Below are 108553 nucleotides of genomic sequence, written 5' to 3'. Positions count from 1 at the left end.
GGGGGGGGGGGGGGGGGGGGCCCCCCCCCCCCCCCCCGCCTCCCGTCCGACGCTCGCGTCAGCGACTCACCAGGCGTAGTCCTCCGGCGAGTTCTCGTGCCCCGGGAAGATCTCGTCGAGGCGCGCCAGCGCCGCGTCGTCGAGACGGATGTCGACGGCGCGGACCGCGGACTCCCACTGCTCCATGGTGCGCGGGCCGGTGATGGGCGCGGTCACGCCGGGCTGGTGCAGCAGCCAGGCCAGGGCGATCTCGCCCGGGGTGTGGCCGAGCTCCTTCGCGAAGGACTCGTACGCGGTGAGCTGGTCGCGGTGGCCCTCGACGTACTCGGCGCTGCGGACGGAGAGGCGCCGGGACCCGTTCTCGGTCTTCTCGATGACGCCGCCGAGCAGGCCGCCCTGCAGCGGTGACCACGGGATGACGCCGAGGCCGTACTCGCGGGCAGCGGGCAGGACCTCGCGCTCGACGTCGCGCACGACGAGGTTGTAGATCGACTGCTCGCTGACCAGGCCGAGGGAACCCCGACGGGCGGCCGCCTCCTGCGCCTGGGCGATGTGCCACCCGGCGAAGTTCGAGGAGCCGACGTACAGCACCTTGCCCTGCTGCACGGCGACGTCGATCGCCTGCCAGATCTCGTCCCACGGGGTCGCCCGGTCGACGTGGTGGAACTGGTACAGGTCGACGTGGTCGGTCTGCAGTCGGCGGAGGCTGGCGTCGAGGGACTGCCGGATGTTCAGCGCGCTGAGCTTGCCGCCGTTCGGCCAGTCGATCATCTCGCCGTAGACCTTCGTGGCGAGCACGGTCTTCTCGCGCCGTCCGCCGCCCTTCGCGAACCAGCGGCCGATGATCTCCTCGGTGGCGCCCTTGCCCACCGAGCCGCCGTAGCCGTTGGCGGTGTCGAAGAAGTTGACGCCGAGCTCGTGCGCCCGGTCCATGATCGCGTGCGAGTCGTCCTCGCTGGTCTCCGGGCCGAAGTTCATCGTGCCGAGCACCGCCCGTGACACCGACAGCCCTGTCCGTCCGAGGTGTGTGTAGTCCATGCCCCCGGTCTACGCCCGACCCGGTGTGCGGACCAGGCCCTGCGGGTACCGGTCATGCGACCGGCGTAGAACGGAGCGACCTGCTCTCGGCGGAGAGCAGCCGACACATCCCGGACGGAAGGACGCACCATGCCCGCGAAGGACGAGATCCCCAGCACGCTGCAGCGGTCGCCGAAGCACGCGCAGGACATCTTCACGGAGACCCTCGACTCGGCGAACGAGACCTACGGGCCCGGGGAGCGCGCGCACCGCACCGCCTACGCTGCGGTCAAGCACGAGTACGAGAAGGTCGGCGACCACTGGGAGGAGAAGGACTCCTCCGGTCCGTCGGACTCCGGAGCGGCTGGGACGCGCGGGTCCGGGGAGACGCAGGGCGGCGTCGACGCGAACGCCTCGAAGGCCCACCTGATGGAGATCGCCAAGCGCCTCGACGTCAGCGGGCGCTCGAAGGTGGACAAGGACGAGCTCGTGCAGGCGATCAAGCGCGCGAACGACCGGGCGACGGCGGCCGCGCGGAAGTGATCGCGGGCGGTTGGTCGGACGGCTGATCGGGCGGCTGGTCGAGCCAGCCCTGCATGCCCTGTCGGGCATGAGCGCTCCGCGGAGGGGAGTAGCGTGCCGCGGGTGAACACGCCAGCACTCCGTGGCAGCCGGATCCTCGGGTTCGGCCACCACCAGCCCGAACGAGTCCTCACCAACGACGAGCTGTCGACCATGGTCGACACGAACGACGAGTGGATCACCACCCGCACCGGCATCAAGACCCGCCACATCGCCGGCCCGGACGACAGCGTCGTGAGCATGGCGATCGAGGCCGGCCGGATGGCCATCGCCGATGCGGGCCTCGAACCGTCGGACATCGGTCTGGTGATCGTCGCCTCGACCACGCACCGCGAGCGGTCGCCCTACACCGCGGGCCGGGTCGCGGCGGCGCTCGGCATGGCGAACGGCCCGGCGCCGATCGACATCAACACCGCGTGCAGTGGCTTCGAGTACGCGATGGCCCTCGCCGACCAGTCGATCCGCGTCGGGGCCTCGGACACCGCGCTCGTGATCGGGTCGGAGACGCTGTCGAGCATCGCCGACTGGACCGACCGCTCGACCTGCGTCCTGGTGGGTGACGGTGCCGGAGCGGTCGTCATCGGCGCATCGAAGACCGCGGAGATCGGACCCGTCTCGTGGGGCAGCGTGCCGCACCTCAACGAGGCCGTGCTCGTCACCCGCGACCCGGAGTACTTCACCCAGCAGGGTCGGTCGATCTACCGCTGGGCGATCACCGAGGCCGAGGGCCACGCCCGCAAGGTGGTCGACGCCGCCGGGGTGACCCTCGACGACATCGCCGTGTTCGCCTTCCACCAGGCGAACCTCCGCATCATCGAGCCCCTCGCCGAGGCGCTCGGCGGCTCGGACAAGTACGTCGTGCGCGACGTCGTGGAGTCGGGGAACACGTCGGCCGCGAGCGTGCCGCTCGGGTTGTCGAAGGCGTGGCACCGCGGGGAGCTGCCGGAGGACGCGCTCGCACTGCTCTTCGGGTTCGGCGGCGGGTTCGCGCACGCCGGACAGGTGGTGCGGACGCCGAAGCGGCGCGCGTGACGTGGTGAGCGGGTGACGGACGGGAGGCGCGGTGCCGGCTGGCACCGCGCCTCCCGTCCGTTCGTCCAACGGTCCTTCGGCCTGCCGCTTCGCCGGTCCGTCCGCCGGCTCGTCGACGTCAGTCGCGGTCGTGCTGGGGGTCGCGGTGCGGGGTGTCTGCCCAGAGGTCCTCGTCGTCGCGGTCCTTCCGACGCCAGGGGAGAGCACGTCGCCCTCGGTCCTCCGCGCCGTTGTCGTTCGTGACCTTGTCCTTCGAGCCGCGCCCACGCTCCTTCGTCGGCTTCGCCTCGAGCACGATCGTGAAGTGCCGCGGGGGCAGGCCGAAGCCTTCTCGGGAGGCCTCCACGACCTTCTTGCCCAACGCGTGGTTGCCGAGCCCTCCGACCGCGGCACCGATGCCGAAGGGCAGCGCGCGACCGAGGACCGAGGCACCCTGCCGGGCTGCGAACCGCTTGATGAACTGGTCGCGGACCTTGCCACCGATGCCGCTGACGACCTGCTTCGGCAACGAGGCCGTCACCATCTCGCCCCAGAACGCCGAGCGGGCCTGGCCGCCGGCGGCCTGACCGGCGAGCTGCTTCACGAGCTGCGTGCCGGGAGCGCCGAGGATGAGGGCCATCACGAGGGTGCGGGAGCGCTCGGGGTCCTCGAGTGCGATGCCGTGCACCTCGGTCACCGACTGCGCGAAGAGGGCGGTGGCCTCGAGGAAGCCGACCGTCTCCGCGCCGCTGAGGCCGAGCGCAGCAGCCATGCCGACGCCGGGGATCACCGCACTCGCACCGACCGCCGCGCCACCGGTCGTGACCGCCGCCAGGTACTGCCGCTCGAGGATCTGGATGACCTCGGCGGGGCTCGCGTCCGGGTGACGTCGCCGTACCGCGTTCACGTGCGCGACCACCACCGGGCGCTGCACCGCGATCACGCGGTCGAGCATCTTCGCCCACCCCTTCGGGCTGTCGGGCGTCGGGGTCCGGTCGTCGCGGGTGTCGGGCTGGACCGGGGCGGGCGGCATCGGCACGATCGCCCCGTCGTTGTGCTGTCGGGCCATGACGCTGAAGGTACGCGCTCGCGGTGGGAGCTCTGCGCGCGCGGTGGACCACGGACGCCCCGGCCGGGCCGTCGCGCAGCGAGGTCGTCGCGCATCCAGGCGTCGTGGTGCCGAGCCGTCGCGCAGCCTGGCCGTCGTGGTGCTGGGCCGTCGCGCATCCGATCGGCGTCAGCGGCACGGCACACCCGCCCGCAGGAGCTTCGCGCGCAGCCGCTCGGGCGCCGTGAGGTCGGACCAGACGACCCGGACGACCGTGCGGACCTCGGGGAAGGAGCGGAGGAAGTCCTCGCGCTGCTTCTCCTGCCAGTGCGCAGCAGCGGCATCCGGCCCCTCGCCGTGCTTCGCGCGCCCGTCGACCTCGACCACCACGCCCTGGTCGGGGAACCAGAAGTCGACGACCGCGGTCCGTTCACCCGACCGCGCGAAGACGTGCTGCTGCACGGGGACCGGCGCCCCGAGCTGCACGAAGCGCACGCGGCACACCGACTCCGCCGGGGAGTCCGACAGCGCCGAGCCCATCCCGAGTGCGGTCGCCGCCTTGTCGTGCGCAGTGGCGACGGTTGCGGCTGCCTCCGCCAGCATCTCCGGGAGCACTCGACGGTCGTGCAACGCCGCGTCGATGACCGGGAGCGCGGTGGCGAGCGGTTCGGTTGCGGCGACGTCCACCAGGACGTCGACGAGGGGCTCGACGGCGATGCCCGCGAACGTCGAGGGCTCGTAGGGCGGCGTGCCGTCCCACCGAGTGCGCGCTGCGCGGACGGCGACCGGGCGGACCCGCTGGTGGGCGGTGGTATCCGCGCGAGAACGCCGCGGATCCCGGAGCTCCACACGGTCCGGCGGGTCACCGACGAGGGGAAGTCCGTACGCGAGCGCGGCGCTGCGGTGTGCCAGCAGTCTCGGGGGACGGATGCGGTGCGCTGTGGCACGCACCAGCAGGAGATGTCGTTCTTCCGCAAGGAGCTGGACGATCGACGCGGGGTCGACCAGGACACCGGGACGGATCGACAGCAGCTCACCGCGCTGAGCGCGACGTTGCAGCGCCCGTCGTTCCGCGGACGGGAAGTTGCTCGTCCGGATCAGCGGGACGGCGAGGACTCGTTCGTGCATGTCCGCCAGCCTCGCGTCCTGGAGCGGCGCGATCGGCGGAGGTGGGTCGAACTGTGGATGATGAGATGAGCCTCCCGCCTGTGCAGGAGTGACGGCGGCGAGAAGGGTGACGAAGTTGCTGTCGTACGACAACGGACCTGTCGCGCCAGCCGCGAGTGAGCGCGGTTCCGCGAGAAGTACGACGAATGCGTTGTCTTACGACAGCGGGCGAGTCGTACGACAGCGCCAGCCCCGCCCAGCCCTGCGCCCGCGCCCTACCGCCGCGCGAGCTCCGCGCGGAGCGGCAGGTCCTGGTCCTCGAGGATGAACTGCGCGCCGACGGCCGTCCGCGCGTGCACGACGACCGGGGCGAGCAGGTTCACCGTCGTGCCGGACGCCCCCGGGTTCGCGACGACGAGCAGCATCGCGTCGGCGGGGTCGGTCAGGCCGATCGTCGCCGCCTGCTCATCGGTGAGCGCGGGCGCGTAGTCGGGCAGGTGCACCGCGGCGTCGAGCAGGAAGAGCCGGGCGTCGCCGCCGTGCAGGGCGAAGAGGCCCTCGGCGCCCTCGACCGGCTCCAGGGTGAACACGGGTGCCGGCGACAGGCCGAACGGGGGCGTGGGGAAGGTCAGGTCGATGCTCATCGGAGGTAGTCCATCAGGGTCGGCTGCAGGACCTTCGCGGTGACGGCGAGGGCTGCCTGGTAGGTGGTCTGCTGCACCTGCAGGTCGAGGACGGCACCGGCGAGGTCGAGGTCCTCGATGCCGGCGCGTCGGGTCTCGAGCGCGACGGACGACGTCTTCAGGGCGTCCTGCGCGCTCAGCGCCGCCGCGTGCCGGACACCGACGTCGGCCTGCGCCGCGCGGAGCGTGCCGAGCGCCGTGTCGACGTCGTTCAGCTTCGGGTTCACGTTCACACCGTTCTGCAGGTCGGCGACGATCCCGTCGATCACCGAGAAGACCGACGACGTCCCCGAGCCGAACGCCGTGGCCCCCGGGGTGTCCACGCGCACGGTCTGGGCGTCGCCGACCCGTCGGGACACCGCGGTCGTCGAGGCGACGAAGCCGGAGCCGGACGTGTACGCATCGGGTGCCGTCGACGACCCGGCGAAGACGGACCGGGTGCCGTAGGTCGTGTTCGCGGCGGACTCGAGGTCGGCCTTCAGCGCCCGGAACTGCGTGATGAACGCGTCGCGGGCGGTGTCGTCCATCACGCCGGAGTTCGCGGCCTGCACGGTCAGGTCCCGCACCGTCGTGAGGACGGAGTGGGCGCCGGACAGGGCGCTGTCGGTCGTCGCGAGCCAGCCGACAGCGTCGTCCGCGTTCCGCGTGTACTGCGCGGCGGCGGCCTGCTCCTTCCGCACCTGCATCGACGAGCCGGTCCCGACCGGGTCGTCCGACGGCTTCGCGATCGCCTGCAGCGTGGTGGCACGCTGGGTGGCCTCGGCGACGCGGGCGGCGTTCGCCTGCAGCCGCTCCGTCGCCGACGCGATCGACATCTGGGTGGTCACACGGGTGATCACGATCAGCCCCTCCCGACGAGTCCGACGCGGTTGATGAGCGTGTCGAGCATCTCGTCGACCGCGGTGAGGACGCGCGCCGCGCCCTGGTAGGCGTGCTGGTAGCTGAGCAGGGCGACGTTCTCCTCGTCGAGGTCCACGCCGGCGCCCGACTGCTGCTGCGTGCGCGCGCTGGTCAGGGCGAGTCCGGTGAGCGTTGCCTCCGATCCGGCCGTCCGGGAGGCACTGCCCACCCCCGCCACGAACGTCGCCCAGGTGCTGTCCGCGCCCCCGGCGACCGAGCCGAGTCGCGAGAGCCCGTCGGCGAACGAGTCGTCGAGTTCCCCCGCCGCGTTCCGCGTCGCCAACCCGTCGCCGTCCGTCGGGACGACCGACAGCCCCTGCGCCGCCGGCGTGCCCGCGGCGAGGGCGAAGAACGGCTGACCGGTGGCACCGGTGGGTGTGGTGCCCTTCGCGTGCTCGGTGTTCACGGTCTCGGCGAGACGCGTCGCGACCCGGTCGTACGCGGCCGAGGCCTCGGCGATCGCGCCACCGGTCCCACCGGAGGCCGGGGCGAGGAGCGACAGCGCGCCGCCGATCGAGCCGCCGTCGAGCGTCACCGCGCCGGCGCTGCCCGAGGTCCAGCGCAGGGTGACGGGCTGCCCGTCGCCGAGACGTGCACCGCCCTCGAGTGCGACGGTGCGGACCGTGTCGCCCTGCACGAGCGGGTTGCCGCCCAGGAGCACGTCGACGGTGCCGTCGGCGTTCGTCCGGACCGTACCGCCCGCGAACCCGGCGATCTCCTGGGTGAGCTGGTCGCGGTGGTCGAGCAGCTCGTTCGCGCTGCCGCCGGCGGCGAGCGTCGACCGGATCTGCCCGTTCAGGTCGGCGACCTGCGCCGCCGCGTCGTTGAGCTGGTCGACCTGGGTCGCGGCTGTCGAGCGGACGGTGCTCCACTGTGTGTCGAGGGCCGTCGAGCCGGCGGCCAGGGTGCCCGCGACGGTGGACGCCGCGGCGATCACGGTGGAGGCGGCGCCCGCGTCGTCGGGGTGCGCGGCGAGGTCGCTCCAGGCGGACCAGAACGTGTCGAGCTGTGCCGACAGGCCGTTCTTCCCGGGTTCGTGCAGGCCGTCCTCGATCGCCGAGAGCCCGGTCGCGCGGGTCTGCGCCCAGGCCGAGGAGCCGGTCGCGGTGCGGAGCCCGGCGTCGAGCGTCAGGGAGCCGAGCCGCGCGATGCTGTCGATCGACACGCCCTGGCCGGCGAGGGCCGCGGTCCCGCGCACGAAGCCGGTCTGCACGGCGGGGACCGAGGACTGCGTGACGCGCTGGCGGGTGTACCCGGCGGTGCCGGCGTTCGCGATGTTCTGCCCGGTCACGTCGATGCCGGCGCGGGCCGCGGTCAGGCCGGAGTAGGCGGTCGCGAGGGACCCGAAGGTGCTGACCACGGTGCTACAGGGTCCCCTCGAACAGACGTGCGCCGTCCGCCCGGGAGCCGGAGCCGCCCGAGGCGTCGTAGGTCGCGGCATCGCCGACCGACCCGGCGAGGGTCTCCTCGGTGGCCTGCGCGGCGGAGCGGAGGAAGCGGTCGTTCTCGTCGCGGAGCGCGCCGATCTGCGTGGTCAGCTCGACCATCGCGGTCAGGTGCGCGGCGAGGATCTCGCCCCAGGGGCCGTTCGGGGCGGCGGCGACCACGTCGCGCAGCGGTGCATCGGGGTCGACGCCCCAATCCTCGGCGACGGCGGCGCTCGACGCGGCCCGCTCGAGTCCGGTGCTGCGGAGACGTTCGAGCACCTGCTCGACCTCGCGGCTGGCGTGCGACACCCAGCGGGAGCGCCCGGCGGCGAGCAGGAGCTGCTCCTCCTCGAGCTTGAACGTGAGCAGTTCGAGCAGTTCGCGCTCGCGCCAGAGGACGGCGGACAGGTCGTTCACGCTCATGGCTCCTCGCTGGTGGGGTCGGGTTCGGCGACGGTCGGTCGGGTCGCGCCGGTCCGCCTTCCGGTGGACACCGGGGCCTATCGACGCCGGGCCGTCCGTCGTAAGCGGACCACGGTGGTCGACGCGACCACGAGGCGGGCGCGGGTGGCGGGTCGGGGTGGGTCGTGCCTCCCGGTCGTCGATGGGTGGGGGACGGGCCGTCACCCAGACCGGGGGACAAGAACGGCCGTTCCGGCCCGTGGGTCCGCCGAAGTGCGGACCGCCGGAACCCCGCGTCCCCCCGCACTGGGGACGTTCACAGCCCGCGCCGGGGAGTTCCCAGCCGATACATTCGGAACGCACCGCAGGGGCTCGCCCCCGCACCGCGTCGCAGGGGCGCGGGTGCACCGCCCGGAGGGAACCGGGTGGTTCTTCGTCGACCGCACCGGCCTCCCGAGGGCCGGTGTCCGTCGCGCCCACGGACGGGTCAGTCAGCACGTCGACCAGGGGAAGCCAATGGACCGGAACGCACGCAACGCGATGATCGTGGAGCACCTGCCGCTCGTCGGCTACATCGTGTCGGACGTCCGTGCACGCGCCACCCACCTCGACCGCGACGACCTGGCCGCCGTGGGGTCCCTCGCGCTCGTGGCCGCCGCCGAGGCGTTCGACCCGGAGCTCGGCGTGCCCTTCGGCGCCTACGCCCGCACCCGGATCACCGGCGCCATCGCCGACGACATGCGGTCGGCCGACTGGGCATCACGCGGCACGCGGAAGCGCATCCGCGAGACCCTCGCGACGCAGGAAGCCCTGTCCGCTCGACTCGGTCGCTCCGTCGGCGTGCAGGAGATCGCCGACGCGATGGGCGTCGACCGCCAGACCGCCGCCGACGCCATGTCCGACGCGGGCCGCACCGTCAGCACACTCGACGAGACCGTGCACGACGTCATCGCGTCCGACCAGCCACTGCCCGGCGAGGACCTGCTCGAGGCCGAGAAGCGCCGGTACCTGCGGGCCGCCGTCGCCGCGCTGCCCGACCGGATGCGGTTCGTGGTCGAGAACGTCTACTTCGGCGACCGGTCCGTGACCGAGGTCGCCGCCGAGCTCGGGATCACGCACTCCGCGGTGTCGCAGCAGCGGTCCGAGGCGATGCGGCTCCTGCGCGACGGACTCGCCGAGCACTACGGCGACGGCACCGCGGTCGAGCCGGCGTCCCGCACCACCGCCGCACGGCGCAGCGCGTACCTGGCGCGGGTCGCTGCGAACGCTGCCGCCGGGGTCGCCCGGGCCGTGCAGGACGCGTCGGCGCCGACGGCCGTGGCGGCCAGCTGATCTTCGGCGGGGAGATTTCCTCGCCGACTCCTAACGACCTCGGCGAACCTGCCGAGAGTCACGGATGTCAGCCCATGGACGGGCAGGCACCACCACCCAAGGATTCACGGAGGAAACCACCATGGGTATGTCCATCAACACCAACCTCTCGGCACTCAACACGTACCGGAACCTCAACGCGACGCAGAACGACCTGTCGAAGTCCCTCGAGAAGCTCTCGACCGGTCTCCGCATCAACCGCGCCGCCGACGACGCTTCGGGCCTGACGATCTCCGAGGGACTCAAGTCGCAGGTCGGTGGCCTCACGGTCGCCGCCCGCAACGCGCAGGACGGCATCTCCGTCGTGCAGACCGCTGAAGGTGGCCTCACCGAGACCCACTCGATCCTCCAGCGCATGCGCGACCTGGCCGTGCAGGCGGGTAACGACTCGAACAACGACACCTCGCGCAAGGCGATCGAGACCGAGGTCGGGCAGCTCCAGCAGGAGCTCGTGCGCATCTCGGACTCGACCAACTTCAACGGGATCAAGCTGCTCGACGGGAAGGCAGCGACGAACGCGGCCGACGTCGCCGCCGGCGGCGGCTCGGGGAAGCTCACCTTCCAGGTCGGCGCCAATTCGGGTGACTCCTCAAAGATCACCGTCGACCTCAAGCAGGCGGATGTCTCGGCAGTTGCCAAGAACCTGACCGTGGACGGCGTCGACGCCACTGGCGCTGCCACCACCGGCGCGCTGCACTTCGACACGAACGAGAACGCGCAGAAGGCGATCGTCGCCATCGACGCGGAGATCAAGAACGTCTCCGCTGCACGTTCGAACATCGGTGCGGTCCAGAACCGCTTCGACCACGCAATCAACGTGACGAACGTGGCCAAGGAGAACCTGACCGCGGCGAGCTCGCGCATCACTGACGTCGACATGGCGCAGGAGATGGTCAAGTACACCCGCGACAACATCCTGAGCCAGGCCGGCACCTCGATGCTCGCGCAGGCGAACCAGAGCACCCAGGGCGTGCTCTCGCTCCTCCGCTAGCACCACCGACGCCGTCGTCCGGAGGAGTTCGAGTCCTCCGGGCGGCGGCGTCACCACACCCACGACCACCCCCGACGACAGGGAGCCCCGCGATGTCGACGTCGTCCGTCTCGGGCAACAGTCTCGCGATCGATGGTCTGGTCAGCGGTCTCAAGACCACGGACCTGATCAACTCGCTGATGACCATCGAGCAGGTCCCGCAGACCCTGCTCAAGAACAAGCTCACCGATACCAACTCGTTCGTGTCGTCGCTGCAGACGATCAACTCGCTGGTGCAGACCCTCGCGACGAAGGCCGGCGACGCCGCCAAGGCCACGTCGCTCGACGTGTACGGTGCCACGAGCTCGTCCACCGCGGTCACGGTCGCGACCGACGCCACGGCCGCCGCCGGCTCGGTCAGCTTCCAGGTCGGGTCGACCGCTGCCGCGCACGTCGGGGTCACCGCCGCGATGTCGACCTGGGCGTCCGCCGCCGAGCCCCTGACGCTCGTCGGCGCCGACGGGAAGAAGACCACCGTCACGCCCGCCTCCGGATCGCTCGACGACGCGGTCAGCGCGATCAACAAGGCCGGTGCCGGGGTCACCGCCACGAAGGTCGCCGCCGGCACCGACACCGACGGCACGAAGCTCTACCGCCTGCAGCTCAGCGCGACGAAGACCGGTGCCGCGGCGTCGTTCTCGCTCTACCGCGGCACGTCTGACGACGTCACGGCGGGCACCGCGACGAACGTCTTCTCCCAGCCGGGCGCCGCGGTCGTCACGCAGGGCAAGGACGCCAGCGTCACGCTGTGGGCCGGCACCGCCGCCGCGCAGACCGTGACGAGCGCCACGAACACGTTCGACGACCTGCTCCCCGGGCTCGACGTCACGGTCACGCAGACCACGGCCGACCCGGTGACCGTCACGGTCGCGCAGGACACCACGAAGGCCCAGACCGTGGCGTCCGGGCTCGTCGACGCGCTCAACGCCGTCACCTCGTACTACGCCACGAACACGGCGGTCACGAGCACGACGAGTCCGACCACCGGGACGACCTCCACCAAGGCCGGCGTCCTGACCGGTGACGGCACGACCCGCGACGCCGTGCAGCGCCTCACCACGACGATGTCGACCCCGGTGAACGGGAAGTCGCCGTCGTCGATCGGCATCGTCATCCAGAAGGACGGCACGTTCAGCTTCGACGCCGCGGCCTTCCAGAAGGCCTTGGCGGACGACCCGCAGGGCACGCAGGCGATCCTCTCCGGGGTCGCGGCCAACGTCGGTGCGGCGGCGACGGCGGCGTCGGACAAGTACACGGGGTCGATCACGACCTCGATCACCGGGCAGCAGTCGGTCGCGAAGGACCTGACGACGCAGATCGACAACTGGTCGGACCGCCTCACCGCTCGCCGGGCGACACTGCAGGCGCAGTACTCCGCCCTCGAGACCAGCCTCAGCAAGCTCCAGTCCCAGTCGGCGTGGCTCTCCGGCCAGCTGGCGTCGACGTCGAAGTGACGGGAACGACCATGAACGCCTTCGACCTGCAGACCGCCGCCTTCCGGCAGGCCGCGCAGCCCCGCACGGTGACCGACCAGCGCCGCGCGCAGTACACGAACGAGGCCGTGCTGTCGGCGACGCCCGCGCAGCTCGTCACGATGCTCTACGACCGGCTGCTCCTCGACCTGCACCGCGCCGAGGCCGCGCAGACGACGTCCGACTGGGACGCTGCGCGCGAGCAGCTCCTGCACGCCCAGGCCATCGTCGGCGAGCTGTCGTCCACGCTGCGCATCGACGTGTGGGACGGCGGCGAGGGGCTCCTCGCGATCTACAACTACGCGTCCACGTCCCTGATCACGGCGAACGTGCACCGCGACGTGCAGGCCACGCGCGACTGCATCCGGATCCTCGAGCCGTTGCGGCAGTCGTGGCACGAGGCCGCCGCGGCGCTCGCGACGACGCAGGCGCCACGGGCCGCCAGCGGGGGAGCACTCGGTGTCGCCTGACGCGGGGGAGATCGCTGCCGACGACGTCGCCGTCGAGGCCGGCCAGAGCGAGTGGGCGACGGTGCTCGACGCCCTCGAACGCGAGCTGCTGACGACCGTGGCAACCGCGACCGACGCCATCGTGCCCGCCATCCCGCAGACCGCAGCCGTTGCGCCGAATGCGACCGCGTGGTCCGAGCCGACCACGCTCGGGCCGGTGCCGCGCGCACTGGTGGGTCGTGCCTCCCGGCTGCTGGCCGCGCAGCGCGACCGGCTCGCGGAGCTCGAGACGGAGCGGCGGCAGACCCTGGAGCACCTCGGTGCGCTCCGCCAGGTCGCCGCGACCGACGAACCGCGCGGATCCGTGTACCTCGACGCTTCCGCCTGAGTCGCGACGCCCTCGCGTACGACGACAGATGCGCCGTCGTACGACAGCGGTTCCGTCGTCTCGGTCGCAGGTCGTCGCGCGTCTCCGGGCGAGACGACAGATGCGTCGTCGTGCGACAACGGCATCGTCGCACTGCGGCGGAGCGCGCGACCGGCCACGGCGAGCACGCGAGCACGCGAGCACGCGACCGGGCCGTGTGAGCCCCGCCCCCCGTTCGGGGCGACCCCTAACGCCCCGCACGCCCCCGCCGACAGCGCCCCGCGAGCACGGATCGCTCACTCGTTCGGCCACGGATCGGCCACCGCCAATCGGCGACGTCGCACGACGTCGCACACCGAGGGGACGGGCCACCCGTGTTCGATTCCGTGACGAGCGTCGCGCTGCAGAGCGCGCTCGACGGGCTGTCGCTGCGACAGCGCACCATCGCGAACAACATCGCGAACATCAACACGCCGAACTACCACGCCGAGAAGGTGCGCTTCGAGGACGCCCTCGCGCAGTCGATCGTGCACGGTGACGGGCACGCGACCGCGACCACCGCGCGCAGCCTCGAGCCGACGAACGAGATCGGCAACAACGTCAACCTCGACCAGGAGACCCTGTCGAACATCGACACGGTCCTGCGCTACCAGTTCGCCACCCAGGCGGTCGGCGGCGAGGCGACGGCCCTGCGCGCGGCGATGCGGACGAACTCGTGACGACCTTCGACGCGATCGGCATCGCGAGCACCGGCATGACCGTGCACCGGAAGTGGCTCGACGCGATCTCGGACAACATCGCGAACGTCAACACGGTGCGGTCGATGGGCGACTCCGCGTTCCAGGCCCGCTACGTCGAGGTGCAGGAGGGTGCGGGCACGTCCGGCGCCTACGTCAAGGGCGCGGCGTTCGGCAGCGCCGCCGGCCGTGTGACCTACGACCCGGACAACCCGCTCGCGAACGCCGAAGGGTACGTCCGCATGCCGGACATCGACCTCGGCACGCAGATGGCGGACCTCATCATGGCCCAGCGCGGCTACCAGGCGAACGCCGCCGTGGTCGACCGTGCCAAGACCGCCTACGAGGCGGCACTGCAGATCGGGAAGAACTGATGCCCATCGACGCCCTGAACGGTGTGACGACCAACGCCATGACCCGCGCGTTCGCGGGTGCCGCCGACGCCGCGACCGGTACCGGCGCGCTCGGCGGTGCCACGGGAGCCGGAGCGGCGGGCGCCGGTGCGGTCCAGCCGACCGCCGGCGGTGACGGCTTCGCCGCGAGCCTCGGCAACGCGGTCGACGGCCTGCAGCAGCTGCAGAGCACCTCGAAGACCCTGGCGCTCAAGGCCGTCACGGGCAACCTCGACGACATCCACGACGCCACCATCGCGTCCACCCGTGCCCAGGTCACCCTCGAGCTCGTCGCCGCCGTCCGCAACAAGGGCGTCGACGCGTTCAACGAGATCATGCGGATGCAGGCCTGATGCCCGCCGCGGTGCAGAACACGTGGGGGCGCATCGTCGCCTACGTCAAGGGCTTCTCCGCCGCACAGCGCACCATCGCGCTGATCGGTGTCGCCGCGCTCGTGCTCGGGGGCATCGCGCTCGCGAGCTGGCTCGGCAAGGCGTCCTACGCGCCGCTCTTCACCGGGCTGGCGGCGGCGGACGCGAGCTCGATCACCGACCAGCTGACGACGGACGGGGTGCCCTACCAGCTGACCGACGGCGGGGCGACGATCCTCGTGCCGCAGGACAAGGTGTACTCGGAGCGGCTCAAGGCAGCGTCGAACAACCTGCCGTCGTCGAACGAGGGCGGTTACTCGCTGCTCGACAAGATGGGTGTGACGAGCTCCGAGTTCCAGCAGGACGTCACCTACAAGCGCGCGATCGAGGGTGAGCTCGCGAAGACGATCTCGTCGATGGACGGCGTGAAGGCCGCCACCGTGCAGCTCGCCATCCCGGAGAAGACCGTCTTCGTCTCCGAGGAGAAGGACCCGACGGCGTCGGTGTTCGTCGCGACCGAGAACGGCGCGCAGCTCACCACCGACCAGGTGCAGTCGATCGTGCACCTGACGAGCGCCGCGGTCGAGGGCATGCAGCCGACCGACGTCTCCGTCGTCGACCAGAAGGGTCAGACGCTGTCCGCGGTCGGGACTGGTGCGACCGGCAGCGGCGCGGACCAGGCGGCCGACTACGACGCGACCACGCAGAAGAAGATCCAGGACCTGCTCGACACGACGCTCGGCCCGGGCAACGCCAGCGTCGTCGTCTCGGCGACGATGAACCAGGAGTCCGGCACACGGACCTCGGAGAGCTTCGCGCAGCCGACGAGCGGTCCGGTCGCCCTGAACGAGTCGAGCTCCACCGAGGAGTACGGCTCCGGCTCCAACGCGGGTGCCGGTGCGACCGGCGTGCTCGGCCCGGACAACATCGCGGTGCCGAACGGTACGGCCGGCGGCACGACCGCGAACGGCACGGCCACCGGCGACGGCGGCTACAAGAACGAGTCGGCGACGAAGAACAACGCCGTGGACAAGACCACCGAGACGACGCAGATCCCCGCCGGCGGCGTCCAGCGGCAGACGATCTCGGTCGCCCTGAACTCCCGCGCGGACTCGGTGCAGAACGCCAACCTGCAGAGCATCAACGACCTGGTGTCCGCCGCCGCCGGTGCCGACAACACCCGCGGCGACCAGGTCCGGGTCGCGATGATGGACTTCGACGACTCCGCCGCGAAGGACGCCGCGAAGGCCCTCGAGGAGCAGCAGCAGGTCGAGCAGCAGCAGGCCATGTGGTCGGCCATCCGCACCGCCGGCATCGTGCTCGCGGTCCTCGCCGCCGCGATCGTGCTCGCGATCGTCCTCGCCCGCCGCGCCCGCCGCCAGTCCCGCGAGGCCGTGGACGTCGGAGAGCTCGACGTCTTCGCCGGCGAGACGTTCGAGCTGCCGCTCGGCGCGGACGACCTGGCGATCCCGGCCACCGAGCCGGAGACCGTCGCGCTGCCGACCCTGCCGCACGACGATGCCCCGACCGAGGTGCTGACGACCGACGAGATCAGCGCCGAACGGCGCCGCCAGGAGATCTCGGCACTCGCCGAGCGTGACCCGAAGCGCACCGCCGACCTGCTCCGCGGACTCCTCGACGACCGGACGCCGGTGTGAGCGCCCTCGTCCCGGTCCCCGCTGGCGGTGGCGCCGCCGAGCGCACCCTGACCGGCGCGCAGAAGGTCGCGCTCATCCTCATGCAGATGGAGACCGAGCGCGCCGCCGAGGTGATGAAGCAGTTCACCGAGCTCGAGGCCGAGGAGATCAGCGCGGAGATCGTGCGGATGCGCCGCGTCGACGACAGCGTCGTGGACCGCACGATGAGCGAGTTCCACCGCATCACCCAGCGCGGGCGCGTGCAGAAGCGCGGCGGCAAGGACGCCGCGCTGGGACTGCTCGAGGCGTCGTTCGGTTCCGAGCGAGCCGCTGGCGTGATGGACCGCCTGGCGTCGAACCTCGCCGGGCAGTCCTTCGAGTTCCTCGACGACGCCGAGCCCGGACAGGTCGTCAGCCTGCTCGAGGGCGAGCTGCCGCAGACCATCGCGCTCGTGCTCGCGCACCTGGCCCCCGGGCAGGCGAGTGCGGTGCTCGCCGGGGTCGACGACCGCGTGCGCACCGACGTCGCCCAGGCGTTCGCCACCATGGGCACCGCGACCCCGGAGGCCGTCGGGATCGTCGCCGGGGTCCTCCGCCAGCGCGCCGGCGCCGTGGTGTCCCCGCGCGAGAGCGTCGAGGTCGTCGGTGGCATCGCCCCCCTGGTCGAGATCATCAACCGCTCGGACGTCGCCACCGAGAAGGCCGTGCTCGACGGGCTCGAGGCGCGCGACCCGGAGCTCGCCGAGGACATCCGCTCGCGCATGCTCACCTTCGAGGACATCGTCAAGCTCGAGTCCCGCGACATCCAGCAGGTCCTGCGCGGCATCGACTCGAAGCTCCTCGCGACCGCCATGAAGGGCGCGCCGGCCCCGGTCGTGGAGACCATCCGCGCGAACGTCTCGGAGCGCAACCGCCAGCTGCTGGACGACGAGCTGCAGGCCATGGGCCCGGTCCGCGTCTCGCAGGTCGAGGAGGCGCGCGCCGAGGTGGTCCGCTCCGTCCGCGAGCTCGAGGCCGAGGGCACCATCACCGTCCACCGCGCCGAGGAGGACGAGCTCGTTGACTGACGTCACCGTCCAGCGCGTCGCGTTCCCGGTGCTCGGGAGCGCGACCACCCGCGACCGCGCGGCGGCCGCCGACGTGCGCGGGCACGCCGCCGGCTACGCCGCGGGCCTCCGCGCCGCGCAGGCCGAGACCGTCGCGCTGCACGCCCGGCTCGAGGCCGAGCACGAAGCGCGTCTCGCCGCGCTGCACGCCGAGACGGTCCGCCGCGTCCAGGTGCTCGACGCCGCCACGAACGCGATGCTCTCCCAGGTCGCGCCGGTCCTGCGTGACGCCGAGGCGTCCCTGGTCGACGCAGCCCTCGACCTGGCCGAGGCGGTCGTGGGGCACGTGGTCCGGTCGGGTCGCCAGGACGACGCGGCCGGGGCTGGCGACGGCCTGGAGGCACGCCCCACCCCCGGCGCGGAGGTCACCGTCCGACGTGCGCTCGCTGCGGTCGACGCAACGGTCCCGGTGGCGGTCCGGCTCAGCCCCGCCGACGCCGCCCGCGTCGCCGACCTCACGCTCCCCGTCCCCGTCGTCGCCGACGCCGCGCTGCACGACGGCGACGCGGTCGTCGACCTGCCCGACGGGGTGCTCGACGCCCGCATCGGCACCGCACTCGACCGCGCGCGGGTCGCGCTGGGCCGCTCCGCCGGACGACCGGAGGTGTCCCGGTGACCGCGACGCTCCTCCGTCCCCGCGGTCTGGACGAGGCGATCGCCCTCGCCGCACCGCAGCGCGTCGGTGTCGTCACGAGCGCGGTCGGCCTCGGGCTGACCGTCGCCGGGGTCGACGCCCGGATCGGCGACGTCCTGACCGTCGGCGCCGAGGACGGTCAGCAGGCCCCGGTCGAGGTCGTCGCCACCGACCCGACCGGTGTGCGCTGCATGCCGCTCGGGCGTCTGGTCGGGGTGACCGCCGGCACACCCGTGCGCCCGACCGGTCGGCCGGTCCTCGTGCCGACCGGCGCCGGGCTGTTCGGACGCGTGCTCGACGGACTCGGGCGGCCGATCGACGACCGCGGTCCGCTCGACACCGACGGCTGGGTGCCGATCGACCACGCGACGCCGAACGCCATGGCCCGCACGCGCATCGACGCCCCGATGCAGCTCGGGGTGCGCGTGCTCGACACCCTGACCACCGTCGGCCGCGGGCAGCGCATGGGCCTGTTCGCGGGCTCCGGCGTCGGCAAGTCCTCGCTCCTGTCGATGATCGCGCGCGGCAGCGACGCCGCCGTGAACGTCATCGCCCTGGTGGGGGAGCGCGGCCGCGAGGTCCGCGAGTTCCTGGAGGACGACCTCGGCCCCGAGGGGCTCGCCCGCTCGATCGTCGTCGTGTCCACGTCGGACGAGCCGGCCCTGATGCGCCTGCGCGCCGCGTTCGTCGCCACCCGCATCGCCGAGTCGTTCCGCGACGCCGGGCAGGACGTCGTGCTCATGATGGACTCCCTCACCCGCGTCGCCATGGCGCAGCGCGAGATCGGCCTGTCCGTGGGCGAGCCGCCCGCGACCCGGGGGTACCCGCCGTCGACGTTCTCGGTGCTCGCCGGGCTGCTCGAGCGCGCCGGGACCGACCGGATCGGCAGCATCACGGGGCTGTACACCGTGCTCGTGGACGGCGACGACCACAACGAGCCGATCGCGGACAGTGCGCGGAGCATCCTCGACGGGCACGTCGTGCTCGACCGGAAGCTCGCCGTGACCGGGCACTTCCCGTCCGTCGACGCGCTCGGGTCGGTGTCCCGCGTGGCCTCGAAGGTCACCGAGCCGTGGCAGCGTGCCGCCGCGACGGCGCTGCGGAAGGTCATGGCGGCGCGCCGGAACGCGCAGGACCTGCTCGACGTCGGCGCCTACCAGCCCGGCACGAACCCGCTCGTCGACGCCGCGGTCACCCACCAGGACGCGATCGACGCGTTCCTCCGACAGGGCATGGACGAGCGGGCCGACGCCGGGACGTCCTGGCGCGCCCTCGACGCCCTCGTCGCCCGGCTGGGGGTGTCCGCCTGATGGCCACACGCTTCCCCCTCGCCGGACTGCTGCGGTTGCGGCACGCCGAGCAGGACCGCGCCGCCGCCGCCCTCGCCGCCGCGAACGACCGGCTCCGTGACGCCGCCGACGCCCGCATCGCCGCCCGGCGGAACCTGGCGGACCGCGAGCAGGCGCAGCCCGTCACCGACGCCGCGACGCTGAGCGCCCTCGCCGCCGCCCGGGCCTCCACGCGCGGGATGCTCGAGGAGCTCGACGCCGTCGCGCGCACCCGTCGCGCCGAGGCCGACGGCGCCCAGGCCGCGTACTCGGCCGCCCGCCGTGCCGCACTCGGACTCGAGAAGCTCGAGGGGCACCACGACCGCGAGCAGGCCGCCGCCGACCTGCGAGCCGAGCAGGACGCCCTCGACGAGATCGCGGCACGACGCCGCACGGAAGGTGGTGCCCGATGAGCGTGGACGCCGTGCTGTCCCGGATCGCCGAGATCCGCACCCAGATCGACACCCTCCGCGGTGGCGCCACGACCGCGGTCGCGAGCGGGCCGTCCGGCCAGGCGAGCGGCGCGTTCGCCGACGCCCTGGCGACCGCGACCGGCGCGGCGACGAGCGGCGCCGCGACCGGCTCGGCCGCGACCGACACGGCGACGCGCACCCCGGCGACGTCGGTCGACGCCGGCCGCGGGACCCTGGCGACCGGCAGCGGCGCCACCGGGTCCGACGTCGTCGAGGACGCGAAGAAGTACCTCGGCGTGCCCTACGTCTTCGGCGGGACGACCCGATCGGGGATGGACTGCTCCGGACTCGTGCAGACGGTGTTCAAGGGCCTCGGGGTCACCATGCCGCGCGTGGTGCCCGACCAGGCCGACATGGGGGTGCCCGTCGGCTCGCTCAAGGACGCGAAGCCGGGTGACCTGATCATCCCGAAGGGCGAGCAGCACATCGTGATCTACGTCGGCGACGGCAAGGTGCTGCACGCACCGCGACCCGGGAAGGACGTCCGGATCGTGGACAACTGGTACAAGGACTCGGACATCGCGACCATCCGTCGCATCGTGCCGAGCGAGGCCGCGGCACCGGCGGCGACCCGGTCCGTCCCGGCAGCGGGTGCTGCACAGTCGGTCACCGACCTGCAGACGGCGGCGCTCCTGTCCGCGATGCGGGGGAGTGCGGCATGAGTCCCGTGACCACGGCACCCGCCGCATCCACGACCCCGGGCACGACCGCGACGACCACCGGCGGCGCGGCACCTGCCTCGGCGTCCGCCCTGCCCTTCGGCGCCGCCCTCGCCGCCGCCGGCACAGGAGCGCGCGGCAGCGGTGCGCAGACCGGCGCCGGTGGGGCAGCCTCCTCGACCGGGATACAGGCGGCGCCGAGTCGAGCGGCGACCGGAGCCGACGCGCCAGCCGACGCCCCGACCACCGCGACCGTCGTCGACCCGACGCTCCTCGCCGTGCTCGCCGCGTCCGCCGTCGCCGCCGCGGTCGCGCCCGGCGAGCTCGTACTCGGCGCGGTCGTGTCCGTCGGGTCGGGTACCTCCGCCGGTCAGGCCGCGCCGGAAGCCGGTCCGGCCGATTCGGATGCCACGGTCCCCGTGGCCGCACGGTCCGCCGCGGGCGTGACGCCCCTCTCCGCCGTCGTCCCCGCGACCGCGGCGCAGCCGTCCGCAGGCGTCGACGCACAGGGGGCAGCCGACCTGTCGACCACCGCCGGTTCGTCGGTGCCGTCCGCGCCGTCGGTCCTGGACGGTCGCACGGCCTCGGTCGGTGCGACACCGGCGACCAGCGCAGCAGCGACGGCGGTGGCCCGAGCTGCGGGCGAGAGCACGACTCCGGGGACATCACTCCGCGGACCGCGAGCCGTCCCGGCTGAGGCGACGACCGCGCCGTCCGCTCCGGCGACCGCGTCGAGCGCCGCCTCCACCGCCTTCGCCGGCGCGACCGGGCCAGGTGCGGGTGCGGCAGCCGAGCCGGCAGCGGTGCCCGCCCCGTCGTCCGCCCCGGCGACCACCGCGGCACCGGTCGTGCAGACCGGACCGGCCACGGGGCCGCGGACCGGCCCCGACGCCGACCGGCGGCCCGGCGACCAGGGTGCTGCGAGCCTCCAGGCCGTGACCACCCCGCGTGGTGGCGAGACGGCGTTCGCCGTCCCCGCACCCGCACCCAGCGCACCGACCACGGCAGCCGGAGCGGCCACGGCGAACGCTCCCGCGCCCCTCGCGCAGCAGCTCGCCCGACCGCTGTTCACGCTCGCCCAGGCCGGCCCCGGTGACCACGTCGTCACGGTGCAGGTCGTCCCCGATCAGCTCGGTCCCGTCACCGTCCGCGCGCACGTCACCGCGCACGGGATGCACGTCGAGCTGTTCGCCGCGTCGGACGCCGGCCGTGACGCGGTCCGGCAGGTGCTACCGGACCTGCGTCGCGACGCGGCCGGCAACGGGGTCACGACGACCCTCGACCTGTCGTCGCAGAACCACCCGGGCGCGCAGCCCGGTCGCGACGACCGGCCGACCCCGACGGTGCTGCGACCGGGACCCGACCGGGAGGCCCACCCCACCCCGACCGCGCCGCTCACGGCCCGACCCACCACCGTCCGATCCGTCGGACTCGACGTCCTCGCCTGACGCGGACACGAAGGAGACCACACCATGCCCCTCGACGGCATCACCGGCTCGGTGGACGCAGCGACGCAGGCCGCCGCGCTCGCGCAGACCGCCAGCGCGAAGAAGTCCCAGACGATGGACTCCGAGGTGTTCATGAAGCTGCTCGTCACGCAGCTCCGGAACCAGGACCCGTCCTCGCCGATGGACACCAACCAGATGATCAGCCAGCAGACGCAGCTCGCGACGATGGAGCAGATCACCAACCAGACCACGACGGCGAACGAGAACTTCTCGCTGCAGATGCGCATCGCCGCCGCGAACCTCGTCGGCAAGCAGGTCAGCTACACCGACGCGAGCACCGGGACCGCGGTCTCGGGCACCGCCACCGCCGTGTCGTACGCGAACAGCGTGCCGACCGTGACCGTGAACGGGAAGGAGGTCGACCTCGACGTGATCTCCGGTATCAAGGCCGCCTGAGCCGCCCCGCTCCTCCCTCCTTCTTCCTGACCTCCTTCACCGAAAGGTCGCACCATGCTCCGCTCGCTCTACTCCGGCATCTCCGGTCTCCGTTCGCACCAGCAGATGCTCGACGTCACCGGCAACAACATCGCCAACGTCAACACCGTCGGCTTCAAGTCGTCGACCACCGTCTTCCAGGACACCCTGTCGCAGATGACCCAGGGTGCCGGGGGACCGCAGACCGGCATCGGCGGGACGAACCCCGCGCAGATCGGCCTCGGCGTGCAGGTCGCCGGCGTCTCCACCAACTTCGCCCAGGGCTCCGCGCAGGCCACCGGCAAGGCCACCGACCTGATGATCTCCGGCGACGGGTTCTTCGTGACCCGACTCGGCAACGACACCGTCTACTCGCGCGCCGGTGCGTTCGACTTCGACGCGAACGGGCGCCTCGTCACCGCCGACGGCAAGATCGTGCAGGGCTACTCCGCGACCAACGGCGTCGTGAACGACGGTGGCGGCCTGAGCGACATCACGCTGCCGATCGACGCGGCCGCCCCGGCGACGGCGACCAGCTCGGCGACCGTCTCCGGCAACCTGCCGTCCGACACCGCCGCGGGCGAGACGCTCAACCGCGACGCCACCGTCTACGACCAGTACGGCACGAAGCACACCCTGTCCCTCGGGTACACCCGCACTGCCGCCGGCTGGTCGGTCGCCGCGTCGAACGGCCAGGGCACCTCGGCCACCGGCGCGATCACCTTCGGCGCCGACGGCAAGATCACCAGCGGTCAGACGCTGCAGGTCGGCGGCATCGCGGTCGACATGACGCAGCTGTCCGGCTTCGCCGCGCTCAACACGGCGTCGATCTCGTCGCAGAACGGCCACGAGGCGGGTTCCCTGCAGGGCTACTCGATCTCGAAGGACGGCACCGTCGTCGGATCGTTCTCGAACGGGTCCTCGCTGGCGATCGGCCGCATCGCGCTGGCGACCTTCGCGAACCCGGCTGGCCTCGAGAAGACCGGGGCGTCGGGCTACCGCGCCACCGCGAACTCCGGCAACGCGAACGTCGGCGTGCCCGGGTCCGCCGGTGTCGGGTCGCTGGCATCCGGCACGCTCGAGATGTCGAACGTGGACCTGTCGCAGGAGTTCACGAACCTGATCGTGGCGCAGCGTGGGTTCCAGGCGAACGCGCGGATCATCACGACCTCGGACGAGGTGCTGCAGGAGCTGACGAACCTGAAGCGGTAAATTTGCGGGAAACTAACCTGTCTCCTGGTCAAGGCCGTCCCCGCATAAGTGCGGGGACGGCCCGATCTCTAACGTCTCGCGGAGTGCATTCTGTGTCCCGTCGAGAGGCGAGGAATGACGCGAGTCGGGCTGCACCACGGAGGCGCCTGGGACGACCGGACAGTGCGCCGCGTCCTAGGAATCGAGCCGCTGCGGGTCGAGCCCCGCGAGGCGCCAGTTCTAACAGTTGACGGGCAGGTGGAGCCCGATGCCTCGGCCTGGCTGCGCCAAGTTGCGTCCCGCTCCTTCCGACCCCATGAGACTTCGACACCGCTCTGACGAGCACAGAGCCTCCGGAACTTGCTCCAATGGCTCACGGAACGAAACAGCTCATCGCGCGGCGCAACCAACCACCGGTCAGACCCTGACCCTTCGGGCTGGCCAGCCGCTCGTATGACGCTACATTCCAATCGTGCCCGAGTCCAAACCATGCCTTTCGACGTGGTGGCAGTACACCTGCAGCCTCGTCATCGGACATGAAGGCCTTCATCGGTACCGGGGGTCCACCGTCTCCGTCGATTGGAACGATGCCGAAGCGGCGCTCGGCTTCCCCCGGAAACGACGCTCGTGAAGCGGACTCGCTGCAAGAGGTTGTTCCTCGTCCGCCGCTGCCAGCGGCACGTCGGCCATAGCGACCTGCACGAGGCGTCGGACGAACACAGCCGAGCATCTTGGATCAACGGCGCTGCCAGGATCCTCGGCTGCGCAGGGGAGGGCGAGGCTCCGGACTTCGACGACGCGTGGTGAGCTCAATGAGGTCAGCCCACCTCGACTCTTCGGTGCCCTCTGCCAGACCGCGCTTGCTTCGTCGTCGGTGGGCAGGGATTGAGAAGTTCACGGTGGCGGCCATCGTGGGTTGCGCTCGGTAGTTGCAGGTTTGATCGGGATCCCGTCCAACGGTCTCGCTGGGCGACGGGCGTTCGGCAGGAACGCTCGGCGGCTAGCGACAGCGCAGCTTCGACCGCTAGCGAAGCCGAAGACGGACACCGGGGCGATTCTGCGGCGGCTGGCGAGATACTGACGCACGGAGCCTCCTCTGAACCAGACTCGACTCCCAGACCCGCCGTCCTGCCGCAGAGCCGCTGCTACGAACGTCTAACCGGGCGCCGGCGTCGAGGCCAAGCACGGGCCCCGCATGTCGGAAGTCAAATCGCCACTGGGCCGAAATCGGTCCGTTCGACTCGCGACCTTCTCGACGTTGGCGCGCGGAGGGCGTAGGCAGCGCGGCCGAGGGTTCAAACGACAACGACCGACGTCCACGTTCGGTTCTTCGCGATTTCTTGGAAGAAGCTCGTTGCACTGTGTCGGTGCTGAATGAGTCGACCGCGCCCCCTCTAATGACCGCTTCTGCGTGGCGTCGCCCTATGGAGCGGGCGGTGGTCGTCGTGGTCCTGCTCGTTGTGGCGGGCTTAATCCTGCGCAGCCATCCAGTCGATGCGCCACTGGCGGCTGCGTTGAATAGTGCGCATGTGCGGGTGGTCGGGGCACTGAGTTCGGCGGTTTACACCGTCTTCGAGCCGGTGCCCGCGATCCTGCTGACGATGGTGCTCACCGCGGCGGTGTGGGCCCGCACCCGGCGTCTTCTGGTTGCCGCTGGCTTCGCGGGCGTCGTGGCGCTGACGTGGATCCCGTCCGATGTGCTCAAGGTGGTGGTTGGGCGGCCGCGGCCGGACGGGACCGTGCTGTCGCACCCGTTTGTTCCCGCGCAGCCGGACGCATCGTTTCCGAGCGGGCACATGGTCTTCGTGGTCGCGCTGGTCCTGGCGGCGTTGATGTTGGTGCGCGATGTCCGACGCCGACGAGTGTGGGCAGTGTGCGGCGGCCTGGTGATCGTGGGAGTCGCGACCGCGTTGACCGTGGACGGGGTGCACTGGCCGACCGATGTGATCGCTTCAGTCCTCTGGGCGTTGGCGGTGGCGCCGGTCGCTCGGATCGTCTGGGTTGATGTGGTGGTGCGGCGGGTCACGCGGCGGCTGGAGCAGACTGGTCGGCATCGTTCGGGGCGAGGGAAGGATCGTTCGTGAGGAAGCCGGCGCGGCAGCTGTTGATGGTGTTGCGCGGCGTCACGGATCGTGACCCGGACCGTCGGGCTTACCGACGCTCCGCGCTCCGAATCGGTCTCCGGGTTGCTGTCGTGTCGGCAGCGCTGGTGTTCTCGGTCATCATCTTGGTCGCCGTCTACATCCTCTGGCAGCTGACGCCGGCGCAGCAGCTCGAGCGGCACGGCCCCGAGGACGTCCACGTGTACCTCGACACGTTCGATCTGCTCATCGCGGTGCTGGTGGTCGGTGCGGCAGCAGTGGTGCTCGCGGGGATTGCGACGTGGCTAATCGCGGGTCGGGCGGTCCGGCCGCTGGCCGAGGCCTACCGGCTGCAGCGGACGTTCGTGGCGGACGCGAGTCACGAGCTGCGGACGCCGCTGACGGTGCTGAGCGCCCGGGTGCAGCAGCTCCAGGCGATGCTCCCCGCCGCGAGCAGCGAGCGGGCGGTGGCGGACGAGCTCCGCACGGACACCCGCGCCCTGGCCGAGGTGGTCGAGGACCTGCTCGCGACCGCGGCGGGCCGGACCGACGAAGCCGCGGTGGCGGAGCTCGACGCCGGTCTCGCGGCGGCGGCGAACGACATGGCGGTCCTGGCCCGCGACCGGCAGGTGCACCTCGTGGTCACCCCGGGCGAGGGCGTCCTGGCCGTCACGCCGACGCAGCTCCGGCGGTGCCTCGTCGCGCTCGTCGACAACGCGGTCGGGCACAGTCCGACCGGCGGCGCGGTGTGGGTCGAGAACGAGGTCGTCGGCGACCGCGTGGTGATCCGGGTCCGCGACGAGGGGCAGGGCATCACGGGGATCGCCCCGCGGCGGGTGTTCGACCGGTTCGCCCACGGCGACGCCCCGGCCACGGGCGGGCCGACCCGGACGAGCAACGGCATCGGACTCGCGCTCGTGAAGGACGTCGCCGTCCGCGCGGGCGGTGACGTGCGGGTGGAGCGCACGGGTCCGTCCGGCACCGTGTTCGCGCTCACCCTGCCGCTCGCCGGTGTGAGCGGGCGGGGGCGGCGAGGATGAGCGGCGGACGGGTCCTGCTCGTCGAGGACGACCCGCGCCTCGGACCGATCGTGCGGGACGTGCTGTCGGCGTCGTGGGACGTCGAACTCGTCACCACGCGGGTGGACGCGCTCGAGGCCGCGCTGCACCGGCTGTTCGACGTGCTCGTGGTCGACCGTCGCCTGCCGGACGGCGACGGCCTGGACGTGGTCCGGGAGCTCCGGCGCTTCCGGGTCGCCACCCCGGCGCTCGTGCTCACCGCGCTCGGCGAGGTGCACGACCGGGTGTCCGGGCTCGACGCCGGCGCGAACGACTACCTGGTGAAGCCCTTCGACTTCGACGAGCTGGACGCCCGACTGCGTGCGCTCACCCGCGAGCCGGTGGACCGCGGGCCCTCGTTCGAGATCGGCGGCTGGTCGTTCCGGCCGGACGACCACACCGTGCACTCGCCCTACAGCGGCCGGGTCGCCCTGACCGACCGGGAGTCCGACCTGCTCGCGGTGCTCGCCGCGGAGCCGGACCGGGTGTTCTCGCGCGAGCAGCTGCTGTCCGCGGTGTTCGAGCACGGCGAGCAGCTCGGGACGGTCGACACGTACGTGCACTACCTCCGGAAGAAGACCGAGCGGGACCTCATCGCGACCGTGCGGGGCAAGGGCTACCGGCTCGGCACCCCCGCCTGACGCTCGGCCAGGGACGGGGTGGCGCGGGCTGCTCGGCTCCTCAGCCGCGGTCGTACCGGACAACCCAGGTGCGGGCGACCTTCCACTGCTGTGTCTGGTGGAAGCCCGCTGGCCGGAGCGCGGCGGTCGCCGTCGCACGGTCGTCCGGCTTTGTCGCCGTGACGAGCCACACCGTCGTCGCGCCGCCCACGGCCCGACCGGCATATCGGAGGGGCTGCTGCGTCTCCCAAAGTCCGTCACCGGCACCGGCGGGCGTGATCAGGAGCGGATCGTCGAGGCCGGCGAACGCTGCCGGGTAGCTTTCCGCGATGATTCGTGAGGTCGCTTTCGGGTGCCGCTGCACGGGGCCGAAGAGCACCGCGTCGCGTGCGCTGTCTGATTCACCGAGCCGTTGCCGCTGGATCAGTGCGGCGACCTGGTTCCAGGCGGAGCCGTCCTTCGCGGTCACGGTCCGCTGCGCCGCCCAGCTCGGCGCCGACAGTCCGACAGCGAGCAGCAGCACCACGATCGCGGCCGGACGGAACCACCTCGTCGGGACCGCGGCGAGGGGTGCTGCCATCAGGAGCGCAGCAGCCGGAGCCGCGAACGCGATGTATCGGGGTGAGTACAGCGGGTGGGTGACGATGGACGCGGCGATGAGCGCGAGCGTCGGTACGAACACCCACGGCACCGCCACCGCGAGCACCGGCCGCAGCCGCTCGACCTTGACGGCGGCGGCGAACCCGAAGCCGGCCAGGACCCAGAGGAGCACCGCGAACCCGGTGTTCTCGTACGAGAACTGCGTGACGAGGAATTCCTCCACGGTGTGGGCGCTGATGTGCTGGATCCAGCTGATCTGCGCTGATTGCGCCGACGACAGCACCGCCAGCGGCACCGCACCGATCAGGACAACGGCAGTGGTGATGATCCATGCCGCGAGTGGGATCGGGGAGGTTTCGTGCCGGATGCGGCGCAGCGCCAACAAGGTCAGGAAGTGACCGATCGGGACGAGGATCAGGTACAGGAACACGGCGCAGCCGAGCAGCGATACCGCTCCGTAGACCACCCACCAGATCCAGCCGGCCCTTTTCGCGGCGGTGCGGTCGACCGCGGCGAGGAGAAGCAGCGTCGACAGGGTTGCGAGGAGCGCGCCGAGGGCGAAGGAGCGGCCCTCCGCGCCCATCCATGTCACCCGCGGCAGGACGGCGAAGAGCAGACCGGCAATGATCCCGAGCCGGGCGCCTGCGAGCCGTCTGCCGAGGATCACGACCACGGCCGCGGTGACTCCGACGGCGATCGCGGATGGAAGCCGGAGCGTGAACGGCGTGTACCCAACCAGGCCGAACCAGACGTGCATGAGGGCGTAGTAGGTGGCATGCACCAGGTCGACCTGCTGCACCTCCCGGCCGAGCGCCGTCCAAGACCGGGCCGCTGAGGTCACCGTGGCGGCTTCGTCGTACCAGACGCTCGGCACCCAGCTGCCGATCACCGCGACCAGGAACGCTGCCAGGCCGACCAGGACCGGCCCGAGCACGGCCATCCCCCGGACGCTTCGAGGACCGGACGGGCCCGGGTGAGCAGGCACCGTGCGAGGCATGATTTCATTCAGCATCAAGGAGTCCCTCTCGATCCGCCTCCACCGCAACCGCAACAACCGCTGCACCCGTGCTCACCAGCCCCAGCACAACCACGCTGGCTACGGCCAACCCAGTCCAGAGACCCATCTCCATCACCTCACCATCTACGGTGCGAGGGCCGTCCCCAGAAACCGACAAGACTCCGCGCCGGCGGCCACCTTGGCCGATTCTGGGAGCCTCAGCGCGAAAGTCGTGGCCATGACTCGGACTCGATGGACGCACGAACGATGGTTCGACCTGGTGTTCCTCGTCGGATTCACCTTCAAGGCGATCGACGGGTTCATCGAGCTCGTCGTCGGGATCCCGCTGCTGTTCCTGCGCCCCGGCCAGGTCGACAGCGTGGCCCGGCTCATCACCGCCGGTGAGCTCCGCGAGGACCCAGACGATCTTCTCGCGCACCTGATCCGCCACGGCGTCGCAACGCTCAGCGCCGACGCAACCCTATTCGCCGCCGCGTACCTGATCATTCACGGCCTGGTGAAGCTCGGCATCGTCGCGGCGATCTTCCGCGGCTCCCGCCGGCTCTACCCCTGGGCCATCGCCGCGCTCGGCGCTTTCGTGATCTGGCAGGGATACGAGTTCGTCCTGCACCCCAGCGTCGGGCTGGCGCTGCTGACCCTGTTCGACCTCGCCATCGTCGCGCTGACCGTCCGCGAATGGCGGCACCACCGCAGCCTCGGCGATGCAGTCCGAAGCATGCTCGGCCGCACCCCGAACGCTCCTTCCCGGCCGCGCACGAAGCACCTCTCGAGGCACGCCGCATGAGCGTTGCCCTCGCCGCCGGCACGTTCAGCGCCGCAACGGTCCTGCACGCCTTCGGACCGTGGGTCCTCGCCGGAATCGCGCTCCTCGTCATCGTCGAGTCCGGCGTGCTGTTCCCGTTCCTGCCGGGGGACTCACTCCTCGTCACCGCCGCGATTCTCAGCGCCTCGCTCGGCATCACCCCATGGCAGGTCGCCGTCGTGGCGACCAGCGCTGCCATCGTCGGCGATGTCATCGGGTACAGCCTCGGCGCACGATTCGGTCGGCGCCTGTTCCGGCCGACCGCGCGTCTGCTCACCCCGGCACGCCTCCACGAATCCGAGCGGTTCTTCGCCCGATGGGGTGGACTCTCCCTCGTCCTCGGCCGCTTCGTGCCCGTCGTTCGCACCTACGTGCCCCTCGCAGCCGGAACCGCTCGGATGCCGGTTGCACGGTTCATGCTGTGGAACGTCATCGGTGCCGTCGCGTGGGTCGGCGTCCTCGTCGCCGCGGGAGTCCTCCTCGGCGGTGTGCCCCTCATCGCGGACCACATCGACGCCGTCATGATCATCGTCGTGATCGTGTCGGTGCTTCCCCTCCTCATCGGCGCGCTCCTACGTCGCCGGCGCACTGCCCGGATTCCCCGGTGAGCGCCGACCAGCCGGGCTGGTGGCGTCGGAAGTTCGCGCCGCAGCTGCGCACCGTCAGCAGGAGCGAGCGTGCCGTCCTGCTGCGCGGCGCACTCGTCCTCGCCGTCCTCGGCGCGATCGTGTTCGCGATCATGCTGGTGGGCGTGCTCAGGCACACCAGCGTTCAGCGCCTCGATCAGCCCGTCGACGACTGGTTCGACGCGCAACGCGACCCTGGCCGGACCACCGTGATGACCGTCCTCGCGACGGTCTTCGGCCCCGTCGGCATGCCGATCGTCGTCCTGGTCGTCACCGTCACGTGGGCGATCCTCGCCCGGCATGCATGGCGGCCGCTCGTCCTGGCGTGCGGGATGCTCGTCGGTGTCGCGACAGCGCAGGTCCTCGCGCCGATCGTGCAGCATCCCCGACCCCCGATTGGCGAGATGCTCCTCGGCCCCGACCACACCTTTTCGTTCCCGTCCGGGCATGTCCTCGGTGCCAGCGACTTCTTCCTCATCGGCGCGTTCCTGATTGCCTCCCGCACGCACCGCCGATGGGTCACCGTCGGCCTGTTCGCGCTGGCTGTGTTCGCGATCGCCATGCAGATCATCAGCCGGCTCTACCTCGGCTACCACTGGCTGACGGACACGCTGTCCTCCGTCGGCCTGTCGATGATGATCACCGCCCTGACGATCGCGATTGACACCCGCCTCACCGCCCGTCTCCCCGACGCGCCGCACCACCACGCGGGACCTGAGCGGGATCACAGTTCCGGCAAGATGGGCCGGTGACGACGACTCAGCAGCCGCCGCCTGTTCGCAGCCTTGCGCCGCTCTACCTCGCTGGCTTCACTACCGCGTTCGGCGCCCATGGCGTCGGCAGCGTCCTCGGTGCCGAGATCGACGACATCGGCTTGAGCTTGCTCGGCCTCGGCATCGTCCTGGCGCTCTACGACGTCGCCGAGGTGATCCTGAAGCCGCTGTTCGGTGCGCTCAGTGACCGGATCGGCGCGAAGCCCGTGATCGTGGGTGGCCTTGTCGGCTTCGTCGTCGCGTCGCTGCTGGCGATCATCTACCCGACGGTGGTGGTGCTCGCTATCGCTCGGCTCGGGCAGGGTGCGGCGGCGTCGGCGTTCAGCCCGGCGTCGTCGGCGGCTGTTGCTCGCATCGCCGGGAAGCAGCGTCTCGGCCGCTACTTCGGCCGGTACGGGGCGTGGAAGAGTCTCGGCTACGTCGCCGGACCGCTCATCGGGATCGTCCTCGTCCAGACGCTCGACATCCGCGCGCTTTACATCGCCCTCGGGTTCCTCGCCGCCGCGGCTGCTGTCTGGGTCGCGGTCGCGATGCCGGCGCTTCCCGTTCAGCCACGCCCGCGGTACACGGTCGTCGACCTTGTCCGGCAGACCGCCGACCGGTCGTTCCTGATCCCGACGATGCTCCTCGCAACCACGACCGCGGTGCTCGGCGTCGCGATCGGGTTCCTGCCGCTCCTCGCGAACCGCCTCGACCTGCCGCCGATCGTCGGTGCTGTCGCCATCGCGGTGCTTGCACTGGTGTCGACGCTCGTTCAGCCAGTGACCGGCCGCCTGCGGGACACCGGTCGGATCAGCACTCGGGCCGGCAGCAGCAACGGGCTCGCGATCGCCGCGGCCGCGCTGGTCCTCCTCGCGGCGGCTCCGAACGTGGTGACGCTGTTCTTTGCGGCGCTCGCGTTCGGGGTGATGATCGGGCTGGTCACTCCGCTCGCGTTCGCCCACCTCGCGGCGGCGACCCCGGAAGAACGCATGGGCCGCACCATGGGCAATGCGGAACTCGGTCGGGAAGCCGGCGACGCCGGCGGACCACTCCTGGTGGGAGCAGTTGCGGCCGCCTGGACCTTGCCGGCGGCGCTCGGGATCCTGGCCGCAGGAACCGCGGCGGCGAGTGTTGTCAGCTGGACGACACTGCGCCGCCGCAGACCGGCCGCGGACGAGCCGCTTCAGTAGGTGCCGTCGCGGCGGTCCTGCCGCGTGATCTGCTCGCCCGAGGCGGGGTCGATACCCGATCGGGTCGTCGTGGTGGTTCGGCGGCCGCCGAACGCGACGGCGAGGCTGATGATCAGCAGCACCACGCCGGCGATCATCAGGATGAAGCCGACGAGGTTCAAGTTGATGCCGGCCACCTGGTAGTCGACGGCGAACGCGATGATCGCGCCGATGACGATCAGGGCAATGCTCGATCCGATACGCACGATGCTGCTCCTTCGGTTGGGAGTCCCGACGGTACTGATCGGGAAGATCACCGGTTTGGCGCAGCGGCGCCGGAACACGAGGGGGAGTGTGTTCCGGCGCCGCCGCGGACCCCAGCCGTAGCGCTGGTAGGTCGTAGTGCAGATTGCCCTGGCGGCTCCAAGGAACGACCAAGACACGGGTCGGGGCAGCTGTCGACCTATGCCTGGCTCACACGGCCGCGAGCAGGTCCTTCATCCGGGTGATCTGCTCGGTCTGACTCGACACGATCGACTTCGCCATCTGCACGGCGTCGGTATTCCCTCCCTTATCGACTTCGGTCTTCGCCATGTCGACGGCGCCCTCGTGGTGCTTGATCATCTGCTCGAGGTAGAGCTTTACTGCGTCCTTCGCGGACGCCTGGTTGAGGTCGCTCATGTCGGAGTCCGACATCATTCCGGACATGACGTGCCCCGTCCCGGAGTGCTCCGACTCGGTGGGTGCACCCCAGGCCTTGAGCCAGCTGGTGAGCTGCTTGATTTCCGGGGACTGCTCGGCCTTGATCTGCTTCGCGAGGGCGGCGACGTCCGGGTCGACGCCGTCGCCCTTCGCGAGGAGCATGTCGCTCATCTCGACGGCCTGCTCGTGGTGCGGCAGCATCATCTGCGCGAACATCACGTCCTGGCGGTTGTGCGCCGACGCAGCCGAGGTCGTCGACGAGGAGGAACTGACGTCGGAGCTGTTGTTGCTCGTGGAGCAGCCGGCGAGGGTGAGGCCGAGCGTCAGCACGGCAGTGATCGCGAGGGTGCGCGTGGTCGTTGTGGTGTGCATGGTATTCCGTTCCCGTGATGCGTCAGGTGTTCCGGGCAGGCGGGTGCCTCCCGGATCTGGGCATGCGGGAGCCACACTACGAAGGCGTGGTCCCGCAGGGGGCGGATCAGATGCGGATGATCTGCAACGCCGTCAGTGACGGTGGTCTCGGAGCCGCGATGCGGCGCGGCAGCTGGCCCGCCAGCGCGAGCAGCCGAGACAGCAGCGCGAGGACGCCGCCGGTCCGTGCGCGCAGCAGCTCCCAAGCGAACAAGGCAATCGTCAGCGCGCACGCCATCCCCATCAGCGAGCACATCAGCGCACACAGGCCACCGTCGCAGCCTGAGTTGGTGAGGACTGTCATCACCGCAGTCGTCGGAGCTGCGTGCTCGTCATGGCCCACGGCCGCGACGTGACTGTGCTTGGCGGTAACCGCGGGAGCACTCATCGGGTGCCCGTGGCTGGCGGTGTGCCCGGCCATCGTGTGCATCAGGACCGTGAACCCGACCAGGAGCAGCAACGCCAGCGTCGCCGTGGCTTGCAACAGCAGCCGGCGACGCGGGGAGGCGGTGGTGGTGAGCATCGGTCTTTCGAGCAGGAGGGTCGGGTGAGGGCTTCCATGGTGCGGTACTCCTGCGGGCGGCGGCAACCGGCAGGGCGGATCCACACCGAACCCGGCGGAGACGTCCGGATCGGGAACACATCGCGTGGTTCCGCGTTGCAGCGCATGATACCCCCAGGGGGTACACGTGGACTGTCGGCGTCGGCCGCGTCAGATCGGAGCATCATGGGCACGCACGAGCATCACCAGATGAGCGGACACGAGCACACCGGCCACGGTGCCGGGCACGGGACGACGTCGTGGGCGACGGCCGCGCAAGCGACGCTGCACTGCCTCACCGGCTGCGCGATCGGTGAAGTACTCGGGATGGTGATCGGCACCGCTGCCGGCTTCCCCAACGCCGGCACCGTCGTCCTGTCGATCGTGCTGGCGTTCATCTTCGGCTACGCCCTCACCATGCGCGGCGTCATCAAGTCCGGCCTGACGCTCGCGGCGGCGTTCAAGGTCGCCCTCGCAGCCGACACCGTCTCAATCGCCGTCATGGAGATCATCGACAACACCGTTGTCGTCGCGATCCCGGGCACGATGGACGCGCAGCTCGACCAGTGGCTGTTCTGGGGCTCCCTGGCACTGTCCCTCGCGCTTGCGTTCGTGGTCACCACCCCGGTGAACCGATGGATGATCAGCCGCGACCTCGGCCACGCTGTCGTCCACGGCCATCACTGAGAACGGCACGAAGCGCCGCCCAGCATCTTCGGCTCAGCGGCGCTCCGTCGACTTGGTCAGAGAGTGACGGTCTCGAACTCGAGGAGTTCCGCGCCGGTCGCGACCGGGTTGCTGTCGCCGTGGTGCGCGCCGGCCTGTCCGGTGCGCCACGCCTGGTAGGAGTCCTCATCCGCCCAGGTGGAGACGACGAAGTAGCGGGTGCCGCCTGCGGTGGGGCGGAGGAGCTGGAAGCTCTCGAAGCCGGGCTGCTGCTCGACGTCGTGGTTCCGGACGAGGTAGCGTCCTCGCTCTTCGTCGACCGAGACGACCGTCCCCACGTTGCCGGTCTCACCCGGCCGGTGATGCGGACAGTGTCTCCGATGTGGTGGCTCACGTCGCCCAGTCTGGGCTTTCTCAGCGCCGGAGTACGGGTACCGGAAGGCGGACTGGTCGAAGTGCCCGCGGGGAGGCGGTACGTCGGCTACCGAGGCGGCCTTGGTGGAGGCCGCCTTGCGCTCAGGGCGAGGTGGACTGCGCGCCGCGCTTCGTCCGGGACGAGACGTTCGTCGTCGAGTGACGAAGCGGCGATCCAGGTCGGGTCGTACTCGTTGTCCTCCGAGGCGCGGTGCAACTCGGGCCCGCCGAGCGACAGCTCCGTGGAGGTCACCCGCACCACGAAGTACACAACAGGCACATCGTGGGCCAGCGGGATGTCGAGCAGATCACCCACGGTGCCGACGAGTCCGGTCTCCTCGAGCAGTTCGCGGCGGCACGCCTCGCGGAGGTTCTCACCCTCCTCGACACCGCCGCCGGGGAGGACGCTGTAGCTCCGACCGTCCTTGACCCGCCTGATGACGAGCACCCGCTCGTCGAGCACGACGACTGCGGCAGATCGAATGCGCATGACCCCAGCTCACCACGCGCGGGGTCGACCTGTCAGTGCGGACTCCGACCGCAGCTGTCACCGCGGGCACACCTCGATCCCGAGGGTCATGTGCTGGGAGGCGCTGCTTCGTAGGCTCGCCCCGTGACGGACTGGGACGCCTGGGGGAGCGAGGACGACTGGGACCCGACGGCGAGGCGTCGGCACGGCGGCCGAGAGCGATCGCCGCGCAAGGGCCTGAACTGGCTCGCCGTCGCGACGCTCACCGCGTTGCTCAGCTGGGCCGTTGCGATGGTGTTCGCCGGTCTCCACGCCCGATCGGTCGGCTACCCACCGGCCAGCTTCGACCATGACCTCGACCATGTCGCCCCGACCGACCTGCAGAACCACGTCAAGGGGGCGTGGGGAACTCTGGAGATGCTCTCGCTCCCTGTCGCCGTCGTCGCGACAGCACTCTCCGGGGCGTCGTTCGCATCTCGGCGAGAGCGCGTTTCCGCGACCGTCGCGCTCGGGGTGTCACTCGCCGCGATGGCGGTGGCCGTCCTCGTCGCCATCTCCGGAGCGGTCGACTTCGTGTTCCGTGACTGACGGCACGGTTCGGCTGGGCAGGGTGGTTCACGGCGTCTCGATGGTCAGTCGGGTTCCGGGACACCAACAGCGGTCACGGCCGGAGGCGATCTGTGTCGAACGGTCGATGCGCCGGCGCTGTCCGCAGCCGTACGGTCGGAAGGTGCTCCATCGAACCGCCGCCGTCACCGCCGCCCTCGTCCTCACGCTCGTCTCGGTCGCGGGGTGCGCAGCCGGGCCGGGAGGCGCGGCCTCCTCCGCCACGGCACCGGCGGCCCCGCAGCTGGACCCGCAGGTCGCGTCCTCGCTCGACGACGCACTCCGCACCGTGCAGTCCAGCCCCGGCGTCGCGAGCGCGACGAACCGGGTCGAGCTGCACCAGCGGTACACCGCCGCCGACGGGACGGACGTGACGCCTCCCGGCCTCGACGCCTGGAACAACCGCGACGCCGGCCCGGCCGCACCGCCGCCGATCGGCGCCGTCTCCCCGGACGATCCCGAAGTCCCGCCGGTGCCCACGCCCTCGGCTCGTCCCGCACCCCCGGCCGGTGCGACCGAGTCGCACTCGTTCTCGAGCGCCTTCGTGGTCACGATGGACCCGGACGCGTCCCCGGCGGAAGCGGCGGCGGTCCCGGAGGCGATGGCGGAGCGGATCGCCTGGACCGGTGTCACCCTCACGCTCCAGGTGCCGGCCGGGCCGGGACACGTCCTCTCCACCGTCACCTACTCGGGCACGTTCGATCAGCGGATCCCTGACGAGACCGCCCTCGGCGTCGCATCCGGGCTGGCCACGCTGGCCGCCACGCCCGGCGTCACGGGTCTCGAGGCGAGCATCCCGCAGACGATGCGCGTCGACTACGGCTCGCTCACGATCGGGGTCTCACCGGCGGACGACGCCTCGCTCGCGCGGGTCCGCGGCGTGATCGACGGGACCGCGTTCGCCCAGACGACGCTGCACGGGTCGTTCGGGAACGGGGCGAAGCCCTGATCGGAGGCAGGTCGCATGGTCCGTCGCAGGCGTGATCAGACCCAGCAGGTCAACGTCCGCGCGTTCGTCGCGATCGCACTGGTGGTCCTGTGGGGTGTCGTGCTCGTCGCGGCCGGAGTCTTCGATCCCGCTCGTCAGACCCCGCCGTCCCAGTTCGACTACGACGCCGGGAGCTCGCCGCCCACAGCTGGTGATCGTGGCGCCGCGGCCCTGCAGGCTGTCGCGATGGTCACGACCTTCCCGGTCACCGTGCTCGCCCTCTGCATCGCGGCGAGCTCCCTCCGCGTCTGGAAGGAACAAGTGTCGGCGGTCATCGCGACCGGTGTCACCAGCCTTGCTGCGCTGGCCGCCATCGGCCTCGCCTGGATCGGTGTCGGCACGTTCGTCTTCTTCGCCTAGCCGCTCTGGTGGCGAGCAGCGTTGCTGCCTGCGGCGTACGGCCGTCAGAGCGGATGACTGGCAACAGCCTGCTGGCAGCGGCGGAGGTCCATCCCCCTGGCGGGCAGGTCGAGGAGCCGCATGAGCGGGGTGGCGACCGAGGCGGCGCGGAAGAACAGGTTCCGGACCCGGATGCCACGGATCGTCCTCGGCGACCGCATCGTACGGGACCACCTGGAACCACGACGGCGCGACCTGACGGAACTCCCACTGGCGAGCTCCGGCGGCTGGCCGCCCGGCGACGCCGACCACGTGCGGGCCCTGCTCGCCGAAGCCGATGCGCGCGCCAGCGCTGCCCCGCCCGATCCGACGCGGTGACCCTGGACGGGTCGGGCCACCGGATGGTCGTGCTGCCAGACCACGGACGGGGAGGGCTGCACATCGGTGCCACCGCCTCGAGCGCCTCGTCGACGAGCCGCTCGAGGATGTCCCTTCGACCCCTGCGCCCGGGTCCGCTCGGTGTCGACCAGGTCGGTGGCGGAGGCGTGCAGCGCTTCCGAGGGTGACGAACCGGTGCCGTCGTGACGCGGTCCGCGTGAGCGGCTGCCCCATCCGCGAGTCAGCGTCGGCGCGGCTCCGGATGGAAGTACACGGTCACGGTGAGGTCGTCCTAGCCCGCGGTCACGCTGCTCGCGAAGGTGATGTCCTCGATGGACACGTCGCCCAGGTCGTCGATCGTCTGCGCCACCCGACGCAGGAGTGCCGCGACATCGCCCTGTCCCTCGCCCGTGGGATTGCTCTGCGAGAAGTGGTTGATCGTCCAGGTCGGCAGTGCCACCGTTCCGACCGACCTGGCACCCGGTGGGACAGGGTCCGTCTCGTCGGCCGGGCTCGTCTCCTCGGTCGGCGGACCGGCGGGTCGATCCGGCGGTGCCGCGGGCGTCTCCACGTCGCGCTGTCGCTCGCCTCCCGTGTCGAAGAAGGCGTCGAGGTACGCGTCGTCGGGCAGGTCGGAGTCGCGCAACAACGAGAACACCTCGGCACCGTCGCCCGGTCCGTCGGGAAGCTCGTACGACTGCGCGAGGCCCAGGTACTTCGTCCGCATGGTGGCCGCGTACTCGGCAGCGTCGTCCTCGGCCTTCGCGATCGCGTCCTCGGCACTCGTGGCGAGGACCGTCACGATCCGCTCCTCGAAGGTGCCCCGGCGGTAGCGGAAGACACACCGGACGGCGAACCATCGCTCGGAGCTGGTTTCCTGCATCTTCTGAGCGTAGGGCTGTCAGGGCCCGTGGAGCGGTCAGCCCGCGTGACCACCGCCGTGGCCGCCGACGTCCGGAGAGCGGCCGACGGCCCCGGGCAGCGTCATCGACTCCGGCGGCTCAGCCCGTTGATGCGGTAGAAGCTCGACCGGGCAGCGCGGTCCGACAGGAGCACCTTCGGCCCGTCGAACTCGTCGAAGGCGAGCCGGTACCGGCGCCGGTTCTCCCTTGCCGGTCCGAGCATGAAGCGGAGCATCTCGACGCGGACGCGGTCACGGGTGCCGTCGAGGCTCCCGGCTCGATCGGGCTCGAACACGGTGCGGCGCAGGTAGCGGACGATGCTCACGCTGGTCGGGACGTCCAGCAGTACCAGTCCGGTCGCTCGCCGCAACCGCGTCGGCAACCACCGCGAGTAGTTGCCCTCGATGACCCACTGATCGGAGCGCGTCGCTTCGTCGTGCAGGTACTCGAACTCGTGGTCTGGCCGTTCCACCCAGTCCGTCCCTGGCACATGCCGGTACTGGTCGAGGTGCACGACCGGCAGCGAGCGGGCCCGGCCGACAGCGGCCGCGAGGGTCGACTTGCCACTGTTGGACGGACCGAGGATGCAGATGCGACGTCCGAGCTCGTCGAGGTCCATCGGACGAGTCTCGCAGGGCGCGGCGGGGTCGGCTGGCCGCCCTGGATCGTCAGTGCCGAACCGTACTGGTGACCAGCATCCGGACGGGAGGCACGGTTCGGGCCCGCCCCGCGCCTCCTGTCCGACACGCGGTCCCGACCACCTTGCTCCTGCCGCTGCGTCATGTGGTCTGCTCGGAGCACGCCCTGTCCCGTCCCGAGAGGTCCGCTGTGCTCGACGACACCGTGGCCGTCGACGACCCGAGGGTGACGCAGGTCGCCGCCGAGCGACACGCCGTCGAGACCGCCCTGATGCGGGTCTTCGACGCCCGGGACGCGCAGCACCCCGCGGAGGACGTCGACGTCGCCGCAGCCGCCGGGGACGAGGCCACGAAGGCTGCGGCTGTGATCAGGCGCCTGCCCCACGACCTCTCGCCGGCACGCCTCCGGGCGATGGAGCTCGCCGTGCAGCTCGGGCTCGCCGCAGACGGCGCCTGAGCACGATCACCACGGCGCAGATCGCGCCGAGGACGAACGCGCCACCGTGCAGGTCGCCGACGACGAAGAGGACCACCCCGACGACCGACGTCCCGATCGACACGGCACGCACCCGGGTGGACCGACCCGGCACGGTCGCGACGGCGAGCGCCGCCGCGAGGCCCATCACGGCGACGGAGTTCCCCGCTCCCACCGGTTGGACGACCGCTCCCCAGAACTGCGCACCGACACCGGAGACGAGCGCGATGACGACGACGGCGCGTCGGCCCCACACCCGCTCCGCGAAGAACCCGACCACCGCGAGGCTCGCCAGGTTGAGCAGCGCCCCCGCCAGACCGCCGTCCTGCACCGTGAGCGAGGTGACGAGTCGCCACCACTGTCCGTCGAGCATCCGCGGCCAGTCACGTTCCCACGCGGAGAGCAGCGACGGGGCCGCGAGCAGCTGGACGGCGGTGGGGACGCCGACGACGACCAGACCGGCGAGTGTTGCGATCGGCGGTCTCCTGGTCGCTCCGCGACCGCTGCTCTGCCCGACGGTGACCGCTCCGCAGAGGACGAGCACGAAGAGGACCGCCGTCACCGCGTGCAAGGGCCTGCTCCTGACGATGCCATGACGAGCTACCGCGTCCGACCCTCGCGCAGTTGCGCCCGGTACGTCCCCGGCGCCGTCCCGCACGCCCGTGTGAAGTGCGCGTAGAAGCTCGACTGCGACCCGAACCCCGCCGCGTGCGCGATCTCCCCGATGGTCAGCGACGTGGTGGCGAGCAGCCGCTGCGACTCGGCGACACGGCACCGCGTCAGGTACTCCACGATGGTGGCGCCGACGTCCTGCCGGAACACCGTCATCGCGTAGTGCGGGTGCAGGTGTGCCGCGGCGGCGACGTCGGCGACCTCGATGGGGTCCCGGAAGCGGTCGACGACGAAGCGCACCATGTCGATCACGCGGTGCATCCCGTCGGCAGTCCCGTGCCCGTCGTCGTCACGCAGGACGAGGGTGTCGCGGTGGTGGCGCAGGAGCCGTCGGACCAGCGCCTGGGCCTCGAGGTTGGCGATGACCTCCGCACCGTCGTCCGCGAAGTCCCGCTGCCACGACGACAGCATCGACTCGACGTCCCGTCCGGCGGCGGCCGTGGGCACGACGACGGGTCGGTTGAGGAGCATCGCGCCGAGGTCGTGGTCGGGCAGGCCCCAGGCTAGGACCTCGCCGAGGGGGATGTGGACCCAGCGGAACTGCCCGGTCCCGGTGCCGTCCCCGACGAGCTGGTGCGGCGTCCACCCCCAGAACAGTGCGATCTCGCCCGCGTGGACGCTCACCGGTGCGCCGCCGAACCGGTAGTCGAGCCGCCCCTCGAGCACGAGGTTGATCTCGAGGTCGTCGTGGCGGTGCGACGACGCCATGAGGGGCGCCGGGCCGCGGTGGCTCCAGTACGCCGCTTCCATCGTCTCCACGTCGAGCACACCGCGAGCCTACGGCAGCACCTCGTCCGGCCGGCAGGGCCGGCGCACGCCCGGCGCACTCCGGCTCACCCCCGGCGCACCCCGGCGCACCCCGGCGCACCCCGGCGACCCCCGGCGCACCCCTCCGACTCGGCCCGTCCGAGGATCTTGGAACCCTGGCGTCCGGAGCCGGAGGACCCGGGGGAGCGCCGCTTCCTAGCGTGACGGCATGACCAAGATCACCATCATCGGCGCCGGCGGCTTCGTCTTCCCCTTCCGGCTCATCGGCGACCTCGTCAGCTTCCCAGCCCTGCAGGACGCGACGCTGCACCTCATGGACCTCGACGCGGGCAGGGTCGCCCGCACCGCGACGGCCGCACGCGAACTCGTCGCCCACCACGGCCTCGGCGTCGAGGTCCTCGAGTCCACCGACCGTCGAGAAGCCCTCGACGGCGCCGACGTCGTCATCATCACGTTCCAGGTCGGCGGCGTGGAGTCGTACCGGTGGGACGTCGAGATCCCGCGGCGGTACGGCATCGACCAGGCGGTCGGTGACACCGTCGGCCCCGGCGGGGTCTTCCGGTTCCTCCGCTCGGTCCGCGCCTACGAGGACATCGCCCGTGACGCCCTCGAGCTCTGCCCGGACGCCCAGTTCATCAACTACGCGAACCCGATGGCGATGGCGACGGCGTTCCTCAACGCGAAGGGGCTCCGGACCGTCGGGCTCTGCCACAGCGTGCAGGGCACCACACGGATGCTCGCCCGGACGCTCGGCGTGCCCTACGACGAGGTCGAGTTCGTCAGCGCCGGGATCAACCACCAGGCCTGGATCCTCGAGTTCCGGCGCCGGGGCGGCGAGGACCTGTACCCGCGCCTCCGCGAGGTCATGTCCGCGAAGCACCGACGGGGCGTCGCGGCGTCCGACCTGCACGACGACGACGGGGACCACAGCGAGGCCGCCGTCGCCGCGAGCAACTACGAGGGCGGGAACGAGCAGGTCCGCACCGAGCTCATGCGGTCGTTCGGGTACTTCGAGACCGAGTCGAGCCACCACGCGAGCGAGTACGTCCCGTACTTCCGCAAGGACCCCGAGACCGTGCGCGAGTACATCCCGGAACGCTGGGACTACTACGAGATCTGCCTCGCGCACGACGAACAGGGCGACGTCGACGCGCAGCTCGAGAAGCTCAAGGCCGACCTGTCCCCGAGCGTCGAGTACGGCGCGAGCATCGTGAACGCGATCGTCACCGGCATCCCCGCGGTCGTGTACGGCAACGTCCCGAACAGCACGGGCGTCATCCAGAACCTGCCGTCCGACGCCTGCGTGGAGGTCGCGTGCCTGGTCGACGGCAAGGGCGTGCAGCCGACGTCGTTCGGCGAGCTCCCGCCCCAGCTCGCCGCGCTCAACCGCACGAACACCAACGTGCAGACGCTCGCCGTGCGCGCGGCCCTGACCGGTGACGTGGCGCACGTGCACCACGCGGTCGCGCTCGACCCACTGACCGCCGCCCACCTCACCCTCGACCGGATCGCCGAGATGACCGACGAGCTCCTCCACGCGCACGCGGCGCTGCTCCCCGAGTCCCTCCGTCCGGCTGACGCGTCCGGTACGACCGCGGTGACCGACCGGGAGGCCCGTCCCGCGCTCGTCTGACACAGCACGCCCGGTGCGGGGTCACCGTCCCCGCACCGGCGCGACCACCCGTCGGGTCGCGCGACCACCGCACCGGTCGCGACCCGTCCACGCGGGGCGCGACGACGCGCCCACGCGGGTCGCGCCTCCCGTCCGAACGCACCCGGCACCACGACCTCGAAGGAGAGGACCATGCCGACCCGACCATCCCCCCAGCTGGCCAGACGGGGGTTCCTCGCCCTCGCCGGCATCTCCATGGCCGGCGCCCTCGCCGCCTGTGCGGGGCAGGGCACGTCCGCCCACGGCGGAACCAAGCACATCCGCCTGTCGACGTGGAACATCCCGACCGACATCACCAGCTACCAGGCGATCGCCGACGAGTTCGTCGCGACGCACCCGGGCACGAGCGTCGCCGTCGAGGTCACGACCGGGCAGTTCCACCAGTGGTTCATCACCCGCCTGGCTGCCGACCTCGCTCCCGACATCATCCGGATCACCCCGCAGCAGATCGGTCGGTACGCCGCGAACGGCAGCCTGGTCGACATCAGCGGGCAGATCCCCGCCGACTACCGAGCCGACTACACCGACCCGTTCTGGGCCATCGGCGCCCGGAACGACGGTGTGTACGGGGTGTTCCAGCACACCGACAACTTCATCACCTACTACGACCGCCGGGTGATGGAGCGGATCGGCGTCACGCCGCCGACCGCACTCGCGGATGCGTGGACCTGGGACGAGTTCCTCGACGTCGCCCGCGAGGTCAAGCAGGTCACGGGCAAGTACGCCTTCGGCTACGGGTGGAGCGGACCGGAGACCGCCTACCGCTGGCTGCCGTTCGTGTACCAGAACGGCGGCGCGTTCCTCGGCGAGGACGGCGCGACCCCGTCCATGGACACCCCGGAGGCGATCGGCGCTCTGGAGTTCGGGCGGAAGTGGTACGCCGAGGGGCTCGCCACGACGGGCAACCTCAGCAAGACCGGTGGCGGCGACGTCGCCCGGAACCTGTTCACCACCGGCCAGATCGGGATGATGCTCAACAACCCCGAACCGATGGCGCAGCTCGACCAGGAGATGCCCGACCACTGGGGGACCGCACCCATGGTCCGCAACACCGGTGAGGCGAGCGACCTGGGCGGGAACGCCCTCGCGGTCACCAAGTCCAGCAGGTACCCCGAACTCGCGGCCGAGCTCGTCGTCATGATCACCAGCCGGGCGAACGTCGAACGGTTCTGCCACGACGGCAACTGGCTCCCCGCGCGGAAGTCCCTGGACGCCGCCGACATCGGCTACGCGACCCACTCCGACACCATGCAGCAGTTCATCGACCAGGGCTCGACGATCCCGCTGTCGATGGTGAAGGCCGAGAGCGGCCAGTACTTCGCGTCGCTCAACGCGGTCTTCGCCGACTACCTCGACCTGTGTCTCCTCGGGCAGCTCAGCCCGAAGGACGCAGCAGACCAGATGATGGGGGCGATGCGCAGTGTCACTGCGAACTGAGACCGCGCCGGTGCGCACGGCGACGACCACTCCACCGACCGGCGGCCTGCCCGCCGGCCGCACCACCGGGACGCGACGGGGCCGCTTCGTCCCGTACGTCTTCGTCGGGCCCGCCGGACTGCTCTTCCTGGCGTTCTCGCTCGTGCCGATCGTCATCGCGGTCCTGCTGAGCCTGCGGGACAGCAGCACCTCCGTCGGCGACGGCGACTGGATCGGCGCTGGCAACTTCGCGACGATGGGCTCCGACCCGCTGATCCTCACCGCGTTGGGGAACACCCTGGTCTTCACGGTCGGGACGGTCCCGACGTCGATGGCGATCGGCCTGGCGCTCGCCGTGGCACTGAACCGTCCGCTGCCCGGCCGTGGGGTGTTCCGGGCGCTGTTCTTCGTCCCGATGGTCGCCGCCGGCGTGGTCGTCGGTGTGGTGATGTCGTGGATCTTCAACGGCGACTACGGCGTGGTGAACAACCTGCTCGAAGCGCTCGGGCTCGGGCGGCTGCCGTGGCTGACCGCTCCCGGGTGGGCGATGGTGACGCTCGTGATCGTGGTGGTGTGGACCCGCATCGGGTTCTGCATGGTGATCTACCTCGGCGCGCTGCAGTCCGTGCCCACCGAGCTCAAGGAGGCCGCCGCGATCGACGGCGCGTCCCGCTGGGCACGGTTCCGGACGATCACCTGGCCGCTCCTCCGACCGACGACGTCGATCCTGCTCATCCTCAACGTGGTCTTCTCGCTGCAGGCCTTCGACGTCATCTACGTGATGACCGGTGGTGGCCCCGGCTTCTCGACCACCGTGCTCATCCAGTACGTGTTCCGGTCGGCGTTCATCGACGCCCGGATGGGCTACGCGGCGGCCCTCGGACTGGTCCTCGTCGCGATCCTGCTCGTGTTCACGCTGCTGCGGCAGCGGGCCAACCGCAAGGCGGAGGAGATGCACTGATGGCCCTCACCGAGACCCGCGGCCGCTCGGCCCTGTCCCGCACCGCACCGCCGCGTACCCGCATCCGCCCTCGCCCCGGCCGGTGGCTGCTCGTCGCCGTCCTGAGTGCCCTGGCCGTCGTGATGGTGTTCCCGCTGTACTGGATGGTGGTGTCGGCGCTCACACCGGGCGGGCAGTCGCAGAGCGGTTCGTTCTACCTGTTCCCGGCGGACCCGTCCTTCGACAACTACGCCCAGGTGTTCAGCACCCAGCCGGTGTGGCGGTGGCTCGGCAACTCGGCGCTCATCACGAGCCTCGGCACCGCGCTCAGCGTCGTCGTGTCGCTCATGGCCGGGTACGCGCTCGCGAAGTTCCGGTTCCGGGGCCGCGGGCTGCTCTACGCCGCGTTCCTCGTCACGATCATGATCCCGATCCAGGTGACCATCGTGCCGAGCTTCCTCGTCGTCGCGAAGATGGGACTCGTCGACTCCCCGTGGGCGGTGATCCTGCCGACGGTGTTCGACGTCGTCGGGATCTTCATCGCCCGGCAGTTCATGCTCGGCGTCCCGGACGCGCTGATGGAGGCTGCCCGGCTCGACGGCGCGGGGGAGTTCCAGACGTTCTTCCGTGTTGTGCTGCCGTCGTGCGGGCCCCTCGTCGGCGTCCTCGTGATCCTGGGGTTCATGACCCGGTGGAACGACTTCCTCTGGCCGCTCGTCGTGCTGCAGGGGAACGAGAACCTGACCGTGCCGGTGGCGCTGTCCACGCTGACGAACAACCCGGCGTTCAGCTCGCCGTGGGGTGCGGTCATGGCGATCGCGACCGTCACCGTGCTGCCGCTGCTCGTGGTGTTCCTCGCCTTCCAGCGGCAGTTCGTGCAGGGCATCGCCTCCACCGGCATCAAGTGAGGGGCAGCCCGCCGCGTTGTGGACCCGCGGTCCCGTTCTCTGCGCGGTCCTGCTCGTCCTGGCCCCGGTCCTGCTCTGGTCCGGAGCCGTCGCGTCCTGACCCCGACGGTGCCCGGTCCGACCGGGACGGACGGGAGGCGCGTGGCCGGCCTGCACCGTGCCTCCCGTCCGGTGCCGTGTCGCGTCAGGAGCCGGTCGGTGGCCCCGCAACGTCGGCGTCGGTCCCCGTGGTGTCCGGGGCACCGTCGGCATCCGCGCGCAGTGCCCGCCAACACGTGGCGCCCACCGCGGCGGTCGCGACCGCCGCGACGGCGATGGCCGCAGGTAGGCTCCAGGCCGTCGCCACGGCGCCGACGAGCAGCGGCCCTCCGGCGTCACCGACCTCACGCCCGAGCTCCGCGTTGCCCATCGTCCGGCCCATCCGGTCGTCGGGGGTGGACGCGGCCAGGTGCGCGAACGCGAGCGGCGTCACCGTGCCGAGCATGCCGCCGACCGCCGCGGCCGCGACGAACAGCGTGACCGGGCCGGGCAGGGCTGCGAGGACGGCGAGTCCGGCGGCGGCGAGCAGAAGTCCCCCCGTGCACCCGGCACGGGTGTCGAGGCGACCCTGGTCGCGGAGCCGCCCCGTGAGCGGTTGCAGCACGGTGGAGACGAGGGCGACCACGGCGATGGCGACCGCGCCGACGAGGGCGGGCAGGTCGAGCCGGACCGCCACGAGCGGGAGGAACCCGACCACGACGCCGAGCACGCCGGTCGTCGTCGCGAGCAGGAGCGTCGGGACGAGGAACGACCGGTCCGTGGTCTGCCGGACCAGGTCGGCGAGCGTCGTGCGCCGCCGCGGGTGGACGGGCAGGGCCGGCATCGCGACCGCGACCCACGCAGCTGCGACGATCGCCAGGACCGTCAGCGCCACGTACAGCGCGCGCAGGCCGATGCCCTCGACGAGCACGATGCCGAGCACCGGGCCGAGCACGTAGCCGAGGCTCTTCCACGCGCCGTAGCGGCCGAAGTACCGGCCGAGCCGCTGGCGTCCGGCCAGCCGTGCGACGGCGGCGGACGACGCGGGGGAGAACGCCGACGCGGCGGCACCCTGACCGAGCCGGGCCAGCGCGAGGACCAGGACCGAGGGGAACGCGACGGCGAGCAGTGAGGCGAGCGCGAAGCCGGCCAGGCCGCCGACGATGACGGGCTTGGCGCCGATGCGGTCGCTGAGCGCGCCGAAGAGCGGCTTGAGCACGACCTCGGCGACGTCGTGGAGGGCGAGCACGGCACCGAGGGTGACGAGCGACAGCCCGAGGTCGTCGGTCTCGGCGCCGAGCACGCTCGCGACACCGTGGGCGCCGAAGGCGGTGGTGAAGCCGGCGAGGTAGAGCGGGGCGAGGCCGCGGGCGGGCGGCTGGAGCGCAGTCGTCACCGCACCAGTGTGGCGGAACACCGTGCTACGGATTCGCGCAAACCCGCATTGCGGTCTCCTGTGCTTGTGGTGCGACACACCCGAGAGTACGTTCAGCCCAACGCTCAGCGTCGGACGCGGGACAACGCTCCCTGGACCGGCCTGGCGGCTTGCAGCGACGGGGGGATCCGGCGCTGTCCCGACCCTCTCTGCACCGCTGACCCTGGCCTCTCTCCGCGTCACCCTGCGCGGTGCGTCGTCGTGCGGTGCTGCCGAGTGTCGTGTTCCGTACCCGAAACCGAACACCGCACGAAGGACCCGACCTCATGCACCCGCTCGTCCTCTTCGCGTCGCAGACCTCGACCCAGGTCGTGCTCGACAACCTCGCCGCCTTCGGCCACGAAGCGCTCAAGTACTTCCCGATCGGCATCGCCGGCATCATCGTCTGGGCGCTCTGGCTCTACCGGGTCGTGCTCTCGGCACGAGCCCGTCCGGTCGAGAACGGCTTCCGCACGACGACCTCGGTGGTCGTGCCGTCGTTCCACGAGGACCCCGACATCCTGCTCCGCTGCCTGGACTCCTGGCGGGAGCAGCACCCGGACGAGATCATCATCGTGCTCGACGTCGCGGACACCGAGGCGTACCGCCGGATCGTCGCCGTGGGCGACCCCACCGTCAAGCCGGTGCTCTTCCACCACGTCGGCAAGCGCAGCGCGCTCGGCGAGGGCATCCGTCGCGCGAAGTACGACGTCCTGGTCCTCGTCGACTCGGACACCTCCTGGGAGCCCGGTCTCCTCGAGGCCGTGCAGATGCCCTTCGTCGACGAGCGCGTCGGTGGCGTCGGCACGCAGCAGAACGTGTACCAGCGGAACTCCAGCATCTGGCGCATCATCGCGGACTGGCTGGTGAACCTCCGGTACTTCAACTACGTCCCCGCGATGGGCGCCGCCGGCGCCGTGCCGATCCTGTCCGGGCGCACCGCCGCGTACCGTCGCTCCGCGGTCCTGCCCGTGCTCGACAACCTCGAGAACGAGTTCTTCCTCGGCCGCCGGTGCATCGCGGGTGACGACGGTCGCCTGACGTGGCTCGTCATCGCGTCCGGCTACAAGACCGTGCACCAGTCGTCGGCGAAGGCGCTGTCGATGTTCCCCGCGAGCGGCAAGGCGTTCTTCAAGCAGCGCATCCGCTGGAGCCGCAACTCGTACCGCACGTACCTGACGGCGATCGCGAAGGGATGGGTGTGGCGGGTGCCGTTCGTGACCAAGATCACCGTCCTGCAGATCATCCTGACCCCGGTCACCATGGGCATCACGATGTGGTACCTGCTCTTCAGCCGCCTGGAGCTCAGCACGGTCGGCGTCCTGTTCACCGTCGGTTGGCTGCTCTTCGGTCGCGCGGTCCGCGGCGTCTCGAACCTCAAGCGGCACCCGCTGGACCTGTTCGTGCTGCCGCTGCTCGCCCTCGTGGTGATCGCGGTCGCCCTGCCGATCAAGGTGTACTCGTTCGTCACGATGAACAAGCAGGGCTGGCTCACCCGGCACGCCGACCAGGTCGGGGGCGACGGGCAGCAGGCCCGGACGCTGCAGCCCGAGCCCGTCGTCGAGACCCGGCGTCCGGCGCACGGTGTCGTCGTCCAGCCCGGCGCGGTCGCGGCCTCCGCTGCTGCCGACGACCAGGCGGTGGCAGCGTGAGCGGCTTGCGCGCCACGATCCTGCGTGGTGCGACCGCGCTGGCGATCGGCGGGGGACTCGTCCTGACGGGCGTGGCCGCTGCGCCCGCGGCGAGTGCGGCGACCGGTGGTTCCGGCTCGACGGCCACGGCGCCCGGCGGGGCCACCCCGGTCGGGCGTCCCTACGAGGGGGACCCGGACAAGGAGGCGCGGCTCGTCTCCGCGGAGAACGACCGGATCTACAACGTGCGGGCACTCGCATCGGCGGCTCGCTGGAGCGGGCTCGCGGTCTCCCAGCCGTACCGGCTCGCGACCGGGTCGTCGTACACGCTGGTGCTGGTGGCGCGTGGCGCCCCGTACACGATCGACGACCTCACGGAGCTCGCGCCGTCCACCTTCGTGAAGCAGCCGGACGGCTCGTGGCTCCTCAGCGAGAACATCGTCGTCGAGAACGGCGCGACCCTGCGGCTCGCGAGCCCGGACGGCCTCCGCATCCACCTGAAGAGCAACCACGACGGCTTCGTCTCGATCGTGACGCAGGCCGGTGGCCTGCAGGTCGTCGGGTCGGCGAAGTCCCCGGTCGCGATCGACGCGTGGGACCCGCAGGCCGGTGCCGTCGACACGCAGACGTCCGACGGGCGGGCGTACGTCCGGGTCCAGGGCGGCACCGCGACGCTGAAGTACGCGTCGTTCTCGCACCTCGGGTTCTGGAGCGGAACGACCGGGGGCGTCTCGCTGACCGGTACCGACCTCACCACGCTCGACCAGGCGTCCGGCGACCAGCAGGGCAAGACGAAGCGGACCACGCAGGACGTCTTCGGCAACGCGATCCTGCCGACCGGGGCGCTGCCGAGCACCGGCGGAAGCTCGGCCAGTGCCGGCGCCTACAGCTACGTCTCGGCGCTCGTCCAGCACGTCACGTTCGACGGCAACGCCTACGGGCTGTTCCTGACGAGTGCGGACGGCGTGACGATGTCGAACGCCACCGTCGAGCACTCCCTGATCGACGGTCTGGTGCTGCACCGCTACGTGACGAACTCGACCTTCACGTCGGTGCAGTCCACCGACAACGCCATGGACGGCGTGAAGATGACCCGTGCGTCCACGGGCATCGTGTTCAGCCAGGTGAAGGCCACGGACAACGGGCGGAACGGCATCACCCTGAACGGCAGCGGCCTCGCCGACGGCCCGAACTCCGCCGGCATGCCGACCACCACGTACGGCAACAACGCCCTCACCGACAGCACGAGCGCCGACAACGGCCGCTACGGCGTCGAGGTGATCGGCGGGAAGAACGTCCGGATCAGCGGATCGACCGCCACCGGCAACCAGATGGGCATCGTCGTGCGGCACGACGCCGACGACGTGGTGATCCGGAACAACGTGGTCAAGGACTCGACGCAGAACGGCATCGCCGTGGTCGATGGTCCGAGCGCGACCGAGGTCTCCGAGAACTCGATCAGCGGCGCCGACATCGGCGTGTACCTGCGCGGCGCGACCGGATCGTCCGTGACGAACAACACCGTGACCGACGCGCGGATGCACGGCGTCACGACGGTCGGCGCGGTCGACGGCACGCAGATCGAGGACAACTCCGTCCGCGGGTCGGGGCCGAGCGCCATCGACTTGGCCCGGTCCGACGGGGCCGCACAGCAGGGCAACACGACAGTGGAGTGGCACTCGACCAAGCCCTTCCTGGTGACCCTGCGCGCGATCTTCCAGCCGCTGACCGTGCTCTGGACCGTGCTCCTGCTCGTCGTGCTCATCGCGGCGATCGGCGGGATCCGTCGGCGCCGTTCGGCCGGTCGACGCGAGCACCCGTACGCCAAGCTCGCGCCGTTGTCGAGCTTCACCCGCGGCGCGGTCGACCCGGTGTCGCTCGGTCTGCCCCCGGCGCCGACGGCCCGCGGTTCGCACGCCGCCGACCCGGGCGGCGCGACGCCGCAGACGGCGAGCTGACCGATGACGACACCCCTGCGGAGGTTCCGGTCCCACCTGGTCGTGGGTGCCGTCGGTCTGGTCGTCGGCGCGGTCGTGGTCGGCGGGGTCTGGGTCGCGGCGAGCACGCCCGGGGCGCCCCGGGCTGCCGACACACCCCGCCCGTCGGAGCGGGCCACTGCTCCGACGCCGTCACCCATCCGGTCGGCACCGTCGACGGCTCCGACCACGGCGCCGGACGCCGAGCGGGCGGACCTGTCCTGCTCGGCCGATGCGACGACGACGGTCTCGACCGCGAAGGCGCTCGAGGCGGCGCTGTCGAAGGCGGCCGCCGGCCAGGTCATCGCGATGGCACCGGGAACGTACACGGGCAACTTCACCGGCAGCGCCGCGGGGACCTCCGCGCAGCCGATCACCCTGTGCGGCCCGACCGGCGCCGTCCTCGACGGAGGCAGCACCGACAAGGGCTACGTCCTGCACCTCGACGGGGCGTCACACTGGCGGCTCGCCGGGTTCACGGTGCAGAACGGGCAGAAGGGCGTCATGTTCGACGACGTCCAGCACACGACCGTCGACGGGATCACCGTGCAGGACATCGGTGACGAGGGCATCCACCTCCGCGCCGGCAGCAGTGACAACACGGTGAGCGGGAGCTCGGTCACGAGGACCGGACTCCGGAAGCCGCAGTTCGGCGAGGGCATCTACGTCGGGTCCTCGAAGAGCAACTGGTGCAAGGTCTCGGACTGCCAGGAGGACCGGAGCGACCGCAACGTCGTCACCGGGAACACGATCTCCGACACCGCCGCCGAGAACGTCGACATCAAGGAGGGCACCACCGGCGGCACGCTGTCGGACAACTCCTTCGACGGTGTCGGCATGCAGGGCGAGAACCACGCCGACTCCTGGGTCGACGTGAAGGGCAACGGCTGGACGATCACCGGCAACCGGGGCGTCCGATCGCCGCTCGACGGGTTCCAGACCCACGAGCTGCTCTCCGGCTGGGGCACCGACAACACCTTCACCGACAACCGCGTCGACCTCGGCAACACCGACGGCGTCGCGTTCGCCTTCCGCCCCGTCGAGGGCAACACCGTCTCCTGCGACAACACCGTGGTCGGCTCGAACGAGTTCAGCACCACGAGCTGCACCGACTGACGCACGACGGTCCCCGCGGTCCGTCCGCACCGTCCACACCCATCCCTTCGCGACCCGAGAGCGAGCCTTCCCATGTCTGCTTCCGTCACCCCGATCCCGGCCACCGGGATGCCACCCGTCGTCGACCACCCCCGCCTGACCGTCATCGGCACCGGGTACCTCGGCGCCACCCACGCCGTCTCGATGGCCGTCCTCGGCTACGAGGTCCTCGGCGTCGACGTCGACCCCGCCAAGGTCGAGGCCCTGGTGGCCGGCCGGGTGCCCTTCCACGAACCCGGCCTGCCCGAGCAGCTCGCCGAGGCCCTCGCCTCCGGTCGGCTCCGGTTCACCTCGTCGCTGCGCGAGGCCGCCGAGTTCGGCGACGTGCACTTCGTCTGCGTGGGGACGCCCCAGCAGCGGGGGTCGCACGCCGCCGACCTCGCCTACGTCGACTCGGCCTTCCGCGAGCTCGCGTCGCACATCGACCGGCGTGCGCTCGTCGTGGGGAAGTCGACCGTGCCCGTCGGGACCGCCGAGCGACTCGCGGCGCTCGTCGCGGAGGTGGCGCCGGCCGGCGCCGAGGTCGAGGTCGCCTGGAACCCGGAGTTCCTCCGCGAGGGCTACGCGGTGCAGGACACGCTGCACCCCGACCGGCTGGTGTTCGGCGTGCGGTCGGCGTGGGCGGAGGCCCAGCTGCGGGCAGCGTTCCGACCGATCCTCGACGAGGGGACCCCGCTCGTCGTGGCCGACCTGCCCACGGCGGAGCTCGTCAAGGTCGCTGCCAACTCGTTCCTCGCGACGAAGATCTCCTTCATCAACGCGATGGCCGAGGTCTGCGAGGCGGCCGGGGCGGACGTCAGCGTCCTGGCGAGCGCCCTGTCCCACGACACCCGCATCGGCGGCCGGTTCCTCAAGCCGGGTCTCGGCTTCGGCGGCGGGTGCCTGCCGAAGGACATCCGGGCCTTCTCCGCCCGGGCGCAGGAGCTCGGCGTCGGCCAGGCGGTCCGGTTCCTCGACGAGGTGGACGCGATCAACCTGCGGCGCCGGCAGCGCACCGTGGACCTGGTGACGGAGATGGCCGGTGGATCGGTGGCGGGCAAGCGGATCGCGGCGCTCGGTGCGGCGTTCAAGCCGAACTCCGACGACATCCGCGACGCGCCGGCCCTCGACGTCGCGAGGATGCTGGACGAGGCGGGTGCCGTCGTCACCGTGTACGACCCCGAGGCGATGGCGAACGCCGCACGCTCGTACCCGACCCTGCGGTACGCCGAGTCGCTCACCGCGGCCGTCATCGACGCCGACGTGGTCGTGCTCCTGACCGAGTGGGAGCAGTTCCGCACGGTGGACCCCCACGACCTCGGCGCCCTCGTGCACCACCGACGCATCGTCGACGGCCGGCACGCGCTCGACGCGGACGCCTACCGCGCGGCGGGCTGGGAGCTCCGCGCGCTGGGACGTCCCACGGCGTCGGGCACCGTGGAGATCGCCGTCGACGACCAGGACCGCCTGCAGGCCACCGCCTGACGGCAGGACGTCTCGGTGGGGGTACCGCCGAGGACGCGTCCGGTGCACGACGAGGTACACCGGACGGTGTGGAGGGGCGGCTTCGGGCAGTGCCGCCCCTCCACACAGGGCATGGTCGCCGCCCCGCTCCACCGGGTGGGTCAGGCGCCGAGCAGCCCGGCCGCCTGCCGCACCGCCGTCGGGGCACCGGCGAGGTGCCAGTCGTGCCCGTGCGCCCGGAAGACGGTCGCGACACCGCCGGCACCCTCGACCAGCGCACGCCCCGGGAGCCAGTCCCAGTCGGCGCAGTCCGTCTGCACCCAGAGCCCGATCCGCCCGGCGGCGACGTCCACCATGTCGCACGACCCCGACCCGCTGATCCGCACCGTCGCGGCGGCGGCCAGGAGCCCGGTCATCGGCCCCGTCTCGGCAGCACGCAGGTGGGAGCTGTTGAGGAACGTCGCCACGCTCGTCGCGGCGAGCGCCACGTCCGGCAGCGGCGGCACGTGCTCGCCGTTGCGGGTGGTCGCGCCGTCGGACGCCACCCAGGTCTCGTCGACGGTCGGGCGGCGCACGGCACCGACCCGGAGCACGCCGTCGACCTCGAGCGACACGGCGCTGCACCACGCGGGGAGTCCGGCGACGTAGTTCCAGGTCCCGTCGATCGGGTCGACGGTCCAGCGGCGTCCGCCGGTGCCCTCCGCGCGGGCGCCCTCCTCGCCGAGCACCCCGTCGTCCGGACGGTGCTCGAGCAGCAGCCGGCGGACGAGCTCCTCGGCCGCGCGGTCCGCGGCGGTGACGAGGTCGGCGGCCGAGGTCTTCCGCTCCGCGTCGGTCCCGTCCCGTCGCATGTCGGCTGCGAGCCGCGCGGCGTCGGTCACGAGGGCGGCGGCGAGGATGTGGTCGTCCATCCGGCAACGGTACCGGGGGACGTGCAGCGTCAGGTCGGTGCACGGGAACCGGTCCGCAGCGTCAGGGGACCGTGAGGACCGGCCCACCGCCGCCCGGTCGGTCCCAGTGTGGACGACGTGGACACGTACCGAGACCGACACCCGCACCCCCTCCGCCGCACCGGTTGGCACCCATGGGGGCGGTGCTCCGTGCAGCCCGTCACCCGGGCGCTGTGGAGCGGCCGGACGCTCGAGGTGCACGCACCCGGCACCACCGCCGGTGAGCTCCTGCTGCTCCGGGCGCTCCAGGTCTGGGGCGCTGCCGGCGCACTCGTGGCGGTGGCACTCGTCGTGGCACTGCACCGCGTGCCCGCGCTCGGGGTCGTCGTCGCGGTCCTGGTCTACGCCGCCGGTTTCGTCCTGCTCGTCCGGGCCACCCGGCGGGTCCGCCCAGGCATCCGGACCCTGACGGTGACGGTGTTCCACGGCAACGGTCGGCCGGAGGTGCACGGTGACGTCCGGCTCCTCGAGGCCTCGCTCGACCTGCTCTGCCTGGTCGAGGACGCCGTCCGCCGCGGGCAGGTGTCCCGCGTCGAGTACGAGCAGGTCTGGGGGCAGGTGTGGCGGTCGATGCCAGAGCCGGTGGTCCGTCCCGCCGCTCGGTCGCGGTCCCGCGAAGTCACGCCGCGCCGTCGGTCGCACCGATGAGCGGAACGCTCGCACCCGCGGCGCCCGCGGCGCCCGCGGCGCCCGCGGTACCCGCGGTACGCCGTGCGCCCGCAACGCGCACGGAACCGGCGTCCGGTCCCGACCCGGACGGCGACGACCCGTCGGTGGTCCTCGGCTACGACTGAGTGTGCTGCCCGACCACGAGGCCGTGCAGCGCTGCCCACTGCAGCAGCAGGATCGTCTTGCCGTCGACGATCCGCCCGTCGTCGATCATCGCGAGCGCCTCGGTGGCCGGCAGTTCGAGCACCTCGATGTCCTCGCCCTCGCCCACGAGGCCGCCCCCGACCTCGATGCGGTCAGCGGGGGAGTACTCGGCCACGTAGCAGTGCACCCGCTCGGTCACCGACCCCGGGCTCATGTACGCGGCGGTCACCTCGCGCAGGTCGCCCAGTCGGACCCCGAGCTCCTCGAGCGCCTCGCGCCGGATCGCGGTCTCCGGGTCGTCCTCGTCGAGCAGTCCCGCCGCGACCTCGACCAGCATGCCGTCGGGGTGGTCGTTCACGTAGGCGGGGAAGCGGAACTGCCGCGTGAGCAGCACGGTGCCGCGCGCTCGGTCGACCGGCAGCACGGCCGCGCCGTTGCCGCGGTCGTAGGTCTCGCGCTGCTGGGTGGTCCAGGTGCCGTCGGTCCCGCGGACGTCGAACGTCGTCCGTCGGAGCACGTGCCACCCGTCGGAGGTCACCTCGACGTCCCGCACGACGACGTCCGGGTTGCGGTCGAGGTTCCGTCCGACCCGGTCGAGACCGGTCCGCCCCCTGCTGTCCGGTTCCGTCGTCCCGTACGCCGTCGTCATGCTCCCGACGCTAGCGGACCCCGGTGCCGGCCACGCGACACCTGTCTCCGCCCATCGGACGGGAGGCACGCGGCGGCCCCGCCACGCGCCTCCCGTCCGCCGACATCGACCGTCCACCTCGACCGGCTCCCGTCGTCCCCGTCCGCTCGTTCCGTGCGCCCGGGATCGTCCGCACAACCGGAAGCAGGTCGCGCCACTGAGATCCGTCGCGCGAGCTGCCCCGCGTTGTGCGGCAGCACGCCGCGCAGCCTGTCGCTTCGTGGCCCCACCGGCCGGTGCGCCGCGGCGGGTGCGCTCATCCGTGCAGCCAGTGCGACGGCACCTCGAGCCAGGTCGGCAGGAGCGTCCGCTCGTCCCCGTCCGCCGCGTTGACCTGCGACTGCGTGAGGAGCAGGGCGCCGGACAGGTCGGCACCGGCGAGCCGCGCGCCACGCAGGTCTGCGCCGAGTAGCTCGACTCCGCTGAGGTCCGTCCCACGCAGGTCCGATCCGATGAGCACCGCGTTCCGCAGGCTCGAACCGCGTCGGACCGCTCGCCGCAGGTCGCGGCCGGCGAGGTCCTCGGGCAGGGGTCGTTCGTCGACGTCTTCGTCCGCCGCGGCGAACCGCGCACGGGCCTCGTCGCGCACGGCATCGAGCAGGGGGAGGACAGTGCCACGGAGCGCGCTGAGGTCGAGTGCGGCGAGGGTCGCCGGGTCGCTCCCGGACCGCGCGATGCAGTCGGCAGCCATGGCAGCGGCGTGCTCCGCGGTGTCGGGGTCCCAGCTCCGGTCGGCGACCTCGGTCAGGTACCAGGCGAGTTCGTGCAGCACCCGGACCACCGCGAAAGCGGCGGACATCGCCGGTGCCAGGTCCGGACGCGCGCGCCAGGAGACGCCGCCGAAGACCTCCTGGGTGACGCGCTGACCGGCGCCGGAGCACTCGAAGACGGTGCACCCTCGGAAGCCACGAGGGCGGAGGCGGTCGTGGATGGTGCAGGCGAAGTCGACGCTGAGTTCACCGCAGGGTGTCCCGGCGGGCTTGTCGACGGGGAAGTCCGCCGATCGGGTGAAACCGAGGAGGGTGCAACAGAGCGCGGCGCAACGGGTGCAGTCGGGGCGGAGGTCGGCGCGCGGGTCGACGTCGAGGCATGCGTGGGTCATCAGAAGGTCTTCCTGTGCATCGGGAGGGTGTGCCTGGCCGTCGGGACTCCGTCGAGGAGTCCCGTCCGTGGGCGCAGGCGATCAACTCCGGACGGCGGAGGGCCGGACGGCACACGCTGGGAGAGCGCGTCGTCACTGCACAGGGAGATGTGTCACTGTCGGGCAGTCTACCGCCCGCCGGACGGGAGGCACGGGGCGGCCCCGCCACGCGCCTCCCGTCCGCCGACCGCTACAGGACCGCCTTCGGCACCCGGTGCAGCGTCACCGCACCGACCGCCGCGAAGGGGTGCAGCGGGTCCGGGTCACCGGACCCGGTCGGCCCACCGAGCTTCGAGTCGCCGACGGCACTGAGCACGGCGTAGGCGTCCTCGGCGGTGAAACCGTGGTCCTCGACCAGGAAGGCGAACGCGTCCTCGTACCCGCGCCGCACGCTCTCCTGCACGGGGTCGCCGAGCCCGACGAAGAGCCACGCGTCGTCGGTCTCGATGCGCGGCGCACGGAGCGGTCGGCGGCCCCGCACCAGGTCGACGGACACGATCGCGGTACCCTGCGCCTCGATCGCGACGAACGACGACTCACCCTCGGCCATGATCGCGTGGACGTCCCCGATCGACAGCAGGGCACCGGGGACCCGCACGGGCAGGTACACGGTCGAGCCGGGTCGGGCCTCGGTGACGTCCATGTTCCCGCCCTCGGCGGTCGCGGGCATGATCGTCGAGTTCGTCCCCGACGCCGGCGCCACGCCGATGCACCCGATCATCGGCCGGACCGGGAACGCGTGCCGGTCGGTGACGTGCACGACGCCGTCCTCGATGGGGCAGCGGCGGGCGAAGACGCCCTCGGGCATGACGTGCTGGAGCGCCCCCGACCCGGGCAGCGACACCGACCACCCGTGGGTGGTGAGCTCGATGTCGTGGATGTGCACCGCCAGGGTGTCGCCGGGCTCGGCACCCTCGACCCAGACCGGGCCGGTGACGGGGTTGATCGGTGCCTGCAGCTGCGCGAGGTCGTGGTGCTCGTCGAGCTCGGCGTAGACGGCGTCGGTGGTCTCGAAGCCGATCGTCTCGCCGGTGCCCGGGGTGAGGCGGAGCACCGGGTCCCGGTCCGCGGAGAACCCGGGGCGACCGAGCGTGTTCGGCAGGAAGTGGTCGGGTGTGGTCATCGGCGGTCCTCCGCGGTGGTGGGGGCGGGGTCGACGGACCCCTCGCCCAGTGTGCTCGGTTCTTCCGACCCGACCTCGGTCGAGCGGCCGGTCCGGCGGTAGTACAGGAACACCGCGGCGCCGACGACGAGCCAGACGATGCCGCCGACCTTCGCCTCGACGGCGGCGTTGAGCAGGACGTAGCCGATGATCAGGAAGCCGATGAGCGGCACGACGAGGTGCAGCAGCCAGTTGCGGGACTTCCCCTTCACGACGTGGTGCACGAACACCGACACGTGCAGGAGCATGAAGCCGAACAGGGCGCCGAAGTTCACGAGCGACGAGATGGTGTCGATCTGTCCGACGAAGAACAGCACGAGGATCGCCGAGAGCACCGAGACGACGATGATCGCGTTCTGCGGGACCTGCCGACCGTTGAGCTTGTGGAGGAAGGCCGGCAGCTGCCGGTCGCGGCTCATCGAGAAGAGCAGACGGCTCGTCGCGGCCTGCGCGGCCATGGCGTTCGCGATGCCGACGGCGAGGACGTTGACGGCGAAGAAGGCGGTCGCCCAGCCGCTCGACGACGCCTGCTGGACGATCGAGAAGAAGGCGTTGCCGACCTCGTCGTCCGGGAACGCGTCGCGGCCGGCGGCCAGCGCCGAGGCGAGCCAGGTCTGCAGCACGAACAGGAACGCGACGATGACGAGTGCGAGGACCATCGCCGTACCGGCTCCACCACGGCGGCCGGTGGACTCCTCGGACAGGGTGGAGATGCCGTCGAACCCGAGGAAGCTCAGCACGGCGATCGACAGCGCCGAGGCGATCAGCGGCGCGGAGACCTTCGACGGGTCCCACACCTGGTCGGTGCTGAACGACGCGCCGGGCACGGTCCCGCCGGTCAGCGCGACGATCGCGATGACGACGAAGATCGCCACGAACACCAGCTCGATGAGCAGGAAGACCCGGTTCGCGAGCTTGAGCGACGAGACGCCGAGCAGGTTGATGACCGTGTTGATCGCGACGAAGACGAGCGCCCAGAGCCAGCGGGGCGTGCCGGGGAAGATGCCGACCATGCTCTCGGCCGCGAACACGTAGAGCAGCGTCGGGACCAGCAGGTAGTCGAGCAGGATCGCCCAGCCGGCGAAGAACCCGGCGGTGGGGTGGATGCCGCGGCCGACGTACGAGAACACACTGCCCGCGAGCGGGATGGACTTCGCCATCTGCGCGTACGCGAGTGCGGTGAAGATCATCGCGACGAGGCCGACCAGGTAGACGAGCGGCACCATGCCGCTCGACGCGTTGTAGACGGTGCCGAAGATCGCCCACGGGGCGATCGGCACCATGAAGACGAGCCCGTAGACGAGCAGGTCGGTGGTGGACACGGAGCGCTTGAGCTCCTGCTTGTAGCCGTAGGCCTCGAGCTGCTGCTGCGCGGAGAGCTCGCTGTGCTGCTGCGACATGTCGGTTCCGTTCGGGGAGGGACGGTGCGTGGGAAGGGAAGGGCGGACGGGAGGCGCGTGGCCGGGTGGGCGGCGCTCGTCGGGTCCGGTGGGGCGACGGTCGGGAGGCGCGTGGCGGGGTGGGCACGCGCCTCCCGACCGACGGGTGGTCAGCCGGTGGGCTGGTCGTCGTGCTCGGCGAGGAACGCCGCGATCACGCGGCGGAACTCCTCGGGCTGCTCCAGGTGCGAGCAGTGGCTCGCCCCGGGGAAGACGTGCTGGCGGACGTCGGCGATGTGCTCGACGAACGGCTGCCAGGTGGCGGGTGTCGCCTCGTCGTGCTCACCGGCGACGACGAGGGTCGGGACGGCCACGCGGTCGAGCCGGTCGATCACGGTCCAGTCGCGCATCGTGCCGATGACGTGGAACTCGTTCGGCCCGTTCATCGTGTGGTAGACCGTCGGCTCCTGCTCCATCTGGGCCTCGGAGTCGACGAAGTCCGCCGGCATCGGGACGACCCGGCAGACGTGGCGCTCGTAGAAGACCTGCGTAGCGGCGAGGTACTCGGGGTCGTCGACCGTGCCGGCCTGCTCGTGCTTGGTCAGAGCGTCCTGCACGTCCGCCGGCAGCTGCGCACGGAGTTCGGCGGCGCCGTCGACCCAGAGCTGCATCGACGCGGGGGAGTTGCAGATCGCGAGCGACCGCAGGTGCGCCGGCTGCGTGACGGCGATCTCGGACCCGAGCATGCCGCCCCACGACTGACCGAGGACGTGGTGGTCGCCGAGACCGAGGTGGGCCACGAGGGCGGCGTACTCGTCGACGAAGAGCTGCGGGGTCCAGTACTCCGCCGGGGCGTCCGGTCGGTGGGAGCTGCGACCGCAGCCGAACTGGTCGTGGTGCACGACCGTACGACCGGTCTCGTCGGCGAGGACCGCGAGGTTCCGCAGGTAGTCGTGCGCCATGCCCGGGCCCCCGTGCAGGACCACGAGGGGGAGCGTGCCTGGCGTCGGGGCGTCGGGTTCGGTGATGCGGTACCAGGTCTCGCCGTCCTGGAACGGCATCGTGCCTTCGGTGATGCGGGACATGTCGCACAGCATGGACCCGTGAAAGGTCCCCTGCAATACCTTTTCTCGTCCTTTAACGTGGACGAAACGCAAGGAGGGGGCCGAGTGCCAGATCGCGCGACGGAGACCCGGGTCGACGAGGTCGAGGACCGGCTCGTCACGGCCGTGGCCGTGGGCGAGTACCTGCCCGCGTCGCGGCTGCCACCCGAGCGGGAGCTCGCCGTGCTCCTCGGGGTCGGACGTGTCACGGTGCGCGCGGCCCTCGCACGATTGGTCGACCGGGGCTTGCTCGAGACCCGTCGAGGTCGTGGCGGTGGGACCTTCGTGCGCTCGCAGTGGCCGGACTCGTCCTCCGACGCCGTCGGCCGGACGCTCCTCGCCCGGTGGGCCGGCATCCGCGACACCACGGACGCGATCGCCCTGCTGCACGGCGCGCTCGCCACCGCAGCGGCGGAGCGGATCACCGACGAGGAACGGACGGCGCTGGGCACGCGGCTCGAGGACTTCCGCGCCGCAGCGTCCGGGCTCGAGAAACAGCAGGCGGACGCGGTGCTGCACCGTGCGATCATCGACGCCGCACGCAACCCCGTGCTGGCCGCGGCGCTCGCCGACCTCGAGTCGCAGGTGTCCATCGCGGCGCCCGCGCACCTCTGGGGGAGCGCCGACGGCATGACCGAGATGGAGGAACGCGCGCTCCGCGAGCACGAGGGGCTCGTCGACGCCGTCCGTGACGGCCGTGCAGTCGACGCCGGGGTGCTCGCACGGCGGCACGTCGGGATCGACCTCGAACTCCTGGAGCGGGCGATGCTCCGTGCCGGACAGGTCCCGACCGCCTGACGGCACCCGTCGTGCATGATCGTCGGACGGAGGTGCACGTGGCAGAGATCCTGGTGGTCGAGGACGACCCGGAGATGGGTGCGCTCGTGGAGCGCGGGCTCGTCGGCGAGGGCCACACGGTGACGGTGGTGACCGACGGTGTCGCGGCGCTCGTCACGGCGGCCACGAAGTCGTTCGACGCGGCGGCGATCGACGTCATGCTCCCGGAGATGACGGGCTTCGAGGTCTGTCGACGGCTGCGCGAGACTGGCCAGGACTTCCCGGTCATCCTCGTGACCGCACGGGACGCCGTCGACGACCGGGTCTTCGGGCTCGACGCGGGCGCGGACGACTACCTGACCAAGCCGTTCGCGATCGCCGAGCTGAACGCCCGGATCCGGGCGCAGCTCCGACGACGGGCCGCCGGTGCCGTGACCGTCGTGCAGATCGGCGTCGTCCGGCTCGACACGGTGACCGTGCGGGCGACCGTCGCCGGTCGTGACCTGCCCCTCAGCGTGAAGGAGTTCTCGCTCCTCCGGTTCCTGGCACAGGGGTCACCGGAGACCCGGACCCGAGCGGAGGTGCTGCGGGAGGTCTGGGGGGAGCGCCGAGCACTTCGACCCCACCATCGTCGACCAGTACGTGAGCTACGTCCGCAAGAAGCTGCAGGCATCCGGCGCCGACGTCGTGATCCGGACCGTGCGAGGCGTCGGCTACGCGCTCGATGTCCTGACCGCGCCGTGAGGTGGCTGCGACGGCTGTCCGTCCGGGCACGCATCACGATCGGGAGCGTGCTCGTGGGTGCGGTCGTGCTCACGCTGATCGCCCTCGTGCTCCACGTCGAGGTCCGACAGGCCACGCTGGAGACCGACCGGTCCCTCGCCGCCGGTGACGCGGCACCGTTCGTCTCCGACCTCCGACAGAACCCCGACGAACAACCGGACCGACCGGCCGAGGGCGTCCTCGTCGGGATCCGCTCCTCGACCGGTGCATGGATCGTCGACACGCTGCCGGAGGACCTCCGCCGGGCGCTCCCGGACGGCGTGCCCACGGCGACCACGACCCTGCGGCTCGGTGACGGGCACCGCCAGGCGACGGTCGTCGGTACCCCGGTCGAGAACGACGACGGCAGGTTCGTCGTCTGGGCAGCCCACGACGGTCGTGCCGGGCACGAGACGGTGGAACGCGTCGACCGCTCGCTCGTCGTCGGGACCCTCCTCGCCCTGGTCGCATCAGGACTCGCCGCCTGGTCGCTCTCGACCGTCGCGCTCCGGCCGGTCACACGGATGCGTCGGACCGCCGAGGCGCTCAGCGGCGGCGAGGCGACCGGTCACCTGCCCGTCGGACCGTCGGAGGACGAGCTCGCCGACCTCGCACGGACCCTCAACGCCTTCATCGATCGGCAGCGCGAGAACGCCGCACGCGAGCGCCGGATGGTGTCCGACGCCAGCCACGAGCTCCGGACACCGCTCGCGGCACTGACGGCACGACTCGAGCTCGCGCACCGGTCGTCCGGTGACGCCGTCGCGCTCGAACGTGAGCTGGCGGCCGCCGAGTCCGACGCCGCCCGCCTGACCGCGCTCGCCGAGACGATGCTCGAGCTCAGCCGGCTCGACGAGACCCAGCCCACACCCTCGACCCCGGCGGCCGCGCTCGTGACGGAGCTGATGGGCAGCGTCGATCGTGCACGGGCCCTCGGCGGTACCGGCGGGGTCGACTTCACCGTGGACGTCCCGGACGGCGACGAACGGTACGCGGTCACCCCGGCGGCGTTCGGCAGGATCGTCGACAACCTGGTGGCGAACTCGATCGCAGCGGGCGCTCCCGCGGTCGAGGTCCGCATCGAGCTCGCCCAGCGGGCGGACCGTGCGCTGGACCTGGTGGTGCGCGACGACGGACCCGGGGTGCCGGAGGACTTCCTGCCCCACGCCTTCGACCGCTTCACCCGGGCCGACGACGCCCGCCGGGCCGTCCTCGGCGGCAGCGGTCTCGGCTTGGCACTGGTCCGCGGGATCGCCGAGCGAGCCGGTGGTGACGCCACCCTCGCGAACGCGCCGGAGGGCGGGGCCGTCGCGGTCGTGCGGCTCCCCGCGCGCTGAGGTCCTGGGCCGTTCCTCGTTCGTTCGAGGTCTCGAACGAAGCACAGCGGTGGTTCCGGGCTGCTTCATGGGACCGGTGTCGATGCTGAACGTCACCCGATCACCTGCTGGAGAGGACCGAGACGATGATCGACACCGCTCGCCCCACCCCCCGCGCCGCTTCTGCACCGCCGAGGCGGATCCCGACACCGCCCGCGGAGCCCCTCGAGGTCGCCGCCCGACGTCGACGTCGGGCCGGCCGACGCCGCGCCGCGGTCACCGACCTGCTCGGTGTGCTCGCCTGGGCGTCCGCCGCGTTCGCCGTCGCACTCTGGTTGGCCTCGCCGGGCTCGCACTCGGTGTCGGGCATCGGCGGAGTGCTCACCGACGCCGGAATCGTCGCCGGACTCGTCGCGACCGACCTGGTGCTCGTGATGCTCGTGCTCGCCGCACGCGTGCCCCTGATCGACCGCGTGTTCGGGCAGGACAACGCGATCGCCGTGCACCGGTCACTCGGTGAGCCCGTGCTCTACCTGCTCCTGGCGCACGGTGTCCTGCTGACGCTCGGCTACGGAGCGTCCTCGGGTACCGGCCCGATCGCGGAGACCGTCCAGCTCTTCTCCACGCCGGACATGCCGCTCGCCTACCTGGCCCTCGGGTTGTTCGTCGCCGTCGTGGTGTCGTCCCTGGTCGCGGTTCGACGTCGACTGCCGTACGAGGCATGGCACGTCGTCCACCTGCTCAGCTACGCGGCCGTCCTCGTCGCGCTGCCGCACATGCTCAGCGTCGGCAGCGTCCTCGGACAGGGTACCTGGCAGCGGGTGTACTGGATCGCCGCGTACGTCGTGGCGCTCGGCCTGGTCGTCGTGCACCGCTTCGTGCTGCCGGTGGTCGTGAGCCTGCGGCACCGCATCCGTGTCGTCGCGGTCGAGCCGATCGCGCCCGGGGTCGTGTCGATCCACCTCGCCGGCCGCGACCTCGACCGGCTCGGTGCACGTGGCGGCCAGTACGGGGTCTGGCGGTTCTGGTCGGCACGGACCTGGTGGCACGCCCACCCGGTGTCGTTCTCGGCAGTCCCCGGACGGGACCGCGCCCGGATCACCGTGCGCGACCTCGGAGCGGGCTCCGCGCGCCTCGGCCGCATCCGACCCGGCACCGCCGTCTCGCTCGAGGGCCCGTACGGACTGTTCACCAGCCGCGCACGCACCGCCCCGTACCTCGCGCTCGTCGCGTCGGGCATCGGCATCACGCCCGTCCGTGCACTGCTCGAGGACACCGACCTGCGTCCGGGTGAGGCCACCGTGCTCCTGCGCGGGACCGACGCCGACCAGCAGTACCTCTGGCAGGAAACCGCGGAGCTCGCCGCGGCGACCGGGAGCGCCCTGTTCGCGATGGTGGGTCACCGCGCCCGGTCGCAGGAGAGCTGGATGACCGAGGACGATCTGCGTCGCGGCGTCACCCTCCGATCGGTGTTCCCGCGGTTGCTCGAGTCCGACCTCTACGTCTGCGGCCCACGCGAGTGGTCCGACCTGGTGGTGCGGGAGGCCCGGCTCGCGGGCGTCCCGGAGCACCAGATCCACCAGGAACGGTTCGCGTCGTGAGGGCCCGGGTGGTGGCCGGCGGCGTCGTGTCGTCGGTGGCGGTGCTCGTCATCGGGTGGCAGCTCGGCGGGCAGCCGGCCGTGACGACTCCAGCGCAGGGCACGACCTCCGGGAGCTCGTCGTCGGGCAGCACCGGCACGAGCGGAGGCTCCGGCACGAGCGGGAGTGCGGGCTCGTCGGGCTCGTCCGGCTCCGGCTCGTCGGGCTCCAGCTCCGGCTCGTCGGCATCCCGCTCGACCGGCGCGTCCGTCTCCGGGACCTTCACCGGTGCGGCGGCGCAGACGCGCTACGGCGAGGTCCAGGTGCAGATCACCGTCGCGGACGGCACCATCACCGACGTGACGCCGCTGCACCTGACCGACCACGACGGCCGCTCGGTCGCGATCAGCCAGCAGGCCGCCCCGATCCTCCGGCAGGAGGCGCTGCAGGCCCAGTCGGCACAGATCCAGGCGGTGAGCGGCGCGACGTTCACGAGCGAGGGCTACACCACGTCGCTGCAGTCCGCGATCGATCGGGCCGGCCTGTGAGCGTCCTGACCTTCGAGACCATGGGCACGGTCGTGAGCCTCCGCGGGGCTGCCCCGGAGGCCGCGTCCGCCGTCCAGGCGGTCTTCGCCGGGTACGACCACCGCTACAGCCTCTGGGACCCCGCGTCGGTGCTGAGCCGGATCGCGGCCGGGTGGTTGCGGCTCCCCGATGCCCCCGAGGAGGTCCGCGACGTCTACGCCCTCGCGCTGTCGTGGCGCGACCGGACCGGCGGTGCCTTCACGCCGCACCGCCCGGACGGGGTCGTCGATCTGTCCGGCGTCGTCAAGGCACTCGCGATCCGGGACGCCGGCGAGCTCCTCGACGCCGACTCGAACGACTGGATGCTCAGCGCCGGCGGCGACGTGCTCGTCCGCGGTTCCCACCGTGCCGACGAACCCTGGTCGGTCGGTGTCGTCGATCCGGCGCGGCGGGACACCGTCGTCGGCGTGGTTCGGCTCGACGGCAGCCGTCGCGCGGTGGCGACCTCGGGCACGGCCGAGCGGGGCGAGCACATCTGGCGGCGGAGCGTCCCCACCTTCGTCCAGGCGACGGTGGTGGCCGACGACATCGTGACGGCCGACGTCCTCGCGACGGCGGCCGTCGCGGGGGACGAGGACGACCTCCGGCGCTTGACCGCGGACGGCGACGTCGACGTGCTCGCCTTCGGCGCGGACGGTACGGTCTGGGCGACGCCCGGTGCGGCGCACTGGGTGGGACCGACGGCAGGCGCAGCGCAGGAGGTGGGACCGCTGGAGGACGCGGCGACGGGGCGGACTCAGGCCGGCGTCGACCCCTCGAGCCGCGCCTCCTCGGCGTCGTAGCCCGCGCGGACCTGCCGGAGCACCACGTCGTCGATCTCGTCGTCGTCCCGCAGGCGAAGCAGGGTCGCGGCCTTGTGCCGCACCAGGGCGAGCTCGAGCGCGACCGTCGCGTCGTGGCGTTGCAGGGTCGGGTGGTCCTCGTCGTCCTCCTCCCGCGCCTGGATGACGTCGAGGTGCGCCTCGAGGTCGCGACGGACACGGTCGATCGTCGCTCGGTCGGCGCCGGCCTTCCGCGCCAGCCGGGGGAGTGCGTCGAGGGCCTCCTCGACGGCGGTGCGCTCCGCGTAGCGGCGTTCCTCGCCGACGGACTCGTCCTCGGGGAGCGCTGCACGTCGCAGGACGGCGGGCAGCACGAGCGCCTGGCCGACGACGGTCACGACGACGACGCCGGCGGTCACGAAGACGATGAGGTCCCGTTCCGGGAAGGCCCCGCCCGACTCGAGCGTGCGCGGGACGGCGACGGCCATCGCCAGGGAGACGGCACCGCGGAACCCGGCGAAGCCGCTCACGAGCCGGTCGCGGCGGCCTTCGCGGGGCTCGCCGCCGAAGCGTCGAGTGACGAGCCAGACCGTCCCGCCGATCGTGCCCTCGAAGGCGAAGCGGACGAGGACGAGCACCACGGACACCGCGAGCACGAGGCCGACCCCGGTCCAGAGTTCACGGGCGTCGAGCGCGCGGGCAGCGACCATCGCCTCGATGCCGACGAGCACGAACAGCGCACCGTTCAGCAGGTAGGTCAGGAAGGACCAGAACGCGCGGACCTGCTGGCGGGTCTCCGCCCGGTCGAGCTTCGGCGCAACCTGACTGACGACGATGCCCGCGGCGACGACGGCGAGCACCCCGGACGCACCGATCGCCTCGGCACCGAGGAAGGCTGCGAAGGGGACGAGCAGCGTGACGAGGTTCTCGAGGACGACCGTGTCGACCCGCCGCAGCACGAGGGAGCCGAGCCAGGCGGCGAGGAGCCCGGCCGCGACCCCGCCGACGTACGACAGGACGAGCATGCCGGACACGCTCCAGAAGGTGAGCTCCTGGGTACCGACGGTGACGGCGACCGCGATGCCGTAGACGACCAGGGTCGTGCCGTCGTTGACCAGGCTCTCCGCACGGAGCACGGTGACGTTGCGGCGGGGCAGCATCCTCGTGAGCACGCCGACGGCGGTGGCATCGGTCGGGGCGACCGCTGCGCCGAGCACCCACGCCGGCCCCCACGGCATCCCGAGCAGGTGCAGCAGCGTGGCGACGACGCCGGCGGTCGCGACGACGAGGACCGTGCCCATGAGGACGATCCCGCGCAGGTTCTTCCGGATCTCGCGGAGCGAGGTGGTCAGGCTCTCCCAGTAGAGCAGCGCGGGGAGGAACAGCAGCAGGACGGCGTCCGCCGGTAGCTCGACCCGGCCGAACGTGGGGACGAAGGCGAGCAGCGCGCCGATGACGAGCAGGAGCACGGGTGGTGCGATCCTGATCCGGTCGGCGACGGCAGCCGTCACGGCGATGGCGAGCCCGAGGGCCACCACCAGTTCTGGACCGAGCACGTGTCTCCTCGCGGTTCGTCGGACGCGTCAGTCAACGCCGGACGGGCTGCGCGCCCTTCCCGTTCCGCGCACTGCGACGAGCTCGCCCGCTTCCACGAGCCAGCGCGAGATCCGGCGCGCTTTCGAATACTGCGGATAGGATTCGTCCATGGCGACCTCGACTCCTCCACGTGCCCGGGACGCCGCCGCCCGCACGTACTTCCCGACCGACGACACCAGGGACGACCTCGTCGACTTCGCGAGGCTCCTCCACGAGAGCTCGGTCGCGCCGCACGCGGGTGCGGCACTCCGCGCACCCGACGGGTCGGAGCGCCCCATCCCGGAGGAGCTCTACGCGATCCTCGAGCAGGTTGCGGACGCACTCGCCAACGGGAGCGGCGTCACGGTCGCGCCGAACGACATGCAGATGACCACGCAACAGGCTGCCGACTTCCTCGGCGTCTCGCGGCCGACCTTGATCAAGTACCTCGAGGACGGCACGATCCCCTTCGACAAGCGTGGTCGTCATCGCCGGGTCCTCCTCCGCGATGTCGTCGCGTTCCAGGAGGAGTTCCGCGTCAGCCGACGAGCGGCACTCAGGGAGATGGCTCGCGGGACGCAAGCGCTGGAGCGACAGCAGGCGGCCTCGGCAGGAGCCTGAACGATGGCGTTCCCCGCCTTCTTCGACGCCTGCACGCTGTACGGGATCCGGCTCACGGACCTGATCCTCCGGCTCGCGGATGCGGGAGCGTTCCGACCGCTCTGGTCGGACGAGGTCCTCGACGAGGTGCGCAGGAACGTCGTCGGCGCTGGCGTCGACCCGTCCGGTATCGACGCTCGGATCGATGCCATGCAGACGTACTTCCCCGACGCGACGGTGACCGGGTACGAAGCGCTCACGGCGGCGATGACCTGCGATCCGAAGGACCGACACGTCCTGGCCGCCGCGGTCCGGTCGAAGGCCGACGTCCTCGTGACGTTCAACCTCAGGGACTTCCCCGGTGCGTCCCTCGAGCCGTTCGACGTCGAGGTCGTGCACCCGGACGACTTCCTCCTCGATCAACTCGACCTGTTCCCCGGCGTCGTGACGAGGGTTCTGCGAGAACTGACGGAGGACTACATCGACCCACCGCTCACGATCGACGACGTGCTCGAAGATCTCCGTCGCGCCGGGGTACCACGGTTCGCATCGGACGCGCGGCGCTACCTGTGACCAGCCTGCTCCCCGCTCGAGCGCTCACCGACCAGAGCGGCTAGCGTGCTCTCGTGTGGAGGATCGGTCAGGGGTCGCAGCTCCGCGGAGGACGGTGGTGCTGAGGCCTCGTCGTCTGTCCGCTGTCGCGCTCGTCGTCACTGCTGCCGTCGTGCTGCTGTCGGGCTGTGTCGGTCAGCCACCCGGCACCGCAGGCGACGTCGTCGGGTCTCCGGCCCCGGGTCGCGCCGACGTGCAGCACGACGGGCCCGAGCCGACCGCGATGCACCTCGAGGACGGCGTCGAGGTCTGGGACCTCACCGGCACACCGAGCGTCGAGACGTTCGGCGTCGACACCGACGGTGGGTCACCGGTCCGGAACGCGGTCGCTGCCTACAGTTCCACGACCGATCGACCAGCTCGCTTCCTCCTGCCGGGGGACCGGGTCGTCGACCTGCCGGTCGGCGAGGTGATCGTGACCGTCGACGACTTCCCGGACGGGCTGACGGACTCCACCGGGCAGGTCATCACAGCACCCGGTCGGTCGTTCGTCCTGCAGGTCGAGGGACCGTCGACGTCCGGAGCAGCGGCAGGGGTCGAGGCGTACCGCCAGGCACTCGACGCGGCAGACCTGCCGACCAGCGGCGCGGACGAGTTGCAGGACAAGGTGGACTCGGTCCCCTCGATCGATCCGACGGAGACGAGCGGGCGGCTGGGAGCGAGCACCGACGTACCGGTGCCGGACGGGATGTCCGCGTCGCTGAGCTCGCGGTTCCGTCCGTCGGACACGACGCCGACGTTCCGGATGCAGTTCTTCGTGTCGTGGGCGCCGGTGCCCATCCCCTGAGGCACGCAGCGGCGACGGCTGGGCCGCGAGCCTGCGCTCAGCTGCCGAGTCCGGCGACCAGGTTGATCACGCTGGCGATCACCACCGTGCCGAAGAAGAACGACAGGAGCGCGTGTCGCAGGGTCGTCGCCCGGATGGTGCTCGACGTGATCGTGGTGTCCGACACCTGGTAGGTCATGCCGACCGTGATGGCAAAGTACGCGAAGTCCGTGTAGCGCGGTGGTTCCGGCTGGTTGAAGTCCACCCCGCCGGGCGTCCCGCTGTAGTAGAGCTCGGCGTACCGCAGCGTGAAGAGTGTCTGCACGAGCAGCCAGGACAGCAGGACGCTCACGACACCGAGCGCGGCCGCCAGGTCCTGCGCCGTCCCGTGCAGCCCCCGCGCGGTGCTCAGCACGACGAGGATCGCGACGACGCTCGCCGCGGACGCGCCCACGAGCAACAGGTCGGACGCCGTCCGCTGCGGGTCCTCGCGAGCAGCCCACCGGGCCGTGCGGTCCGCGTCGGCACGGAGCAGCGGGAACGCCGTCACGACGTACACGGCACAGGCCGCGGCCCAGCCGACGGAGGCCGCCCAGCGGGGGCCCACGGTCAGGGCCGTGACGACGGCGACGACCAGCCCCACTGAGACCATCGACACGAGACGGTGACGGTAGCGAGGGGACCGGCCGATGCGCGGGTCCACGGGTGTGCTCATGCTGCTCAGCATGCTGACCGGAACCGTCAGGGCGCCCGGACACCGCGTACCGGCGCTGAGCGTGCACGCAGGGCACCGTCGAGCGACGACGCACCGACGACCGTCGCGGTCCGAGGCGGGTCGGTCAGCCGGCCACCGTCCGCCTCCGCAGCCGCCGCGCCCACGCCCGCCACGGCAGCGAGGTCGCCAGCGCGAGCCCGATCACGACGGTGCCGAACCACGCAACGACCGCCCCCGGGACGGGCACGAGCAGGCTGGTCCAGAGCAGCACGGCGAGGACGCCGAGGACGTACGCGGCCCCGGCCTTCAGGTACCGGAGGCGCTTGAGCGTCGCCGCTTGGTCCAGGCGCGAGGTCGTCCGGGCGAGGAACACTGCGCCGACGGCGATGGCAGCGACCGCGAGCGCTGCCTGCTCGAGCGCACCGAGCCCGTCGGCGCCGAGCAGTCCCGACCCCGACAGGCTGTACACGCCGTCGAGGATCTCGAACAGCATGAAGACCACGAGCCCACGCTCGAACACGACCGTCGACGCGTACACGTGGATCCGCCACGAACCGCGCGTCCCGACCGCTCCGGTCCCCGTGCCGTCGACGCCCCGGAGCGCCCAGCGCGCGATGCGCTTCGACGTCAGGTACGCCGTGACACCGGCCGCACCACCGAGGGCGACCGGCAGCACCGTGCCGGGCGCCCAGGCGTCCTGCTGCCCGACGAGGACGGTGGTCACGAGCACGCCGGTCGCCGCGGTGACCACGGACCAGACGCGTGGCCGGGCGACGCGGGCGAGTCGCGCCTCCAGACCGCCCAGCCATGACCGTCGTGTCAGACGGTCGGTGTTGAACAGGTACTCGGCGAAGACCAGCCAGATGAAGGCCGCGCCGAAGGCGGCCAGTGCGGGCCGGACCTCCGCGAGGTGCGCGGAGAACGAGCCTGGGGCGAACACCGCCTCGTCGACGGCGGTCGCGGGGTCCGTCGCCCCGCCGACGGCGACGGCCGCCGGCGGCAGGAGCAGGCGCATGGCGAGCACGCCGGCGACGATGCCGAGGGAGAGGAAGAGCCGCCGGGCGGGGGAGTGCAAGCGACCCGCGATGCCGGCCATCGGCACCGACGAGTCGGCGGCCATCGCGATCTCGAGGACGGCGAGCGCTGCGAACGCCAGGGCGGCTGCCGGGCCGAACGCGATCCACGCGACAGCAGCGGCAGCCGCGGTGAGGAGGAGCGGGACGGTCAGGAGCGATCTCGTGGCCATGTCCCCATGCAGCACCGGTCGTCTGGATCGCGCGTCCGTCCCGACTGGCAGACGCCCTGGAGGCACCGGTGCGTTGGTCGGGACGGGTGACGGCCCGTCCCCACTTGCGGGGACGGGCCGTCGGGTCCGGTGATCGCTGGGTCGCCGCCGCGGCCGTGACCTCAGTCGTGGAACGTCTCGATCGACGCGCCGAGCGAGTTGAGACGCTCCTGCAGCTGCTCGTAGCCGCGGGCGATGATGCCGACGTTCCGCAGGACGCTCTCGCCCTTCGCCGCGAGCATCGCCAGCAGGATGACGACGGCGGGACGCAGTGCCGGCGGGCAGCTGACCTCGGCACCCGAGAAGTGCGTCGGGCCGGTGACGTCGAGGCGGTGCGGGTCGCGCAGGGTCACGCTCGCGCCGAGGCGGGTGAGGTCGAGCAGGTGGATCGCCCGACCCTCGTACACCCAGTCGTGCACGAGCGTGGTGCCCTCGGCCATCGCCGCGATGACGACGAAGAACGGCAGGTTGTCGATGTTGAGGCCCGGGAACGGCATCGCGTGGATCTTGTCGATCGGCGCGTGCAGCTCGGACGGGTGCACCGTGACGTCGACCAGCCGGGTGCGACCGTTCGCGGCGGCGTACTCGTCGCTGACGTCGAAGCGCAGGCCCATCTCGGCCAGGGTCGCCAGCTCGATCTCGAGGAACTCGATCGGCGCACGGGTCACCGTGAGGGTCGACTCGGTGACGATGCCCGCGGTCAGCAGGCTCATCGCCTCGACCGGGTCCTCGCTCGGCCAGTAGTCGACGACCTCGTCGATCCGGCTCTTGCCGGTGATGCGGAGCGTCGTTGAGCCGATGCCCTCGATCTGCACCCCGAGGAGCTCGAGGAAGAAGCAGAGGTCCTGCACCATGTAGTTGGGGCTGGCGTTGCGGATCGTCGTGACGCCGTCGCGAGCGGCCGCGGCGAGGATCGCGTTCTCGGTGACGGTGTCGCCGCGCTCGGTCAGCACGACGGACTTCGTCGGCACCTCGGTGTTCGCGACGTCGACCTCGTACCAGCCGGAGGTTGCCTCGACGTCGACGCCGAACGGGCGGAGTGCGATGAGGTGCGGCTCGACCGTGCGGGTGCCGAGGTCGCAGCCGCCGGCGTAGGGCAGGCGGAACGAGCCGTAGCGGCCGCTGAGCGGACCGAGGAACATGAGCACACTGCGCGTGCGGCGCGCCGCGTCGGCGTCGATCGCGTCGAGGTGCAGGTCGGACGGCGCGACGATCTCGAGCACCTCGCCGTCCTCGGACCACGTGACGGTCGCGCCGAGGGAGCGGAGCACGTCGATGATGCGGTCGACCTCGACGATGCGGGCGACCTTGTGCAGGCGGGTGACCCCGCGGTTGAGCAGGGACGCGCAGAGCAGCGCGACCGCGGCGTTCTTGCTCGAGTTCACCGCGATCGAACCGCTGAGCTTCCGACCGCCCTGCACACGCAGGTGCGCGCGCTGCGGGGCGCCGCCGATGGACACGATCTGCTGGTCGAGGGCGTCGCTGATGCGCGTGAGCATCTCGAGCGACAGGTTCTGGCCGCCCTGCTCGATGCGGTTGATCGCGCTCTGGCTCGTCCCGACACGTTCGGCGAGCTGGGACTGGGTCATGCTGCGACCCTTGCGGGCGCCCCGGATCAGGGCGCCGACCTCGCGCAGCGGAGCGGCGGGCGAGGAGCTGGCCGGTTCGGCGGGCGTGACGACGGTGGTGGTGTCGGACATGGACGTCACGGTAACACGCTCATGAGATAAAACAGGGGACTTCATGCGGCCGATTCGCAGGATCGGATCGGGAATAACTCGTTCATGAGAACTCAGGCACGGAACCAGCCGTTCTGCCCGTTGTCCCACTCCCACGTGGTCGAGGCGCCGAGCGCCGGTCGAGGGTCGCGGAGCCAGACGGTCGTGTCCGGCGTCCATCCCGCGATCACGCTCGCCGTCGTGTCGTCGATCGGTACCGCGGTGCCGGAGGCGCGGAGCCACCCCCGCAGCGTCAGGTGGACCGCGTCGAAGCGCTCGGCGAGTGCGGCCCAGTCCGGCACCACCCAGGCGCCGTCGCGCCCGGTCGCCTGGTACCAGTCGTGTCGCCGGGTCGTGGCCGTCACGTCGATCGATGCCGCGCGGCACAGGGCGGACCAGTCCTCGGCGTCGTCGACGACCGCGGTCCGCGTGGACGCATCAACGAGGGCGGGAGCGACCTCGGCGCGCTCCCAGCCGGTGTGGTCCTCGACCGCCCAGAGGCCGAGCGGACCGCGGCCGTCCCGCTCGGTGGTGGTGTCGAGGAGGCCGCTGGGCGGCGTCGTCCACCAGGTGCCGCTGATCGGGGCGTCCACCGGGTCGTCGAGCCCGTGCGAGCGCTCACCCAGCAGTTCGTCCCGCCACTCGGTGAGCACCTGCCCAGCCGGGCGTGCGGGAGCGTCGAATCCGGGCGTGTCCGGTGTGACGGACCACTGCCGCACGGACGGGACGGGACCGGACAGCGCCTGCACGCCGGGAGCCGCCGCGACCGTCGCAGCGATCCGCTCGAGCAGCGACCGGGGGACGACCGTCGCGAGCAGGACGTCCTCGGCGTCCGGCCCCTGCCACCACCTCGCCGACTCCGCCACGCGGCCGAGTGCCACGAGCGCCTGGTCGAGCGTGGCCGACGAGGGGTCGGCGGCGCCGAACAGGGCCTCGACCGCGGCCACGATGCGGTCGTCCGAGGGCGCCGGGCGCGGGACCGACGACCCGGGCCCGAAGAGCGACACGCGCTCACCACGTCGGACGGAGATCCAGTACGACGCCCAGAAGAGCGTGTCGTCGTCCGGCTCCTCCCGGACCGTGGCGAGCACGACCTCCCAGCAGAAGCGCCGACCACGCGGTCCGACCAGCAGGTCCTCGACGATGGTCACCGCGCCAGGCTAACGGGGCACTGCTCGCCGCCGATAGGCACCGCTGCACACCCACGGACGGGTCTGCATCCCGCCCCACGGACGGCGGCGGGACGATCGAGAACCAGGACGGGCCATGATCGTCGTCACACGACTCAACGGCAGCGCATTCGCTGTCAACCCCGACCTCGTGGAGCGCATCCAGGAGACGCCGGACACGACGCTCATCATGGTCGACGGCGCCAAGTACATCGTCCGCGAGTCCATGGCCGAGGTCATCGGCCTCGTCGCCGCCTACCGCGCCCGGATCGTCGGCATGGCCTACGGCACCGACACCGCGACGACCGCGACCGGACCGCAGCCCACGCTCGCCCCGGTCGCGCCGCTCGCCGCCGGACGCAGGGACGGGGGTCGCTGACGTGGACATCGCAACGATCGTCGGCATCCTCCTCGCCTTCGGCGCCCTGTTCGGCATGGCGCAGATGGAGCACGTCGAGATGGCGGGCCTCTTCCTGCCCGCGCCGATGCTCCTCGTCTTCGTCGCCACCATCGGGTGCGGCGTCGCGAGCACGACCATGAAGGACGCCCTCGCCGCCTTCAGGACCGTCCCGAAGGCGTTCACCGGCAAGGTGACCCCGCCGCAGACCGTGATCGACGACGTCGTCGGGCTCGCAGAGACCGCTCGGGCCAACGGCCTGCTGGCGCTCGAGCAGGAGGCCGACAAGCACGACGACCCGTTCATGAAGAAGGCCCTGCAGAACATCGCCGACGGCACCGACGGTGACGAGCTCCGGATCCTGCTCGAGGACGAGATCGAGTCGAACGCGGCGCCGATGCGGAGCGCGAGCGCGTTCTTCATGGGCCTCGGCGGCTTCGCCCCGACGGTCGGCATCATCGGCACGGTGGTCTCGCTGACCCACGTGCTGGCGAACCTCGGCAAGCCCGACGAGCTCGGCCCGCTCATCGCGAGCGCGTTCGTCGCGACGCTCTGGGGCCTGCTCACCGCGAACTTCCTCTGGCTGCCGTTCGGCGGCAAGCTCCGCAAGCTCGCGCAGCTCGAGGCCGACCGGCAGACCCTGCTCATGGAGGGACTGCTCGCGGTGCAGGCCGGCAGCCAGCCCCGACTGCTCGGTGAGCGCCTGACCGCGATGGTGCCGCCCGCCGCGCGCGGTGCCGGTGGCAAGGGCGGGAAGGCCGCGAAGGCCACCGCCGACGACCAGCAGCTGGCGGCCTGACCGTGAGCGCGAACCCTCGCGGGCGCGGGCGCGGCCGGAAGAAGGGCGGCCACGACGAGGCCGAGCACCCCGACGAGCGCTGGATGGCGTCGTACATGGACATGATCACGGTGCTCATGTGCATGTTCCTGGTGCTCTTCGCGATGTCGTCGGTGGACCAGGAGAAGTACATCGCGCTGAAGAACTCGCTCGCGACGGGGTTCGGCGAGGTCAAGTCCGAGAAGGTCGACACCGCCTCGGGCACGATCGTGTCGAAGTCCCAGGTGACGAAGGACGGCAAGGGGTACGCGACGGACAAGTCCGACGCCGACCACTCGACCGCCGCGTCCGGCGCCGACGACACGAACGTCGACCCGGCGTCGACCGCGGTGCCCCCGGTGGCCTCGAAGGCCGACCTGGCCGCGGCGCAGCGCGAGCTCGACGATCTCAAGGCCATCGAGGCGGCGATCCAGGGGAACCTCGACCAGGCGGGAGAGTCGTCCAAGGTGCAGTTCGCCGTCGACGACCGCGGTCTGACCGTCCGGCTCGTCGGCAGCGAGACCTACTTCGCGACGAACAGCGCCGACCTGTCCGACCAGGCCCGCCGGATCATGGACGCCATCGCCCCGGTCCTGAAGACCAGCGGACACGACGTCAGCGTCGAGGGCCACGCCGACCAGCGGAACTCCACCGCCCCGTACGCGACGAACTGGGAGCTCAGTGCCGCCCGTGCCACCGGGGTGCTCCGCGACCTGGTCGAGCGCGGCGGGATGCCGGCGGACCACGTGCAGAGCGTCGGGTTCGGCTCGAGCCGCCCGCTCGCCAAGGGTGCCAGCGATGCGGACAACACGCTGAACCGACGGGTCGACATCGTGGTGCTGTCGAACGAGGACCAGGACGTCAGCAAGCTGATGCCCGCCCTCGCGACCGCGCAGGACGGAGCACGCCAGGGCTAGACCCCCAGCGCCCCAGAACGGGGCACAGCGCTGACGCCCGCCCGTCGTCGGCCGACAGACGCACCCGTGACCGAGACCCTGCCCGCGCCCGAGGTGTACGACTTCGCGCGCCCGTCGACGCTCGCCCGCGAGCACGCACGGGTCCTCGAGCTCGCCTTCGAGACGTTCGCGCGGCAGTGGGGCACGCAGCTCACCGCGAAGGTGCGCGCTGTCAGCCAGGTCACCTGCGAGCAGGTCTCGATGACGACGTACGACGAGTACGCCGCGTCCCTGCCCGCCCTGACCGGCATGGTCCTGCTGCCGATCGCCGACACCGCACCGAAGGGCGTGCTCCAGGTCCCGCTCGACGCCGCGCTGACGTGGGTGTCGCACGCCCTCGGTGCCTCGAAGCCGCTGCCGACCCCGGAGCGCACCTTCACGCCCATCGAGCAGGCGCTCGTGCGGAAGATCGTCGAGGACGCCCTCGACGACCTCCGCTACTCGTTCGGCGGGCTCCTCGCGCACGAGGTCACGACCGGCGGCTTCCAGTTCAACAGCCAGTTCGCCCAGGCCGCGCAGAAGGGCGACCTGATGATCGTCGCCGCGTTCTCGATCCGGGTCGGTGACCGGGTCGCCCCCGGCACGCTCGCGCTGCCCGCCGAGGCGGTGCTGCCGCAGCTCGGCGAGGACACCTCCAGCGTCTCCGCCGCCGACGCCCGCGCCCTGCTCGACGCCCAGCTCGCGAACGTCCCGGTCGGCGTCAGCCTGCACTTCGCCCCCGCCGCCGTGCTGCCCACGCAGGTGCTCCGGTTGGCCGTCGGCGACGTCCTGCCGCTGCCGCACCCGCAGCACCGCCCCCTCACCATCGCGGTCGACGGCGAACCCGTCGGCACCGCGGCCGTCGGCGCGAACGGGTCGCGCCTGGCCGGCATCGTCGTCACCACCACCGATCCGGAGCAGCACGCATGAGCGCCACCACCACCCTCCACGCCACCGCTGCCGACCAGCTCGCCGCGCAGCTCCCGACGGCCGCACCCCTGACCGCCGTGCCCCTGCCGGGAGGCGCGACCCCGGTCGTCCTCGAGGCCGCGGTCGACGGCGTGGTCGCGTCCTTCGTCGGCGGGCTCTCCGCGGATCTCGCGCTGGTCCTCACCGACCTCGGCGCCGTCGTCGCGGCGGGGGGCGCCGACGCCGGTCTGGTCGACGTCACCGACGTGCTCCGTCCGTCGCTCGAGGCGGCGGCCACCGTGCTCGGCGTCGGCGTGCTCGGCGACGCGCGCCGCGAGTCCGCTGCGTCCCTCTTCGCCGACCCGGAGACGGTCGTCTTCGAGCTCACCGCCGGCGGGGTCCCCGGCGGCTGGTTCGGCCTGCGCGTCCGCGAGAACGGCACGGTCTCTGCACCGCTCGTCGCCGGCGCGGTCCCCGCCGGCAACCTCGGCCGCATCAACAACGTCGAGATGACCCTGACCGTCGAGATCGGCCGCACCCGGATGTCGGTGCGCGACGTGCTCGGCATGGAGCCCGGTGCGGTGGTCGAGCTCGACCGCAGTGCCGGCGCCCCCGCCGACGTGCTGCTCAACGGTCGGCTGATCGCCCACGGCGAGGTGGTCGTCGTCGACCAGGACTACGCGGTCCGCATCACCAGGATCCTCGACGTCGCCGAGGCGGTCTGACCGGTGGACACCCTCTGGATGACCCTCCGGGTCGCCGTGTCGCTCGGCGTCGTGCTCGCCCTGATGTGGGTGCTGCACCGCCGTGCGACGAAGGGCGGACTCGGAGCCGCGAAGGCCCGCGGACGCCGCTCCGCCGCGATAGAGGTCGTCGGCCGCCAGGGGATCGGCGGCAAGGCGAGCGTCGTCGTCGTGGACGTCGAGGGCGAGCGTCTCGTGCTCGGTGTGTCCGAGCAGAGCGTGTCGCTGCTCCGGAGCGCCCCGACGCCCGCGCCCGAGCTGGCCATCGTGACCGGACCCGTGGTCCTGCCGACCGAGCCGCGCACGCCGGCGCCGGCCACGACCGCGGACCGGTTCCGCGCGGAGCTGGAGCGGCAGGGGCACGCGACCACGGGCCTCCCGGCCGGCACGCCCACCGCGAGCGCGACCGGCACCGCGACGGACACCGCGACGGGCACTGCCGCGACGGGCACGACCGTGACGCCGCTCCCGATGCGGCCCCGTGGCAGCGCCCGGCGGCCCGCACGCACCGTCGTGCCGACCGCGCAGCAGCTGCAGGGCTCCGTCCTGTCCGCCGACACGTGGCGGCAGGCCGCGGCCGCGCTCCGGGGCCGGCGGGCCGGGTGACGGCCGCGCTCCGGACCGGCCGCACCGCCACCCTCGTCGTCCTCGGCCTGGCGACGGTCGCCGGCCTCGTGTTCCTCACCGCCACCGGCGCGCACGCCGTCGGCGTGACGGAGCCGACCGCCCCGGCGACCCCGACCGCACCCGCCAGCGGCGACTTCAGCGTCAGCGTGAACGGTCCCGACGGCACGCCGTCCTCGGCGATCGTCACGCTCCTCGGCATCACCCTGCTCAGCGTCGCACCGGCGCTGCTGCTCATGATGACGTCGTTCACGAAGATCTTCGTGGTGCTCGCGATGACCCGGAACGCCCTCGGGCTCCAGGGCATCCCGCCGAACCAGGTCATCGCCGGACTCGCACTGTTCCTGTCGCTCTTCGTGATGGCCCCGGTGCTCGGGCACATCAACGACGACGCGCTGCAGCCCTACCTGGCCGGGCACATCGACTTCGCGAAGGCGGTCGAGGTCGGCACGAAGCCGCTGCGGACGTTCATGCTGCACCAGACGCGCGAGGAGGACGTCGCGCTCATCACGCGCGCCGCCGGGCAGGCGAACCCGAAGGACCTCGACGCCGTGCCCATGACGACCGTCATCCCGGCGTTCGTGATCTCCGAGCTCCGGAGCGCCTTCATCATCGGGTTCGTCATCTTCATCCCGTTCCTGGTCATCGACCTCGTCGTGTCCGCCGCGCTCATGTCGATGGGCATGATGATGCTGCCGCCGGTCATGATCTCGCTGCCGTTCAAGATCCTGCTGTTCGTCCTCGTCGACGGGTGGGGGCTCATCATCACGTCCCTCATCGAGAGCTACCAGGTGGTGCACTGATGAACCAGCAGGCGGTCATCGACCTGACCCTCCAGGCGCTCGTGGTCGCGGGCAAGCTCGCCGCACCGGTGCTCGTGACGTCCCTCGTCGTCGGCTTCGCGATCTCGCTGTTCCAGTCGGTGACGCAGATCCAGGAGGTGACGCTCTCGTTCGTGCCGAAGGCCGTCGCCGTGGCGATCGCACTGGTCGTCTGCGGCAACTGGATGATCGCCGAGATGATCGCGTTCACCCACGCCGCGTTCGACATGATCCCGAAGCTCCTCGGGACCTAGCCGTGGACCTCGCCATCGACGCCGACCAGCTCGAAGCCACCATGCTCGCCGGGGTCCGACTCGTCGCCTTCTTCGTGATCGCGCCACCGTTCGCGTACAGGGCGTTCCCCGGCACGGTGAAGGTGATCCTCGGGCTCGGCCTGGCGATCGGCGTCGCACCGCGGGTCGGTCTCGGGTACACCGCGCTCGACACCGGCGGGTTCCTGCTCGCCCTGCTCACCCAGCTGCTCGTCGGGTTGGGCCTCGGCTTCCTCGTCTACCTGGTGTTCGCCGCCGTGCAGTCGGCCGGTGGGCTGATCGACCTGTTCGGCGGCTTCACCCTGGCGCAGGCGTACGACCCGCAGTCCCAGGTGAACGGCGCCCAGTTCACCCGGCTGTTCCAGATGGCGTCGCTGGCACTGCTCTTCGCCAGCGGTGGGTACCAGCTCATCGTCGCCGGGCTCGTCCGGTCCTTCGACGCGGTGCCGCTCGTCGCCGCGGACGGGTCGCCCGGAACCCTCGCGATGGGCGGCTTCGCATCGGTCCTGGTGCACGCCGCGTCGCAGATGTTCCTCGCGGCGCTGCAGATCGCCGGGCCGCTCGTCGTCGTGCTCTTCCTCGCCGACGTCGGCCTCGGGCTCCTCACCCGCGTCGCGCCGGCGCTCAACGCGTTCCAGCTGGGCTTCCCGATCAAGATCGGGCTCACGGTCGTCTTCGCAGGCGCGCTCTTCATGGCCCTGCCGGCCGTCGTGTCGTCCCTGACCGGCGACGCGGTCGCCGCGATCACCGGGCGGGGGTGAGGCGACGTGTCCGACGGAGGGAGCGGGGAACGCTCCGAGAAGGCCACCCAGAAGCGGATGCAGGAGGTGCACCGCAAGGGGCAGCTCGGCCGGTCGCAGGACCTCGGCGCCTGGATCGGCATCGCGATGGCGGCACTCGTCATGCCCGCCGCGATCGGCAACGCCGCGGGTGCGGGAGAGCAGCAGCTCCGCGTCGTGCAGCACGTCATCGCCGACCCGACGATCCCCGCGGTCCGGCAGGCACTGTCCGATGCCCTCGGGTCCGTCGCCGCGACCGTGGGCCCGATGCTCGCCGTCGTCGCGGTCGCCGTCGCCGCCGTGTCGGTCGCGCAGGGCGGCGTGCACTTCCGACGGATGACCCCGCAGCCCGACCACTTCGACCCGGTCGCCGGGTTCAAGCGGGTCTTCGGCGTGCAGGCGCTGTGGAACGGCGTGAAGGCGCTCCTCAAGACCGCCGTCGTCGGCCTCGTCCTCTGGTTCGCCGTGCAGTCGCTCGTGCCCGTCCTGATGACGAGCGGCTCGCTGCCGCTGTCCTCCGTGCTCGACGCGGCGCGCGAGGGCACCGGCACCCTGCTCCGTGCCGCCGTCGCCGCCGGGCTCGTGCTCGCCGCGGTCGACGTCCTGGTGGTCGTGCGCCGCAACCGGAAGCGCACGATGATGACCAAGCAGGAGGTCAAGGACGAGGCGAAGCGCACCGACGGCGACCCGCTCGTCAAGGGGCAGCGCCGGTCCCGCCAGCTCGCGATGAGCCGGAACCGGATGATCGCGGCGGTCGGGGACGCCGACGTCGTCATGACCAACCCGACGCACTACGCGGTCGCGCTCCGCTACGAGCCCGGGAAGTCCGCGCCCCGGGTGGTCGCGAAGGGCGCCGGGCCCGTGGCAGACGTCATCCGGTCCACCGCCGAGGCGTCCCGCGTGCCGATCGTCCGTGACGTCCCGCTCACCCGGGCGCTGCACGCGGCCTGCGAGCTCGGGCAGGAGGTCCCGGTCGACCTCTACACGCCGGTCGCGCGGGTGCTCTCGTTCGTCATGGCACTCCGGGCCCGCGGTGCCGCCGCCGGCACGCACGCGGCGCCGACACCGACCACCGCCGACGAGGTCGCGACCGTCCTCGACCCCACCACGCTCACCGGCGACGCCCGACCTCGGCGCCTCCGCACCCGTCCGTCCACCACCGAAGGGGCACCCGCATGAACCGCAAGGACCTGCCCAAGCTCGCCGTCCCGGTCTTCATCGTCGGCATCGTCCTGCTGCTGATCCTGCCCGTGCCGTCGTTCCTGCTCGACGTGCTCATCATCCTGAACATCCTGCTGGCGCTGGTGATCCTGCTCACGACGCTGTTCGTGAAGAAGCCGCTCGACTTCTCGGTGTTCCCGTCGCTGCTCCTCGTCGCGACGCTCTTCCGGCTGGGGCTCAACGTGGCGTCGACGCGCCTGGTGCTCGGCGAGGGGTTCGCCGGCGACGTCATCCAGGCGTTCGGCCACGTCGCGGTGTCCGGCTCGATCATCATCGGCGCGGTCGTCTTCCTCATCCTGGTCGTCATCCAGTTCGTCGTCGTGACGAAGGGCGCCGAGCGGGTCGCCGAGGTCGGGGCGCGCTTCACCCTCGACGCCATGCCCGGCAAGCAGATGGCGATCGACGCCGACCTGAACGCCGGGCTCATCACCGACGCCGAGGCGAAGGAGCGTCGCGCGGCCGTGTCCGCCGAGGCCGACTTCTACGGCGCGATGGACGGCGCGTCGAAGTTCGTCAAGGGCGACGCGATCGCGGGCATCCTGATCCTCGTCATCAACATGCTCGGCGGGGTTGCGATCGGCATGCTGCAGAACGGGCTCTCGGTCACCGACGCGCTGTCGAAGTACGGCATCCTGACCATCGGTGACGGCCTGGTCTCGCAGATCCCCGCGCTGCTCATGGCGGTGTCCACGGGCATGATCGTCACCCGGTCCGGCGCGGAGACCGAGATCGGCGCCTCGGCCACCACGCAGCTGACGCAGTCCCGGAACGCGCTGGTGATCGCCGGTGTCGCCGCGATCGCGATGGGCTTCATCCCCGGCATGCCCATCGTCCCGTTCCTGCTCATCGGCGCGGGGCTGCTGTTCGCCGGGTGGCGGCTCTCGCGGCAGGCGGCGCAGCAGGCGGCGGCGGCCGAGCAGCAGCAGGCGCTCGAGGCCGCGGCACCGTCGGCGGACAGCCCCGAGGACCTGCTCGAGCAGATGCGCGTCCACGCGCTCGAGATCCTGCTCGCGCCGGACCTGGTCGACATGGTGTCCGGTTCCTCCGACGACCTGCTCGGCCGGGTGCGCGCGCTCCGCCGGAAGATCGCGGTCGACATGGGGATCGTCGTGCCGCCCGTCCGGACCCGGGACAGCATCGAGCTGCCGCCGTCGACGTACGCGATCCGGATCGCCGGCGTCGAGGCCGGACGGGGCACCGCGCCGTCCCGCAGCGTGCTCGCGCTCGGTGACCAGCTCGACGGGCTGCCCGGGGCCGCCACGGTGGAGCCGGTGTTCGGCCTCGCCGGCAAGTGGGTGCCCGCCGAGCTCCGGCACGCCGCCGAGATGACCGGCGCGACCGTCATCGACCGGGTGTCCGTGCTCGTCACGCACCTGCAGGCCGTGATCGGCGACAACGCCGCGCGGCTCCTCACCCGCGAGGACGTCAAGGTGCTCACCGACGGCGTCAAGCAGGTCAACCCCGCCGCGGTCGAGGAACTCGTCCCCGGCATGCTGTCCCTCGCCGAGGTCCAGCGGGTGCTCCAGGGGCTGCTCGTCGAACGGGTCCCGATCAACGACCTCGGGCGGATCTGCGAGGCGCTGACCCTCCGCGCGAAGGTGTCCACCGACCCCGAGGGGCTCGTCGAGGCCGCCCGCGCCGCCCTCGGCCCGGCGCTGCCCGCCCGGCACGCGGAGGCCGGGACGCTCCGGGTCATCATGATCGACCCGCTGCTCGAGCAGTCGATGCTCGAGGGGCTGCGGCCGTCCGAACAGGGCACCCAGATCGTGCTCGACGCGCACCGCATCGAGCAGGTCCTCGGCTCCCTGCGCGACGCCGTGCGCAGCGTCGAGGAGCAGGGCCTGTCGGCCGTGCTCGTCTGCGCGCCACAGCTCCGGCCGGCAGTGCACCGCATGGTGTCCGCGCAGGCGAACGGGCTGCCCGTCCTGTCGTACCAGGAGGCCACCGCCGCGGGCTCCACCATCGAGACCGTGGGAGTCGTCCGTGCCGCCGACCCGATCGCTGCGTAGCGGCCCCACGCTCGAGGCGGTCCGCGACGCCCTGCGCGCCGAGTTCGGCGCCGGCGCCCGGATCGTCTCGGCGGAGCGCGTGTCCACGCCGGGGATCGGCGGGCTGTTCCGCCGCACCCACGTCGAGGCCGTCGTCGAGGTGCCGGACCCGCTCGACCCACCGACCGCGCGGGTCGCGATCGCCGACGGCCCGGTCACGCGGATCGGCATCGCCGCGCTCCTCGCCGACGCCGAGGCGGCCGAGGCTCGCATCGCCGCCGGTGACGGCACGGCCTCGACGCGGGCGGACGCGTTCGCCTCCGTCCTCGACGGCTTCGCGGCGGACGGGATCGGCACGGCCGCCACCACGGCCGGCGCGCCGCGCCCGAGCGGCCACGGAACCGACCCGGGCCCCGGCGACGAAGCCGGGGCGCGCCTCCAGGACGGATCCGCACCCGTCGCGACGGTCCCGGGTGACGACCCGGACCGGACGGGAGGCACGCACCCCGTCCCGGGACCGCGTGCCGTCGACCTGCTGGTCGCGCCGGTGCACGCGGTCGCGCCGGTGCTGCCCGTGCCGGCCGTGCGGTCGGCCGACGGGGACCTCGTGCTGCTCGTCGGACGCCCCGGTGACGTCGACGCGGCGGCCGGCGTGTTCGCCGGACGGTACGGGCTGCGGCCGACCGACGCAGCCGACCGTCGGGCCGGGATCCTCGCACGCGCCGAGGGGGTCAGGAACGGGCACGCGCTGCTCGGGGTGTCCGCCTGGGACGACGCGGCGACCATCGAGGGGCTCGCCGCCGACCAGGTGTGGGTCGTGGTGGACGTCGGTCGGAAGACCGAGGACTCGCGGGCCGTCGTGCTCGCGGTCGCCGGTCGGGTGACCGTCGCCGGTGTGGTCGCGATCGGTGCGCGGGAGACCGCCACGCCGGAGTCCGTGCACCAGCTGGGCCTGCCGGTGGTGTCGCTAGGCTGACGGGGTGCTGGTACTCACGCGGAAGGTCGGGGAGCGGATCCTCATCGGTGACGACGTCGTCATCACGGTCCTCGACAGCCGCGGCGACGGCGTCCGGATCGGCATCGACGCACCGCGCGGGGTCAAGATCCAGCGCGAGGAGGTCGTGCGCGCGGTGATCGAGGCGAACGCCGAGGCTGCTGCTGCGGCCGCGGCTCCCGCGACGGAGGGCAGCGACGACGCCGAGGCGCGCCTCCGCGCGGCGCTCGGCGATCGGGGCCGGGCCGCGGACCAGGGCTGAGCACGAGGGGCGTCGCGGGTCGTCGCGCTGCGTCGCGTAGCGTCTTCGTCCAGTCGCCCGCGCGCGTGCACCGGGTCAGTGGGGCAGGCCGATCGCGGTCCACGCGGCGAGCCCCGCCCAGCAGGTGCTCGTGAGCGTCCCGACGATGAACCGCTCGCGCGCCTCGGCGGAGTCGAGCTCCGAGAAGCGGCCGAGCCCCTTCACCGCGACGACCGCCGCGACGATCTCGAGCCGACCCACCAGCACCGCGCCGATCACCGCGAAGCGCTCGAGGAAGCCGATCGCCGCTCCGCCCCGGAGCACCTCGGGACGGCGCCGCTCGACGACGGGTTCGTCGGCTCGCGTCACGAGGATCCCGCCGTGCTGCCCCCGTTCGACGCCCTCGCGCATCGCGACGCCGAGCACCGCGCCCGTGACGGCGCTGCCCGCGAGCACGCCGATCGCGACCACCGCGGTCGTCCCGAGCACGCGGAGGGGAGTCGACGGTGCTGTGGGCACGAGGCCGAGGAGTTCGGCGGCCAGCACGACGGCCACCACCACGACCGCCGGGACGGCGCGGGCGAGCGGTGGGATGCGGTGCACGGCGCTGAGCGCGGCGACGGCGAGCAGCACGAGCGCTCCGACGAGCCAGAGCGTCATGCGAGTGTGTCCGTCACGGCCGGCGTGTCTGCTCCGGCCGGTGTGTCTGCCCCGGCCGGTGTGTCTGCTTCGGCCGGTGTGTCTGCTTCGGCCAGGAGCCGTGAGAGTGCCGCGTGCACGGCCTCGTCGGAGCGCAGGTCCGCGGCCGACCAGCGCTTGGCGACCGCCTGCGGGGTGACCCCGAGGAGCTCGGCGGCCTCCGTCCGGGAGTGCCCGGCGCGCAGCAGGTCGGCGAGCTCCCAGCCCTCCCGGGATCGCCGCTGCCGGGCCCGGACGGTCTGCGTCACGAGGGGTTCGACGTCGGCGGTACCGAGTCGGCGCCCCGGAGCCACCTCGAGTGCCAGGTGCTCGGGGACGTCCTTCGCCCGGTCGACGGCTGCACGAGCGGTGACGAAGGCGTCACCGCGAGCAGCCCGCGTCGAGTCCGGTACCGGTTCCTCGACGTCCCCGACACCGATCCCGATGCTCCACCCGTCCGAGCGCACGAGGGCGAAGACGACGTCGAGCAGGGTGCCCGCGTCGTCGAGCAGGAACTGGAACTCGTCGCCGGCGGTCCGCTCCGGCGGCAGCACCAGTCGCCCGTCAGCCGTGGTCCTGACGACGTCGATCGCCTGCTCGACCCGGTCGTCGTCCGAGCGGCTGCCCACCTGGTCCACGGTCACTGCGAACATCGCACCTCCGCCATCAACCCTACAAGGTTGATTCTGGCGATATCAACCCTCCGAGGTTGATCACGGGCGAGGCTTCTTCTCTTGTTCCGGCAGGCGGCCCGCAGCAGCCTCGGCGGCGAACCACGCCGCCGCTTCCTGCTGGCGGGCCCGCTCCTCGCCGAGGGCGATCGGCGCGCGGACGTGCTCGGGAGCGTAGCCGAACGACTCGACGAGCTGCGGCACCACCGGGCGGAGCCGGGCGACCAGCCGGTCGACGTACGCCGACACCGCACGGGCACGCTGCGTCGACAGTCGGCCGTGCAGCAGGTGCCAGTCGAGGTGCTGCTCGAGGAGCCCGAGGGCGAAGAGGTCGCGCAGCCAGACGAGCACCCGCCGGGTGTCGCCGGGGGCAACCGCCTCGATGGCGTCCGTGAAGGCCTCCCACTGCATGAGCTCGGCGTGGGCCTTCGCCGCCTCGATCAGCTCGTGTTGCGAGCGGTTGAGCAGCTTCGCGGCCCGGGCGCGGTCCTTGCCGGCCGAGGCGAGGCGCACCCCGATCTCGGAGACCATCGTGTCGACCCGGCCCGCCAGCAGCGCGCGCTGCGTGCGCGGGTCCTGCAGGTCGGTGACGCTCGCCGCCAGGGACCCGCGGTCGGCGACGGTCTGCCCGAGCCGCCGGATGCCCGACGCGTCGGCGAGCTTCGTCGCGGCCTGGGCGGCGACGAATCGGGCGGTCGAGGCCGCGTCCCGCGGTGCCTTCGCCCGGAAGTCGGTGAGCAGGCGCTTGCCCACGAGCTGCAGCAGGATCGTGTTGTCGCCCTCGAACGTGACGTAGACGTCGAGGTCGGCGCGGAGGCTCGTGAGCCGGTTCTCGGCGAGGAACCCGGCGCCGCCGCAGGCCTCGCGGCACTCCTGGAGCGTGTCGAGCGCCGACCAGGTGGACATCGCCTTGAAGGCGGCCGCCTGCGTCTCCAGGTCCTCTCGGCGCTGCGGGGTGTCCTCGCGCCCGCTGAACACGTCGTCGAAGGTCTGCAGGAGCTTCTCGTGCGCGAACGACTGCGCGAACACGGTCGCGAGCCGGGGGATCAGGCGGCGCTGGTGGCGGCCGTAGTCGAGGAGCACGCCCTCGTCGCCGCCGCCCGTCGGGAACTGCCGACGCTCCGCAGCGTAGGTGAGCGCGATCTGCAGGCCGATCTTCTGCGCGACCACGGCGGCACCGTCGAGCGACACCCGGCCCTGCACGAGCGTGCCGAGCATCGTGAAGAACCGGCGACCGGGCGAGGCGATCGGGGACGTGTAGGTGCCGTCCTCGGCCACGTCGCCGTACCGGTTCAGCAGGTTCGTGCGCGGCACCCGGACGTGGTCGAACCAGAGGCGACCGTTGTCGATGCCGTTCAGGCCGCCCTTGACGCCGTCGTCCTCGCCACCGACGCCCGGCAGGAACGCACCGTCCTCGTCGCGGAGCGGCACGTAGAACGCGTGCACGCCGTGGTCGACACCCCGCGTCACGAGCTTCGCGAAGACCACCGCCGCGCGGCCGTGCAGGGCCGCGTTGCCGATGTAGTCCTTCCAGGCACCGCGGAACGGCGTGTGCACGACGAACTCGTGCGTGTCCGGGTCGTACGTGGCCGTCGTCGCGATGCTCTGCACGTCGGAGCCGTGCCCGGTCTCGGTCATCGCGAAGCAGCCGGGGACGTCGAAGCGGATGATGCCCGGCAGGAACTCGCGGTGGTTGCGCTCGGTGCCGAGGTGGTGCACGGCGGAGCCGAAGAGTCCCCACTGGACACCCGCCTTGATCTGCAGCGACGGGTCCGCCGTGGTCAGCTCCTCGAACGCCGCGAGGTTGCCGCCGTGGTTCTCCTGGCCGCCGAACTCGGTCGGGTACGGCCGCTGGATCGCGCCGGCGTCGACGAGCACCCGCAGCTGCTCGAACACACGGGCACGGTGCTCCGCGACCGGCTGTCCCTCGATCTTGTGCAGTCCGGGGTCGAGCGACAGACGACGCGAGATCCGGCGGTCCTCGGCCCAGCATCCGAGCAGGAGCTCCCCGAGCAGCGTCGTGTCGATCCGGACGTCGGTGTCCGTGCCGCCGGTCGGGGTGCCCGCTGCCGGGTCGCCCGTGGCGTCGGCGTTCGGGGCCTCGGTCGTCGAGGTGGGGCGTGCGGGTGCGGTGTCGACCATGGGGGAGCCTTCCTGAACTGCTCTGTCCGTGTTGCACTCCACACGCTAGGCACCTCGCCCGAGTGTTGCGCGAACGCCGTGCGGGCGCACAACCGGGGCGGACGGAGCGGGAACGCGGTGGTGGGAATCCTCCAAGACCGCACCGCGGAAGTTTGTACGCGCCCCGCTTCGATTCGGACGGGCGGGGTGGGTCGGGGCACAGTGGACGGATGTCTCGCACCACCCCACCCAGCGCTCCGGCGCAGCAACGCACGTTCTTCGGGCAGCCCTTCGAGCTGTCGACGCCCTTCGCGGTGGAGCTCTGGGAGCGGTTCTCGTTCTACGGCATGCAGGGCATCGTCCTGATCTACATGTACTACACCGTCACGCGGGGTGGCCTCGGCATCGACGAGGGCATCGCCAACGGGATCATGGGCGCGTACGGCGGTGCCGTGTACCTCTTCACCATCATCGGTGCGTGGGTGGCGGACCGGCTGATCGGTGCCGACCGGACGCTGTTCACCAGCGCGGTCGTCGTCATGCTCGGCCACATCGGGCTCGCCCTGATCCCGGGCGTCGCCGGCGTCGGTGTCGGACTCGTGCTCATCGCACTCGGTTCCGGCGGGCTCAAGGCGACCGCGACGACGATCGTCGGCGGGCTGTACAGCCGCGACGACCCGCGTCGCGACGCCGGGTTCTCGCTGTACTACCTCGGCGTGAACCTCGGCGCGTTCTTCGGCCCGCTGCTGACGGGGCTGCTGCAGTCCTCGCTCGGGTTCCACTACGGCTTCGGGCTCGCCGCGGTCGGCATGGCCGCGGGCCTCGTGCAGTACGGCATCCGCCGGCGGAAGCTCCCCGAGTCGGTCCGCCACGTCACGAACCCGGTCGACCGTCGTCGGCTGCCGCTCGTCGCCGCGCTCGTCGTCGTCGCCCTCGTGGTCGTGGTCGTGTCCGTGCTCACCGGACTGCTCACGGTGTCGAACCTGCCGACGGTCGTCGTCGCGATCGTCATCGTGGCCACCGTCGCCTACTTCGTGGTGATCCTGTCCAGCGGCATCACCGCCGAGGAGCGCTCCCGCGTGCTCGGCTTCATCCCGCTCTTCATCGCCAGCGCCGTCTTCTGGTCGCTGTACCAGCAGCAGTTCACCGTCGTGACCCAGTACTCGGACCAGCGGCTCGACCGCTCGCTCGGCGACTGGGAGATGCCGGTCTCGTGGGTGCAGTCGATCAATCCGGTCTTCATCATCGTGCTGTCCGGTGTCGCCGCCGCGATCTGGACGAAGCTCGGGGACCGTCAGCCCTCGACGCCCACGAAGTTCGCGCTCGGCACCGGCATCATGGGCATCGCGTTCCTGCTCTTCCTGCCGTTCTCGGGCACGGGGGAGAACGGCACGCCGCTGATCGCGCTCGTCGGCATCCTGCTCGTCTTCACCATCGCCGAGCTCCTGCTGTCCCCGGTCGGACAGTCCGTCGCGACGAAGCTCGCGCCGGCGCGGTTCCAGACGCAGATGGTCGCGCTCTTCTTCCTCTCGGTGTCCCTCGGCACCGCGGCGACCGGTGTGCTCTCGCAGTACTACTCGCCGACGAACGAAGTCCCGTACTTCACCGTCCTCGGCCTGGTCGCCGTCGCGGTCGGTGTCGTGCTGCTCCTCTGCGCGAAGCCGGTGCTGCGGCTCATGCGCGGCATCCGCTAGGCCCGAGGCGCATCCGGTAGCCTGGTCGTGGCCAGGACGGCCACTGCCACACCGGCCCCGCAACCCAAGGAGTCACCAATGCTCGAACTCATCGCAGGCGTCATCATCGGCATCGGCGTGCTCGGTGGCGTGGGGCTGTGCATGGCCGTCGCCGCCATGCTCAAGAGCGGCAACGAGGAGTACTAGACCTCGTCCGCGGCTGCCGGTCCGACCGGCACCAACTGACGACCCAGGACGGTCGCGCGCTCGAAGGGGCCGCGGCCGTCCTTCGTGTACGCCGGCTCGTCGAAGGCCACGGTCCAGGTGCGCTGCGTCCCGCCGAGCTGCACGCCGCCGGGAGCGACGATCACGCCGATCGGCTCGTCGGCCCACTGCTCGCCGCCGCGGTCCGTGTCGACCACCTGCACGAGGGCGCCGATCCCGAGCCCGAGCCCGCCGGACTCACCGGGGCGGGCGCCGTCGTCGTTGCGGGGGCTGCGAGCACGTCGTCCGAACACGAGCCCACCGTACCGCGCCCTCCCGCGCGGCCCTCGGCCCGGCCGGTCGCCGCCTGTCGCGGCCCGTCGCGGCCCGCCCTCGTCGCACGACGTGCCGTCCGTGTTCGCTCTCGTCGCACGACGTGCCGCCGCGCGGGAAGTCGAGCGGCAAGTCGTGCGACCAGAGCCGGCCAGGACGGCCGCCCGGCCCCGGCCGCCGTCAGGCGCGGGCGATCTCCGTGATGGACGAGTGGCCCGTCTCCGGGTGCTTCCGCATCGACAGCAGACGTTCCATCGACGGCTCGAGCGCGGTGACCTTGTCGAGCGGCGCACTCACCACGAGCTGGAACCCGAGCCGGAGCCACGCCGTCACGGCACGCCCCGCGAACTCCGAGTCCGCCTTGATGAACGCCTCGTCGAGGAAGACCGGTGCGAACCGGGGCCGTGGCCGGGTCTCGTCGCCGAGCTGGTACCGGAGCGCCGCCCCGACGATGAACGCCACGAGTTCCTGCGTCTCGCCGCCGGACTTGTCCCCGAGCGACGAGTACACGCCGAGGTCGTTGCCCTCGGTGTCGTACCGCACGGCGGTGATCTCCATGTGCCGTCGGACGTCCAGCACGGCGTCGCGCTGTGTCGTCCGGCCCCGCGGTGCGGCGGGGTCGGGACGGATGACCGCCATGAACCGACGGAGCCGTCGGAAGCGGGTCTCGAGCACGTCGTCGGTGAGCTCGGTGTCCACCGACGCGGACAGCGCGCGGAGCTCCCGGCGGAAAGCGGTGACGTCCTCGCGGGTGACCCGGCGGATCTGGATCTTCAGGCGGTCCCGGTTCGCGCCGAAGGGCAGCTCGCGGAGGATCTCGTTGACGGGCTCCAGCCGCTCCTCGATCTCGACGACCGCGCGGTCGAAGGCGCCGGCGAGCGGGACGAGGTCCTCGCCGCTCCACTGCGACAGGCGACGACGCCACTCGCTCCGGCGCGCGTGCAGCCCGGTCGCGAGGATCTGGTCGAGGATCGCGTGGTAGTCCGGGTAGGACGCGACCCCGGTGCCGAGGTTCGGGTCGGGCCACGCGTCCTGGTACCGCTGGAAGGTGAGCGTGAGCGCGGTCGACGCGGCGGCGGCGCCGTCGAGCGCTTGAGCGAGCCGTTCCTCGAGTCGGCGTCGCAGCCGGCGTGCGGCGTCGTCGAAGCCGTCGATGCCGTCCGGGGCGCCGACCTCCTCGAACGTCTCGGCGAGCAGTCGGGACTGCTCGTCGTCCGGGAGCGACTCCGGGGTGTCCTCGAACCGAGCGAGGATCTCGGCCGCGGCGTCCTGGCCGTCCACGAGCACCGCGTGCCGCTCCTCGAGCCGGGTGACCGAGAGCCGTGCGGCGGCTCGGCGGTCGGCCGCCTCGTCGAGCGAGCGACGGAGCCGTGCGACCGACTCGCGCAGGGTCCGCAGGCCGTCGTCGGCGGCGAGCAGCGCCTGGTGCTCGGCGTCGAGGCGGGCCAGCGACTCGTCGAGCCCGCCGACGTCGATGCCGTCCCAGGTCGTGTCGACGACGTGCTGGTGCGCTGCGCGCAGGGCGTCGAGCGTGGCGAGGTCCTGCGCGACGTCGGTGCGCCGGGCCTCGAGCGTCGTCAGGTCCTGGGCGATCGCGGCGAGCTCCTGCTCCACCGACGCCATCCGCGCTTCGTTCGTGAAGCCGATGACGTTCGACTGCCGACGATCACCGTGGGCACCACGCCGGCCGTCGCGGAGCTGCCCGGAGGGGGTCACGCGACGTCCGCCGCCACCGAGCTCCGCGGCGGAGTCGACGCACCGCGCGTCGATCCGGTCGGACTCGATGCGCTCCCGCACCCAGGTGCTGAACGGGGACTCCTTGATGGCGAGCTTGCCCGAGACCATCGCCGGGTCGCCGTCGAGGTCGAGGTGCGGGCCCGTCGGGACGCCCTCGAACTGCACGCGGACCGGCAGCTGGAGCGAGTCGATCGCCTCGCTGAACGCCGACAGCTGGTCCTCGTCGACGAGCAGCGTGCGGGCGACGGGCGCCAGCACGGACTCGATCGCCGTGCGCCAGTGCTCCTCGGCCGGGAGCACGTCGAGCAGCTCCGCGACGAAGGGCAGCGCGTCGGGGGAGATGCCGGCGGCCCGGGCCATCGCGAGTCGTGCCTCGTGCATCGGCAGCGGCATCGCGCCCTGCCGGTGCTCGAGCGACCGGCGCTCCTGGCGCAGGGTCCGCTCGCGGTCGAGGAGCGGGTACTCCTCGCGCGTCAGGGCGTCGCGCCGGTCGTCGAGGGCGGCGCGGGCGACGGCGTACGACCCGAGGAACCCGTGCGACGCGGCCTGCGCGTCGGTGAACGCGCGTTCCGACGACAGCGTCAGCCCGAGCGCGGTCGTGCGCTCGTCGAAGGTCGCACGGGCCCGGCCGACCGCGTCGCGCTCGCGGGTCCGACGGTCGATGCGGTCCTCGAGCTGGGCGAGGGCGTTCCCGCCCTGGTCGCGGAGGCGCCCCTCGGCCTCGCGCAGCTCGATCTCGACGGCGGCGTGCCGGGCCTCGGTGGCGGCGACGTCCGCGCGCGCGGCGGTGCGCTCGCGTCCGTTCCGTTCGACCTCGGCGTCGAGCAGCGCCCGCTTCCGCGAGGCCGTCCAGTGCGCGAACGGGGACACCTCGGCGCCGGTGGCGATCTTGTCCAGCGCATCGGCCGCGGCCCTCGACCGGGCGATCTCGTCGTGCAGCTCGACGATGGGGGAGAGGATGCGGACCTTGCGCTCCTCGGTGTCCATCGCCTCGTACGCCTCGTCGAGCGCGGAGAAGTGCGCGAGGGCGCGGTCGGCCGCCTCGTACGTGCCCGGGGTCTCGAGCACGAGCGACTTGTACAGCGCGTCGACCGTCGGCAGGTGCTGCCCGGCCTGGATCCGCGCGAGGAGCCGCATCGCCCGGTTGCCGCCGCCGGAGTCGCCGATCCCGAGCCGGGTCTGCAGCGTGTACGCGAGTTCCTGGTACGTGTCCCGCACGACGAGGCCCGGCACCCGGCCGGTCAGCTCGAGGTGGTGGAAGCGCGACGGCACGAACTCCTCGAGCCGGCGCAGATCGAACGTGTCGTCGACCGTCGCCATGGTCATCTGGATGTCGCCGACGCCCCGAGCGCGCTTCGGCACGAGGTATGCGCGCAGCACCGTGAAGCGCCGCTCGTCGTCGTTCCGGAAGGTCACCGCGACCGCGCCCCACGTGGTCTGGTCGTCGCCGCGCAGGTTGACGTCGCGCAGCGCGCCCGTCTCCGGGTCGCGTCGGGTGTCCACCTTGCCGCGGAGGTACGTGAGCAGGTTCCGCTGGTCGGCGCTCCGTGCACGGCCGGTGGTCGCGTCGTTCGAGGCGCCGTTGAACGGCACGTCGGACGGCATCATGACCGCGAGGTACGCGTCCATCAGGGTGGACTTGCCGGTGCCGGAGGCCCCGGAGATGAGCGTCGCCGTCCCGGACAGCTCGACCTGACGGTGCCCGTGGAAGCCGCCCCAGTTCACGACCTGCATCGACTCCGCCCGCCACTGCGCGACGGTGTCGAAGAGCGCCGGCATCCCGCCGGCGTCGATCAGGGTGTCGGTCATGCGTCCGCCTCGCCTTCGTCGTCGGTGTCGGTGGGCTCGGCCGGGAGGCCCGGTGCGGCCCCGGCGAGCACCGCGCCGTCCAGGGTGGTCGCCGTCACGGCGTGGGCCGCGTCCGCCCCGCCGGTCACGCCTCCCTCGTCGTCACCGGTCGCGCCGCCCGTGCTGCCGGCAGCCGACCGCAGCCACCGGTCGAGCTCACGGAGCTGCTCGAGGGGGAGCAGGACCTCGACGACGCTCGCGACGCGGAAGCGGTCCGGGTCGGTCGTCCGGATCAGGATGCGCGCGGTCACGAGTCGCTCGACGGCCTTCGCGACACGGGACTCGTCGCGGGTGCGGTCGGTCGTCGCCGGGAGGAACCCGGACACGTGCCCGAGGATCTCGGAGCGGTCCACCACGACCTGGTCGAGTCCCGGCCGGGTGTCCGCCCGCAGGCGCATGCGCAGGTAGACGAGGACGATCGTCTCCTCGCGCGTGTACGGGACGTCGCGGAGCAGCGTCGGGAAGGTCCGGCGCTGGCTCTCCGAGCGTGCCTGGCGCTTCCAGGCGACCTCGCGGTCGCGGTCGACGTGCAGTTCGAGGAACAGGTCGTTGAGCCGCGACCGGAGCTGGTGCTCGCCGTCGGTGATCGCACGCCACTCGTCGGCGTGGGTGCGTGCGCTCACGTAGGTGTGACGGAGCAGCGCGACCAGGGCGCGGCGCTGCGGCTCGTCGAGTCGGCCCTCGTCGCCCTCGAAGAGGGCGAAGCTCGAGTCGTCGCGGTCCTCGCGCTCGTCGCGGTCGTCGGGCCGGTCCTGCTCGAACGGGTTGGTGCCCTCGGGGTCCGTCTCGTCGACGGGAGCCGTCGTGGTGTCGGTCACCGTGCCTCCAGGCCGTTGTCGTCGTCGTGCTGGTCGTCCGCCCGCGCGCCGGTCAGGGACGCCGAGGGCATGTGGAAGGTGACCGTCTCGCCGTCGGGACGCACCGTGCGGTGCGCGACCACGTGCGTGGCGGTCTCGAAGTCGTCGTTGCCGGTGAGCAGGTGCGCGAGGCCGAAGAGCTCGACCGGGCGGCGCTGCTCCGGCGGCAGCGCGTGGAAGGCCGAGACGCTGTCCGGGGCGCTGCGGAGCACGGCACGGAGCTCGGCGAGCAGGGGCCCGCCGTGGCGGCGCAGCGACGCGACGTCGAGTTCCTCGAAGACGTCGTCGTCGGGTTCCTCGATGGGCGGGGGCACGGCCTCGTTGTCGGGGTCGTAGAAGCGCTCGCGCAGGGTGCCGACCTCGGCGGTGGCGGGGAGCAGGCCGAGCGGGATCCGGTCGCGGGCGCTCCCCTCGTCGATCCACGCCGCGAGCCCGCGGTTGACCGACCGGAGCACGGCGTCGAGCTCGCGGTCGCGGACGACGTCGTGCGCGACGATCTGGTCGCGCAGGGTCGCGGTGAGCTGGCGTCGCTGGGCGAGCACGTCCTCGATGCCCTGGCGCAGGATGCTCACGGTGTTGCGGAACGCCCGGCGCTCGCCCGCTCCGAGGGACTGGGCGAACGGGTGCGCGAGGATCGTGGCGATGTCGTCACGGAGCCGGAGCAGCAGGGCGTCGTCGCGCAGCAGCTCGAAGGCACCCTCGAAGGCACGGCCCTCCGGCGTCGCCTGCATGAGGTCGTCGGTCCGGGCGAGGTAGTCGTCGAGGATCTCGCCGATCGGGCGGACCTCCTGCCGGAAGTCCTCGACGATCGAGCGGTGCATGGTGGCGACCGCCTCCTCGACGCGCTTGAAGTCGCTCGGGAGCTGCCGGATCAGGTCGGCGACGTTCGTGTAGCCATCGTGCATGCGGGCGTCGTCGACCTCGGTGACCTCGCCGCGGGCGATGCGCTCGCGTTCGGCCTGCAGTTCGGCGATCTGCGCGTCGATGCGGCGGACCTGCACGTCCGGGTCCGGCTCGGCGCTGGCGGCCCACCGGTGGACGGCGTCGACGATCATCGCGAGGCGGCTCTCGCTGATCAGCGCGCGGTCGGCGCTCAGGGCGTCGACGAGGTTGAGGGCCTCGAGGGCGTGGCTCGTCAGGGAGTACTGCTCGTCGCCGTCGGGGGAGTTCGAGCGGACGAGCCACTGTGCCGCCACCCAGTCGCGGCAGAGGGCGCGGCCGTTCGGGCGGGCGTCCGACTCGCTCTCGGCGTGCTCGCTCGCGGGGACGCGGGCGCCGGTGGACTGCAGGCGTGCGACGTGTTCCTCGACCTGCAGGTGCATGCGGTCGGCGGGGACGTACTGCACGTCGCGGTCGAACACCGTGCGGAACACCGCGATGACGGCGGCGCTCGTCGGGCGGGACATCAGCCGGAGGGTCGGGCGGTCGAGCACCGCGCGCACGCGGGAGAACTCGAGGTCGACGTCGGTCATGGGTCCTTGCTCGTGGGTGTGTCGTGACGGTCCGGGCCGAGGAACGAGAAGAGCCCGACGCGTGTGCGCCGGGCTCTACTCGGGTGTTCTTCAGGCCCTGAATGGGCACGTGGGCGATACCAGACTCGAACTGATGACCTCTTCGGTGTGAACGAAGCGCGCTACCAACTGCGCCAATCGCCCCCTGCACTTGCGTGCCAGTCGATAGTAGCGGACGTTCGGGCTCGCACCGAACACGGCGCGTCTCCCGGGTGTGGCGTGGTGCTGCTGGGTGCGTTGGGGCTTGGTGCTGGGGTTCGGTGTCTGGTGGAAGCGAGCGTCCCTGGTGGAACCCGGCACACCTGGTGCTCCTGATCAGCCAGGTACGCCCGGAAGAGCCAGGTGTCGCGCCTGTCGTGGGAAGGAACGGGTGTGCGCAGGGCCCCTCGATCCGCATGAAGGCGGGGGACACGCCCGGTGAACGAGGAGGATTTTGGCGGATGCCGCCCGGTTCGTATAGAGTTCTTCTCGTCGCCGCGACAGCGGAGAGACAGAAGCGGCCCTCGGGTCGCCGAAATGCGGATGTGGCGCAGCGGTAGCGCATCACCTTGCCAAGGTGAGGGTCGCGAGTTCGAATCTCGTCATCCGCTCGAGTGTGGAAGTCCCAGGACGACCACGACTCACCAGAGGGTATCCCACCGTTCGGGTACTCACGGAGACGTGAACCTCGATGGTGGGGTGGCCGAGAGGCTAGGCAGCGGCCTGCAAAGCCGTCCACGCGGGTTCGAATCCCGTCCCCACCTCCAGCAACACCCCTCCAAGATCCTGCACGACCCCGGTCAGCAGATCTCTGGGCGATTGGCGCAGCGGTAGCGCGCTTCCCTGACACGGAAGAGGTCACTGGTTCGATCCCAGTATCGCCCACCACGACGAAGCCCCCGGAAGTCCGGGGGCTTTCGTGTTTCCCGAGCGTTGCCCGGGGTTCGGATCACGTGCCGTGGCACCCTTCCGGCACGATCTGCGAAAGCTCTGCCGCGCTGTTGCGCCGCGCGAGCCTCCGCGTCGTGGCCGACGAGGTCGTCGAGCTCGACCGGCGCCTGACGAAGCTCCGCGGACACCCGCCGCTTCCGCTGCTGGTCGTGCATCGAGTCGGGGGCGATTTGTCCCGTCCGACGATCAGCACGATCCGGACTGGGCGGTGAACGGCTCGCTCGCCGAGCTGTTCCACCCGACCGGAACCGGAGCGGCTTGACCGGCCGAGACACTGGGCTCCGGTAGGTACGGGCAGCGTCGTCGCAGAGGCCACTTTCGTCCACGTGCACCATCGCGGACCAACGCTTCGCCGTTCGTCGCCAGGCTCGTCATCATCGTTGGCGATGCGGCGACCGGTGCCGCATCCTCTGGCAACATGACCGACGTGACCCGGTACGACCCGCCCGCCGCTGACGTGCTCTACGTCGTGGCCGACGAGTGGGTGGCGCAGCTGCGCGCGTCGGCCGCGGACAACTCACCGATCCACCCTCTCCTCGATGTCCGAGGGAGTGTCCCGCCGTACGCTGACGAGTTCCATGTCGGGTACAAGTCGATCGACACGTGGCACGGCGGCAATCCCGGTCAGGCGCTCACCGTCATTCGGCAGGCGCTCCTCGACCTGGGAGCTATCACCAGACTGCGCTCGTCTGCCATCGGCGCCCTTGAGCGAGCAGACGTCCGCTGGGCTGTGCACCACGGGACCGAGCTTCCGGAGCCGCTGTCGGAGCACCGCCTGTGGGAGGTGACGGACGTGGATCTCTTCGAGGGAACGATGGGCCGCTTCGACAGGTACTTCCGGCCGCTGCCCGCGGACGTCCGGGACCGCATCATCTCGTGGGCGTCCCGCCCGGAGACGAACGCCGGAGCACCCGAGCGCGGCTGGCTCCTCGACGACACCATCGACCGACTTCGACACCTCATAGGAAGCGAGCAGATCAGCACCGAGACGCGCACCAGGTTCGTCCGCTGGTACAACGACACCTACAAGGGCATGTACGACGACTTCGCCGGTCAGGTCTGGCGATGGCTCAACGCAGAAGGCGCTCTGCGGGAGCCGACGCTGACCGAACGCGCGCGCCTCGGCCTCGTCGCCGCCGCCACACGCGTCTGGGACCGAGACCGCCTCGCCGCCACGCTCCCGGAAGTCACCACCCCGAAGCGGTGAACGGCCACTCGCTGTCGGTGCAGGGGTGTGCCGTGCAAGGGGAGAGGGTCACGAGGACACGCATCGTCCGAGCCGGCAGCCGGTCCGTTCGCGAGACCGCGGTCTGGTTTGGCGGTCCCCGCGACGACGACGAGATGCACCTGTCGCCCGAGCTCGAGCACGACCTCCACGCGTTCGACGACTGGTACCGCAACGCGGAAGACCCACTCGAGCAGTATGCGGTCGGCGCGGGCGTCCGGCATGACTTCGAACGCGAGGGGGAGCGTCTCGTGCAGGCTCTCGCGAGGGAACTCGGTGCGCCGTTCTCTGTCGCTGTCATCGACCCAGGGGGCCGCGCGGGATCGCGCACCTTCCCGGTGCCCGTCAGCCGCGACGAACCCCCAGGCCCGCGATGCTTTCGCCGCGATCCACGACGCCGATCTCAGACCTTGACCGGTTGACGAGCGGCGACGGATTCCGACCGGCGTTCCCCTGGAGAAGGTTCACCCGGACCATGACGCGGTAGCGGCTCGGTCCGGTGGTGTCGGGTGCTCGGCTGTCCACATGGCGTCGAGAGCCGCGTGGAGCTGCTCAATGCTGACAGCGTGTCGGTCCGCGTCCTCGATGCTGCGCCGCAGCGCGGCGAGAACCGCACTGGGCAGCAATCCGCTGTGTTCTGCTACTCGCGTGCCCGAGCCCAGTCGGGTCACCACGAACCCCTCGGCAACCAGACGCCGGAACGCCTTCGCGACGGTACCCGGGGCGATCGACATGTCTCGAGCGAGCTGCCGTACCGACGGCAGCCGGGCACCTGGCACGAGCAGCCCGACGGCGATCTGTCCGCGGATGAGTTCTGCCACGGCATCAGCTCCGGGGGGTGCACCGGGAACTGTCACGCGCGGACCGGTCGGGGGTCGGTACCGACGCCCGCAGAGGCACCGGACCGACCACGGCCCAGGAGCTGAGCGATGACGAGCGCGAGACCGAGACCGACGACACAATGGGACGAGAACCCGAGGACCGGACCCAGAGCGGCGAGGGACGTCCCGAACTCGATGGTCCCGGCTTCCGTGAGCGGGATGGACGTTCGCAGTGACGAACCCTGTGCGACGAGCTGCCATGCGGACCCGAGTGTGAGGAGCAGCGCGGCCGTGGCGCTCCGGAGCACAGCGGACGATCGGTCACGGCGACGGAGGTCGTCGCCGGCCCGGTCCGTGTCGGTCCGCGGGGCACGCGCAACACGGTGCAGTCGCGACAGCGTGACGACGGCAAGCACCACAGTCGCTGCCATGACAGGAACGCCGTAGTACCAGCCGAAGAACTCTGTGCTGGCCGTCGCGTTCCCGATCGGAATCATGATGGACGCGTAGCGGCCTTCTTCGTCCTGGGACGAGATCAGCCCGGCGCCGAGAACGGTCAGCGCCAGGACGCCCGCGACGGCGGCGGCCGCCGCGACCTCCGCACCCCGTGAGAACGTCAGCGGACCACGGCGCCGCAGGTCAGGCACGAATCCGTCGGCAGTCATCGGCTCGGTCGCACCGGACCCCACGACGAGGACCGCGATGACACCCGCCGCGATCGGCAGCACCTCAGGCCACCACCGGAATTGTCCGACCATCGAGAACGACAGCGCCAGGGGCAGCACCCATCCGACCACGCCGACCGTTGCCGCTGCCGCTGCCGAGCGGACCCTGCTCGGCACTCCGCCACCGCCACCGCGCCGGTCGATGTGCGAAAGGACGACCCCGACCACCAGACCGAGTGCGATCACCACTGGCGCCTCGCTCGAGCTGATCATCACCATGAGCATGCGAACCCCCTCCGTACAATGTGTACCACGGTGGTGGCACGCTTGGGGGAGAGCGCTGTCCACCGCACCACGTCGAGGGTCGACCGTTCACCGGGACGGTGCGTGGTCGGGCACGGTCGGGCCCGGCCACGCACTGCTCACGCGTCGATGTCGGTCAGTTCCGCAAGCCGCACCCGATGCGGCAGGCCTCGTACTGCTCCGCGCCAGGCCCATGCGGCAGCGAGGAACACGCCAGTGGCGATGAACCACAGCAGCCACGGCGCGCGTGAGTCCAACAGCCCGAGGGTGAGCGGGAAGAGTGCCATGCCGATCGAACTCGCGGTCTGGAACACCCCGATCGCTCGACCGCGGATGCGCGGGTGTGGGGCTTCCGCCATGACCGCGTTCGCCGCTGGCAGGCAGATCATGTCCGCTGCGGCCAGCAAGATCGCGACGACGACGACGTACGACCATGCGGACAGCCCGTGCAGCGGAGGAAGAACGATCAGCGGCGCTGACGTCGCAGCGGTCAGGACCGCGCCGAGCGCGATGAGCGTTCCGCGCTGTCGCCCGGCCACCCAGCGCGTGACGGACGTCTGGAACAGTGCGCACAGGCCGGTCGAGATCGCGAACTGCACGGGTGCGACCGCCGGGGACATGCCCCAGCGCTCGACGAACAGGACACTGAACGCGACGTTCGGCAGCACCATGGCGGGACCGATCAGGAACTGTCCGAGCGTGATGAGTTGCATCGACCGGTCAGTGACGAAGGAACGAAGCGACCCGAGCGGATCGCCCTCCTCTGCCTCGGCGAACGCAGACGGGGTCGATCGGTGGCCGGTGCGTTGTGTTGCGAACACGATGGCCGCTGCGACGCTGGTGATGACATTGGCGAGGACCAACCACCGCAGGCCGTCCTGGTGGCCGTTCGCGAGGGTTAGCGCGGCGATGATCGCGCCGGCGCCGAGCGCGGCGGCCTTCGTCGCTTCCAGGAACGCGAACCAGCGTTCGTACGGGCGGCCTTCCGAGAGGTCGTGGACGTACGCAGTCCAGGACGTCCAGTAGAGCCGCTCGGACGCGTGGGCGAGGAAGATCGCCGCGAAGATCATGGCGGGGTCGTGAGGGAAGAGGTAAAGCGTGAAGCCCGCCGCGGAGAGGAGGTTGTTCAGGATCATCGACGCCTTCGCGCCGAACCGGTCGGTGAGGACCCCGCCGACGAGTCCGATCGGTAGGGCGACCAGTGACGCGACGGTGGAGAGGACACCGATCACTGCGAGGGGCACGTCGGTGGTGATGGTGAAGTAGACGATCGTCAGCGGCAGCGTGAGGCCGGCGCCGATGGTGTCGGTCAGGACCGCGAACGTGACGAAGCGGTGCTCGCGCAGGCTCGCGAGGGACGCCCGGAACCGGGCAGGGGTGAAGAGCATGGATGTGATCCCGTGAAGTCGTCGTGCCGCCGCTGAGTGGGGGCACGGGCATGCAGAAGCTCGCGAGCAGAACGCTCGCGGCGAGGAGGGGCTGACCGGGAGGGTCAGCTCAGTGCTGCGTTGCCATGACTCCGGGAGGGATCGGCCGCGGTCCGACGAGCTCGGGCGCAGGCTTCGCGGGGAACAGTCCACGAGGGGCCGTGAACGGCATCGTTGCCACCCTCCCCGTCGTCGGACTCGATCGTCGAACGCTAGCAGCGAGCTGGTCAAGGGATCAACGTTGCCGTGCCGGTCGGCCTCCCCTGCCGATTGCTGTCCGGACCATCGGCCGACCGCCCGGGACACAGTGCTGCAGTCTGGCAGGGTGACGGGCCGAGGCGACGAGTGCGAGCGCATCGTGTCCGGCGCTCTCCGGTTGTTGACCGCTGTCGACCCGTACGGCCTGAGGCCGGGGACGGTGGACGGAACCCCGAGCGACGAGTACGTACCGGAGGCCGTCGCCCTGGCCCGGATCCTGCTCGAGTACGGGAACATCACCGCGCAGGAGGTGGAGGCCGTCTGGTGGCGCTTGTTCTCCGAGTCCTTGACTGCACGGCTCGGATCGTCACGCACAGCTGCCTTGACTCGTGATCTGGACGACCTCCTTCGCCGAGCTCATCGGGTGACCCTCGAGGAGGCGCAGGCCTCGCGGCAGGTGGACACTCCGAGGGTCTGACGGCCGATCGGCAAGCGTGCGCTCCTGAGCTCCGGGCACGGGGATGGACAAGGATCGACGACCGGCCGCGATCGTGGGTAGCACGGTGGCGCTCGGCGGGCCGAAGACCTGATCGACGCTCGGCGGCCCTGTCCGCACATCTTCGATCGATCTGCGTACAGTGGAAGTGCAAGGGGGGAGCACATGGGGGACATCCAGTACGACGAGGCGGCGGCCGATGCCCTCGTCAGGGCAGCCGGGGCGGCCGCCGATCGCCTGCGCGGGCAGGGGGCAGCGCGTCGGCGCGCCGCCGAATCAGCTCTGGACGACTTCCGCGGCGCGTACGCGAAGCGCTTCGAGGAGTCGGTGCAGATCGAAGCTGGCGACCGGCCGAAGCTCACGTCCGCGCTCAACGACCTCGTCGACCAGGTGACCGAGGCCACCGCTGCAGCGGAGCAGGAACGGCAACGCCTCGAGCAGCTCGCGGCGTGGCAGCTCCGGCAAGACGAGCGGGACCGCCAGGTCGCGGCCGATCCGCTCGGGCTGCACGGGAGTCCGTCGCTCGGTGTCTTCGACTTCAAGCCGTCGGAGGTCCCGATCGCTCCGCCGACCATCACCGTGGCGTTCTCGGCGCGGGGTCGGACGCGCACCGGTGGCGGGACGGCAGAAGGGACCAGCTCAGCGGATCCCGGTTCGCTCCGGTCCTTCGCGAGCGACAGCCGCGCCGCAGATCGCGCCGCGGAGGAGAACCTGACGACGCTGCGGTCCGCCTGGCACGGCTTCACCGGGAGCTGCGGCTGGGTGCGCGTTGCGAACGCGTCCTTCCTGGCCGGTGCGGATCGGCTGCTCGATGAGAACCGCGAGGACGCCGCGTGGCTCGAGCGGATCGCCGACGCCTTCGACCGGGCCGGTGGTTCCGGCGATCTCTCGAACGCCACACTCGACATCGCAGCACCGGCCGACCTGCCTCCGGCGCTGCACCAGATGCTCGATCCGGACCTGACCGCGGCCGAGGTCGCGGCACTCTGGGCACAGCTCGGATGGTCGTCATCCCGCAGGCAGGACGTCCGAGCGCTGCCCCTGCCGGTGCTCGCTCGCCTCGGCAACCTCGAGGGAGTCGCTTACTGGGCCCGCGACGCGGCGAACCGCACCGTGCTCGACGCCCGGATCACCGAGGCTGAGCAGGAGGTGGAGGCGCTGCAGTCCACGATCGCGTACGACAACGGGACCGCCTGGAGCCGAGCGTCGGAGAACCTCACGGCGTTGCGGGACATCCGCACCGGTGCGCAGTTCGTTCCCGGGTCGCAGTCGGGCGACCGGTACGTCGTGTCGCTGACCGACGACGTGCCACCACTCGCTGCCGTCGCGATCGGCGACCTGGACACCGCTCGCAACGTGACCTGGGCGGTTCCCGGCATGGGGTCGTCGACCACCGGCATGAACGCATGGGCGTCCTCGGCGCAGAACATCTACGACCAGCAGCGCGACAGTGTCGACGACGACAGCCCTCTGCAGCAGCACGCCGTCATCGCGTGGATGGGGTACAAGGCCCCGCCCATCCCCGTCATCTCGGGCAGTCCGGACCCGGGGGTGCTGTTCAACGGGTACGCAGAGCCGGGCGGCGACGCGCTCGCAGCCTCGATCAAGGGGCTGGATGCCGTGCGTGGAGGGGACCTGCCCCGGACGAACGTCGTTGCCCACTCCTACGGATCGACGACGGCAGCGTTCGGTCTGACCCAGGCGGCCGTCCACGTCGACTCGTTCACGACGATCGGTTCAGCGGGCATACCGAACTCGATCCCACGAGCAGACGACATCCACGCTGATGACGTCTACGCCGGTCAGGCCCGGAACGTGTGGGCGCTCCCGGGCGACGAGAAGGGCGACCAGTGGGCGGGCACCGGTCGGCTCAGCCCCGTGCACGGGATCGACCCCACGTCGCCGAGCTTCGGTGCGTCCGCGTTCGGCGCCGACGGCGTGGAGAAGGACGGGGAGAAGCTGCGCGGCGTCAAGGACCACGGCGTCAGCACCCCCGACGGCGAGGGCTACCTCGACGTGAACACCGAGTCCCTCTCGAACATCGGGTACGCGACGACCGGTCAGCCGGAAGAGATGACCGACTACGTGGCCAAGGGACCGACGGACTTCGAGCGCGACCTGCTCGAACAGATGATGAGAGCACCGTGATGATGAAGCGATCCTCGACGAGAACACGTCGTACCGCCCTGCTCGGTTCGATCACGGCACTCGTCCTGCTCATGCTCACCGCCTGCGGGAGCACAACCACGACACCGAGAGGCTCCGACATGGATCCGTCGACCGCGAAGAAGTCCATCGTCGATCTCGTCGAACGGTCGACGGCTGCCGTCGGGGGCGACTGGAAGGTCTACCGCGGCCCTGCGGTCGAGCCGTGCGGACAGGACGTGGAGGATCGCGTCCGGTACGTCTACATCGTGGAGCGAGAGGGGTCGGCCACCGGGCTGCAGCGCGATGTCGATGCGGTCCGTGCCGTCTGGAAGGACGCGGGTATGGACGTGGTCGACACGGCCACGCCCGGAGGGGCCACTCGCGCCGGCATCCGCGGAACCGGTGACCCCGTGACCTCGATCGGGTTCGACGCGAAGCCGGATCGGTACAGCATGTCCGGAGTCAGCGTCTGCGCGCCCGGGAACGCGTCGGAGCTCCGCGACGAGGAGTTCTCGGACCAAGGCTGAGCGGATCCACTCCTCGGACAGATGATGCAGGCGCCATGACGACGATCGCACCTCGACACCGGTCGAGCACCTGGCTCGCACTCACAGCAGCCATCGGCCTCTTGCTCGTCCTCACCAGCTGTGCGGACAGCAGCGTGGAGCGGGAGGGACCCACCGTGCAAGCGTTCGAAGCCGAGAAGTCGATCGTCGACCTCGTCGAGCGCTCCTCGGAGGCGATCGGCGGGGAGTGGCGCGTGTCACTCGGGCCGTCGGTGGAAGCATGCGGCGAGGGCGTCGAGGACCGCGTGCGGTACGTCTACGTCCTGGAGCGCGACGGTTCCCCCGAGAGCGCTGAACGGGACATCCGTGCCGTCACGGAGGTCTGGGAGCAGGACGGCATCGAGGTCTTCGACACGGAGACCGGCGGGGACGAACCACTCCGGGGTGTCCGGGGCAAGGGCGGTCCCACCACGTCCATCGGGTTCGACGCCCACCCCGCGCGCTTCAGCCTTGCCGGCGTCTCCGCGTGCGCAGCTGGGAGCGCAGACGACCCCGCTCAGGGATGAACCAGAGCGTGACCGATCGCCGGCACGTGCGGTCGTTGCTCGGACTCGGGGCGGTCGTCGGTCGCGAGACCTGTGGTGCCGCGCGCTGTCAGGACGAGGAGGAGCGATGGGTCGCCGATCGAACACGTGCATCGCCGTGCTGCTCGTGGCCGCAACGGTCCTGTCGGCGTGCAGCGCCGACCCGGGCGGAGCCCGTGTGGACGCGTTCGAGGCGAAGCGGTCGATCGTGGACGTGGTCGAGCACACGACGCAGTCGATCGGCGGAGAGTGGAGCGTGTACAGCGGTCCTGCGGCGGAGAGCTGCGATCGTGCAGGCGCTGCGCCCGGAGCCCGGTGGAGCTACATCGTCGAACGCGTGGCACCGGCGGGAGTCGACCCGGCCGCGGACGTCGAACGGGTCGAGCAAGCGTGGGAGGAGCAGGGCATCGCCGTCGAGCACTTCGAGAGTGGAGCGGCGGACCCGCTGCTCGGCGTCCGCGGGAGCGGGGGACCGGTGACGTCGATCGGGTTCAACGCCTTCCCGCAGCGGTACAGCGTGACCGGGGAGTCGACGTGCTTCGACGGGAGCGTCGACGACCTGCGGGGAGCGGGCAAGGGATGACCGACGACCGGCGCACCGACCGGGTGACGGACCGGGACCGACGGACCTATCGGATCGTCTCCCGCATCGGCTTCGTCGCTGCTCCGGCGATGTTCTTCCTGCCGCTCCTCGTGCCGATGTTCTGCGTCGGCTACCAGTCGTGGCCGGTCATCTGCATGACGGCGGCGTTCGCGGTGCTCGTGTCCGCGTCCTCGTTCGCCGCCATGGCGAGCACGCCGCCCGACGACCGTCCCGGGAAGCACCAGCTGTGGGCGATCCCCGCGGCCGTGTTCGCCCTGCTGCCCGGAGCGGTCCTCTCCTCCGGGCTGTACCTGACGATCGTCTCCCTGCTGAGCCAGGCAGCGGCGACAGCGCCGGGCTGACGGGAGACGGCCGTCGGACAGGACACGGCGGCCCGACGAGGGGCGGGGACGACCCGCGTCAGACCGGCCGGTAGATCGCGATCGGGGGAGCGGACGGGTCGCCGTCGTCGTGCGCGTCGCCCGTCGCGAGCCAGGTGCGGCCCTCGTGCTCGATCGTCGTCGGCAGGTCGCCGTGCACCAGGATGCGGATCGCGGGCGCATCGCCGTCGATCAGGTCGACACCGTGTGCCTCGGTACCGCCGGGGTTGTCGTGCACGTAGCTCATGCTCCGAGTCAACCCGGTCGGCGCTGGGAACCCGGGACCGCCCGGCCGCTCGCAGGGTTCGGGTCGCCGCGAACGGCCGGACGAGGGGTGGGTGGCCCCGGTGCGCCGGTCGGGCAGGTCCGGGCACCGAGGAGTCATCCGGACACGACGGAGACTCGGATTGGTCGGCATGATCACCTTGCGGTTTCCCGCAATCCCGCAACACCAGGCCCGCGGCGAACCCGGACGACGCGCCCGGCGGCCCCGCAGATCACGGGCACGGGACTGATCCGGGGTAGAGTGTTCCTGTACGCGGATGTGGCGCAGCGGTAGCGCATCACCTTGCCAAGGTGAGGGTCGCGAGTTCGAATCTCGTCATCCGCTCGGAACACGAAGGCCCTGGTCACCGACCAGGGCCTTCGTCGTGCAGCAGCCGGTCCTCGCCGTCACGCGCCGCCGAAGCGCTCGGCCCGGACGTCGGACAGGTCGTGGCCGAGCTCGCCGAGCCACCGCAGCACCTGCTCGACGAACGGGGTCGACCCGCAGACGTACACGAGCGCGCCGGCGTCGGGCTCCAGCACCGATGCGCCGAGACGCTCCCGGGTGAGCCGGCCCACGGCCTCGCCCGATCCCGACGGCGC

111 protein-coding genes and 5 tRNA genes (1 of these 116 running past the window's edge) are annotated in these 108553 nt (G+C 71.6%); 74 read left to right on the top strand and 42 right to left on the bottom strand.

The features are described 5' to 3' along the window. Positions 1-66: 66 nt before the first annotated feature. The gene (locus QUG98_RS12475) at positions 67-1038 is read right to left on the bottom strand and encodes an aldo/keto reductase (protein WP_289470836.1); all 972 of its coding nucleotides are present in this window, start codon (positions 1036-1038) and stop codon (positions 67-69) included. A gap of 129 nt (positions 1039-1167) precedes the next feature. On the opposite strand from QUG98_RS12475, the gene QUG98_RS12470 reads away from it, so the two are divergent. Then, complete coding sequence (locus QUG98_RS12470) at positions 1168-1560, top strand: ChaB family protein (protein ID WP_289470835.1); 393 nt, start codon at positions 1168-1170, stop codon at positions 1558-1560. A 102-nt stretch (positions 1561-1662) separates the two neighbouring features. Further along, positions 1663-2631, top strand: coding sequence for a beta-ketoacyl-ACP synthase III (locus tag QUG98_RS12465; RefSeq protein WP_289470834.1), 969 nt, complete (start codon positions 1663-1665; stop codon positions 2629-2631). 118 nt (positions 2632-2749) lie between these two features. Here the strand turns inward: QUG98_RS12465 and QUG98_RS12460 are convergent, their stop codons facing one another. The 6 genes from QUG98_RS12460 to QUG98_RS12435 all read right to left on the bottom strand — a co-directional run bounded on the left by QUG98_RS12460 (position 2750) and on the right by QUG98_RS12435 (position 8198). After that, positions 2750-3679, bottom strand: a complete 930-nt coding sequence (locus QUG98_RS12460) for a hypothetical protein (protein ID WP_289470833.1) — start codon at positions 3677-3679, stop codon at positions 2750-2752. A 168-nt stretch (positions 3680-3847) separates the two neighbouring features. Next, positions 3848-4786 carry a hypothetical protein gene (locus QUG98_RS12455; protein WP_289470832.1) on the bottom strand — a complete coding sequence of 313 codons (939 nt, stop codon included), beginning with the start codon at positions 4784-4786 and terminating at the stop codon, positions 3848-3850. 254 nt (positions 4787-5040) lie between these two features. Next, the gene (gene fliW, locus QUG98_RS12450) at positions 5041-5409 is read right to left on the bottom strand and encodes a flagellar assembly protein FliW (protein ID WP_289470831.1); all 369 of its coding nucleotides are present in this window, start codon (positions 5407-5409) and stop codon (positions 5041-5043) included. Then, the gene (locus QUG98_RS12445; RefSeq protein WP_289470830.1) at positions 5406-6287 is read right to left on the bottom strand and encodes a flagellin N-terminal helical domain-containing protein; all 882 of its coding nucleotides are present in this window, start codon (positions 6285-6287) and stop codon (positions 5406-5408) included. The genes fliW and QUG98_RS12445 overlap by 4 nt, the downstream gene beginning before the upstream one ends. Positions 6288-6289: 2 nt before the next feature. Further along, entirely contained in the window at positions 6290-7708 is a 1419-nt protein-coding gene (flgK, locus tag QUG98_RS12440) for a flagellar hook-associated protein FlgK (protein WP_289470829.1), read from the bottom strand. 4 nt (positions 7709-7712) lie between these two features. Then, complete coding sequence (locus tag QUG98_RS12435; protein ID WP_289470827.1) at positions 7713-8198, bottom strand: flagellar protein FlgN; 486 nt, start codon at positions 8196-8198, stop codon at positions 7713-7715. A gap of 495 nt (positions 8199-8693) precedes the next feature. Here QUG98_RS12435 and QUG98_RS12430 point away from each other — a divergent pair, with 495 nt between their 5' ends. The 20 genes from QUG98_RS12430 to QUG98_RS12335 all read left to right on the top strand — a co-directional run bounded on the left by QUG98_RS12430 (position 8694) and on the right by QUG98_RS12335 (position 27096). Further along, positions 8694-9509, top strand: a complete 816-nt coding sequence (locus QUG98_RS12430; RefSeq protein ID WP_289470826.1) for a sigma-70 family RNA polymerase sigma factor — start codon at positions 8694-8696, stop codon at positions 9507-9509. A gap of 121 nt (positions 9510-9630) precedes the next feature. Next, positions 9631-10539: a flagellin N-terminal helical domain-containing protein gene (locus QUG98_RS12425; RefSeq protein ID WP_289470825.1), complete on the top strand. Its 909-nt coding sequence runs from the start codon at positions 9631-9633 to the stop codon at positions 10537-10539. A 92-nt stretch (positions 10540-10631) separates the two neighbouring features. Continuing rightward, complete coding sequence (fliD, locus tag QUG98_RS12420; protein WP_289470824.1) at positions 10632-12032, top strand: flagellar filament capping protein FliD; 1401 nt, start codon at positions 10632-10634, stop codon at positions 12030-12032. An 11-nt stretch (positions 12033-12043) separates the two neighbouring features. Then, positions 12044-12520, top strand: coding sequence for a flagellar export chaperone FliS (fliS, locus tag QUG98_RS12415; RefSeq protein WP_289470823.1), 477 nt, complete (start codon positions 12044-12046; stop codon positions 12518-12520). Further along, on the top strand, positions 12510-12887 hold the full coding sequence (locus QUG98_RS12410) for a hypothetical protein (protein WP_289470821.1): 378 nt from the start codon (positions 12510-12512) through the stop codon (positions 12885-12887). Before fliS ends, QUG98_RS12410 begins: the two co-directional genes overlap by 11 nt. Before the next feature lie 353 nt (positions 12888-13240). Then, positions 13241-13585, top strand: a complete 345-nt coding sequence (locus tag QUG98_RS12405) for a flagellar basal body rod protein FlgB (RefSeq protein WP_289470820.1) — start codon at positions 13241-13243, stop codon at positions 13583-13585. Then, on the top strand, positions 13582-13977 hold the full coding sequence (locus tag QUG98_RS12400) for a flagellar basal body rod protein FlgC (protein ID WP_289470819.1): 396 nt from the start codon (positions 13582-13584) through the stop codon (positions 13975-13977). Before QUG98_RS12405 ends, QUG98_RS12400 begins: the two co-directional genes overlap by 4 nt. Next, positions 13977-14348, top strand: coding sequence for a flagellar hook-basal body complex protein FliE (gene fliE, locus QUG98_RS12395; protein ID WP_289470818.1), 372 nt, complete (start codon positions 13977-13979; stop codon positions 14346-14348). Before QUG98_RS12400 ends, fliE begins: the two co-directional genes overlap by 1 nt. Next, positions 14348-16024, top strand: coding sequence for a flagellar basal-body MS-ring/collar protein FliF (fliF, locus tag QUG98_RS12390; protein ID WP_289470817.1), 1677 nt, complete (start codon positions 14348-14350; stop codon positions 16022-16024). The genes fliE and fliF overlap by 1 nt, the downstream gene beginning before the upstream one ends. Further along, positions 16021-17070 carry a flagellar motor switch protein FliG gene (gene fliG, locus QUG98_RS12385; protein WP_289470815.1) on the top strand — a complete coding sequence of 350 codons (1050 nt, stop codon included), beginning with the start codon at positions 16021-16023 and terminating at the stop codon, positions 17068-17070. The genes fliF and fliG overlap by 4 nt, the downstream gene beginning before the upstream one ends. Beyond that, entirely contained in the window at positions 17063-17725 is a 663-nt protein-coding gene (locus tag QUG98_RS12380) for a FliH/SctL family protein (protein WP_289470814.1), read from the top strand. The genes fliG and QUG98_RS12380 overlap by 8 nt, the downstream gene beginning before the upstream one ends. Continuing rightward, the gene (locus QUG98_RS12375; protein WP_289470812.1) at positions 17722-19053 is read left to right on the top strand and encodes a FliI/YscN family ATPase; all 1332 of its coding nucleotides are present in this window, start codon (positions 17722-17724) and stop codon (positions 19051-19053) included. Before QUG98_RS12380 ends, QUG98_RS12375 begins: the two co-directional genes overlap by 4 nt. Then, positions 19053-19484, top strand: coding sequence for a flagellar FliJ family protein (locus tag QUG98_RS12370; protein WP_289470811.1), 432 nt, complete (start codon positions 19053-19055; stop codon positions 19482-19484). The genes QUG98_RS12375 and QUG98_RS12370 overlap by 1 nt, the downstream gene beginning before the upstream one ends. Then, complete coding sequence (locus QUG98_RS12365; protein WP_289470810.1) at positions 19481-20206, top strand: C40 family peptidase; 726 nt, start codon at positions 19481-19483, stop codon at positions 20204-20206. The genes QUG98_RS12370 and QUG98_RS12365 overlap by 4 nt, the downstream gene beginning before the upstream one ends. Beyond that, on the top strand, positions 20203-21651 hold the full coding sequence (locus tag QUG98_RS12360; RefSeq protein WP_289470809.1) for a flagellar hook-length control protein FliK: 1449 nt from the start codon (positions 20203-20205) through the stop codon (positions 21649-21651). The genes QUG98_RS12365 and QUG98_RS12360 overlap by 4 nt, the downstream gene beginning before the upstream one ends. 24 nt (positions 21652-21675) lie before the next feature. Continuing rightward, positions 21676-22107 (top strand): flagellar hook assembly protein FlgD, encoded by a 432-nt coding sequence (locus QUG98_RS12355; protein WP_058729550.1) that lies wholly within the window; start codon positions 21676-21678, stop codon positions 22105-22107. 54 nt (positions 22108-22161) lie between these two features. Beyond that, positions 22162-23337, top strand: coding sequence for a flagellar hook protein FlgE (locus tag QUG98_RS12350; RefSeq protein ID WP_289470808.1), 1176 nt, complete (start codon positions 22162-22164; stop codon positions 23335-23337). Between the two features lie 1415 nt (positions 23338-24752). After that, positions 24753-25400 (top strand): phosphatase PAP2 family protein, encoded by a 648-nt coding sequence (locus QUG98_RS12345; protein WP_289470807.1) that lies wholly within the window; start codon positions 24753-24755, stop codon positions 25398-25400. 110 nt (positions 25401-25510) lie between these two features. Next, positions 25511-26437 (top strand): sensor histidine kinase, encoded by a 927-nt coding sequence (locus tag QUG98_RS12340; protein ID WP_289470806.1) that lies wholly within the window; start codon positions 25511-25513, stop codon positions 26435-26437. Beyond that, on the top strand, positions 26434-27096 hold the full coding sequence (locus tag QUG98_RS12335) for a response regulator transcription factor (protein WP_289470804.1): 663 nt from the start codon (positions 26434-26436) through the stop codon (positions 27094-27096). Before QUG98_RS12340 ends, QUG98_RS12335 begins: the two co-directional genes overlap by 4 nt. Positions 27097-27136: 40 nt before the next feature. Here the strand turns inward: QUG98_RS12335 and QUG98_RS12330 are convergent, their stop codons facing one another. After that, on the bottom strand, positions 27137-28615 hold the full coding sequence (locus QUG98_RS12330) for a glycosyltransferase family 39 protein (RefSeq protein WP_289470803.1): 1479 nt from the start codon (positions 28613-28615) through the stop codon (positions 27137-27139). 337 nt (positions 28616-28952) lie between these two features. On the opposite strand from QUG98_RS12330, the gene QUG98_RS12325 reads away from it, so the two are divergent. From QUG98_RS12325 to QUG98_RS12310, 4 genes are all read left to right on the top strand, one after another. Further along, on the top strand, positions 28953-29477 hold the full coding sequence (locus QUG98_RS12325) for a DUF2127 domain-containing protein (RefSeq protein WP_289470802.1): 525 nt from the start codon (positions 28953-28955) through the stop codon (positions 29475-29477). Then, complete coding sequence (locus QUG98_RS12320) at positions 29474-30103, top strand: DedA family protein (protein ID WP_289470801.1); 630 nt, start codon at positions 29474-29476, stop codon at positions 30101-30103. The genes QUG98_RS12325 and QUG98_RS12320 overlap by 4 nt, the downstream gene beginning before the upstream one ends. Before the next feature lie 119 nt (positions 30104-30222). Beyond that, a complete protein-coding gene (locus QUG98_RS12315) occupies positions 30223-30873 on the top strand; it encodes a phosphatase PAP2 family protein (protein WP_289470800.1) in 651 nt (216 codons plus the stop codon). Next, positions 30870-32066, top strand: a complete 1197-nt coding sequence (locus QUG98_RS12310) for an MFS transporter (protein WP_289470799.1) — start codon at positions 30870-30872, stop codon at positions 32064-32066. Before QUG98_RS12315 ends, QUG98_RS12310 begins: the two co-directional genes overlap by 4 nt. Here QUG98_RS12310 and QUG98_RS12305 read toward each other — a convergent pair. The 3 genes from QUG98_RS12305 to QUG98_RS12295 form a co-directional block, all read right to left on the bottom strand. Beyond that, positions 32060-32389: a DUF6458 family protein gene (locus QUG98_RS12305; RefSeq protein ID WP_353067848.1), complete on the bottom strand. Its 330-nt coding sequence runs from the start codon at positions 32387-32389 to the stop codon at positions 32060-32062. The two genes, QUG98_RS12310 and QUG98_RS12305, sit on opposite strands and share 7 nt — an antisense overlap. A gap of 130 nt (positions 32390-32519) precedes the next feature. Continuing rightward, positions 32520-33119 (bottom strand): DUF305 domain-containing protein, encoded by a 600-nt coding sequence (locus QUG98_RS12300; RefSeq protein WP_289470798.1) that lies wholly within the window; start codon positions 33117-33119, stop codon positions 32520-32522. 106 nt (positions 33120-33225) lie between these two features. Further along, complete coding sequence (locus QUG98_RS12295) at positions 33226-33681, bottom strand: hypothetical protein (protein ID WP_289470797.1); 456 nt, start codon at positions 33679-33681, stop codon at positions 33226-33228. Between the two features lie 228 nt (positions 33682-33909). On the opposite strand from QUG98_RS12295, the gene QUG98_RS12290 reads away from it, so the two are divergent. Continuing rightward, entirely contained in the window at positions 33910-34386 is a 477-nt protein-coding gene (locus QUG98_RS12290) for a DUF4396 domain-containing protein (protein ID WP_289470796.1), read from the top strand. Between the two features lie 56 nt (positions 34387-34442). Here QUG98_RS12290 and QUG98_RS12285 read toward each other — a convergent pair whose 3' ends face one another. Further along, complete coding sequence (locus QUG98_RS12285) at positions 34443-34703, bottom strand: antibiotic biosynthesis monooxygenase family protein (protein ID WP_289470795.1); 261 nt, start codon at positions 34701-34703, stop codon at positions 34443-34445. A gap of 143 nt (positions 34704-34846) precedes the next feature. Beyond that, the gene (locus QUG98_RS12280) at positions 34847-35269 is read right to left on the bottom strand and encodes an NUDIX domain-containing protein (protein ID WP_289470793.1); all 423 of its coding nucleotides are present in this window, start codon (positions 35267-35269) and stop codon (positions 34847-34849) included. A gap of 123 nt (positions 35270-35392) precedes the next feature. On the opposite strand from QUG98_RS12280, the gene QUG98_RS12275 reads away from it, so the two are divergent. The 4 genes from QUG98_RS12275 to QUG98_RS12260 all read left to right on the top strand — a co-directional run bounded on the left by QUG98_RS12275 (position 35393) and on the right by QUG98_RS12260 (position 37559). Beyond that, positions 35393-35836: a hypothetical protein gene (locus tag QUG98_RS12275; protein ID WP_289470792.1), complete on the top strand. Its 444-nt coding sequence runs from the start codon at positions 35393-35395 to the stop codon at positions 35834-35836. Positions 35837-35978: 142 nt separating this feature from the next. Beyond that, entirely contained in the window at positions 35979-36803 is an 825-nt protein-coding gene (locus tag QUG98_RS12270; RefSeq protein ID WP_289470791.1) for a hypothetical protein, read from the top strand. Between the two features lie 15 nt (positions 36804-36818). Next, a complete protein-coding gene (locus QUG98_RS12265; protein ID WP_289470790.1) occupies positions 36819-37202 on the top strand; it encodes a hypothetical protein in 384 nt (127 codons plus the stop codon). Positions 37203-37331: 129 nt separating this feature from the next. Further along, positions 37332-37559, top strand: a complete 228-nt coding sequence (locus QUG98_RS12260; RefSeq protein ID WP_289470789.1) for a hypothetical protein — start codon at positions 37332-37334, stop codon at positions 37557-37559. 292 nt (positions 37560-37851) lie between these two features. Here the strand turns inward: QUG98_RS12260 and QUG98_RS12255 are convergent, their stop codons facing one another. Both QUG98_RS12255 and QUG98_RS12250 read right to left on the bottom strand, forming a co-directional pair. After that, positions 37852-38442: a hypothetical protein gene (locus QUG98_RS12255; protein ID WP_289470788.1), complete on the bottom strand. Its 591-nt coding sequence runs from the start codon at positions 38440-38442 to the stop codon at positions 37852-37854. Between the two features lie 101 nt (positions 38443-38543). Continuing rightward, on the bottom strand, positions 38544-39080 hold the full coding sequence (locus tag QUG98_RS12250; protein ID WP_289470787.1) for a P-loop NTPase family protein: 537 nt from the start codon (positions 39078-39080) through the stop codon (positions 38544-38546). Between the two features lie 209 nt (positions 39081-39289). Between QUG98_RS12250 and QUG98_RS12245 the strand changes: the two genes are divergently transcribed. Further along, positions 39290-39556, top strand: coding sequence for a hypothetical protein (locus QUG98_RS12245; RefSeq protein WP_289470786.1), 267 nt, complete (start codon positions 39290-39292; stop codon positions 39554-39556). On the opposite strand, the gene QUG98_RS12240 is transcribed toward QUG98_RS12245, so the two are convergent. Beyond that, positions 39468-40136, bottom strand: coding sequence for a rhomboid family intramembrane serine protease (locus tag QUG98_RS12240; protein WP_289470846.1), 669 nt, complete (start codon positions 40134-40136; stop codon positions 39468-39470). The genes QUG98_RS12245 and QUG98_RS12240 overlap by 89 nt on opposite strands. Before the next feature lie 38 nt (positions 40137-40174). After that, the gene (locus QUG98_RS12235; protein ID WP_289470785.1) at positions 40175-41014 is read right to left on the bottom strand and encodes a helix-turn-helix domain-containing protein; all 840 of its coding nucleotides are present in this window, start codon (positions 41012-41014) and stop codon (positions 40175-40177) included. 208 nt (positions 41015-41222) lie between these two features. On the opposite strand from QUG98_RS12235, the gene melA reads away from it, so the two are divergent. The 4 genes from melA (at position 41223) to QUG98_RS12215 (ending at position 45950) form a co-directional block, all read left to right on the top strand. Beyond that, positions 41223-42647, top strand: coding sequence for an alpha-galactosidase (melA, locus tag QUG98_RS12230; protein ID WP_289470784.1), 1425 nt, complete (start codon positions 41223-41225; stop codon positions 42645-42647). Positions 42648-42818: 171 nt separating this feature from the next. Further along, positions 42819-44123 (top strand): ABC transporter substrate-binding protein, encoded by a 1305-nt coding sequence (locus QUG98_RS12225; RefSeq protein WP_289470783.1) that lies wholly within the window; start codon positions 42819-42821, stop codon positions 44121-44123. Then, positions 44107-45063 carry a carbohydrate ABC transporter permease gene (locus QUG98_RS12220; protein WP_289470782.1) on the top strand — a complete coding sequence of 319 codons (957 nt, stop codon included), beginning with the start codon at positions 44107-44109 and terminating at the stop codon, positions 45061-45063. The genes QUG98_RS12225 and QUG98_RS12220 overlap by 17 nt, the downstream gene beginning before the upstream one ends. After that, complete coding sequence (locus tag QUG98_RS12215) at positions 45063-45950, top strand: carbohydrate ABC transporter permease (protein WP_289470781.1); 888 nt, start codon at positions 45063-45065, stop codon at positions 45948-45950. The genes QUG98_RS12220 and QUG98_RS12215 overlap by 1 nt, the downstream gene beginning before the upstream one ends. A gap of 184 nt (positions 45951-46134) precedes the next feature. Here QUG98_RS12215 and QUG98_RS12210 read toward each other — a convergent pair whose 3' ends face one another. Then, a complete protein-coding gene (locus tag QUG98_RS12210; protein WP_289470779.1) occupies positions 46135-47364 on the bottom strand; it encodes an MFS transporter in 1230 nt (409 codons plus the stop codon). Between the two features lie 305 nt (positions 47365-47669). On the opposite strand from QUG98_RS12210, the gene QUG98_RS12205 reads away from it, so the two are divergent. The 4 genes from QUG98_RS12205 to QUG98_RS12190 all read left to right on the top strand — a co-directional run bounded on the left by QUG98_RS12205 (position 47670) and on the right by QUG98_RS12190 (position 53608). Continuing rightward, positions 47670-49034 (top strand): glycosyltransferase, encoded by a 1365-nt coding sequence (locus QUG98_RS12205; RefSeq protein WP_289470778.1) that lies wholly within the window; start codon positions 47670-47672, stop codon positions 49032-49034. Next, positions 49031-50971 (top strand): right-handed parallel beta-helix repeat-containing protein, encoded by a 1941-nt coding sequence (locus tag QUG98_RS12200; protein ID WP_289470776.1) that lies wholly within the window; start codon positions 49031-49033, stop codon positions 50969-50971. The genes QUG98_RS12205 and QUG98_RS12200 overlap by 4 nt, the downstream gene beginning before the upstream one ends. A gap of 3 nt (positions 50972-50974) precedes the next feature. Continuing rightward, complete coding sequence (locus tag QUG98_RS12195) at positions 50975-52105, top strand: right-handed parallel beta-helix repeat-containing protein (protein ID WP_289470775.1); 1131 nt, start codon at positions 50975-50977, stop codon at positions 52103-52105. 72 nt (positions 52106-52177) lie between these two features. After that, positions 52178-53608 (top strand): UDP-glucose dehydrogenase family protein, encoded by a 1431-nt coding sequence (locus QUG98_RS12190; RefSeq protein ID WP_289470774.1) that lies wholly within the window; start codon positions 52178-52180, stop codon positions 53606-53608. Positions 53609-53748: 140 nt separating this feature from the next. On the opposite strand, the gene QUG98_RS12185 is transcribed toward QUG98_RS12190, so the two are convergent. Continuing rightward, on the bottom strand, positions 53749-54498 hold the full coding sequence (locus QUG98_RS12185) for an inositol monophosphatase family protein (RefSeq protein ID WP_289470773.1): 750 nt from the start codon (positions 54496-54498) through the stop codon (positions 53749-53751). A gap of 108 nt (positions 54499-54606) precedes the next feature. On the opposite strand from QUG98_RS12185, the gene QUG98_RS12180 reads away from it, so the two are divergent. After that, positions 54607-55185, top strand: coding sequence for a DUF6611 family protein (locus QUG98_RS12180; protein WP_353067847.1), 579 nt, complete (start codon positions 54607-54609; stop codon positions 55183-55185). A 136-nt stretch (positions 55186-55321) separates the two neighbouring features. On the opposite strand, the gene QUG98_RS12175 is transcribed toward QUG98_RS12180, so the two are convergent. The 5 genes from QUG98_RS12175 to QUG98_RS12155 form a co-directional block, all read right to left on the bottom strand. After that, positions 55322-55999, bottom strand: a complete 678-nt coding sequence (locus QUG98_RS12175; protein WP_289470771.1) for an NUDIX domain-containing protein — start codon at positions 55997-55999, stop codon at positions 55322-55324. A 295-nt stretch (positions 56000-56294) separates the two neighbouring features. Next, complete coding sequence (locus tag QUG98_RS12170) at positions 56295-57140, bottom strand: pentapeptide repeat-containing protein (RefSeq protein ID WP_289470770.1); 846 nt, start codon at positions 57138-57140, stop codon at positions 56295-56297. A 229-nt stretch (positions 57141-57369) separates the two neighbouring features. Next, positions 57370-58302: an acetamidase/formamidase family protein gene (locus QUG98_RS12165; RefSeq protein WP_289470769.1), complete on the bottom strand. Its 933-nt coding sequence runs from the start codon at positions 58300-58302 to the stop codon at positions 57370-57372. Further along, complete coding sequence (locus tag QUG98_RS12160; protein WP_289470768.1) at positions 58299-59741, bottom strand: APC family permease; 1443 nt, start codon at positions 59739-59741, stop codon at positions 58299-58301. The genes QUG98_RS12165 and QUG98_RS12160 overlap by 4 nt, the downstream gene beginning before the upstream one ends. Positions 59742-59890: 149 nt before the next feature. Next, positions 59891-60805, bottom strand: a complete 915-nt coding sequence (locus QUG98_RS12155; RefSeq protein WP_289470767.1) for a proline iminopeptidase-family hydrolase — start codon at positions 60803-60805, stop codon at positions 59891-59893. 84 nt (positions 60806-60889) lie between these two features. Between QUG98_RS12155 and QUG98_RS12150 the strand changes: the two genes are divergently transcribed. The 5 genes from QUG98_RS12150 to QUG98_RS12120 all read left to right on the top strand — a co-directional run bounded on the left by QUG98_RS12150 (position 60890) and on the right by QUG98_RS12120 (position 66627). Continuing rightward, complete coding sequence (locus QUG98_RS12150) at positions 60890-61621, top strand: FadR/GntR family transcriptional regulator (RefSeq protein WP_289470766.1); 732 nt, start codon at positions 60890-60892, stop codon at positions 61619-61621. A 38-nt stretch (positions 61622-61659) separates the two neighbouring features. Then, positions 61660-63699, top strand: a complete 2040-nt coding sequence (locus tag QUG98_RS12135; RefSeq protein WP_434533442.1) for a response regulator — start codon at positions 61660-61662, stop codon at positions 63697-63699. 125 nt (positions 63700-63824) lie between these two features. After that, entirely contained in the window at positions 63825-65279 is a 1455-nt protein-coding gene (locus tag QUG98_RS12130) for a ferredoxin reductase family protein (RefSeq protein ID WP_289470765.1), read from the top strand. Beyond that, on the top strand, positions 65276-65806 hold the full coding sequence (locus QUG98_RS12125) for an FMN-binding protein (protein WP_289470764.1): 531 nt from the start codon (positions 65276-65278) through the stop codon (positions 65804-65806). The genes QUG98_RS12130 and QUG98_RS12125 overlap by 4 nt, the downstream gene beginning before the upstream one ends. Continuing rightward, the gene (locus QUG98_RS12120; RefSeq protein ID WP_289470763.1) at positions 65803-66627 is read left to right on the top strand and encodes an FAD:protein FMN transferase; all 825 of its coding nucleotides are present in this window, start codon (positions 65803-65805) and stop codon (positions 66625-66627) included. Before QUG98_RS12125 ends, QUG98_RS12120 begins: the two co-directional genes overlap by 4 nt. On the opposite strand, the gene QUG98_RS12115 is transcribed toward QUG98_RS12120, so the two are convergent. Continuing rightward, positions 66582-68162 carry a Na+/H+ antiporter gene (locus QUG98_RS12115; protein ID WP_289470762.1) on the bottom strand — a complete coding sequence of 527 codons (1581 nt, stop codon included), beginning with the start codon at positions 68160-68162 and terminating at the stop codon, positions 66582-66584. The genes QUG98_RS12120 and QUG98_RS12115 overlap by 46 nt on opposite strands. Before the next feature lie 148 nt (positions 68163-68310). Between QUG98_RS12115 and QUG98_RS12110 the strand changes: the two genes are divergently transcribed. From QUG98_RS12110 to QUG98_RS12100, 3 genes are all read left to right on the top strand, one after another. Then, the gene (locus QUG98_RS12110; protein WP_289470761.1) at positions 68311-68802 is read left to right on the top strand and encodes a helix-turn-helix domain-containing protein; all 492 of its coding nucleotides are present in this window, start codon (positions 68311-68313) and stop codon (positions 68800-68802) included. A 3-nt stretch (positions 68803-68805) separates the two neighbouring features. Next, entirely contained in the window at positions 68806-69354 is a 549-nt protein-coding gene (locus tag QUG98_RS12105) for a PIN domain-containing protein (protein ID WP_289470760.1), read from the top strand. 262 nt (positions 69355-69616) lie between these two features. Continuing rightward, positions 69617-70180 (top strand): hypothetical protein, encoded by a 564-nt coding sequence (locus QUG98_RS12100; protein WP_289470759.1) that lies wholly within the window; start codon positions 69617-69619, stop codon positions 70178-70180. 37 nt (positions 70181-70217) lie between these two features. On the opposite strand, the gene QUG98_RS12095 is transcribed toward QUG98_RS12100, so the two are convergent. From QUG98_RS12095 to QUG98_RS12080, 4 genes are all read right to left on the bottom strand, one after another. Then, positions 70218-70874 (bottom strand): DUF1345 domain-containing protein, encoded by a 657-nt coding sequence (locus QUG98_RS12095; RefSeq protein WP_289470757.1) that lies wholly within the window; start codon positions 70872-70874, stop codon positions 70218-70220. Positions 70875-70998: 124 nt separating this feature from the next. Further along, complete coding sequence (locus tag QUG98_RS12090; RefSeq protein ID WP_289470756.1) at positions 70999-72120, bottom strand: DUF475 domain-containing protein; 1122 nt, start codon at positions 72118-72120, stop codon at positions 70999-71001. Positions 72121-72281: 161 nt separating this feature from the next. After that, the gene (locus QUG98_RS12085) at positions 72282-73859 is read right to left on the bottom strand and encodes a helix-turn-helix domain-containing protein (protein WP_289470755.1); all 1578 of its coding nucleotides are present in this window, start codon (positions 73857-73859) and stop codon (positions 72282-72284) included. 92 nt (positions 73860-73951) lie between these two features. Beyond that, the gene (locus QUG98_RS12080; RefSeq protein WP_289470754.1) at positions 73952-75028 is read right to left on the bottom strand and encodes a hypothetical protein; all 1077 of its coding nucleotides are present in this window, start codon (positions 75026-75028) and stop codon (positions 73952-73954) included. Between the two features lie 115 nt (positions 75029-75143). Between QUG98_RS12080 and QUG98_RS12075 the strand changes: the two genes are divergently transcribed. From QUG98_RS12075 to csrA, 13 genes are all read left to right on the top strand, one after another. After that, a complete protein-coding gene (locus QUG98_RS12075; RefSeq protein WP_058727919.1) occupies positions 75144-75425 on the top strand; it encodes a flagellar FlbD family protein in 282 nt (93 codons plus the stop codon). Between the two features lies 1 nt (position 75426). Then, positions 75427-76242, top strand: a complete 816-nt coding sequence (locus QUG98_RS12070) for a motility protein A (RefSeq protein ID WP_289470753.1) — start codon at positions 75427-75429, stop codon at positions 76240-76242. 2 nt (positions 76243-76244) lie between these two features. Then, on the top strand, positions 76245-77177 hold the full coding sequence (locus QUG98_RS12065) for an OmpA/MotB family protein (protein WP_289470752.1): 933 nt from the start codon (positions 76245-76247) through the stop codon (positions 77175-77177). Positions 77178-77243: 66 nt separating this feature from the next. Further along, on the top strand, positions 77244-78125 hold the full coding sequence (locus tag QUG98_RS12060) for a flagellar motor switch protein FliM (protein ID WP_289470751.1): 882 nt from the start codon (positions 77244-77246) through the stop codon (positions 78123-78125). Continuing rightward, the gene (gene fliN / locus QUG98_RS12055; protein ID WP_289470750.1) at positions 78122-78829 is read left to right on the top strand and encodes a flagellar motor switch protein FliN; all 708 of its coding nucleotides are present in this window, start codon (positions 78122-78124) and stop codon (positions 78827-78829) included. The genes QUG98_RS12060 and fliN overlap by 4 nt, the downstream gene beginning before the upstream one ends. A 3-nt stretch (positions 78830-78832) precedes the next feature. Continuing rightward, positions 78833-79453: a FliO/MopB family protein gene (locus tag QUG98_RS12050; protein ID WP_289470749.1), complete on the top strand. Its 621-nt coding sequence runs from the start codon at positions 78833-78835 to the stop codon at positions 79451-79453. After that, a complete protein-coding gene (gene fliP, locus QUG98_RS12045) occupies positions 79450-80274 on the top strand; it encodes a flagellar type III secretion system pore protein FliP (RefSeq protein WP_289470747.1) in 825 nt (274 codons plus the stop codon). Before QUG98_RS12050 ends, fliP begins: the two co-directional genes overlap by 4 nt. Beyond that, positions 80274-80546 (top strand): flagellar biosynthetic protein FliQ, encoded by a 273-nt coding sequence (locus QUG98_RS12040; protein WP_058727913.1) that lies wholly within the window; start codon positions 80274-80276, stop codon positions 80544-80546. The genes fliP and QUG98_RS12040 overlap by 1 nt, the downstream gene beginning before the upstream one ends. Positions 80547-80548: 2 nt before the next feature. Beyond that, the gene (locus QUG98_RS12035; protein WP_289470746.1) at positions 80549-81325 is read left to right on the top strand and encodes a flagellar biosynthetic protein FliR; all 777 of its coding nucleotides are present in this window, start codon (positions 80549-80551) and stop codon (positions 81323-81325) included. Between the two features lie 6 nt (positions 81326-81331). After that, positions 81332-82522 carry an EscU/YscU/HrcU family type III secretion system export apparatus switch protein gene (locus QUG98_RS12030; RefSeq protein ID WP_289470745.1) on the top strand — a complete coding sequence of 397 codons (1191 nt, stop codon included), beginning with the start codon at positions 81332-81334 and terminating at the stop codon, positions 82520-82522. Continuing rightward, positions 82519-84573 carry a flagellar biosynthesis protein FlhA gene (locus tag QUG98_RS12025; protein WP_289470744.1) on the top strand — a complete coding sequence of 685 codons (2055 nt, stop codon included), beginning with the start codon at positions 82519-82521 and terminating at the stop codon, positions 84571-84573. Before QUG98_RS12030 ends, QUG98_RS12025 begins: the two co-directional genes overlap by 4 nt. Beyond that, positions 84548-85528: a hypothetical protein gene (locus QUG98_RS12020; protein WP_289470743.1), complete on the top strand. Its 981-nt coding sequence runs from the start codon at positions 84548-84550 to the stop codon at positions 85526-85528. The genes QUG98_RS12025 and QUG98_RS12020 overlap by 26 nt, the downstream gene beginning before the upstream one ends. 4 nt (positions 85529-85532) lie before the next feature. Next, positions 85533-85808: a carbon storage regulator CsrA gene (csrA, locus tag QUG98_RS12015; RefSeq protein WP_058727908.1), complete on the top strand. Its 276-nt coding sequence runs from the start codon at positions 85533-85535 to the stop codon at positions 85806-85808. A 75-nt stretch (positions 85809-85883) separates the two neighbouring features. On the opposite strand, the gene QUG98_RS12010 is transcribed toward csrA, so the two are convergent. The 3 genes from QUG98_RS12010 to QUG98_RS12000 are packed head-to-tail and all read right to left on the bottom strand — an operon-like array spanning position 85884 to position 89278. Further along, positions 85884-86447, bottom strand: a complete 564-nt coding sequence (locus QUG98_RS12010; RefSeq protein ID WP_289470742.1) for a hypothetical protein — start codon at positions 86445-86447, stop codon at positions 85884-85886. Further along, the gene (locus tag QUG98_RS12005; RefSeq protein ID WP_289470741.1) at positions 86444-87118 is read right to left on the bottom strand and encodes a DNA-binding protein; all 675 of its coding nucleotides are present in this window, start codon (positions 87116-87118) and stop codon (positions 86444-86446) included. The genes QUG98_RS12010 and QUG98_RS12005 overlap by 4 nt, the downstream gene beginning before the upstream one ends. 60 nt (positions 87119-87178) lie before the next feature. Next, positions 87179-89278: an acyl-CoA dehydrogenase family protein gene (locus QUG98_RS12000; protein ID WP_289470740.1), complete on the bottom strand. Its 2100-nt coding sequence runs from the start codon at positions 89276-89278 to the stop codon at positions 87179-87181. 209 nt (positions 89279-89487) lie between these two features. Here QUG98_RS12000 and QUG98_RS11995 point away from each other — a divergent pair, with 209 nt between their 5' ends. Next, positions 89488-90951, top strand: a complete 1464-nt coding sequence (locus tag QUG98_RS11995; protein ID WP_289470739.1) for a peptide MFS transporter — start codon at positions 89488-89490, stop codon at positions 90949-90951. 182 nt (positions 90952-91133) lie between these two features. On the opposite strand, the gene QUG98_RS11990 is transcribed toward QUG98_RS11995, so the two are convergent. From QUG98_RS11990 to QUG98_RS11970, 5 genes are all read right to left on the bottom strand, one after another. Next, positions 91134-91448, bottom strand: a complete 315-nt coding sequence (locus QUG98_RS11990) for a hypothetical protein (RefSeq protein WP_289470738.1) — start codon at positions 91446-91448, stop codon at positions 91134-91136. Between the two features lie 199 nt (positions 91449-91647). Beyond that, the gene (locus QUG98_RS11985; protein ID WP_289470737.1) at positions 91648-95013 is read right to left on the bottom strand and encodes an ATP-binding protein; all 3366 of its coding nucleotides are present in this window, start codon (positions 95011-95013) and stop codon (positions 91648-91650) included. Next, on the bottom strand, positions 95010-95870 hold the full coding sequence (locus QUG98_RS11980; RefSeq protein WP_289470736.1) for a DUF4194 domain-containing protein: 861 nt from the start codon (positions 95868-95870) through the stop codon (positions 95010-95012). Before QUG98_RS11980 ends, QUG98_RS11985 begins: the two co-directional genes overlap by 4 nt. After that, positions 95867-97381, bottom strand: coding sequence for a DUF3375 family protein (locus QUG98_RS11975; RefSeq protein ID WP_289470735.1), 1515 nt, complete (start codon positions 97379-97381; stop codon positions 95867-95869). Before QUG98_RS11975 ends, QUG98_RS11980 begins: the two co-directional genes overlap by 4 nt. 110 nt (positions 97382-97491) lie before the next feature. After that, positions 97492-97564, bottom strand: a tRNA-Val gene (locus QUG98_RS11970). Positions 97565-97938: 374 nt separating this feature from the next. Here QUG98_RS11970 and QUG98_RS11965 point away from each other — a divergent pair. From QUG98_RS11965 to QUG98_RS11945, 5 genes are all read left to right on the top strand, one after another. Further along, positions 97939-98010 (top strand) — tRNA-Gly (locus QUG98_RS11965). A gap of 82 nt (positions 98011-98092) precedes the next feature. Further along, positions 98093-98166 (top strand) — tRNA-Cys (locus QUG98_RS11960). 46 nt (positions 98167-98212) lie between these two features. Continuing rightward, positions 98213-98287: transfer RNA gene (locus QUG98_RS11955), tRNA-Val, on the top strand. Positions 98288-98768: 481 nt separating this feature from the next. Beyond that, positions 98769-99557 (top strand): hypothetical protein, encoded by a 789-nt coding sequence (locus QUG98_RS11950; protein WP_289470734.1) that lies wholly within the window; start codon positions 98769-98771, stop codon positions 99555-99557. Next, positions 99554-99997 carry an immunity protein CdiI family protein gene (locus QUG98_RS11945; protein WP_289470733.1) on the top strand — a complete coding sequence of 148 codons (444 nt, stop codon included), beginning with the start codon at positions 99554-99556 and terminating at the stop codon, positions 99995-99997. Before QUG98_RS11950 ends, QUG98_RS11945 begins: the two co-directional genes overlap by 4 nt. Positions 99998-100039: 42 nt before the next feature. On the opposite strand, the gene QUG98_RS11940 is transcribed toward QUG98_RS11945, so the two are convergent. From QUG98_RS11940 to QUG98_RS11930, 3 genes are all read right to left on the bottom strand, one after another. After that, a complete protein-coding gene (locus tag QUG98_RS11940; protein WP_289470732.1) occupies positions 100040-100396 on the bottom strand; it encodes a GntR family transcriptional regulator in 357 nt (118 codons plus the stop codon). 32 nt (positions 100397-100428) lie between these two features. Continuing rightward, entirely contained in the window at positions 100429-101346 is a 918-nt protein-coding gene (locus QUG98_RS11935; RefSeq protein ID WP_289470731.1) for a hypothetical protein, read from the bottom strand. Positions 101347-101483: 137 nt separating this feature from the next. Continuing rightward, the gene (locus QUG98_RS11930; RefSeq protein ID WP_289470842.1) at positions 101484-102752 is read right to left on the bottom strand and encodes an MFS transporter; all 1269 of its coding nucleotides are present in this window, start codon (positions 102750-102752) and stop codon (positions 101484-101486) included. Positions 102753-103650: 898 nt separating this feature from the next. On the opposite strand from QUG98_RS11930, the gene QUG98_RS11925 reads away from it, so the two are divergent. The 5 genes from QUG98_RS11925 (at position 103651) to QUG98_RS11905 (ending at position 107668) form a co-directional block, all read left to right on the top strand. Beyond that, complete coding sequence (locus QUG98_RS11925; RefSeq protein ID WP_289470730.1) at positions 103651-105633, top strand: alpha/beta hydrolase; 1983 nt, start codon at positions 103651-103653, stop codon at positions 105631-105633. A 71-nt stretch (positions 105634-105704) separates the two neighbouring features. Next, positions 105705-106160, top strand: coding sequence for a hypothetical protein (locus QUG98_RS11920; RefSeq protein ID WP_289470729.1), 456 nt, complete (start codon positions 105705-105707; stop codon positions 106158-106160). 155 nt (positions 106161-106315) lie between these two features. Then, entirely contained in the window at positions 106316-106705 is a 390-nt protein-coding gene (locus QUG98_RS11915; protein ID WP_289470728.1) for a hypothetical protein, read from the top strand. Positions 106706-106811: 106 nt separating this feature from the next. Beyond that, positions 106812-107306, top strand: coding sequence for a hypothetical protein (locus tag QUG98_RS11910; protein WP_289470727.1), 495 nt, complete (start codon positions 106812-106814; stop codon positions 107304-107306). Then, positions 107303-107668 (top strand): hypothetical protein, encoded by a 366-nt coding sequence (locus QUG98_RS11905; protein ID WP_289470726.1) that lies wholly within the window; start codon positions 107303-107305, stop codon positions 107666-107668. The genes QUG98_RS11910 and QUG98_RS11905 overlap by 4 nt, the downstream gene beginning before the upstream one ends. 58 nt (positions 107669-107726) lie before the next feature. On the opposite strand, the gene QUG98_RS11900 is transcribed toward QUG98_RS11905, so the two are convergent. Beyond that, entirely contained in the window at positions 107727-107933 is a 207-nt protein-coding gene (locus QUG98_RS11900) for a hypothetical protein (protein WP_289470725.1), read from the bottom strand. A 291-nt stretch (positions 107934-108224) separates the two neighbouring features. On the opposite strand from QUG98_RS11900, the gene QUG98_RS11895 reads away from it, so the two are divergent. Continuing rightward, a tRNA-Gly gene (locus tag QUG98_RS11895) sits at positions 108225-108296 on the top strand. A 62-nt stretch (positions 108297-108358) separates the two neighbouring features. On the opposite strand, the gene QUG98_RS11890 is transcribed toward QUG98_RS11895, so the two are convergent. Next, positions 108359-108553, bottom strand: partial view of a ferredoxin reductase gene (locus QUG98_RS11890; protein WP_289470724.1) — the 3' end only. 600 nt of this gene lie beyond the right edge of the window; 195 of the gene's 795 nt are visible here — the last part of the coding sequence; its start codon lies off the right edge, out of view — the gene reads right to left on this strand; it ends in the stop codon at positions 108359-108361.

Source organism: Curtobacterium subtropicum (assembly GCF_030362975.1).
Taxonomy (GTDB): domain Bacteria; phylum Actinomycetota; class Actinomycetes; order Actinomycetales; family Microbacteriaceae; genus Curtobacterium; species Curtobacterium subtropicum.
This window is presented reverse-complemented; position numbering and strand designations above follow the sequence as displayed.

Excerpts from the sequence above, each read along its gene's own strand:
- fliS (WP_289470823.1), top strand. The coding sequence starts at position 12,044 with ATGAACGCCTTCGACCTGCAGACCGCCGCCTTCCGGCAGGCCGCGCAG.
- QUG98_RS12250 (WP_289470787.1), bottom strand. The coding sequence starts at position 39,080 with ATGGACCTCGACGAGCTCGGACGTCGCATCTGCATCCTCGGTCCGTCC.
- QUG98_RS12010 (WP_289470742.1), bottom strand. The coding sequence starts at position 86,447 with ATGACGCTCTGGCTCGTCGGAGCGCTCGTGCTGCTCGCCGTCGCCGCG.
- QUG98_RS12110 (WP_289470761.1), top strand. The coding sequence starts at position 68,311 with ATGGCGACCTCGACTCCTCCACGTGCCCGGGACGCCGCCGCCCGCACG.
- fliD (WP_289470824.1), top strand. The coding sequence starts at position 10,632 with ATGTCGACGTCGTCCGTCTCGGGCAACAGTCTCGCGATCGATGGTCTG.
- QUG98_RS12040 (WP_058727913.1), top strand. The coding sequence starts at position 80,274 with ATGAACCAGCAGGCGGTCATCGACCTGACCCTCCAGGCGCTCGTGGTC.
- QUG98_RS12265 (WP_289470790.1), top strand. The coding sequence starts at position 36,819 with ATGGTCCGTCGCAGGCGTGATCAGACCCAGCAGGTCAACGTCCGCGCG.
- QUG98_RS12360 (WP_289470809.1), top strand. The coding sequence starts at position 20,203 with ATGAGTCCCGTGACCACGGCACCCGCCGCATCCACGACCCCGGGCACG.
- QUG98_RS12170 (WP_289470770.1), bottom strand. The coding sequence starts at position 57,140 with ATGACCCACGCATGCCTCGACGTCGACCCGCGCGCCGACCTCCGCCCC.
- QUG98_RS12320 (WP_289470801.1), top strand. The coding sequence starts at position 29,474 with ATGAGCGTTGCCCTCGCCGCCGGCACGTTCAGCGCCGCAACGGTCCTG.
- QUG98_RS12165 (WP_289470769.1), bottom strand. The coding sequence starts at position 58,302 with ATGACCACACCCGACCACTTCCTGCCGAACACGCTCGGTCGCCCCGGG.
- QUG98_RS12130 (WP_289470765.1), top strand. The coding sequence starts at position 63,825 with ATGATCGACACCGCTCGCCCCACCCCCCGCGCCGCTTCTGCACCGCCG.
- QUG98_RS11995 (WP_289470739.1), top strand. The coding sequence starts at position 89,488 with ATGTCTCGCACCACCCCACCCAGCGCTCCGGCGCAGCAACGCACGTTC.
- QUG98_RS12205 (WP_289470778.1), top strand. The coding sequence starts at position 47,670 with ATGCACCCGCTCGTCCTCTTCGCGTCGCAGACCTCGACCCAGGTCGTG.
- QUG98_RS11930 (WP_289470842.1), bottom strand. The coding sequence starts at position 102,752 with ATGCTCTTCACCCCTGCCCGGTTCCGGGCGTCCCTCGCGAGCCTGCGC.
- QUG98_RS12295 (WP_289470797.1), bottom strand. The coding sequence starts at position 33,681 with ATGCTCACCACCACCGCCTCCCCGCGTCGCCGGCTGCTGTTGCAAGCC.
- QUG98_RS11910 (WP_289470727.1), top strand. The coding sequence starts at position 106,812 with ATGGGTCGCCGATCGAACACGTGCATCGCCGTGCTGCTCGTGGCCGCA.
- fliE (WP_289470818.1), top strand. The coding sequence starts at position 13,977 with ATGCCCATCGACGCCCTGAACGGTGTGACGACCAACGCCATGACCCGC.
- QUG98_RS12460 (WP_289470833.1), bottom strand. The coding sequence starts at position 3,679 with ATGGCCCGACAGCACAACGACGGGGCGATCGTGCCGATGCCGCCCGCC.
- QUG98_RS12470 (WP_289470835.1), top strand. The coding sequence starts at position 1,168 with ATGCCCGCGAAGGACGAGATCCCCAGCACGCTGCAGCGGTCGCCGAAG.
- QUG98_RS12215 (WP_289470781.1), top strand. The coding sequence starts at position 45,063 with ATGGCCCTCACCGAGACCCGCGGCCGCTCGGCCCTGTCCCGCACCGCA.
- QUG98_RS12455 (WP_289470832.1), bottom strand. The coding sequence starts at position 4,786 with ATGCACGAACGAGTCCTCGCCGTCCCGCTGATCCGGACGAGCAACTTC.
- QUG98_RS12435 (WP_289470827.1), bottom strand. The coding sequence starts at position 8,198 with ATGAGCGTGAACGACCTGTCCGCCGTCCTCTGGCGCGAGCGCGAACTG.
- QUG98_RS12475 (WP_289470836.1), bottom strand. The coding sequence starts at position 1,038 with ATGGACTACACACACCTCGGACGGACAGGGCTGTCGGTGTCACGGGCG.
- fliW (WP_289470831.1), bottom strand. The coding sequence starts at position 5,409 with ATGAGCATCGACCTGACCTTCCCCACGCCCCCGTTCGGCCTGTCGCCG.
- QUG98_RS12330 (WP_289470803.1), bottom strand. The coding sequence starts at position 28,615 with ATGGCCGTGCTCGGGCCGGTCCTGGTCGGCCTGGCAGCGTTCCTGGTC.
- melA (WP_289470784.1), top strand. The coding sequence starts at position 41,223 with ATGACCAAGATCACCATCATCGGCGCCGGCGGCTTCGTCTTCCCCTTC.
- QUG98_RS12425 (WP_289470825.1), top strand. The coding sequence starts at position 9,631 with ATGGGTATGTCCATCAACACCAACCTCTCGGCACTCAACACGTACCGG.
- QUG98_RS11935 (WP_289470731.1), bottom strand. The coding sequence starts at position 101,346 with ATGCTCATGGTGATGATCAGCTCGAGCGAGGCGCCAGTGGTGATCGCA.
- QUG98_RS12160 (WP_289470768.1), bottom strand. The coding sequence starts at position 59,741 with ATGTCGCAGCAGCACAGCGAGCTCTCCGCGCAGCAGCAGCTCGAGGCC.
- QUG98_RS11920 (WP_289470729.1), top strand. The coding sequence starts at position 105,705 with ATGCTCACCGCCTGCGGGAGCACAACCACGACACCGAGAGGCTCCGAC.
- QUG98_RS12155 (WP_289470767.1), bottom strand. The coding sequence starts at position 60,805 with ATGTCCCGCATCACCGAAGGCACGATGCCGTTCCAGGACGGCGAGACC.
- QUG98_RS12000 (WP_289470740.1), bottom strand. The coding sequence starts at position 89,278 with ATGGTCGACACCGCACCCGCACGCCCCACCTCGACGACCGAGGCCCCG.
- QUG98_RS11900 (WP_289470725.1), bottom strand. The coding sequence starts at position 107,933 with ATGAGCTACGTGCACGACAACCCCGGCGGTACCGAGGCACACGGTGTC.
- QUG98_RS12085 (WP_289470755.1), bottom strand. The coding sequence starts at position 73,859 with ATGTCCGACACCACCACCGTCGTCACGCCCGCCGAACCGGCCAGCTCC.
- QUG98_RS12430 (WP_289470826.1), top strand. The coding sequence starts at position 8,694 with ATGGACCGGAACGCACGCAACGCGATGATCGTGGAGCACCTGCCGCTC.
- QUG98_RS12195 (WP_289470775.1), top strand. The coding sequence starts at position 50,975 with ATGACGACACCCCTGCGGAGGTTCCGGTCCCACCTGGTCGTGGGTGCC.
- QUG98_RS12290 (WP_289470796.1), top strand. The coding sequence starts at position 33,910 with ATGAGCGGACACGAGCACACCGGCCACGGTGCCGGGCACGGGACGACG.
- QUG98_RS12105 (WP_289470760.1), top strand. The coding sequence starts at position 68,806 with ATGGCGTTCCCCGCCTTCTTCGACGCCTGCACGCTGTACGGGATCCGG.
- QUG98_RS12190 (WP_289470774.1), top strand. The coding sequence starts at position 52,178 with ATGTCTGCTTCCGTCACCCCGATCCCGGCCACCGGGATGCCACCCGTC.
- QUG98_RS12185 (WP_289470773.1), bottom strand. The coding sequence starts at position 54,498 with ATGGACGACCACATCCTCGCCGCCGCCCTCGTGACCGACGCCGCGCGG.
- QUG98_RS11925 (WP_289470730.1), top strand. The coding sequence starts at position 103,651 with ATGGGGGACATCCAGTACGACGAGGCGGCGGCCGATGCCCTCGTCAGG.
- QUG98_RS12280 (WP_289470793.1), bottom strand. The coding sequence starts at position 35,269 with ATGCGCATTCGATCTGCCGCAGTCGTCGTGCTCGACGAGCGGGTGCTC.
- QUG98_RS12075 (WP_058727919.1), top strand. The coding sequence starts at position 75,144 with ATGATCGTCGTCACACGACTCAACGGCAGCGCATTCGCTGTCAACCCC.
- QUG98_RS12355 (WP_058729550.1), top strand. The coding sequence starts at position 21,676 with ATGCCCCTCGACGGCATCACCGGCTCGGTGGACGCAGCGACGCAGGCC.
- QUG98_RS12365 (WP_289470810.1), top strand. The coding sequence starts at position 19,481 with ATGAGCGTGGACGCCGTGCTGTCCCGGATCGCCGAGATCCGCACCCAG.
- QUG98_RS11985 (WP_289470737.1), bottom strand. The coding sequence starts at position 95,013 with ATGACCGACACCCTGATCGACGCCGGCGGGATGCCGGCGCTCTTCGAC.
- QUG98_RS12335 (WP_289470804.1), top strand. The coding sequence starts at position 26,434 with ATGAGCGGCGGACGGGTCCTGCTCGTCGAGGACGACCCGCGCCTCGGA.
- QUG98_RS12300 (WP_289470798.1), bottom strand. The coding sequence starts at position 33,119 with ATGCACACCACAACGACCACGCGCACCCTCGCGATCACTGCCGTGCTG.
- QUG98_RS12225 (WP_289470783.1), top strand. The coding sequence starts at position 42,819 with ATGCCGACCCGACCATCCCCCCAGCTGGCCAGACGGGGGTTCCTCGCC.
- QUG98_RS12370 (WP_289470811.1), top strand. The coding sequence starts at position 19,053 with ATGGCCACACGCTTCCCCCTCGCCGGACTGCTGCGGTTGCGGCACGCC.
- QUG98_RS11975 (WP_289470735.1), bottom strand. The coding sequence starts at position 97,381 with ATGACCGACGTCGACCTCGAGTTCTCCCGCGTGCGCGCGGTGCTCGAC.
- fliF (WP_289470817.1), top strand. The coding sequence starts at position 14,348 with ATGCCCGCCGCGGTGCAGAACACGTGGGGGCGCATCGTCGCCTACGTC.
- QUG98_RS12005 (WP_289470741.1), bottom strand. The coding sequence starts at position 87,118 with ATGTTCGCAGTGACCGTGGACCAGGTGGGCAGCCGCTCGGACGACGAC.
- QUG98_RS11950 (WP_289470734.1), top strand. The coding sequence starts at position 98,769 with ATGACCGACGTGACCCGGTACGACCCGCCCGCCGCTGACGTGCTCTAC.
- fliN (WP_289470750.1), top strand. The coding sequence starts at position 78,122 with ATGAGCGCCACCACCACCCTCCACGCCACCGCTGCCGACCAGCTCGCC.
- QUG98_RS12350 (WP_289470808.1), top strand. The coding sequence starts at position 22,162 with ATGCTCCGCTCGCTCTACTCCGGCATCTCCGGTCTCCGTTCGCACCAG.
- QUG98_RS12100 (WP_289470759.1), top strand. The coding sequence starts at position 69,617 with ATGCACCTCGAGGACGGCGTCGAGGTCTGGGACCTCACCGGCACACCG.
- QUG98_RS12255 (WP_289470788.1), bottom strand. The coding sequence starts at position 38,442 with ATGCAGGAAACCAGCTCCGAGCGATGGTTCGCCGTCCGGTGTGTCTTC.
- QUG98_RS12175 (WP_289470771.1), bottom strand. The coding sequence starts at position 55,999 with ATGACGACGGCGTACGGGACGACGGAACCGGACAGCAGGGGGCGGACC.
- QUG98_RS12095 (WP_289470757.1), bottom strand. The coding sequence starts at position 70,874 with ATGAGCACACCCGTGGACCCGCGCATCGGCCGGTCCCCTCGCTACCGT.
- QUG98_RS12025 (WP_289470744.1), top strand. The coding sequence starts at position 82,519 with ATGAACCGCAAGGACCTGCCCAAGCTCGCCGTCCCGGTCTTCATCGTC.
- QUG98_RS12090 (WP_289470756.1), bottom strand. The coding sequence starts at position 72,120 with ATGGCCACGAGATCGCTCCTGACCGTCCCGCTCCTCCTCACCGCGGCT.
- QUG98_RS11905 (WP_289470726.1), top strand. The coding sequence starts at position 107,303 with ATGACCGACGACCGGCGCACCGACCGGGTGACGGACCGGGACCGACGG.